A 115,343-nucleotide genomic window follows, 5' to 3' on the forward strand; every position below is an offset into this window, starting at 1 on the left:
GGCGGCAGGCCGGCCGACTGGTACCGCAGCCGGCCGACACCCTCTATTCGACCGTCGCCGAACTGTCCACCTCCGTCGCCCGGTTGAGGCGCGTGGCCCGCACCGCACGCGATGCCACCCACGACGCCGGGGATTCCGTCACACCCGCCCCCGTGACGCAACTCGCCGAAACCGACTTCGCCGCCCTCACCGAGCAGTACCGCCGTGAGATCCAGGTGCACTGCTACCGCATGACGGGGTCGTACGACGAGGCCGAGGACCTCGTGCAGGAGACCTTCCTGCGGGCCTGGCGGGCCCGGGACGGGTTCCAGGGGCGGGCGAGTGCGCGGACCTGGCTGTACCGGATCGCCACCAACGCCTGTCTCGATCTTCTACGGCGGACCGCGCGCCGCCCGCAGCGCTATGAGCCGGTGCCGGGGATGAACCACGGCACCGGCGAACCACCCGCCCGTATCACCTGGTTGCAGCCCTGCCCCGACGATGAACTACCGGTCGAAGAAGGGGAGTTGCCGGAGGCCTCCGCAGTCTCCCGGGAGACCCTGGAACTCGTCCTCCTGGCCGCGATCCAGCATCTGCCCGCCCGGCAGCGGGCCGCCTTCATCCTGCGGGACGCGCTCGGAATGACCGCCGCGGAGACCGCCGAGGCCCTGGAGATGAGCGTGGCGGCGGTCAACAGCGCACTTCAGCGGGCCCGGCCGACCCTGCGCGCGCACCTGCCCCGGGAGCGTGCCGACTGGCGGCCCGTGGCCCCGACCGGAGAGCAACAGGCCGTGCTGGAGCGGTACATGGCCGCCGTCGAGCGTCTCGACCTCGACGCGATGGCCGCGCTGCTCGCCGAGGACGTCGTCCTCACCATGCCGCCCAACCCGTTCTGGTTCACCGGCCGGGACGCGTTCGTCGACTTCGTGCGGGTCAGCCTCGACCCCGCCTCACCGGCCTTCCTGGGCCACTGGCGCAGCCTGCCCACACGCGCCAACGGGCAACTCGCGGTGGGCAATTACGTCCGCAGACCCGGGACCGGCGTCTACCGCGCCCAGGTCCTGGACGTCCTGCGCTTCGACACGGCCGGCCCGGGCGACCGCATCGCGGAGATCACCTCCTTCGAGCCGCATCTCTTCCCCGCGTTCGGGCTCCCGCTGCGGCTGTGACCTCCCGACCGATGAGCATCCGCGGAGTCGTACGTCTGCATGAACGTCACGTCCGCACCACTTCCGAGGAGCTCACCATGCTGCTGACCGACAAGACCGCGATCGTCTACGGCGCCGGCGGTTCCATCGGCGGGGCCGTTGCCCGCGCCTTCGCCGAGCAGGGCGCGAGGGTCCACCTCGTCGGCCGGACCCGGCAGACCCTGGAGGCCGTGGCCGCGGACATCAAGGACGCCGAGGTCGCCGTCGTGGACGCGCTGGACGAGGCGGCCGTGGAGGCGCACGCCGACCGGGTCGGGGACATCGACATCTCCATCAACCTCGTCACCCGCGGCGATGTGCAGGGCGCGCCGCTGGTCGACATGTCCGCCGAGGACTTCCTGCGGCCCGTGACCGACGGCCTGCGCACCACCTTCCTCACCGCCCGCGCCGCGGGACGCCGGATGGCCGCACGGGGTTCCGGTGTGATCCTCGCCCTCAACAGCGGTTCCGCGCACGGCAGTCCGATGATGGGCGGCACCGGGCCTGCCGACGGGGCGATCGACACGCTCGTGCGCAACCTGGCGATCGAGCTGGGGCCGAGCGGGGTGCGGGCGGTGGGCCTGTGGGTCGCCGGGGTGCCGGAGACGTTCACCGTCGAGAAGCTCGCCGCGGTCAACCCGGCCATCGACGAGAGCGCCGTCCAGGGCATCGTCGACCACCTCGCCGGGATGCGCATGACCCGCCGCAACCCCACCCTCGCCGAGGTCGCCGCCACCGCCGTGTTCCTCGCCTCCGACCATGCGGGCGGCATCACCGGCACGTTCGTCAACGCCACCGGAGGCATGGTCAGCGTCTGAGCCCGCGGCCCCGCCACCACGTACGCAGCCACAGGGCGTGCAGCCCGCCGAGCGCGACGACGACGGCGATCCCGTCCAGCCGGTCCCAAGTCGACGGTCCGGTGCCGGACTTGACCACGGCGCGCGCGAACAGCGTGAGGTCCGCGGGCAGGGTGACGGCCGCGAAGAACGCGAGACACAGCGCGGTGCCGACGACCAGCACCACGCTGTACACGCGTACGGCCCGCCGTTCGTGGGCGGGCAGCCCGAGGCTGGGGTCCCGGTCGTCGATATGGCGGTTCCGGCCCCGCAGCAGGCGCCGGGCCCGGTACTTCGTGTACGCCATCCCGTCCCCGAACAGATCGCGGCAGCGCGTGAGGTCCTGGAGGACGAAGTACAGGTCCGTGCGCATGAAGACCATGAGCTGGAAAGGGAGCGGAAGCAGGGCGAGCAGGGCCACGGCGGCCAGGACACGGCGGGGAGTGCCGGTCGTGACGCCCGCGGCGAGGGCGGCCAGGGAGGCGGCCGTCAGGTTTGTCGCGACGCCGGCGAGGTAGGCGGTCAACCGGTGTCGGCGCGGGGCGAGTTCGATCCCGCTGATGTCCGTCTGCATCACCAGGAACTGCAGCCGGGTCCCGAGCCGCATCCGCCCCGCCACCCCCGTCGCGCGGGCGGTCAGCAGATGGGCGCACTCGTGAAGCAGCAGCAGGCTCCAGCCGACGCCCGCACCGAGGGCGATGACCGCGCTGCCGTGCGCACTCCACAGCAGGGCCCGGTGGTCGAGCGGCACCGGAGGACGGGTGAGCAGGGTGACCGCGATCAGCAGCACGACCGCCACGGGGACGGCGGGACTCAGCAACCAGCGCACATGACGAGGCCGTATCCACGCCAAGGTCGGTGTCGGCGGCGGCTCCTGGTCGATCACGCGGCCGTCCACCTCGGCCACGAACCCGAGTCCGAGCAGGGCCTCCACGAAATCCGGTACGTCGACGTCGTCGCCGGTGCGGGCGCGGAGCCGCTCGCCGACCTCGGCCGGGGTCAGGCCCTGGCCGAGCAGGTCCAGGGCCTGCTTGCCCACCTCGGGCAGGGCGACGAAACGGCCGGTCGCCCGGCGGCCCACGATCCACTCGTCGCCGTCGGGGCGGGTGTCCAGCGCGTGCAGGCGTACCCGGTTCACGCGCGCTCCCCGCACGCCGGGCAGTCCAGGTGGCGGGGGGTGCGCTGGTGGACCGGGTCGCCGGGGAGCATGAGGTTCACGCCGAAGCGGAAGCCCGGCTCCAGCGCCGGCACCCCGGTCAGCAGGGCGAGGGCGGCGTGCGCGAGCAGGGCTCCCGAGAGCCCGGCGGTGACGGCACTCGCCGGGTTCCACGGCATCCGCGGCGAGGCGACCTCCGGGTCCTGTCCCGGCCCGAGCCGCAGATCTCGCCGGGCGATCTCCCCGTCCCGCAGACACTCCCAGCAGGCCCCCCACCCGGGCACGTACACACCGGCGGTGACGAGAGGGCCCCGGTAACCGGCGTCGACCCAGGGCAACCCGGCCGCCAGACAGGCCCGGTTGGTCCACCGCCGGATCGCGTCCGGGCGGTCGGCGGCGAGGACGAGGAGGTCGTAGGGGGACGGCGGGAGAGCAGGGGCGGGTGTCGCCGAGGAGACCGCTCGCCCGGGCCCGTCGGCGGTCTCGGCCGGCGGGTCGGCAGGTCCGGGGGTTCCGCCGGGTCTGCGGTGCTCCGCGCCGGTTGCGCCTCGGCCCGCGGCGCTCACCGATGGTGGGCCGCCCGGGGGCCGTCCCGCCTGTCGTGATCCGGCCACCAGCTCCGCCAGGTCCTCCGGCCGCGCCACCTCCCTCCGCTCCCCGGTCACCGTCACGTCCGAGTTCAGTGCCCGTAGCGTCGCCACCGCCGCCTCCACCTTCGGCCGACCGAGGTCGGACTCGCGGTACAGGGGCTGGCGGTTGAGGTTGGACAGCTCGACCACGTCCGGGTCCACGCAGTGGACGTGTCCCACCCCGGAGGCGACCAGGGCCTGGGCCGCGTGACCGCCGGTACCACCGACGCCGATCAGGAGGACGCGGGCCTCGCGCAGGCGGAGTTGGGCGTCCCAGGGGCTGGTGCGGGGGCCGAGGTCCATCCAGCGGAGCAGGGGAACACCGCGGCTGTAGCGGTCCTCCTCGCGCGGCGGCACCGGCACCGACGCCCGGGCGTCGTCCACGAAACCGGCGGCCAGCAGGTCGGCCATCGCCTGGCGGGCGTCCTCGCCGGGCAGATCCGGGTGGCTGCGCAGCACCTCGGCGACCACCTCCGACGGCCCCCGCGACCCGTCCATCGCCTCGACCAGCGTCCACACCCAGCCCTGCGGATCCGTGATCTCAGCGCCGATGCCGTGGATCACGCTGCCGACGCGGACGTTGCCGTCGACCGTGCGGTAGGCGCGGTGCTCGGGCTTGATCCGGGGGCGCCCGAACGACTCGACCGTCACCGCCTCCGCCACCGGGGCCCCTCTCCTTCATTCGTACACCTTCTTGACACTCTGACCCCACCGGCACAGCCTTGACAAGAGCGGTCAGCGATCGCTTCGGAAAGGTCAAATCCCGTATAAAAGCGAGGAGTTGAGATGCCGAAGAGCATCGTGATCCGCCCCTTGGACAAGAAGGAGACCACGGGGGACAGTGGCGGCAACGGCGGCAGCTGAAAGGAGCTGACATGCCTGTCAAGATCGTGATTCGCCCGCTGGACAAGAAAGAGACCACTGGGGACAGTAATTCCCAGGGTGCTTGATCGGATCACCAGCGTTCGGAGGACCGGCGTGCGGACTTCGCTCTATCCGGCAGTCGACGAACTGGAGCGAAGGGCCCGCACGCTGGCCCGCGCCGCCCCCGGCCTGCTGCGGCTCGGCCAGGTCGGGGAGAGCCGGGCGGGGCGCCCGCTGTGGCTGCTGTCCGCCGGACACGGCGACCGCCACATCCTCTCCGTCGCCGGCGCCCATGCCAACGAACCGGTGGGCGGGGCCTCGGCCTTGCGGCTCGCCACCCTGTTCGCCCGCCGGCCCGGCCTGCTCGAACCCCTCGGCTGCACCTGGCACTTCCTGCTCTGCCTCGACCCCGACGGGGCACACCTCGCGCACAGCTGGCAGCCGGAGGAGCCGGAGCCGTCACTGACGGAATGTCACCGATACTTCTACCGGCCCGCGTTCGCCCGCCAGCCGGAGTCCCTGCCGCTGCCGCCCGGCACGCCGCTCCCCGAGTCGGCCGCCCTGGTCCGGCTCCTCGACGAGCTGCGGCCGGTCGCCCAGTTCACCCTGCACGGCATCGAGTTCGGCGGCGCCTTCGTGATGATGACCCGGGAGGTACCGGGGGCCGCGGACGCCTTCCGGGACACGGCGGCGCGGCTGCGCGTCCCCGTCGACCGCCACCCCGTCGACGGCCCCGACTGGCGGCTCGACCCGCCCGGCGTCCTGGTGCTGCCCGACGGTCACGGCGAGGGCGAACGCGACCCGAGTGGGTTCGTCGCCGAGAGCACGTGGTTCTATCCCCGCCGCCACGGCACCCTGACCACCCTGATCGAGACCCCCGCCTGGGCCGTGCCCTCGGTGAACGACGTCCGGCCCGTCACCGACCCCACCCGCGAGATCGCGCGGCTGGGCGAGGTGCTGCTGGGCCGGAGCCAGGAGCTCGCGGCCGTGCTCGGGACACGGCTCGACGCGGCCGTACCGGAGGACCTCGCGCCGCTGCGGGACGCCGCGCGGGAACTCCTCGGCGTGGCGCCGTCGATCGTGGCGAGCTGGGCCGCGGAGCCACCCGGACGGTTCCACGGCCACTTCGCGACCCGGGGCATCTCGGCCCGCCGTATCCCGCTCAGGGTGGCGGCGATGGCGAGCCGCGCCCTGGCCCGCACCGATCCCCGGGCCGCCGAGATCCTCGACGACCTGGTGCGCGAGTGGAGCCGGGAGCTGGAGAAGACGTACGACCTGCGATGGATGCCGGTGGCCGTCCAGACCGGGCTGCATGTGCGGACGATGCTGCACACGGCCCGGTTGGTGTGCGGGGGGAGCTGAGGGCGATCGGGGTGCGGGTGCGCCGATGCTGACTACGGCCGGGTTGCGTGTGTGCCGATGGTCATCACGGCCTGGCTGGTGTGCGGGGGAAGGTGAGGGCGGTCGGGGTGCGTGTGCGTCGATGCTGAGCACGGTCGGGTTGCGTGTGCGCCGATGCTCACCCCGGCCCGGCTGGTGTGCGGGGGAAGCTGAGCACGGTCGGGTTGCGTGTGCGCCGATGCTCACCCCGGCCCGGCTGGTGTGCGGGGGAAGCTGAGCACGGTCGGATTGCGTGTGCGCCGATGCTCACCCCGGCCCGGCTGGTGTGCGGGGGAAGGTGAGCACGGTCGGGGTGCGGGTGCGCCGATGCTGAGCACGGTCGGATTGCGCGTGCGGACGATGCTGGGCGCTGCCCCCCCTGGTGTGCGGGGGAGGCGGATGACCCGGGCCACCCGCCTCCCGCCGCGTTCTACTGTCCGGCCTGCGCGTCCGCGGCCTGGGCCATCAGCGCCCGCTCCACGCCCGCGCGGGACTCGGAGACGAGCCGCCGCAGGGCCGCGTTGGGCTCGGCCGAGGCCAGCCAGGCGTCCGTCCGGTCCAGGGTCTCCTGGGAGACCTGGAGCGACGGGTAGAGGCCGACCGCGATCTGCTGGGCGATCTCGTGCGAGCGGGACTCCCAGATGTCCTTGACCACGTCGAAGTACTTGTCCGTGTACGGAGCGAGCAGCTCACGCTGATCGGTCTGGACGAAGCCTCCGATGACGGCCTCCTGGACGGCGTTGGGCAGCTTGTCGGACTCGACGACCTGTGCCCAGGCCTCCGACTTCGCCTCCTCGGTCGGCCGCGAGGCACGGGCGGTCGCCGCGTGGCGCTCGCCCGCCGCCGTCTTGTCCCGCTCGTACTCGCCGGCGATCTCCGACTCGTCGTAGCGGCCCACGGCGGCCAGCCGCTGGACGAACGCCCAGCGCAGCTCGGTGTCGACGGCCAGGCCCTCGACGACCTGAGATCCCCCGAGCAGCCCCTCCAGCAGGTCCAGCTGCTCCGGCGTACGGGCCGTGGCCGCGAACGCCCGCGCCCACGCGAGCTGGTGGTCGCTGCCCGCCGCCGCGGACCGCAGATGGGCCAGCGTGGCGTCGGTCCAGCGGGTCAGCAGGGCCTCACGGGCGGTGGGGGCGGCGTACAGCTCGATCGCCAGCTTCACCTGCCGGTGCAGCGACTGCACGACACCGATGTCGGACTCCTTGCCGATACCGGAGAGGACCAGGGAGAGGTAGTCGCGGGTCGCGAGCTCCGCGTCCCTCGTCATGTCCCACGCCGAGGCCCAGCACAGCGCGCGCGGCAGCGAGGACTCGAAGTCGCCGAGGTGCTCGGTCACGAAGGCCAGCGACTCGTCGTCGAGGCGGACCTTGGCGTACGACAGGTCGTCGTCGTTGAGGAGCACGACCGCCGGACGGCGCTTGCCGACCAGCTCCGGCACCGCCGTCAACTCGCCGTCGACGTCCAGCTCGACACGCTCGTCACGGACCAGCTTGCCGCTGTCGCCGTCGAGTTCGTACAGACCGACCGCGATGCGGTGCGGACGCAGGGTCGGCTCGCCCTTCGCGCCCGCGGGCAGGGCCGGGGCCTCCTGACGGATCGCGAACGAGGTGATGACACCGTCCGCGTCCGTCTCGATCTGAGGGCGCAGGATGTTGATGCCGGCCGTCTGCAGCCACTTCTGCGACCAGGTGCCCAGGTCGCGGCCGGACGTCTCCTCCAGCGCGCCCAGCAGGTCGGACAGCCGGGTGTTGCCGAACGCGTGGCGCTTGAAGTACGCCTGCACCCCGCCGAAGAACTCGTCCATGCCGACGTAGGCGACGAGCTGCTTGAGAACAGAGGCCCCCTTCGCGTACGTGATGCCGTCGAAGTTGACCAGCACGTCGTCCAGGTCGCGGATCTCGGCCATGATCGGGTGCGTGGACGGCAGCTGGTCCTGGCGGTACGCCCACGTCTTCATGGAGTTGGCGAACGTGGTCCAGGAGTGCGGCCAGCGGCTGTCCGGGGCGTACGCCTGGCAGGCGATGGAGGTGTAGGTGGCGAACGACTCGTTCAGCCACAGGTCGTTCCACCACTCCATGGTGACCAGGTCGCCGAACCACATGTGGGCCAGCTCGTGGAGGATGGTCTCGGCGCGCATCTCGTAGGCGGCGTCGGTCACCTTGGACCGGAAGACGTACTGGTCGCGGATGGTCACCGCGCCGGCGTTCTCCATCGCGCCCGCGTTGAACTCCGGCACGAACAGCTGGTCGTACTTCTTGAACGGGTACGCGTAGTCGAACTTCTCCTGGAACCACTCGAAGCCCTGCCGGGTCACCTCGAAGATGGCGTCCGAGTCGAGGTGTTCGGCGAGCGAGGGGCGGCAGTAGATGCCGAGGGGGACGGACTGGCCGTCCTTCTCGTACACGCTGTGCACGGAGTGGTACGGGCCGACGATCAAGGCCGTGATGTACGACGAGATCCGCGGGGTCGGCTCGAAGACCCAGACGTCGTCCTTCGGCTCCGGCGTCGGGGAGTTGGAGACCACGGTCCAGCCGGTCGGCGCCTTCACGGTGAACTGGAAGGTGGCCTTCAGGTCCGGCTGCTCGAAGGAGGCGAAGACGCGGCGGGCGTCCGGCACCTCGAACTGGGTGTACAGATAGGCCTGCTGGTCGACCGGGTCGACGAAGCGGTGCAGGCCCTCACCGGTGTTGGTGTACGCGGCGTCGGCGACGACCCGCAGGATGTTGCGGCCCTCCAGCAGGCCCGGCAGGGCGATACGGGAGTCCGCGAAGACCTCCGCCGGGTCGAGGGCGTCCCCGTTCAGCGTCACCTCGTGGACCGTGGGGGCCACCAGGTCGATGAAGGACTCGGCGCCGTTCTCGGTGACGTCGAAGCGCACCGTGGTCACGGACCGGTAGGTACCGCCCTCCTGCGCGCCGGAGAGGTCGAGATCGATCTCGTAGGACTCGACGCTGAGCAGCGTCGCCCGCTGCCGAGCTTCGTCGCGAGTCAGGTTTGTGCCAGGCACGCGTTCATCTCCTCGTTATGTCTAGGTTCGGCGGTTCGGTCATCCTTCCATGTGACGCGCGTCGCCGGGAGCCGCCGCCCACCCCGAACACCAGGTCCGTATCCCGCCGGTCGTGCACGCGTGCCCGCGCCAGCCTGGACCCATGACGACCTACACCGCACGCCCCGTCGCACCGCGGGTCCTCAAGGAGCTCCGCACCGCCGACGACGCCGGCCGCCCCCCGACCCCGTTCACCGACGACGAGGGCGGGGCGCCCCTGCGCTGCTGTCTGCGCCGCAGCGAGCCCGGCGAGCGGATCGCCCTCGTCTCCTACGCCCCTCTGCGCCGCTGGGCGGCCGAGAACGGCGCGCGTCCGGGGGCGTACGACGAGCAGGGCCCCGTCTTCCTCCACGCCGAGGAGTGCGCGGGGCCGACGGCCGGGCACGGCTACCCCTTCGCCGACGCGCACCGGACCGTGCGCCGCTACTCCGCCGACGGGCACATCCTGGGCGGGCAGCTGGTGGGGACCGTCGGCGACGACGCCTTCCGGAACGCGTTCGACGACCCGTCCGTGGCGCTCGTCCACGTCCGGGCCGTCGAGTACGGCTGTTTCCTCTACGAGGTGCGCAGGCCCCCGGTCTAACCCTTGAGCTCCGCCGCCACCAGCTCCGCGATCTGGACCGCGTTCAGTGCGGCGCCCTTGCGGAGGTTGTCGTTGGAGATGAAGAGGGCGAGCCCGTGCTCGACCGTCTCGTCGCGGCGGATGCGGCCGACGAAGGAGGCGTCCTGGCCGGCGGCCTGGAGGGGGGTCGGGATGTCGGAGAGGGTCACGCCGGGGGCGCCCGCCAGGAGCTCCGTCGCGCGCTCCGGGGTGATCGGACGGGCGAAGCGGGCGTTGACCTGGAGGGAGTGGCCGGAGAAGACCGGGACGCGCACGCAGGTGCCGGAGACCTTCAGCTCGGGGAGCTCCAGGATCTTGCGGGACTCGTTGCGGAGCTTCTGCTCCTCGTCGGTCTCGTTCAGGCCGTCCTCGACGAGGTTGCCCGCGAAGGGCAGGACGTTGAAGGCGATGGGGCGCTTGTAGACCTGCGGCTCGGGGAAGTCGACCGCACCGCCGTCGTGGGTGAGCTTGTCCGCGTCGGCGGCGACCTTCTGCACCTGGCCGTGCAGCTCCGCCACGCCCGCGAGGCCCGAGCCGGACACCGCCTGGTAGGTGGTGGCGATCAGCGTCTCGAGGCCCGCCTCCGTGTCCAGCACCTTCAGGACCGGCATCGCGGCCATGGTGGTGCAGTTCGGGTTGGCGATGATCCCCTTGGGGCGGTCCGCGATCGCGTGCGGGTTCACCTCGGAGACGACCAGCGGGACCTCGGGGTCCTTGCGCCAGGCGGAGGAGTTGTCGATCACTACCGCGCCCTGCGAGGCGACCTTCTCGGCCAGAGCCTTCGAGGTGGCGCCGCCCGCCGAGAACAGCACGATGTCCAGGCCGGTGTAGTCGGCCGTCGCCGCGTCCTCCACCGTCACGCCGTCCAGGACCGACCCCGCCGAGCGCGCGGAGGCGAACAGGCGCAGCTCCGTGACCGGGAAGTCGCGCTCCTTGAGGATCCCGCGCATGACTGTGCCGACCTGTCCGGTGGCTCCGACGATTCCGACCCTCACGGCGACTCCCTATCTCTTCACACTTGACCGAGGCTTTTCCATCATGCGGCCGACCCGGGTCTCCCTGTCCAATTCTTTGCGCTCCATGCCCGAGGAATGGACTGCCGGACGGTGTGACGTACACCTCTCAGCGACTTTCCGTGGGATCCGGCGAACGTTTCCGTGCGCTGCGGCGTCGTAGAGGAAACGCGGTGAGGGGGTGGCTTGTGCTGCGCAGAAGGGCACGCCGGGTCCACGAAGGGGACGATCCCCTGGACGCGGCGCAGGAACGCCGGGTGCGGGCCGTGCTCGCCCTGGGCGGGGTGCCGCAGGCGGACCTGCCGGACGGGGTGCAGCAGGTCCGCCTGCGGTTGCTGGAGCGGGCGGCGAAGGGGTACGAGGCGCCACGGGACGTGTCCGCGTGGGCCGCGGTCGTCGCCTCCAACCTCGCCATGGACTGGCACCGGGCCAAGAAGCGCCAGGAGCGGCTGGGGGAGCGGCTGGCCTCACTGCGCCAGCACGAGCACCCCTCCGGGGAGGACACCAGCGTGCTCTCCCTCGCCGTCGCGCAGGGCCTGGACGAGCTGCCCGACCAGCAGCGCCAGGTCCTCGTGCTGCGGTTCTTCGCCGACCTGCCGGTGCGCTCGATCGCCCAGGAGCTGGGCGTCCCGGAGGGCACGGTCAAGAGCCGCCTGCACACGGCGGTCAGGGCCCTGCGGGCCCGCCTGCACGAGGACGAGGTGGTGTGAGATGACCGAGGAACACGACGGTCTCGATGCCTTGATGGCCGCCATCACCGACGAACCGCTGCCCGAGAGCGCCGCCGCCGATCCGGCCTTCCTCGCCGAGCACCGCTCGGCCCAGGACGATGTCGCCCTCCTGCGCGAGCAGCTGCGGATCATCGGCGAGACCCTGACGGAGGCCCCACCGGCCGCGAAACCCGTTCCCCCACGACCGTCCCGGGCCCGGCACCGCGCCCGCACCTTCGCCTTCGGCACCCTCGCGGTGGCCGCCGTCGCGAGTGTGGTCACAGGCCTGGGCTGGCTCCTCGGGCACGGCGGGGCGGACAACCTGAGCTCGGCCGACTCGGGGTCCTCCAAGGCGGAAGCCGGCGTCCGCTTCGGCAGCCCGTCCTACCTGGCCTGTGCCGTCACCGTCGCCGAGGGCGAGGTCACCGCGGTCAAGGAACTCCCCGCCACCGGGGAACTCCAGGTCACCGTGCACGTGAGCCGCTACTTCAAGCAGACCCGGGACCTCGATCACCTCACGTACCTGGTGAGCGCGTACGACCTCCCCGAACCTCTCACCAAGGGCACCCGCGTCCTGTTCGGCGTGCCCCAGGGCTCGCCCAGCCCCGACCACTGGGTCGTCGGTGAGCAGGGGATCGCCCGGGAGCGGGCCTGGATCACCGCCTCGCTTCCGGAATCGCGCGAGCTCGGCTGCTAGGCCCTGTCGGCCCAGGGCACGAGAAAGGGCGGGCGCCCACCGGACGCCCGCCCCTTGTCGCCGTACGGAGAAGTGTTACGGCGTGACCTTCTCGATCTTCACGTTGCCGACGCCCGCGACCGTGCCGCGCGCGTTGACGAGGCTGACCTGGCCGAAGAACTCACGGCCCGCCGGGGCGGCCGCCAGGGCGGTGACGCTGCCGGAGACGGTCGTCGAGGCGCCCGTGGCGAGCTTCACCGGCGCGTCGGAGACGGTGACGGTGCCCAGGGCGCTGGAGAAGAACACGTCCTGGTAGTCGTACGCCGTGGAGCCGGCCGGAACCGAGTAGCCGGCGACCTCGATGGTGTACGTGCCGGCGGCGGGCGAGGCGACCGAGACGGCCTCCTCCGAGTCGCCGTCCGCGGACGTGCCGACCACGGTGCCCGCCGCGTCGTAGACCGTCAGGTCCAGGTCGGCGGAGGCGTCGGAGACGTTGCCGATGGCGACGTCGAGCGACTTCGCGCCCGCGGGCACCTCGACCGTGGTGGTCTGGGTGGCGCCCTCGGCGATGGTCGGGCGGGCCGTCTTGGACGAGCCGAGCGGGCCGCCGGCCAGCTTGCCGTCGATCGCGGCGAGGGTGTTGGTCACCTTCCAGGAGGCGGTGGCCGGGGTGCCGACCTTGGCCTCGGCGACGGTCACGGTCTCCGGGTCGAAGACCGCGCCGTAGACGGCGACGTCCAGCTTGTACGGGTTGTCGAGCAGCGGCGAGGTGCGGCGCGACTCGACCTCGATCTCCCAGACACCGGCCTGCGGGTCGGCGTAGGAACGGGCGTCGGGCTTGCAGCCGTTGCCGTCGAGGTAGTTGTTGTAGCAGTACGGGGTGCCGGTGTTGTCGACCGGGACGCCGTAGGGGTGGATGGCGATGAAGCGGGTCTGGCTCTTGTCCTTCAGCCCGCCGATCGCGACCTCCAGCGACTTGGCGCCCGCGGGGACGGTCACGAAGTACGACTGGGTGCTGTTGCGCTGCACGGTGTTCGACGCGGTGTAGGTGTACTTCACCGGCGCCGAGACGACGACCGTGGTGAGGATCTGCTGGTCGACGCCCTCGGTCTTCGGGTCGTCGACGACCAGGATCGCGCTCTTGAGACCCGCGGACTTCGGCTGCGCCTGGACCTTGACGGTCACCGGCTGGTTCAGCGGGAGCCTGATGTCGCCCTTGCCGAGGATCCGGAAGGTGTCACCGGCGTTGTTGTGGAAGTGCAGATCGTGGCGAATCGCCTTGTCCGCACCGGACGTACGGGTGAGGGTGACGTCGTACGTCTTCTTCTGACCGGCCTTCAGACCGCCCTCGCGGTCGTAGAGACCGGTGCCGTAGCCCGGGGTCTTCAGGAGCTGGTCGATCGCGGTGTCGACGGGCGCCTTGACCGTGTAGTCGTGGGCGGTGGCGCCGTCCTTGATGGAGTCCCAGGCGTCCACGATGTCGATGAGGCCCGCGCCCTCCTCGTACGCCTGCACACCCTTGATGTGCTCGGCGGTCGAGGTCAGGGCGGTGCGCAGGGTGGCCGGCGTCAGCGCGATGTGCTTCTGCTTGGCGGCCGAGATGAGCAGCGCGGACGCGCCCGTGGCCTGCGGGGAGGCCATCGAGGTGCCCTGGAGCATCGAGTAGCCGGCCGGCAGCGTGTAGCCCGACTCGGCGACCGGGGAGCCCGGCAGCCAGGTCTGCGTGGTGTTGATGGCCGCACCCGGGGCGGACAGGGTCGGCGTGAAGCCGCCGTCCTCACGCGGACCGCGCGAGGAGAACGGCATCATCGCGTACGACTTGCTCACCTGCGAGCCGTAGTTGGCGGCCCAGGTCGCCTTGGAGATGGTCGCGCCGACCGAGATGACCTTGTCGGCCAGGCCGGGGTCGCCGATGGTGTTCGCGCCGGGGCCGGAGTTGCCCGCGGAGATCACCAGCTGGACGCCGTAGGTGTCGATGAGGCGGGTGTAGAGCTCGGCGCGCGCGTTGTTGCCGTCGTTGAGCGCGGGCAGACCGCCGATCGACATGTTGACGATGTCGACCCCGCGGTTGACGACGAGGTCGATCATGCCCTCGGTCAGCGCCACGTTGGTGCAGCCGCCGGTCCAGGTGCAGGCACGGGAGGAGACGAGCTTGGCGCCCGGGGCCGCGCCGTTCATCCGGCCGCCGAACAGGCCGTGGGCGGCGGTGATGCCGGCGACGTGGGTGCCGTGCTCGGACTCGATGACACCGATGTTGACGTAGTCGGCCTTGTTGCCGGCGGCGTCGAAGACGACGTCCTTGCGGATCTCGACGACGAACGGCTGGCGCTCGGCGACATCGGTCGACGGGTCGTCGGTGCCGAAGTACCCGACCTGGTAGCCGTCCTTGTACGGCTTCATCGGGGTGTCGTCGGCGAAGTTCTGGTTGTTGTTCAGGTCGACCCGGACGGTCCCGGCGGCCTTGTCGTACAGCACGCCCCAGGTGTCGGTGGTGTCGCCGTCGCGGTTCGCGTCGCCCTTGGCGTCGCCGCCCGCGGTCGCGGCCTCGCGGAACAGGTTGACCTGGTACGACCCGGCGGGCGCCGTCCAGGTGCGGCCGTCGAAGGTGAAGCTCGGGCCGGAGACCGCGGTGGTCATGCGCCGCCAGGTGGCGTCGCCGTCGGAGACCGGGTCGGTCGACGTCACCCAGTCGACGATCTTCCGCTCACCGGTGGTGGTCTTCTGCAGGGCCGGGTGGCCGAGGTCCACACCCGAGTCCAGGATGCCGATGGTGACCCCGCGGCCGTCCGCCTTCGGGTGGTCCTTCACGAAGTCGACGGCGCCCGTCTCGAAGGACGGGTTGTACGGGTTCTCGGCGGGCGTCTTCGCGCTCGGCGCCGGGTAGGTCTTCGTGGCCTTGTGCGCGGCGCCCTTGGCGGTGTCGGCGCTCGGCGTCGGGTCGTCCAGCGGGATGTCCTGCTTGACGTCGATGCCGTGCACGGAGGAGAGCTTCGCGGCGGCGGCGATGGCCGAGTCCGCCTTCGCGGTGGGGACGGTCGCCCGGACGTAACCGAGCTTGTCGTACGTGAGGCCCACCAGGCCGCCCTTGACCGCGTCCAGCTCCGCGGCGACCTGCTCGGTCTTCCCGGGGGCGGTGGCGACCATCAGCGTGATGTTCTTGGCGCCGTCGGCCTTGGCCTCGGCGAGCGCGTCGGCGTCGTCCGAACCGAGCTTCTCGTCCGCGGACTTCAGGCCCGGGTCGGAGGCGGCGGGGGCGTCGTCCGCGGCGGCGGAGAAGGCCATGGGTATCGGCCCCGCCGCGGAGAGCGCGGCGACCAGACCGGCGGCCACCGCTATGCGCGCCACACGTCTCGCGCCCGATATCGGAGCGTGCTGGGGGGTGAGGGTCATCGGCATCCCTTGTAGGTAAAGGAACGAGCGGGTTGGTGACCGGGTCCGATCGGTCCTGGTCACGGTGATCCGGAAGAAGACCCCGGATGACCGCACAGCTTTACGCATGGGAAGGATGTTTAGGGAGAGTTGACCGAATCGATATGGGTGTATGGGGAAAACCCGCGATGCCCTTTGGGGACATCGGCGAAGAGGCGTGCGAAAGCGGGCAATTCGCCGTGCGGGCCCTTTGGTCAGCCTTTTCAGACGTGCTTGGCGCGCGCGTAATGCCGGGACGCCTTCGCGCGGTTGCCGCAGGTCGCCATCGAGCACCAGCGCCGGGTGCCGTTCCTCGACGTGTCGAAGAAGTGGAGCACGCACGCGTCGTGGGCGCATGAGCGGATCCGGTCCGGCGCGGTGTCGAGCAGCTCCAGGTAGTTGCGCGCGGCGAGCCAGGCGGGGCCCCAGTCGGGGTCGCTCAACTCGGGTCGCTCGACGGGCCCTTGAGGGGTGAGTGCGACCCGGACCCGCCCGTGCTCCAGGACGGCGTCCACCAGGGGCGCCCCCTTCTCCAGTGACCCGTCCACCGCCGTGCGCAGAGCCTCACGGGCCTGCCGGACATGCCGCAGCATCCTGTCGTCGGGGGCGTGACCGCCGCTCAGCCCGGTCGAGTCGAGCCACACCGCGAGCCCGTCGGCGTCGGCGAGGAGGTCCTGGAGGGTCCCCTCGCTCATCCACCGCGTGTTGAGCAGGTCGAGCGCGAGCGGCTCGCCGGTGAGCGGGCGGGGGTCGCGGGTGGGGGGCATGTGGGGGTTCCCTTCCGTGCTAACCGGTCAAGGGTACGTGACTGGTTGCATCCGTCGCCTCTAACCTCTAAAATCGCTTACAAGGGTTAATCAAGCGAGTCATCCAAGCTGAGGGGACAGCCGTGACCTTGCGCACCGGCCACATCGGCCTGAACGTCACCGACCTCGACCGTTCGCTCGCCTTCTACCGGGACGTCCTCGGTTTCACGCCACTCGCCGAGGGCAAGGAGGAGGGCCGCCGTTACGCCTTCCTCGGCGACGGCGAGAACCTCGTCCTCACCCTCTGGCAGCAGGCCGAGCAGCCGTACGCCTCCCAGCGCGCGGGCCTCCACCACCTCGCCCTGGAAGCGGACACGATCGAGAAGGTGAGGGAGTACGAGGAGGCGCTGCGGGCGTACGGAGTGGACTTCGCCTACGAGGGCGTGGTCGCCCATCGTGAGGGCGCGGGGTCGGGCGGCATCTTCTTCCACGACCCCGACGGCACCCGCCTGGAGATCTCCGTGCCGAGCGGTGCCGAGGAGGCCCCGGCCCCCTCCGGTGCGGCTCCGACCTGCGGGTTCTTCTAGCCATAAGGATCTATCACGCGGGCTCGCGGGCCGTGCAGGACCGGGTGGGGGTGCGCGAGCAGGCGGATCACGTGGGCCGCTCGGTCGACCGGGGCATCCGGGACGTCGCCGCGGCCTTCCTGGAGCTTCAGCCGCTGCTGGTCGCCGGCGCCGCGGACCCCTCGACGGGCCGGGTCTGGGCGTCACCGCTCACGGGGGCACCGGGCTTCGTCCGGGCGACGGGCCCGCAGCGGATCTCCGTCACCGGCGGCTGGTGCCCGGCCGACCCCCTCGCCACCGCCTTCGCCACGCCCGGCACGCCCGTCGGCACCGTCGCCCTTGACCCCCGCACCCGTCGCCGTATGCGCCTCAACGGCCGACTCGGGCCCACCGCACGGGGGTTCGCGATCGAGGCGGACCAGGTTTTCTCGAACTGCCCGAAGTACCTGCAGCGGAGGACGTCATACGAGATCGTGGCCGACCGGCACCGAGGGGTTGCGCGGCACGGCGGTGAACTCACCCCAGGGCAGGCCGAGTTCGTGTCGGCGGCCGACACCTTCTTCCTGGCCTCCGTGCACGAGGGCGGAGCCGACGTCAGCCACCGGGGCGGCAACCCCGGCTTCGTGCGCGTCGATTCACCGGGCGAGCTCAGCTGGCGCGACTACCCGGGCAACTCGATGTTCCTGACCCTCGGCAACCTCGCCGCCGACCCCCGGGCCGGCCTGCTGTTCCTCGACTGGACGACCGGCACGGCCCTCCAGCTGACCGGCGAGGCGAGCACCGAGTTCGGCGAGGACCGAAGGGTCCGATTCACCGTGCGGGAGACCGTCGAGACCCCGTCGGCGCTCCCCCTGCGCTGGTCAGCGCCCGAATATTCACCGGCCAATCCGGACCCGGCGCACTAACTTCCTCGTATGCGCAAGACGTTGAGGGTGGCGGCCTACGCCATATGCGTCCGTGACGGACAGATCCTGCTCGCCCGCTGGATCGACGGCGACCGGCGGGAATGGACGCTGCCGGGCGGCGGCATGGACCATGGCGAGGATCCCCACGACACCGTCCTGCGGGAGGTGGACGAGGAGACGGGCTACCGCATCGAGGTCACCGGCCTGCTCGGTGTCAGGTCCCGCCGGCACCCGCTCCGCCGCCGTTTCGGCCGCACCGTCGACCACCACGGTGTGGGGCTCATGTACGAGGCCCGAGTCACCGGCGGCGAGTTGCGATTCGAGGTCGGCGGCTCCACGGACATGGCCCAGTGGCACGACCTCGACGCCGTACCGGGGCTGAACCGCGTGCCGCTGGTCGACTTCGGCCTGCGGCTGTGGCGGGAGCGGCCGGTGGCCGGGCGGCCCGCGGAATAGGTGTTGTACCCCGGAAGATGAACACGGAGTGACCGCCCCCGGGCCGTTCGACGAGCGATCCTGAACGCGCAGGGTGGCCCAAGATCCACGTACGGTGATCGGCGTTGCGCGTTGCCGTCTCGTTCACGCACAGGTCATCCCCGGTGCCAAGCATCCAGAGCGAGCGGGAAATTCGCACCAGCGACTCCCGCGACCACTGCCGACGCAGTTCGCACTCGGGGAGATCGCGCCATGTCGCGCATACGCTCTGTCGCCAGCACCACGCCGGCGGTCCACCGCCGTACCGTCCTCGCCGCCGCAGGCGCGGCCGCCGTCTCCGCGGGCGTCGGCTACGCCCTGCGGCCCACCGACAGCCAGGCGGCGACGACCGCCGGCCCCGCCGAGGCGCCGGTGGCCCAGTCCGTCCACCAGGCCGCTCCGGTCGAGGCCCCCCTCGCCCCGTACACCCGCGGCACCACCGTCGCCTCCATCGCCGCCCCGCGCACGAGCTCCGGCTACCGGCGCCTCGGCGACGGCGCCGGCTGGAGCCGCAAGGTGCGTTCCGACCTCGCCGCCCCGAAGGCCGGGCGGGCCGGCCGCCGTACCCCGCTGGCCGCGTTCGTGCAGCTCACCGACCTGCATCTGATGGACAGCCAGCACCCGATGCGCCTGGAGTACCTGCGCTCGACCGACGTGCACGCCTGGCGGCCCCAGGAGGCGCTGACCGTGCCGGGCGCGATCTCGCTCGTCGAGCGGATCAACGCCCTGCGGGGCGCCCCCGCCACCGGCGCCCCGCTCCAGTTCGCCATGACGACCGGCGACAACACGGACAACAACTCCCGCACCGAGCTGGACTGGTTCCTCACCGTCATGAGCGGCGGCCGCATCACCCCCAACTCCGGGGACCCGCGCCACTACGAAGGCGTCCAGAACAGCGGCCTCAAGCAGTACTGGCAGCCCGACTCCAGCACCCGCGACGCCGACAAGCAGCTCGGCTTCCCGCATCTGACGGGCTATCTGGCCGCCGCGATCCGGGAGCTCAACAGCCCCGGCCTCAACATCCCCTGGTACTCCACGGTCGGCAACCACGACAGCCTGCCGCTGGGCTGCTACGGCCACGGCGACTCCTGGCTCGCCGAGTACGCCGTCGGCGGCAAGAAGCTGATGTCGCTGCCCGCGTCCGAGGCGAAGAAGCTCCAGGACATGATCAGGAAGGCCAACGACCCCCAGGGCCACGCCTTCCGCGACCTGCTCAAGGCGCACGCCCGGAACATGCGCTCGGTCACCCCCGACGAGCGGCGCGCCCCCTACACCGCCCGCGACTACCTCACGGCCCACCTGGACCCCGCGCACCGGGGGGTGGGCCCGGTCGGCCACGGCTACTCCACCGCCAACCTCGACGCCGGCACCCAGTACTACAGCTTCCGCATCGCCGACGACGTCATCGGCGTCAGCCTCGACACCACCGACCCGGGCGGCCACTACCAGGGGTCCATCGGCACCAAGCAGCTGCGGTGGCTGGACCGCACGCTGCGGGAGAACAAGGACTCCTACGTCGTCGTCTTCAGCCACCACACCAGCGACTCGATGGACAACACCCGCCCCGACCCGGCCCACCCGGGCGAGCGCCGCCACAACGGCCAGGAGGTCGTCACCCTCCTCACCGGCCACAGCAACGTCCTGGCCTGGGTCAACGGGCACATCCACCGCAATGTGATCACCGCCCACTCGGCACCCGGTGGCCGTTCCTTCTGGGAGATCTCCACCGCTTCCCACATCGACTTCCCGCACCTCGCCCGGGTCATCGAGCTGACCGACAACAAGGACGGCACGATCTCCGTCTTCACCACCCTGGTCGAGTCCGCGGCCCCCCACCGCACCGACTTCGCCGACCTCTCCCAGACCGGCCTCGCGGCCCTGTACCGCGAACTGGCCTACAACGCCCCCGGTTCCAGCAACAAGCTCGGCGGCGGCTCGGGGGACCGGAACACGGAGCTGGTTCTGAAGAAGGGCTGAAAACGGATCAACTCTTCTGATCACCTCAACCTTCCCTCGCGGGCGCGGGTCTCTCCCGCCGATCACGCTCGCCGAGCGTGCCCGAACAGGGGGAAGAGATGACCGTACGTACGACTGTGCTGGTGGCGACGACGGCGGTGGCGCTCACGGCCGGGTTCGCCGCCCCGGCGCTGGCGGCCGGAACCGGGGCCGGTGACCATGACGCCACCCGGAAGGCCGTCCGCGCCGCCGTGAAGGACGGCGTCCCGGGTGTGACGCTGACGGCGAAGGACGGCGGGAGCACCTGGTCGACCACCGCCGGGGCCGGCAACCTCACGACGCACGCGCCGCGTTCGGCGGACGACCGCTACCGCGTCGGCAGCATCACCAAGACCTTCGTCTCCACGGTGCTGCTCCAACTGGAGGCGGAGGGACGGCTGTCGCTCGACGACACGGTGGAGAAGTGGCTGCCGGGCGTGGTCCACGGCAACGGCCACGACGGCAGCCGGATCACCGTCCGACAGCTCCTCAACCACACGAGCGGGATCTTCAACTACACGGCGGACGAGACGTTCGGGCGCACGTACTTCCTCAAGGACGGCTTCTTCGAGCACCGTTACGACACGAACTCGCCCCAGCAGCTCGTCGCGGTCGCCATGGCCCACAAGCCGGACTTCGCGCCGGGCACGTCGTGGAACTACTCCAACACCAACTACGTCGTGGCCGGCATGGTGATCCAGAAGGTCACCGGGCGGTCGTACGGCGAGGAGATCCGGCACCGCATCATCGCCCCGCTGCACCTGACCGCCACCTCGGTGCCGGGCACCCGTGTCACCGTCCCGCAGCCCAGCAGCCGGGCCTACTCCAAGCTGGCGCGGACGGCGACGGGACCGACGTACGACGTCACGAGGCTGAACCCCTCCCTCGCCTCCTCGGCGGGCGAGATGATCTCCGACTCGGCCGACCTGGACCGCTTCTACGCGGCCCTGCTGAAGGGCCGGCTGCTCCCGCCCCAGCAGCTGAAGGAGATGAAGACCACGGTGGCCGTCGAGGGCATCCCGAACGCCGGCTACGGCCTCGGTCTCATGGACCGCAAGCTCAGCTGCGGGGTCCACGTCTGGGGCCACGACGGCGGCATCCACGGCTCGAGCTCCGTGGCCGTGACCACGGCCGACGGCCGGCACTCCGTCGCCTTCAACTTCAACGGCGACTGGTCGGGGGACTCCGACGCGGTCGTCGAGGCGGAGTTCTGTGGCGAGTAGTCGCACCGACTCGGACACGAAGCACGCAGTTCATCCGGACGTAATGTCCGTACCGCCTCATATCGGCTAACCCGCACTTCACGGGGATGGCTCGATCTGTGTGCAAGGCGGGTGGTCGTGTGCGTACGGGACACGAACTGCGAGTGCTGTCGGTGTACGAGGGTTTCTTCTCCGGTGGGGCCCGGATCGTGCACAGCGACATCGTGCTGGGCCTTACCGAGGGAGGCCAGCACCATCAGGTGCTGAGCCTGTACGGCGAGGTCCACCGGGAGGCGACCCGGCAGCGGATGGAGGACGACACCTGCTATCGGGCGCTGACCGCGGCCGGAGTGGGCGTCACGTCCCTCGGGCGCACCTTCCGGAGCACCGGCGTTTCGGTCGGCTTCACCGGACCGGAGCTGGCCGGAACGGCCCGGGCGACGGCCGGCGCGGACGTCGTCCTCTCCCTCAAGGAACAGCCCCTGGCGCTGCTCAACCAGGCGGGCCTGCCGCGCCGCCCGGTCGTGGTCTGTCTGCACCGCTCCGATCCGGAGAACCAGGGCGCCGCCCTCGACGAACTGAAGGCGGCCATCGCCGACGGCACGGTCGTCGCCTGCGTCTGCTGCGCCGAGTCGACCCGGGCCGCGTACCGGGCCGCCGGGATCCCGTCCCACCTGCTGCACGTGATCCCCAACGGCGTCGACCTCTTCCGCTTCCGCCCCGACGCGGCCCGCCGCCTCGCGGTCCGCACGGGGCTCGGCATCGACCCCGCGGCCCCCGTGGTCGTCTTCGCCGCCCGTTACGACGGCATGAAGAACGTCCCCCTGCTGCTCGCCGCCGCCCGCGCCTGGCTCGGCCGGGTCCCGGACGGGCAGGTGCTGATGTGCGGGGCGGGCATGACGGCGGAGAACCCCGGGCTCGCCGCGGACCTCGCGACGGCGTTCGAAGGTGCGAGGGCCCTGGCGGACCGGGGGGTGCGCCTGCTGGGCGTCCGACGTGACATGGAGATGCTGTACGCCGCGTCCGACGTCGTCGCCCTCACGTCCGCCTGGGGCGAGGCGGCCCCGCTGTGCCTGATCGAGGGCATGATGTGCGGCGCGGTCCCGGTGGCGACGGACGTCGGCGACAGCGCGGCGATCGTGGCGGGCCACGGCCTGGTCACGGCCCCGGACCCGGAGGTGATCGCGGCGGCCTGGTCACAGGCGGTGGCCGCGCGCGCCGACCTCGCCCCGGCCCTCGCGGCGAGCCGCGAACGCTTCAGCCGTACGAGGATGATCGCGTCGTACGCGGCCCTGCTGGACCGCGCCGCCACGGGCACCCTCCGCCCCGCCCTGCCCGACCTGCTCTAGCGGCCGCACGCGCGCGACGAGGAGGGGCCCCGGCTCCCCGGCGCCGTGGCCCCTCCTCTCCCCTCCTGATCCCGCCCCGGCCCGTCACTGACGGGGCAGCACCACGACGTACGCGGCGGGATCCCGGTCGCCGGAGGCCATGAGGGCCGTACGGACCACGGTCGCCTGCTGTTCCATCGCGTCCCGGAGTTTGCGGGGGGTGATGTGGACGACGGTGATGCCGAGGCGCTCCAGGTGTTCGCGCTTGCGGGCGTACTCGGACCACAGGTCGTCGTCGTCCTGCCGGTGGCCCTGCCGGGGCGCGCGGGTGTCGAGCTCGACCGCCACCGCCTGCTCCGGCCAGTACGCGTCCAGGCCCCCCAGGTGCGGCCCGCCCGGCAGCCTCAGATCCACGTTCCACACCGGGTCCGGGAGGCCGTACTCCTGGACCATGCGGTACAGGCGGTCCTCCGCGATGGCGCGGCCCTCGGCGAGCAGGGAGTCCACCGCGTCCACCACGTGCGGGCGGCCGAGCAGCCGGGCCTCGTTCAGCTCCCGGACGACGGCGGCCGGTTCGCAGTGGCCGCCACGGACCGCCTCCGTCAGCAGCCGGCGTACCGCGCCCGCGTCCGTCAGTTCGGTGACCGCGTCGGCCAGGGCGCGCGGGACCGGGGCAACCGGGACGCCGGTGACCTGTTCGGCGGCCGGGAGCGTCGACGTGCGGACGACCCGCGCGCCGCGCGCCGCGCGCAGCCGGCGCATCCTCGGGACCAGGACGTCGATCCGCTCCAGGGAGAGCAGCGGCGGGGTCGAGCTGAAGCCGTGCAGCGTCAGCGCCGCGAGGCCGGTGATCATCGCCTCCGCGTACACCGGGCGGTGCGGGTCCTCCGCGCCCGGCTGCGTCGGGACCCCGGCGGCGGTCTCCCGTGCCGCGTACATCAGCACCGCGTGCAGGCGCTCCTCGCTGGTCGGCGGGCCCGGGTGGAGCAGGAAGACACCCGGGAGGATCTGCTGCCAGGGGCCGCCGGGCCGGCACTGCTCGTTCGCTTCGGCGACCGAGACGCCGCTCGTGCGGAGCCGGCCGGCCGTCGCGACACGGCGGTGCACCTCGGAGAGGTGACGCAGGGGGCGGGGGGAGAGCGGGGGGAGCGGGGCGTTGTGGTTCATGCAGCGGAGATTCCCGCGTCCGGTCCGCCCGATAACCGCTGTTACACGCCTGTCGACACATACGGACAAGGCAGCACTAAAGGACGGGTGTTCGGGTGCCGAGTAGGGAGCGAAAACCCCTGGTCCATTCGGGTGGGACCAGGGGTTACGGCTGCTATTGAACGGATTTCGTAACGGCTACCCGGAGCCCAGGCTCAGGCCAAAGGTCAGCCGTGGTTGACGGCCTGCGCATCGCACTCCTGCCCCCGCAGCGCCCGCGCCAGATCGTCCCGCCCTTCCAGCACCAGCCTGCGCAGCGCCGGCGCCGCGTCCTCGTGGGCCGCGAGCCACGCGTCGGCCGCGTCCAGCGTCCTCCGCGGGTCCTGGAGGGAGGGGAACAGCCCGGAGACGGTGTTCATCGCGATCTGGATCGAGCGGTCCTGCCAGACCCGCTCGATCACCGCGAAGTACTTCTCCGTGTAGGGCTCCAGCAGATGGCGCTGGGAGGGCTGGGTGAACCCCGAGATGGTCGCCTCGGCCAGGGCGTTGGAGAGCGCGTCGGACTCCACGACCTGCGCCCACGCCTGCGCCTTAACCGCCTCGGACGGACGGGCGGCCAGGCAGCGGACCTGATGGCGCTTGCCGGACGCGGTGTCGTCGCGGGCGAGTTCGGCTGCCAGCGCCTTCTCGTCGGCCAGGCCCCCCACGGTCAGCGGCTGCAGGAACGCCCACCGCAGCTCCTGGTCGACGTCCAGCCCGTCGATGGTCGCCGTGCCGTCCAGCAGGCCCTGCAACAGGTCCAGGCCGGCCCTGCTCTCGGCCGTCCGCGCGAAGAACCGCGCCCACGCCAGCTGCTGCTCGCTGCCCGGCCCGGCGGCGAGCAGCTCCCGCTCGGCCCCCTCGGCGAGCAGCCCCGCACCCCGCTCGCGCCACTCGGGCGCCGCGTAGTGCACGACCGCCGACTCGGCCCAGGCATGCAGCATCTGCAGGACGCCGATGTCGGACTCGCGGCCCGCGAAGCGCAGCACGATGTCGATGAACTCCCTGGCCGGCAGCAGCGCGTCCCGCGTCATGTTCCACAGCGCCGACCAGCACAGGGCCCGGGCGAGCGGGTCGGTGAGGTCACCGAGCCCCGACTTCAGGGTCTCCAGGGAGCCCGCGTCGAAGCGGGTCTTGCAGTACGTCAGGTCGTCGTCGTTGACGAGCACGAGCTCGGGCGCCTCGGCGCCGGCCAACTCCGCCACGACCGTCCGCGGGCCGTCGACGTCCACCTCGGCGCGCGCGTACCGCTCCAGAGCCCCTTCGGGCGTACGGCGGTACAGGCCCACCGCCACCCGGTGCGGCCGCAGCTCCGGGTGGTCCGCCGGGGCAAGAGCAGCCGCCTCCTGCACGACCGCCAGCTCGTCGACCCGCCCCTCGGCACTCAACAGCACCTGCGGGGTGAGGGAGTTGACCCCGGCCGTCTGGAGCCAGGACCGCGCCCACGCGCCCATGTCCCGCCCGCTGGTCTCCTCGAGCACCGACAGCAGATCGCCGAGGCGTGTGTTGCCGTACGCGTGCCGCTTGAAGTAGCGCCGCGCGCCCTCCAGGAACGCGTCCTGGCCTACGTACGCGACGAGCTGCTTCAGTACGGAGGCGCCCTTGGCGTAGGTGATGCCGTCGAAGTTGAGCTTGGCGTCCTGGAGGTCGCGGATGTCGGCGGTGATGGGGTGCGTGGAGGGCAGCTGGTCGGCGCGGTAGGCCCAGGCCTTGCGGCGGTTGGCGAAGGTGATCCAGGCGTCCTTGAAGCGGGTCGCGCCGACGTTCGCGAAGGTGCCCATGAAGTCCGCGAAGGACTCCTTCAGCCACAGGTCGTCCCACCAGACCATGGTGACCAGGTCGCCGAACCACATGTGCGCCATCTCGTGCAGGATGACGTTGGCCCGGCCCTCGTAGGACGCCTGGGTGACCTTGCCCCGGAAGATGAACTCCTCGCGGAAGGTGACGAGCCCCGGGTTCTCCATCGCGCCGAGGTTGTACTCGGGCACGAACGCCTGGTCGTACTTCCCGAAGGGGTACGGGTAGTCGAAGTGGTCGTGGAAGAAGTCCAGGCCCTGCTTGGTGACCAGGAAGACGTCGTCGGAGTCGAAGTGGGGGGCGAGCCCCTTGCGGCACAGGGCACCGAGGGGGATCTCCAGCCGGGTGCCGTCCTCGAAGACGCGCTCGTAGGAGTCCGTCACGTAGTGGTACGGCCCCGCCACCACACAGGTGATGTACGTCGAGATCGGCTTCGTCTCCGCGAACCGCCACACGCCGTCGCTCTCCGCGCCGACCCCGTTGCTCCAGACCACCCATCCCTGCGGCGCCCGCACCTCGAAGCGGAAGGGCGCCTTGAGGTCCGGCTGCTCGAAGTTCGCGAAGACGCGGCGCGAGTCGGCCGGCTCGTACTGCGTGTAGAGGTAGACCTCGCCGTCCTCGGGATCGACGAAGCGGTGCATGCCCTCGCCGGTGCGGGAGTAGGCGCACTGGGCGTCGACGACCAGTTCGTTGTCGGCGGCCAGGTCCTCCAGGGCGATCCGGGAGCCGTCGAAGACCGCGCCCGGGTCGAGGTCCCGGCCGTTCAGCGAGACCGCCGTGACGCTCGGCGCGATCAGGTCCGCGAAGCTCGTGGCCCCCGGCTCGTTGCACCGGAAGCGGATCGTGGTCACGGACCGGAAGGTGCGCGGGCCGTCCCCGACCTGGTCGCCGACCGCCGAGCGCAGGTCGAGGGACACGTCGTACCCGTCGACGGACAGCAGGGCGGCCCGCTCCCGGGCCTCGTCGCGGGACAGATTCTCACCGGGCACGGGCGGTACTCCCTCGGGTGTGTTCAGCATGCGGACAGGCCCGATCCTGCCATGTGCTCCTGACATCGGTCAGCCGGGAATGGGGTGGGCGACGAGCGGTGTTGCGGGTTGAAACGAACACTTCTCTAGGAGACCCATGTCCGACACCGCGAACGCCTCAGGCAAGACCCCCGTCGACTTCTGGTTCGACCCGCTGTGCCCCTGGGCCTGGATGACCTCCCGCTGGGTCCTGGAGGTGGAGAAGGTCCGGGACATCGAGGTGCGCTGGCACCTCATGAGCCTGGCGGTGCTGAACGAGCCCAAGCTGGACGAGCTGCCCGAGGAGTACCGCGAGCTGTTGGAGACCAAGGCGTGGCAGCCGATCCGGGTGGTCACCGCGGCCTGGCAGAAGCACGGCTCCGACATCCTCGGCCCGCTGTACACCGCGCTCGGCACCCGTATCCACAACGAGGGCCAGGGCCCGACGCGTGAGGCCGTCGAAGGCGCCCTTGCGGAGGTCGGCCTGCCCGCCGACCTGATCGAGTACTTCGACCAGAAGGACTTCGAGTTCGACGCCGAGCTGCGGGCCTCCCACAAGGAGGGCATCGACAAGGTCGGCCAGGAGGTCGGCACCCCGGTCATCGCGGTCCCGGGCGCGGACGGCGAGCAGATCGCCTTCTTCGGCCCGGTCGTCACCCCGGCCCCCAAGGGCGAGGACGCGGCAAGGCTGTGGGACGGCACGCTCGCGGTGGCATCGGTTCCGGGCTTCTACGAGCTCAAGCGCACGCGCACGAAGGGCCCGGACTTCAGCAACCTGTGATCACTTCTTCGGCTCGGGGAAGGAGCCGCCGTCGCGCACGTCACCCAGCCGCTGGAATCGCCGACAGCTCCCACGTGAGCAGCGGTAGTACGCGTTGAGGCGGGTCCACTTCGGCTTGTGCTCGCGGACGTGTGCCTTCTCCTTGTCGTCCCTGAGCGGTTCGAACTCCTCGGACGAGCCGCAGTTCGGGCACGGCATCTTCGGCATGTGACCCTCCACTGGCCAGAGGCCCGCCGCCTCGGCCCGCGAGAGTAGGCCCTCGCGTGGCCGAGGCGTCAGCCCGGAATCGGTCCCACCGCATCATCACCACCGCGCTCGCTCCGCCCCTCCTCGCCTCGCCGGGGCCGGGCCGCTTCGGGTCTCCCGGTATCACCAGTGCTGGGCTGTATCACGGGGGCCGGGCCCGCTTCGGGTCTCCTTGCATTACCGGGTCCGGGCCTGGTTCGGGTCTCCTCGCGTTACCAGTGCTGGGCCGCATCACGGGAGCCGGGCCTGCCCTGGGTCTCCTCACCTCGCCGGGTCCGGGCCTGCACTGGGTCTCCTCGTATCACCAGCGCTGGGCTGCTTCGGGTCCTCGCCTCGCCGGGTCCGGGCCTGGTTTGGGTCTCCTCGCGTGACCAGTGCTGGGCCGATCACGGGAGCCGGGCCTGCCCTGGGCCTCCTCGCCTCGCTGGGTCCGGGCCGCTTCGGGCCTCCTCGCATCACCGGCGGTGGTCCGCTTCGAGTCTCCTCGCATCACCAGCGCCGGGCCCGCTTCGAGTCTCCTCGTATCACCAGTGCTGGGCGGCTTCGGGCGTCGCGTCTCGCCGGGTCCGGCCTGCTTCGGGCCTCCTCGCATCACCGGCGGTGGTCCGCTTCGAGTCTCCTCGCATCACCAGCGCCGGGCCCGCTTCGAGTCTCCCCGTATCACCAGCGCTGGGCGGCTTCGGGCGCCGCGTCTCGCCGGGTCCGAGCCGCTTCGAGTCTCCCCGTATCACCGGCGGTGGTCCGCTTCGAGTCTCCTCGCCTCGCCGGGGCCGGGCCCGCTTCGAGTCTCCCCGTATCACCAGCGCTGGGCCGCTTCGGGCGCCGCGTCTCGCCGGGTCCGGCCTGCTTCGGGCCTCCTCGTATCACCAGCGCCGGGCCCGCTTCGAGTCTCCTCGCCTCGTCAGCGCCTCGCCCGGCCCCGAGCCTCCTCCAGCCGGCTCAGGTGCTCCTCGTACCCCTTCGCGTAGTGGGAGGCCCGCCCCGGATCCGGCTCGACGATCGCCGTAGGTTCGGTCCAGGCCCCCGCGTCCAGCGAGACCCCGTACCGCTCCGCCGCCGCCAGCACCGCCCCCCGGGCCCCCACCTCGCCCTCGACGACCCGCAACGGTCGGCCCAGCACGTCCGCCAGCAGCTGCATCCACGCAGAGCTTCGCGTACCTCCGCCGCACACCGCGAGCGAACCCGTCAGCCCGGCCGCCTCCAAGCAGTGCCGGGCCGCGTATCCGATCCCCTCGCAGGTCGCCCGGATCAGATCCGCCTTGGTCGTCTCCAGCGAGATCCCGCTGAGCTCGGCCCGCAGATGGGGCTCGACGAAGGGAGCCCGCTCCCCGGAGGGAGCGAAGTACGGCAGCACCCGGACCCCGTGCGCCCCCGGCGGCGTCGCCGCCAGAAGGTCGTCCACCTCGGCATGTGTGACGCCCGTCGTCGACAGCACCCAGTCCAGCGCCGCCGTCCCCACCATCGCCGGCATCGCCCGCAGCCGGTGCCCGGGCCGGTCGGTGGAGATGTACAGCCCGGCCGGCTCCCCGGTCAGGTCCAGCTCGGTGGTGGCGACGAGCGCGGCCAGACAGGTTCCGACGATGAGGAGCCCGTCGCCCGGCGCGGTGACCCCGGCGCCCAGCGCGCAGGCCGGCAGATCGTACGGGCCGTTCGAGAGCCGCGTCCCGGACGGCAGCCCCTCGCCCCGCGCCTCGCCCGTGGCGATCGGGTCGCCGATCGGGGCGAGCAGTCGCCGACGACGGGTGAGTCCCAGCAGCTCGACCACCCGGTTGTCGTACGTCCGTGTCCGGGGATCGAGGAAGGGCATGGACGAATCCGACACGTCCGTCGTCGCCCGCGCGGCCCCCGTCAGCCGCTGGAACACCATGTCCTTGCAGTACACGGCGGTCGCGGCGGCATCCAGGGACTTCGGGTCGTACCGGTCCAGCCAGGCCAGCAACGGCCCCGGCGAGCCGGGAAACATCGCCCCGCCGGTCCGCCGGAACACCGTCTCGAACGTGCCGTCCGCCAGCCACTGGTCGAGCAGTTCGTGGGCCCGGCCGTCCATCCAGGACAGCGCCGAACGCACCGGCCGCCCCTCCTCGTCGACCAGCCACACCCCGTCGCCCTGACCGGTCAGCCCGGCCAGCTCCACCGGCTCCGGCACCCGCCCGGTCAGCTTGCCGAGGACGTCGACGACGGCGTCGTAGACCTCCGCCATGTCCTGCTCGACGAACCCGCCGTGCAGGGAGAGCTCCACCGGGCGTGACTCGACGGCCAGTTGACGGCCCCCGCTGTCGAACGCGGCGGCCTTGACGACGGACGTGCCCACATCGATACCGACGTACATGTTGCCTCCCGGCTCAGGTCAGACAGTGCGCCAACGGCTCCCCCCGCACCCAGCGGCCCACCTCCTCCGCCGCGATCCTCGCCGCCTTCTCGGCCACCGCGCGGCTCGCCCCGCCGAGGTGCGGGGTCAGCACGACCCGGTCGGCCAGGGCATGCAGCCGGGAGTCCGGGGGCAGCGGCTCGTGCGCGTAGGTGTCGAGGGCGGCCGCCGACAGCCGGCCGGCCTCCAGCGCGTCGCACAGGGCGCTCTCGTCGACGAGCGGGCCGCGGGCGACGTTCACCACGACCGCCCCCTCGGGCAGCAGGGCCAGCTCGCGGGCGCCGATCAGACCGCGGGTCTCGGCGGTGAGGCGGGCGTGCAGGGTGATCACCCGGGAGCGGGTGAGGAGCTGGTCCAGCGAGGACACGCGCAGGCCGTGGATCTCGCCGCGCACGTAGGGGTCGTAGACCATGACCTGCGCGCCGAAGGCGCACAGCACGCGGGCGACCCTGCTGCCGACGGCGCCGTAGCCGACGAGTCCGACGGGCAGGTCCTCCAGCTCCAGGCCGCTGTGCTCGTACGTGTAGTAGGCGGCGCCGCCCTCCCAACTGCCCTGTCCGGCCAGGAGGTCGTGGGCCTGCGGGATGCGGCGCACGGCGGCCAGTAGCATGCCGACGGTGAACTCGGCGGTGGCGGCGGCGTTGCGGCCGGGCGCGAAGCACACCCGTACGTCACGGGCCTTGGCCGCGTCGAGGTTCACGTTGACCGGGCCGCCCCGGCACACGACGACCAGCCGCAGGCTGTCGGCGGCGTTCAGCACCCGCTCGGTGACGGGGCCCATCTGCGTGACGAGGACCTCCGCGCCGTCCAGCGCCTCGATCAGCTCGTCCTCGGCGTCGCTCGCCTCCGTCACCTCCGCCACGGGCCCGAAGGGTTCCAGCGGCCAGCCGAGCCTCACCTCCCTCGTCTCCGCGGCGATGCCGCCCAGCTCGGCCTCGACGGCCCCGGCGATCAGCCCCGGCAGTACGAAGTGGTCGCCGGCCGCCACGACACGTACGGGATCGGTCCTCTGGGTCATCGTCGACCTCCGGATCGTCGCTTCACTGTCACGATGTTGAGCTGCGGGTCCGGGGTACGCATAGACCCCGTGCGGGTGGGAGGCCCCGATGACAGAGATGACAGACGAGAACGAGACGGTGTGGCTGGGGATCGACCTCGGCACCCAGAGCGTCCGCGCCCTTGCGGTCACGGCCGGCGGAACCGTGCGGGGCCGGGGTTCCGCCCCGCTCGGCGGCCGGCGCGAGGGCGGGCGGCACGAGCAGGATCCGGGGGAGTGGTGGGAGGCCGTGCGCACGGCCTCCCGTTCCGCGCTCCTCACCCTGACGGGTGTACGGATCGGCGGGCTCGCGGTGTGCGGGACGTCCGGGACCGTGCTGCTGACGGACGCGGAGGGACGGCCGACGAGCCCGGCGCTCATGTACGACGACGCACGCGCGGCGGGCGAGGCGGCACGGCTGCGGGAGGCGGGGCTCGCGGTACAGGACACCTGGGCGCTGCCGAAGGCGCTGTGGCTCGTCGGCGCGCACGGGAAGGGCCGGGTCACCCACCAGCCCGACATCGTCACCGCACGACTGGTCGGCAGGCCGGTGCCCACCGACTCCAGTCATGCCCTCAAGACGGGCTACGACCTCGAGCGCGACGCCTGGCCGGATGTCGCCCTGGACCTCCCCGACGTCGTCCTGCCCGGCACCCGTCTCGGCGAGGTCTGCCCGGCCGCCGCGGAGGCGACCGGCATCCCCGCCGGGACCCCCGTCGTCGCCGGGATGACCGACGGCTGCGCGGCCCAGATCGCGGCGGGCGCCCTGCGGCACGGATCCTGGAACTCGGTGCTCGGTACCACCCTGGTGCTCAAGGGGGCCGCTCCGGACCCGGTGCGGGACCCCACCGGCGTGGTCTACAACCACCGCGCGCCGGGCGGTACCTGGCTGCCCGGCGGGGCGTCGAGCGTGGGCGCGGGGGCGTTGCCGGCGGACGTGGACCCGGTGGCCATGGACGAACGGGCGGCCGCCTTCGAGCCGTCCGGCGCGGTCGCGTACCCGCTGGTCTCCCGGGGCGAGCGGTTCCCGTTCCTGGCCCCGGACGCCACCCCCCTCCTCCTCGGCACCCCGGCCGACGACGCCGACCGCTGGGCCGGGCTCCTCCAGGGCGTCGGGTTCGCGGAGCGCCTGTGCCTGGACTACCTCCACCACCTGGGCGCCCCGCTCGACGGCCCCCTCACCTTCACCGGCGGCGCGGCCCGCAGCCCGTACTGGAACCAGCTCCGCGCCGACATCCTCGGCCGCCCGGCCCGCGTACCCGAACAGACCGAACCGGCCCTGGGAATGGCCGCGTTGGCGCTGCACGGCACCACGGGCACCCCCCTGGCTGAGGCCGCCGAGCACATGGTCCGCATCCGCACGGTCGTGGAGCCGCGCCCCGGCCGCACGGCCCTCTTCGCCGACCCGTACGCCCGTCTCGTCGACGAACTCACCGCGCGCGGCTGGCTTTCGGCGCAGGTGGCGGCCCACGCGCGCGCCCGGCTCGACCGGGACACCCCAGCCTGTTGACGCAGCCTCCTGACGACGACCGACCGTGACCGACCGCAGAGAACCTGGAGACTCCACCCACATGAGCGCGACCCTGCTGCTGGCCCGGCACGGACAGACCATCTGGCACGCCGAGAACCGTTACGCGGGGGTGAGCGACATCGGGCTCACCGACGAGGGCCGCGCCCAGGCGGAGGCGCTCGGCCGGTGGGCGGCCGTCCACCGCCCCGACGCGATCTGGACGTCCCCCCTCTCGCGGGCGATCGCCACCGCCGACCCCGCCTGCCGTGCCCTCGGCATCGCCCCGCAGCGCGAACCCGGCCTCAGGGAGTGCGACTTCGGGGTGGTGGAGGGCCGTACCCTCGCGGAGTTCGCCGCGGAGGTGCCCGAGGCGGCCGAGGCCTTCCGGGCGGACCCGGTGACATATCCCTTCCCCGGCGCGGAGGACCCGCTCGAAGCCGCCTCCCGCGGAGCCGGCGCCCTGCGCCGCATCGCCGCCGCCCACCCCGACGAGCGCGTGCTGGTCGTCGCCCACAACACCCTGCTGCGGCTGGTGCTGTGCACGCTGCTGTCGATCCCGCTCCGGGAGTACCGCAGAGTGTTCCCGCGGTTGCGCAACGCGGCGATCACCGAACTCCGCCTCGGCGAAGACGGATCCGCCGCACTTCTCTCACTCAATGTGCCGTGCGAGCCGGACAGGTCGTAGCACGATGGGCCCATGACGGAGATCGACACCTCGGTGCCGCATTCGGCCCGGATCTGGAACTACTGGCTCGGCGGCAAGGACAACTACCCCGTCGACGAGGCGGCCGGCGACGCCTACACGGCCGTCTTCCCCGGCATCGTCACGATCGCCCGCAGCAGCCGCGCCTTTCTCGGCCGCAGCATCCGGTACCTGGTCGAGGAGGCGGGCGTCCGCCAGTTCCTGGACGTCGGCACCGGGCTGCCCACGGTCGACAACACCCACGAGGTCGCCCAGCGCTTCGCCCCCGAATCGAAGATCGTCTACGTCGACAACGACCCGCTGGTCCTCGCCCACGCCCGTGCCCTGCTCACCTCCGCACCGGAGGGCGAGACGGCGTACGAGGACCTGACGCTCTACGAGCCGGAGAAGATCCTTCAGGCGGCCTCCCGGACCCTAGACCTCACCCGCCCGGTTGCCCTGATCCTCAGTGGCATCCTCGGCCATGTCACCGACTACGACCTGGCCCGTGACCTGGTCCGCCGGCTGGTGGCGGGCCTGCCCTCCGGCAGCTACCTGTGCGTCAACGACGGCTCCCGCGGCACCGACCCGGACTACGAGCAGGCTCAGGACGCCTACAACGAGACCGGCGCGGTGCCCTACCTCCTGCGTCCGATCGACAGGATCGAGGCGTTCTTCGAGGGCCTGGAGCTGGTGGACCCGGGCGTGGTGTCGGTCCCGCTGTGGCGCCCGGACGGCGACGCGGCCCCCGCGCCGATCGGCCAGCACGGCGGCGTGGGACGAAAGGCCTGAGCCCACGGGCCACAGGGGAAACCCCCGCGAGTCACGTCCTCGCGGGGGTTTGCCAGAGGTGGGTCAGACCTCGGTGCGGGCCCTCTGCCACGCGTACCCCGCGCCCGCCAGGGCCAGCGTCATGCCGCCCGTCCAGTACAGCTGTACGCGGGTGTCCGGTTCGCGGGCCATCAGGACGAGGATCGCGGCCATGCCCGCCAGGGCGACCCAGGTCAGACAGGGGAAGGCCCAGGTGCGGACGACGAGCCGCTCGGGGGCCTCGCGTTCCAGGGCGCGGCGCAGCCGCAGCTGGGAGACGGCGATGAAACCCCAGACGACGAGGATGACCGCGCCGATCATGTTGAGGAGCCAGGCGAAGACGTCGTCGGGGCGCCAGTAGCTGAGGACCACGCAGACGAAGCCGAAGACGCTGGAGGCGAGCACCGCGACGCGCGGGGCACCGCCGAAGACGCGGCCCAGGGTCCTCGGGCCGAGGCCCCGCTCGACCAGGGAGTAGGCGATACGGGAGGAGCCGTAGACGTTGGCGTTCATCGCGGAGAGGAGGGCGATCAGGACGACCACGTTCATGAGCTGCCCCGCTCCCGGGATGCCCAGTTCGTCGAGGGCGGCGACATACGGGCCCTTCTCCACGACCGCCTTGGAGTCCCAGGGGACCAGGGTGACGATGACCGCCATCGAGCCGATGTAGAACAGCGCGATGCGCCACATCGCCGTCCGGACCGCGCTCGCCACCCCGCGCACCGGGTCCTCGGACTCGGCGGCCGCGATGGTGACCGTCTCCAGGCCGCCGTACGCGAAGACGGAGGCGAGCAGGCCGACGACCAGGCCCTCGCCGCCGCCCGGGAAGAAGTCCCCGCGGCCGGTGAGGTTCGCGGTGCCCGGGGCGTCCGTGCCGGGCAGGACACCGGCGATCGCCAGCACACCGAGGACCAGGAACAGGCCGATCGCGCCCACCTTCAGGGCCGCGAACCAGAACTCGAACTCGCCGAAGTTCTTCACCGCGGCCAGGTTCGTGACGCAGAAGACCACCATGAACAGGGCCACCCACGCCCATTCGGGCGTCCCCGGCAGCCAGCCCGTCACGATCTTCGCGGCGCCGATGCCCTCCAGGCCCACGGCCGTGCACAGCAGGATCCAGAAGGACCAGCCGGCGGTGAAGCCCGCCCAGGGGCCGAACGCCCGCTCGGCGTGCGCGGAGAAGGAGCCGGAGGAGGGGTACGCGGCCGACATCTCGCCGAGCATCCGCATCACCAGCATCACGAGGAGGCCGGAGAGCGTGTAGGCGAGGACGATCGAGGGCCCGGCGGCGGCGATCCCCGCGCCGGAACCGACGAACAGTCCCGCGCCGATCACCCCGCCGAGGGCGATCATCGACAGATGGCGCTGCTTGAGGCCGTGGGTCAGGGAGGCGTCCGACTCTTGTGGAGCCTTGACGGTGGTGCTGGGCATGGGCGGATTCGTCCAGTGCGTGAGACGGGCAAAAACGCCCACAGTCTGGGCGGCCTCCCCAGGTCGGAGGGGAGGCCGCTCACCATGCGGACACCGGCACAACCCGCTGTGACTACGCCGCTACGGCCGAGTAGTGCGAGGCGTCGCCCTGGATCGAGTAGCTCTCCTTGCCCTCGATGCCCACCGGCACGTCCCCGGCGACGGTCACCCGGTGCAGCCGGCGCGGCAGCCCGTCGTAGTTGTCGACGGCGTAGTGCTGGGTGATGCGGTTGTCGAAGAGCACGAGCTGGTTCTCCGACCAGCGGTGCCGCAGCAGGTTCTCCGGCCGGGTCACATACGCCTGGAGCAGGTCGAGGACCTTGCGGGACTCGCTCACCGACAGGCCCACGATCCGCTGCGCGAACCCGCCGATGAACAGCCCGCGTTCACCGGTCAGCGGGTGCACCCGGACCACCGGATGGGCCGTGCGGAACTTGATGGAGGTGAACTGGGCGCGCCGGGCGGCCTGTTCCGCGTCCACCGTCTCCTCCGGTACGGCGTAGTCGTAGTCGTTGGTGTGCTCGGCCCACAGGCCGTCGGCCAGCCGGCGCAGCGGCTCGGGCAGATTCCGGTACGCGGCCGCCGAGTTGGAGATCAGCGTCTCGCCGCCGTACGGCGGGATCGTCAGGCTGCGCAGGGTGCTGGCCTGCGGCGGGTTGAGGACGAAGGTGACGTCGGTGTGCCAGTTGTTGGCGGCGCGTCCCTCCTCGCTGTCGACGGGCAGGACGTTCGGGGCGCCGTCCACGGCGGGCACGGTCGGGTGGGCGGTGGTGAGCTCGCCGAAGTGGCGGGCGAAGGCCTGCTGGCCCTCGTCGTCGAGGTTCACGTCACTGAAGACCAGCGCCTTGTGGACGTTGAGGGCGTCCCGGAGGGCGGTGGCCGTCTCCTCGTCGAGCGGCCTGGAGATGTCGACGCCGGAGATGTGGGCGCCGATGCGGGCGGTGACCTTGCGGATCTCGATACCGGACATGGGAGGGGGTCCTTCCTAGGCGTGGACGGGCTGGGCGTACTGGTTCGCGGGGCGCGGAAGGCCGTAGCGCTCCCGCAGGGTCTGTCGCGGGCCGTACTCTGCGCGGAGCAGACCGCGAGTGCGCAGGATCGGGACGACGTGGTCGACGAACGCGTCCAGGCCGGACGGCAGCACCGGGGGCATGATGTTGAAGCCGTCGGCGGCGCCCTGCGTGAACCAGGTCTCGATGGCGTCGGCGACCTGCTCGGGCGTACCGGCGAAGGTGAGATGGCCACGCCCGCCGCCGAGCCGCCCGATCAGCTGCCGCACGGTGAGACGGTCGCGCCGGGCCAGCTCCACGACGAGCGTGTAGCGGCTCTTCGCGCCCTCCACGGCGGACTCCGGCGGCAGGTCGGAGGGGAGCAGCCGGTCCAACTCAAGGGAACCTGCGGGCAGTTGCAGCAGCCGCTCCAGGTTGGCCACGCCGTGGTGGTGCACGATGTGGTCCTCCAGCTCCCGCTCCTTCGCGAGCGCCTCGGCCTCCGTGGCACCGATGACGGGGACGATGCCGGGGAGCACCTTGATGTGGTCGGGGTCCCGGCCGGCCGCGGCGGTACGGGACTTGAGGTCGGCGTAGAAGGCCCGGGCGTCCTCGATGGTCTGCTGGGCGGTGAACACCGCCTCCGCGTACCGGGACGCGAACTCCTTGCCGTCCTCGCTGGAGCCCGCCTGCACGAGCAGGGGGTAACCCTGCGGGGTGCGGGGCACGTTGAGCGCGCCCTCGACGCTGAAGTACGTCCCCTGGTGCCGGGGCGGGTGGACCTTCGTGTCGTCGCCCCAGACGCCGGCGGCCTTGTCGCCGACGATCGCGTCGTCCTCCCAGCTGTCCCAGAGCTTGAGGGCCACGTCGAGGAACTCACCGGCCCGGGCGTACCGGTCCGCGTGGGCGGGCTCGTGCTCGAGACCGAAGTTGCGGGCGGCCTCCTTGCCCGCGGTGGTGACGATGTTCCAGCCCGCCCGGCCGCCGCTGATGATGTCCAGCGAGGCGAACTTCCGGGCCAGGTTGTAGGGGGAGTTGTAGGAGGTCGAGGCGGTCGCGATCAGCCCGATGTGCTCGGTGGCCGTCGCCAGCGCGGTCAGCAGGGTGAGCGGCTCCAGCGCACCGGCGGGCCGCTGGGCGAGGTTGCTCCACAACTGCGGCCCGTCGGCCAGGAAGAGCGAGTCGAAGGTGCCGCGCTCGGCGATCCGGGCGAGGCGGACGTAGTGGTCGAGCGAGACGTGCGCGAACGGGTCGCTCTCGGGGAGGCGCCAGGAGGCCTCGTGGTGGCCGGTGTTCATCAGGAACGCGTTGAGGTGGAGCTGTCCGCTGGTCATGCGTGGTCCTCCGTCACACCGAGCGCGGCCAGCAGCCGCTCCCGGTACTCGCCCAGCAGGGGGTCCCGGTACGAACGCGGGTGCGGGCGGTCGATGGTCAGGTCGAGGCCGATGCGGCCCTGTTCGAGTACGAGCACCCGGTCGGCGAGCACGATCGCCTCGTCCACGTCGTGGGTGACGAGGAGAACGGACGGCTGGTGGCGCTTCCACAGCTCCCGCAGCAACGCGTGCATCTTGATGCGCGTCAACGCGTCAAGGGCTCCGAACGGCTCGTCGGCCAGCAGGAGTTCGGGTTCGCGGACCAGGGAGCGGGCAAGGGCGGCGCGCTGGGCCTCGCCGCCGGAGAGCTCGTTGGGCCAGGCGCGTTCGCGGCCCTCCAGACCCACCTCGGCGAGCGCCTCCCGGCCCCTGTCCTCGCCGTCCGTGCCCAGCAGGACGTTGTCCAGCACCCGCCGCCAGGGCAGCAGCCGTGAGTCCTGGAAGACCACGGACACCCGTTCGGGAGCCGTGAGCCGGCCGCTGCCCACGACCTCGTGGTCCAGCCCCGCCACCGCCCGTAGCAGCGTGCTCTTTCCGGAGCCGCTGTGCCCGAGCAGGGCGACGAACTGTCCGGCCGGGATGTCGAGATCGATGCCGTCCAGGACCGTACGCCCGCCGAACGACCGGGTCAGGCCCCGGAGTCGGACGGCCGGCCGGGTCAGCTGCTCAGTGTGCGTCGCCATGACAGCACCCTCCGTTCGACGAGACGGACCGCGCTGTCGGAGACCAGGCCGAAGACGCCGTAGACGACGAGACCGACGAGGATCACATCGCTCTGGCCGTAGTTCTGGGCCTGGAACATCAGGTAGCCGAGTCCGCTGGTGGCGTTGATCTGCTCCAGGACGACCAGGCCCAGCCAGGAGCCGGTGACGCCGAGCCGCAGGCCCACGAAGAATCCGGGCAGCGCGCCGGGGACGACGATCTGCCGCACGAAGGCGAACCTCGACAGCCCCTGCACCTCGGCGAGTTCGACGAAGCGGTGGTCGATGCCGGCCAGCGCGGCATGGGTGTTCAGATAGATCGGGATGTAGACGACGATCGCGATGATCGCGACCTTGAAGGTCTCGCCGATGCCCAGCCAGAGGATGAACAGCGGGATCAGACCGAGGGTCGGGATCGCCCGGTTGAGGTTGACCGTCCCGTCGATCAGCGCCTCGCCCGTCCGGCTGAGACCGGAGGCCAGGGCCAGCAGGACCCCGGCGACCAGGCCGATCGCGAAGCCGGTCGCGGCCCGCTGGAGCGAGGTCAGGATGTCGGTGGGCAGGGTCCCGTCGGTCCACAGGTGGGCGCCCGTCCTCACCACCGTCCAGGGTGCCGGGATCGCGGCCGGGTCGAGCTGTCCGGCGGCGGAGGCGGCGGCCCACAGGGCGAGGAGGAGGACCGGTCCGGCGAGCCGGGCGGCGGGCAGCCGCCTGCCGGGGGAGAGCCGGCGGCGCCTGCGGACCTGGGGTGTGTCCTTCGCCGGGGCGAGCGTGACGGCGGCTCCGGTCGTGGTCACGGCGCTCACCTCCGGTACTCCGCGGCCACGGCCTTCGCGGCGATGCCCTCGAAGCGGTGGTCGAAGAGGTCGCCCACGTCGAACTTCTTCACGAAGCCGCCCTCCGCCAGCAGATCGGCGGTCTCCTGCTCCCACTTGATCGCCTCGCTCCAACTCGGCGGGAACAGGGGCTTGTTGGCGAGGGCGGTGACCGCCTTGGCCTGGGCGAGGGTCAGGTTCTGCGTCTTGACGTAGAACTGCTCGTTCCAGATGTCGGGGTTCTCGTACGCCCACACCTGGCCCTTGGCCCAGTACGGGATGTAGGCGGCGACCGCGGCGGCCTTCGCGGAGTCGGCCAGCACGGAGGTCGGCGCCCACAGGAGGGTGAGCAGGTCGACGACGTCGGTGGTGACGGCGTGGGCGCCCTTGGCCTCGTACTGCGACAGATAGGCGGGCGCCTGGCTGTTGGCGAGCGGCGCGATGTCCACCTGGCCCGACTGGAGGGCGGTGAAGAACTGGTTGCTGGTCAGCGGGACGAGCTTGACGTCGTCGTACGCGATGCCGGCCTTCTTCAACGCCCGCAGGAGAACGACGCCTTGGGCCTGGCCCTGGGAGAAGGCGAGCCGCTTCCCCTTGAAGTCCTCGACCGTGCGGATGTCGCTGCCGGGCTTGGTGGCGAAGACATAGCTCGGTTTGCGGGTGATGTTGATCGCGACGATCTTCGCGTCGAATCCCTGGTAGTGCGCCTGGATCGGCGGAATACCCGCGTTGGTGGCGACCTCCAGGGAACCCGCACGGAAGGCGTTGATGACATCGGGCCCTGCGGCGATATTCGCCCAGCTCGACACCTTGAACGGAAGCGCACCCAACTTACCCAGTTTCAATTGGAGTTGCTGGGTGCCGAGATACGAGGCGATCTTCAGGCTGGTACCCGCCGGGACCTTGGCGGCGAGCGGGGCGGACAGGGCGTCCTTGCTGTCGGCGGCGGCACTGCTTCCGGCGCAGCCGCTCAGCCCGGCGACGCCGGCCGCGGCACCGAGGATCGAGGAGAGGAACAGACGCCGGTCGATGCCGGACGTACGGGAAACAGGCATGGGAGAGCTCCCGGAATCAGCGCCGGAACAGCGCAGGGGAAAGCACGAAGAAGGAAAATCAACGCAGGGGAAATGAGCGCGTCACGCGGGGCAGCGTGTCAGCAACAAAGGGTGCGACAGTACAGGTGCGGGCTCATGAACAGGATGTTCGCGGTCATGCGGAGGCTCTGTCAACATTCGGAGTTTCTGAATTAATTCCGCTCAGGTGGGAGAGGGTGAGCGGATCCCGGTAGAGCACGTCGAGGGCCACCGCACCGCCCGCCACGGCGAGCACGGAATCCGGGAAACCCGTGGGCAGCACGGACGTCGCGCGTTCGCTCCCCACCCCCTCGCGCAGGGCGGCGAGGCAGTCCTGCCGGTGCATGACACCGACCTCGGTGACCACGACCGTCTCCGGGTTCAGCACGTCGAGCAGCAGCCGTGCCGCCCGTCCGACGGCACCCGCACGCTCCACCAGCAGCCGTACCGCCTCCGGATCGCCCGCGGCCGCCGCCGCGACCACGTGCATCGGGTTGCGGCCCTCGATGACGCCCGCCCGCCGGGCCCGCCGGCACAGCGTCCGCTCGCTCAACTCGGCCTGGAGGCAACCGGTCCGGCCGCACTCGCAGGGCTCCGAGCCGCCCGGCACCGGCAGATGGGCGATGGCGCCCGCCTGCGAGCGCGGCCCGTGATGCACCTCGTCGTTGGTGGCGAACGCCGCGTCCACCACGTTGCCGACGAACAGATGCAGCACGCTCCGGCTGCCGCGCGCCCGCCCGAACAGCCGCTCCGCGTTGACCAACGCCCGCGCGTGCCCGTCCACATGGACCGGCAGCCCGGTGCGGTCGCCCAGCACCTCCCGTACCGGCACCTCGTGCCAGCCCAGCAGGGGGTGCTCGACGACGGTCCCGGAGTCCCGGTCCACCCAGCCGCCGACGGCCACGCCGACGCCGAGCGGCCGGCAGCCGGGGGCCGCGTCCAACAGAGCCCCGAGCGCTTCGGCGGCGCGCGCCAACACCGGCTCGGGAGCGGTGTGTTCGTGCTTCAGCTCGCGGCGCGCCAGCACCCGGCCGCGCAGATCGAGCAGCGCGACCGTGGTGTACGGCACCGCCACGTGCACGCCGCCGACCACGAACCGTGAGTCGTCCAGGTCGACGGGGACGTGCGGGCGCCCCACACCGTTCGACCGCCGGGGTACGGCCGACTCGCGGATCAGCCCGAGCTCGCTGAAGCGGGCGCAGTGGTCGGTGACGGAGGCGGGGGACAGCCCGGTCAGCCGGGAGATGGTGCTGCGGGCCACCGGGCCGTGCTCCAGCACGGACCGCAGGACCACGCTGGCGCTGGTCCGGCGCCGGGACATGGGAGTGGGGGTGACAGGGGGTGCCTCGGTACGGGGCATGGAAGACCGTCCTCGGGAACGGGGGCCGACACGTCTCGGAGGATGAGGCGCGCCGGAGCCCGCCTCACGCCGGACGGCGACAGACGGCCGTGCCCACACGTCGCAGATCGACGTGGCGACGCGACGAGAAGTACCGGGACTGGGCGACCATGAGGGAAGAGTAGGTCAGGAACGGTGAATCCGACCAGACCACTAGGATTCGTTTGGAGATTTCCCACAGCGGTGTGAACGGCGTCCCTGTATCCCCGGCCACCTCACCTCAGTGACAGGGGTCACGCCGAACCCGGTGTAACCCGCACTCTTTGTTCGGAGCCCACCAAGCCCCCGTTCCCCGCTTTGTCGGGCGCTGACGGTGATCGGCCGGAGCGCGCTGGGATAGCGTCACGACGTCCCCCGCCGTTCACACCCTCGCGGAGTCCCCATGAGCACCGCCGTCGCCCCCCTTCGCACCGGCCAGGTCCTCGCCGACCTGATCCCCGCCTCCCGCGTCCGGGACGTCGCGCTCGTGGTCGGCGGCGCCGCGCTCACCGGCCTCGCCGCGCAGCTCTCCGTCCCCGTGCCGGGCTCCCCGGTTCCGGTGACGGGCCAGACCTTCGCCGCGCTGCTCGTCGGCACGACCCTGGGCGCCCGCCGCGGTGTCGCCTCCCTCGCCCTGTACGCGCTGGCAGGCCTCGCCGGTCTCCCGTGGTTCGCCCAGGGCACCTCCGGGTTCTCCGTCTCCTTCGGTTACATCCTCGGCATGATCCTCGCCTCCGCCGCCGTCGGCGCCCTGGCCCGCCGTGGTGCCGACCGCTCGCTGCTGCGCACGGCGGGCACGATGCTGGTCGGTGAGGCGATCATCTACGCCATCGGCGTCCCCTACCTCGCCTACGCCGCCGACATGTCGGTCTCCGCCGCGATCGCGGCCGGCCTCACCCCGTTCCTCCTCGGTGACGCTCTCAAGGCCGCTCTGGCCATGGGGGTGCTCCCCACCGCCTGGAAGCTCGTCAAGCGCTGACACGCCTCCCGAAGAGGCTCGCCGGGTCGTACCGCGACTCCAACTCGGCGAGCCTCTTCCGCGTTTCGGCGTCGTACAGTCCCTCGGTCCGGTCCCCGGCCCCGAAGGCGAAGTTGACGGTACGGCCGAGGGTGGTGGCCTCGAGCAGCCGGAAGGCCGGGTCCAGCAGCTCGCGCGCCTGATGACGCCCGCCGCCGGTCAACAGCCGTAGCAGAAACCGCCCTTCGCGGTACGGCACCGAGTTCGGCGCCGGCCGGGCCAGCGCCCCGCCCAGATGATTGATCTGTACGACCACCATGGCACCCGCGCCTGGCCCGGTCCGCGCGAGCAGCTCGGCGGCCCGCTCCACGTCCAGTTCGCCGAGCACCGCGCTGTCTCCGTAGTAGCTGTGCGGGACGTCGGGGTCGCTGTGGATGGTGTGGCTCTCGGCGTACGGCATCTCGCGCAGCGAGTCCGCGAGCACCGGGCCCATCTCCCGCAGCGGCGCGACGAGTCGGCCGCCGTCGGCGCCGGTGTGGGCGACCCGTACGGAGACGACGTACCGCCCCCGCAGGTGGGGCGGCAGCGCCGGGATGTCCGGATACGGTACGGCCGCGAAGGACGAGGTCAGTGTGGACGGCACGGTCCCGGTCCACTCCTTGTACGCCCGCAGCGCGTCCGCCGGATCGACCTCGCGGCCGTCGAAGGCGAGCGAACCACCGTAGAGGGTCCGCACGGGGACGAGTCCCATCTCCAGTTCGGTGACGACCCCGAGGCGGTGGCCGCCGCCGAGGAGGCCCCAGTAGAGCTCGGACTCCTCGGTGACATGGCGCAGTCGGCCGTCCGCGGTGACGACGTCGAGCGAGCGGACGTGGTCGGCCGCGTAGCCGAACTCCCGCGCCAGGATGCCGAGTCCGCCGCCGAGCGTGTACGACACGGCACCGACGCCGGGCGCGGAACCGTTGAGGGGTGCGAGCCCGTACGGCTCGGCCGCCTCGACCACCTGACCCCAGCGGACACCCGCCTGGACGCGGGCGGTGCGGGCCGCGGGATCGATGGCCACCCGGTCCATGCGCCGGGTGCTGATGAGCGCGCCGCCCTCCACCGCGCCGGGCAGCCCGTGTCCGGTGGCCAGCACGGTGACGGGCAGCCGCGCGCCGGCCGCCTGACGCACGGCGGTGACCACGTCGTCGGCGGAGCGGACGGGGAACACCAGATCGGGGCGCAGGGCGAACCCGGTCTGGAAGCTGCTGACGTCGTCGTCGGTCGAGGTGTTCATGCCGGACATGCTGGAGGCATAACCTGACAGTTTCCGTCAGGTTATGCCTCCACCGGTTTCCCGCTCCGGGTCAGCAGGTGGTGTGCCGCGGCCGCCGCTGCGACCACCACAGCCCGGCCGCGCCCGCCGCCATCAGCGAGGCGCCCGCGGCCCCGAGAGGCAGCAGGTCCCGCCCGACCCCGGTCTTGGGCAGTTCGTCACCGCCGGGTGCCACCGGCTTGTTGTCGGTGCCCAGCAGCAGCGGGGTGGCCGGGGCGTTCGGCGACGGGTTCGTCGTACCGAAGGGAACCGGGCCCTGCTGCCAGAACGTCTTCTTTCCGTCGCCGGTCTGCACCGGCAGACAGATCTTTCCGGTCTTCTTGAGATCGAATGTCGCGTCGACGGCGTATGACTTCGACTTACCGGCGGCGAGATTGTCGACGGGGCAGATGAAACCGCTGTTCGAGCCCTCCGGCAGATCCTTTTCTTCCATCGGAGAGCAGCCTTGAACGTTTTTGACCGTCATGCCGTCGAAACCGACGACCAAAAGCCTGATCTTTCCGCTGTCCTTGCTCCCGTCGTTCTTCACGGTGGCCGTGAGGTCGGTCTTCTGCGAGCTGTTGTCGACGGAGATCGTCCCGGGCAGTGTCGTCGTCAGCTCCACGCCCGCCGGTGCCTCGTCAACGGCCTTTCCCCCCTTACTGCTTGCGGGTCCCTCGTCCGCGCTCGCGGTGACGGAAAAGATCATCACCGTCGAGAAAGCTGCCGTGACCAGCGATCCGGCAATGGTCGTCATGCGACGAGAACTCATGTTCGTCCCCCTTGGCTGCGCCTGAATTCGCAGTACTTGAAGAGGTACCACAAGATTTCTCCGCACTATGCTGGTACGGCGCGAAGTGTGACCATTGTGTTCCAGTCGGGGCATCGTTGAGGGGGTGCAGCGGATTGCCGGGGAATGCGGGAGACACGGGAAATGCGAGGAACGGCGGAGTTCCAGGGCTCCTGGTGGCAGGGCGCTATCGCCTGGTCGAGAGTATCGGCCAGGGGGGAATGGGGCGGGTGTGGCGAGCCGCCGACGAAATGCTCGACCGGCAGGTCGCGGTCAAGGAGATGCGGATCGACGGCCTCGACGCGGAGGACACCCGCACCCGCCGTGAACGGACCCTGCGCGAGGCCAGGGCCACGGCCCGGATCGACCACCCGAACGTCGTGCGGATCTACGACGTCGTGGACGAGGGTGAACGCCTGTGGATCGTCATGGAGTTGGTCAACGGCCGCTCCCTGGAACGGATGACGGTGGAGGACGGCCCGCTGGGCCCGCGCGAGACGGCGCTCCTCGGCCTGGGGTTGGTGCAGGCCCTCCGCCAGGTCCACGCCCGGGGCGTCCTGCACCGGGACATCAAACCCGGGAACGTCCTGGTGGAGTCCGGCGACCGCGCCGGCCACCGGATCGTGCTGACGGACTTCGGCATCGCCGCGATGCAGGACGCCAAGGCGCTCACCATGGTCGGCATGCTCGTCGGCTCCCCCGACTACATGGCCCCCGAGCGGGTCTCCGGCCGCCCCCAGGGGCCGCCGTCGGACATCTGGTCCCTGGGCGCGACCTTGTGCGCGGCCCTGGGCGGCCGCTCCCCCTTCTCCCGCGACACCACCCTGGCCACGCTGCACGCCGTCCTCTACGAGGAGCCGGAACTCCCCGCCGCGGCAGGCCCGTTGACCGACATCCTGGCGGCCCTTCTGGAGAAGGACCCCTCGATACGCCCGGCCCTGGACGACGTGGAGTCGGCCCTGCACACGGTCGCGTTCCCCACGCCCACGCCCACGCCGACTTTGACGATCGGGGCGGGAGACGACGCCGGGACGCCGGAACCCGCTGAGCGGCGAGGGCCGGGCCTGGATGCCGACGAGGCGGACGAGCAGGGGCCGGCGGAGGGACGCGGGCGCGAAGAGGGGGCCGCGGAAGAAGGGGAACGGGAGTATCGGCCGGGAGACCCGGGGCGGGTGGACCCTGCGCGGGCGTCGGGTGTCGGTGGGGTGGATTCCGCGCGGGTGCCGGGTGCGGGCCAAGGGGAGTCTGCGCGGGCGCGGGGTGCGGGCCGGGTGCACCCTGTGCAGGCGGCGGGGCCCGGGCGGGATGGCGGGGTGCAGACGTCGGAGACGGCGCCGGTATCGGAGCGAGCTCCGGCGGTGCGGGATCCGCGGGTGCCGGAGACGGGGCCCGGGGCTGCCGTACGTGATCCTGCTGTTGTGGAGCCGTCGGATGCCGTGCCGGTCGGGCATGCCTTCTCGGGCGCGGATGATGACGAGGGCTCGGGTCCGCCGTCGGACGGGGCTGGGTCCGTTACCGACGTTGCCGGGTCGGCCGTAGGCGAATCGGTACGTGAGCCTGCCGTTGTGGAGCCGTCGGATGCCGTGCCGCCAGGGTTTGCCTTCTCGGGTGCGGTCGGTGACAGGGACTCGGCGGTCGCCGAGGCCCCCACCCCCGCCGAGCCGTTCTCGACCGACCGCGTCGCCAGTGCCTCCAGCGAGGCCGCCTCGGAGGAGCGTTCGGAGGTCCGGTCGGAGACACCGTCCGGGAGCGCGGTGGGAGCCGTACTCCGGGCGGGTGCCACCACGGCCAGTACACCCCTCGCCAGCGCTCCCACGCAGGACTCCCTCTCGGCGGGCGCCCCCACGGAGCACTTCCCGATGCCGGACGCACCGACACGGGACACTCCCACGCGCGCGGCCTCCGCCCTCACCCGTATCGGCCCGGTGCCCGCGACCCACCGCGGCTCCGGCACCGGAGTCTCCTTGGTCCGCGGCAAGCAGGCCGTACCCGACCAATCGGGAGCAGAGGGCACCACGGCAGGCACCGGCACCTCTCACACCGACGGCTCCGCTGCCAACCTCCGTACTGACCCCAGCTCCACCGACGGTCGGGACCCCGCCCTGATCCTCGGCCCCCACCCCCACCGCACACCCCCGGGCGAACCCCCCGGCCCCGCCCACCCCGCCCATCGACCCCGCGGCCGCCGCCGAACCGCCCTGGTCGCCGCCGGAAGCATGGTCGCCGCGGGTGCCGCCGTGGTTGCGATCGTCCTCACCACCACCTCCGGCTCACCCGGCGACGACAAGGCGGGCGGCTCCCCGTCCGCCTCGGGCTCCGCTTCCGTCTCCGCCCCGGAATCCGGCGCCTCCACCCCCGCCGGCACCCCGTCCTCCACCGTCGAGGGCACCTCACGCCCCCGTTCGCTCCCGCCCGGCGCACACGAGGAGGCCGGTGGGTTCGCGTGGGCGACCCCGACCGGCTGGCGGCGGGACGTGAAGACCGGGGCGGAGGTCCACTACACCTCGCCCGACGGAAAGCAGGAGCTCGCGGCCAAGTCGTCCCTCGCCCGAGGCGACTTGATGGAGACCTGGCGGACCTCCGAGCAGAACGCCCACCAGGGCCAGGACTACGCCAAGATCCGCCTGGAGGAGACGACGTTCCGCGATTACCCCGCGGTCGTCTGGGAGTACACGTTCACCCTCGACGGCATCCCCTGGCACGCCCAGCTCCTCGGCTTCACCGTGGGCGACAAGTCGTACCAGATCAACACCTGGTATCAGCCGGACACCGAGACGCAGGCCCTCAGGACGTACGAGAAGGTGAAAGACAGCTTCACCCTGCTTTGAATCCTCCCCTCCCTGAGGGGAGGGGATTCCTGGCTCAGGCCGCCTTCTGGAGCAGCGCTCCGGGAGGTCTTGCGCCATCAGCGCCAGCCGGGTTGAGACCAGCCCGGACGAGCATCACGCGGGCGGAGTTCTTGTCCCTGGGGGACACGTTTCCGCACGCGGTGCAGGTGTAGGTGCGCTCACCCAGCGGCAGGCGATGCTTTGCTCTCGCATCGCAGTGCGCGCAGTCCATCGTGGTGTGCGCGGGGTGGACGAGGCGGATGTCCCGCCCGTGTTTGCGGCCCATCTCGATCAGAGCGGCCTTGGCGGCGCCGATGGATGCGTCAGCGGCCTTGCGGGCCATGGTGGTCCTGGCCAGGAACTTCGGGCGGAAGTCCTCGACCGCGATGGCGTCGTGGTCGCGGACCACCTTCTTGGTCCACTTGCGGCCGGTGTCCTCCCGCTGCCTGGCGACCTTTTCGTGCGCCTTCGCCCGCAGTCTCTTCGCCTCGCGGTAGCCCTTCGATGCCGGTTGTCCCTTCTTCGGTCGGCGGCGGGCCATCATCCGGTCGTACCGGGCCAGCTGCGCCCGGGCCTTCCTGCCGTGCCCGGCGTGGGGGAGGTCGTGCGCGTCCGACGTGGTGGTCGCGGTCTCCTTCACGCCCCAGTCGCTGCCGAGTACGCGGCCGGACCTGGGCAGGGGCTCGGCGTGGGCGGGGACGACGAACGAGGCGTACCAGTGTCCGAGGCTGTCCTGGTACAGGCGCACCGAGGACGGCTGGGCCGGCAGTTCCCGCGACCACACCACCGCCACGACGATGCCGCCCGCGAGGTGCAGCCGGCCGTCCTTCAACCGGAAGCCGCGCTGGGTGTAGTTGAGGGTCGGCGCTGCCTCGCGCTTCTTCTTGTACGTGGGCATCCCCGCCCGGCGCGCCATGGGCAGGCGCGCTTCGATGTCCTTGTGCGCCTTGGCGCGGGAGCGGCCGAAGTCACGGATGACCTGCTGCTGGCAAACCGACGAGCCCTCACGCAGCCACGGCGTGCGAGCGCGGGCTTCGGTCAGCATCCGGTCGAGCTGAGCCGGACCGCGCGTGGCCTTTTCGCCGGTCGCCTTGTTGTGCAGGTGCACAGCCTTGGACTTGGCCACGCATTCGTTCCACACCCAGCGGCACCGGTCCCACTCCGCCCCCAAGGCGGTGCGGGCAGCGGCCGACACGCGCAGCCGGTACGTGCAACGGGCATGCCCGGCCTCTCCGGTCGCCCCCCACCTGCGCCATCTCGCCCCCTCACGCCCCCGGCCGGGACATCGCGCCGTCCCGAATTCTGTGAAGGACCATACGTACGACAGCCGAACAGACACCCTCGATCCCCCAGTCATCACCCCGACCAGCGATCACGGGAACACAGGTTCGCATCACCTCGGCGGCACCGGCAGCGGCACGGGCGCTCCCGCGCCCTGAACCGGATGCGGCGACGCTCCGCGTAGCGACACGCGGATGCGGTTCCTCCCCTGCCTGAACGCCGGGGCCCCTTGCAAGAAAGGTGAACGCCACAGGAGAAGGGCCCCGCGGCACACGCCACGGGGCCCCGGTCACACGCCTGTTCAGACGGAGACCTTGTCCGTCACCTCACCGGCCGAGGCGGCGGTCGCCCGCCCGCGCCCGACCTTCTCCTTCACCACGGCGATGACCAGCACCACCGCCGCGACGAGGAGCGACAGCAGCACGGTCTCCCGCCCGTCGTGCTCCGTGTCGGTCAGCATGTACCCGAGGACGAACACGATCAACGCGGCCGTCGCCCAGGTCAGATACGGGTACAGCCACATCTTCACGACCAGCTTCTCCGGCGCCTCGGCCTGGATGATCTTCCGCATCCGCAGCTGCGAGAAGCAGATGACCAGCCACACGAACAGGGCCACCGCACCGGAGGAGTTGACGAGGAAGAGGAAGATCTTGTCGGGGGAGAGGTAGTTGAAGAAGACGGCGACGAAGCCGAACACCACCGACGCGAGGATCGCGGCCATCGGCACGCCCCGCCCGTTGACCCGCGCGAACGCCTTGGGCGCGTCGCCCCGCTCGCCGAGCGAGAAGGCCATCCGGGAGGCCGTGTAGAGGCCGGAGTTGAGACAGGACAGCACCGAGGTCAGCACGATGAAGTTCATGATCTGACCGGCGTGCGCGATCCCGAGGGAGTCGAGCGCGGCGACGTAGGAGCCGTCGTCCTGGATGGACTTGGAGTCCCACGGCAGCAGGGTGACCACGACGAAGATCGAGCCGAGGTAGAAGACCCCGATACGCCAGATGATGCTGTTGGTCGACTTGGTCACGGCCCGCTGCGGGTCCTCCGACTCACCGGCGGCGAGCGTCGCGATCTCGCTGCCCATGAAGGAGAAGACGACGAGCAGGACACCGGTGAGGATGGCGCCGGGCCCGTTGGGCAGGAAACCGCTGTGGTCGGTCAGGTTGGAGAGCCCCGCCTGGTCGGCGTCGACGCCCGGCAGCACACCGAACACGGCGAGCAGACCGATGACGATGAACGCCCCGATCGCCACGACCTTGATCCCGGCGAACCAGAACTCGAACTCGCCGTAGGACCCGACGGAGACGAGGTTGGTGGCGGTCAGCACCACCATCACGATCAGCGCCCACCCCCACTGCGGTACGGCGGGTATCCACCCTTCGAGGATCTTGGCACCGGCGGTCGCCTCGACGGCGAGCACGACGACCCAGAAGAACCAGTACAGCCAGCCGATGGAGAAACCGGCCCAGCGCCCGAGCGCCCGGTCGGCGTGGGCCGAGAAGGAGCCGGAGTTCGGATTCGCGGCGGACATCTCACCGAGCATCCGCATCACGAGGACGACCAGCGTGCCGACGAGCGCGTACGACAGCAGGATGCCGGGTCCGGCGGTGGCGATACCGGAGCTGGAGCCCACGAAAAGGCCCGCTCCGATGACACCGCCGATGGCGATCATCGAGAGGTGACGGTTCTTGAGTCCGGCCTGGAGACCAGTCATACGGGGAATTCCTTCGTGCCGGGTGTGGGGTACCCGTACGAGCGGTGTACGGGTCGGTCCAGTGAATCGGAGGCGAAGAAGTTCGTGAACCTTTGAATCCAGATTGTTACTTGAGGTTTGCTTGAGGTTCCATTGTTGGGTTCACGGTTTTCCTGGCCGACACCCGGGGCTGCTGCCCTGAAACAGCCGTGTCACACTCATCCCATGCGCGTGTATCTCGGCTCCGACCATGCGGGCTTCGAACTCAAGAACCACCTCGTCGACTGGCTCAAGGCGGCCGGTCACGATGCGGTCGACTGCGGCCCCCACATCTACGACGCCCAGGACGACTACCCGCCGTTCTGCCTCCGCGCCGCCGAGCGCACGGCTGCCGACCCCGATGCCCTCGGCGTCGTGATCGGCGGCTCCGGCAACGGCGAGCAGATCGCGGCGAACAAGGTCAAGGGCGTCCGGGCGGCCCTCGCCTGGAGCGAGGAGACCGCGTCGCTGGGCCGCCAGCACAACAACGCCAACGTCGTCGCGGTGGGCGCTCGCATGCACACCACGGAGGAGGCGACGAAGTTCGTCGAGACCTTCCTCGCGACGCCGTTCTCGGGCGACGAGCGCCACCAGCGCCGCATCGACATGCTGGCCGACTACGAGACCACGGGCGACCTGCCGGCCATCCCGGCACACCACCCCCAGCAGTAGCGATTCAGCCCCTCCGGCGTTTGAGGAGCCGGGGGTCCGGGGGCGGAGCCCCTGGGGCGGGGGCGAAGGGGGCGGCGCCCCCTGGGGATGGGACGGGTAGGGGCGGCGGGGGCGAGAAAGACCCCGGCGCTCACCCCTGACACGCAACAGAGGAGCCACCGTGCCTGAGGGGCACACCATCCACCGCCTGGCACAGGACTACGCCGAAGCCTTCACCGGCACGGAACCCCGCGTCACCAGCCCCCAGGGCAAGTTCTCGGACGCCGCCGCCCTCCTCACCGGCTCCGAGCTCACCCACACCGAGGCCCACGGCAAACACCTCTTCCTGGGCTTCCGCGACACCGACTGGGTCCACATCCACCTCGGCCTCTTCGGCAAGGTCACCTTCGGCGCGGCCCCGGCACCCCCACCCACCGACACCGTCCGCCTCCGCCTCGCGAACACCACGGCGTACGTCGACCTCCGCGGCCCCACGACCTGCGCCCTGATCACCCCCACCGAGAAACAGTCGATACACGACCGCCTCGGCCCGGACCCCCTCCGCGAGGACGCCGACCCGCGGACCGCGTATCAGCGGATCTCCCGCAGCCGTACGACGATCGCCGCCCTCCTGATGGACCAGAAGGTCATCGCGGGCGTGGGCAACGTCTACCGGGCGGAGGTCCTCTTCCGTCACGGCGTCGACCCGTACCGCGCGGGCAGGGACATCACCCCCGCCGAGTGGGACGCGATCTGGGCCGATCTGGTCGAGCTCATGCGCGAGGGTGTGCGGAACAACCGCATCGACACCGTCCGCCTGGAACACATGCCTGAGACCATGGGCCGCCCGCCCCGCGTCGACGACCACGGCGGCGAGGTCTACGTGTACCGCAGGGCCAACATGCCCTGCCACATCTGTGGCGGCGAGATCCGCACCGCCGATCTCGCCGCCCGCAACCTCTTCTGGTGCCCGGCCTGCCAGAAACCCTGACGACAGGCCCCTAGAACCCGTGCGGCAGCCAGGGCGCCACCGCCGACCCGAACCCCACCGCCGCCTCGGCCAACGCCCCCTGCCGCACCTCCCGCACCAACCCGGCCCCCGCCAGCGAGGCGAGGCTCACGCCGCCGAGATAGGCCGCCGCCAACTCCCGTACGGACAGGACGAGATCGGCCGGGTCCGTCGTACGGTCGCACGACGCTCCCTTCGCGTCCCCGCTGAGCCGCCAACGGCCTGAGTTCCAGGGGCAGAAGGCGTCCTCGACCTCCAACACCACGTCCACCGGCGCCTGATACGTCCGCGCCTCCAGCGCGGCCCCGACGTCCACCAGCCGTACGTGCAGCGAGTCCCGCACCAGCAGCGAGCAGCGCCGGATGTCGGAGACGAGGTACTGCCAGACCTCGTCGACCGGCCGCCGCCGCACGTCGATCCGCGAGGTGAGGTCGAGGTCGAACAAGAACCGCCACAGCGCGCCGTGCGTGGCCGGATCCAGCGCCTCCAGGTCGGAGACCACCACCGTGCCCCTGGGCCCGGCCGGCTCCCAGTCCGCCTTGACCCGGTACCGCACGAACCCCACGACCTCGCCGTCCCGCTCCGCGACCACGCACTGCAGCGGTGAGGCGCCGTCCCGGTCGCTCTCCGGGTCGAGCAGCCACAGCCGCTCCCAGCCGGGGACCCGGACGATCATCCCGGGCCGCCGCGGCACGAGCCGGGCGTACACCGCCTCGCACGCGTCGAGCACGTCGGCGGGCGCCGCGTACCGCAGCCGTACGTCGTCCGTGCCGGGCGGTACGGACAGCCGCACCCGGGTCGTGTCGATATCGGCGTTGACGTGATGGGTGGCGGCGCCGTACCCGAACCGGCCGTAGATCACCGGCTCGGAGGCCGTGAGCACGGCCAACGGCTCGCCCCAGGACCGTACGTCGTCCAACTGGCGCCGCATCATCGAGGTCAGCACCCCGCGCCGCCGGTGCGTGCCGGCCACGCCGACCATGGTGACGCCGGCCGCGGGCACGGAGGCGCCGCCCGGCACGGTCATCCGGAAGGCGAACGCCCCCGCCGTGCCCACACATCGCTCGCCGTCCCAGGCGCCGATGAACCGCTCGTCCACGCTGAGCTCACGCCACAGCTCCCGCTCCTCGGCCGACTCCGGGACCCCGCCGAAGGCGCGGATCAGGTTGCCGTACCACTCGTCCCATTCGTCCTGCCGAAGCACCCGCAAGTCAGTCCCCATGAACCATGCCTACCAGGGCATTGCGGGACGAGCGAGGGAATTTCCCCGGGACCCGTCACCGGCCGGGGCGTGCACGGCCCCCCGGAGACTGTGAAGTTGAACCTCGCACGGGGGACAAGTCGTACCTCCTGTGCCAAGCAGGGGGTTCGACGGATAAGGTCCCGAACTAATGGCAGCAGGACGAGAGCGGCGCGCGGAAGCCGAGACGTTCACGGCCCGGTTGAGGATGCAGTGGCACCGGGTCCGCGTCGGCCTGCGCAGAAGTGCCGTGGACTACTTCCGCGGCGACGGCTCGGACTGGGTCGCGCTGGCCGGTCTGCTCCTGACCGTCCCGGTGATCGCGGCCATTACTTTGATGAACTCGGTGTGGTGCTCACCGGCCGCGCTGGTCCTGCCGATCGTCGCCGGTGGACTGCTGCTGCGCCCGGCGAGCCTGCTCGGCCTGTACGCGGCGGCGGCGACGGCCCTGATCGTGGAGTCGGTGCAGCTGGGGCCCTACACCGAGGGACCGTCCCGGGTCACCCCGGGCGTGGTCCTGGTCGTGGCCGCCTGTGGCTTCTTCGGCCTGCTGATCGCCCAGTTCCGCAGCCGGGTCGGGGTGCCCTGGCGGCGCGGCGGCACCATGCTGTTCGACCTGCGCGAACGCATCCGGGTGCAGAGCAAGCTGCCGCAGCTGCCGCACGGCTGGCACCGGGAGATGGCGCTGCGTCCCGCGGGCGGCCAGTCGTTCTCCGGTGACTTCGTTGTCGCGGCCCGGACCAACGGCGGCCGGACGATGGAGGTCGTCCTGACGGACGTCTCCGGGAAGGGCATGGACGCGGGATCGCGTGCGCTGCTGCTGTCGGGGGCGTTCGGCGGCCTGCTGGGTTCACTGCCCCCGCACGCCTTCCTGCCCGCCGCGAACGGCTATCTGCTCCGCCAGGACTGGGACGAGGGCTTCGCGACCTCCATCCACCTGGTCCTGGACCTCGACTCCGGCGACTACGAGCTCTACTCGGCCGGCCATCCGCCGGGGCTGCAACTCAGCGCGGGCAGCGGCCGGTGGGAGGAGAAGGCCGCGGAGGGCCCGCTCCTCGGGGTCTACGACGGCGCCCAGTTCGACCCGGTGAAGGGTTCGCTGCGGCCCGGTGACGTGTTGATGCTCTTCACCGACGGTCTGGTCGAGACGTCCGACCGGGACATAGTGGAGGGCATCGACCGCCTGACGGGCGAGGCCGACCGTTATGTGGCGGGCGGCTTCCACGGTGCCGCGTGGCACCTGATCGAGGCGGTCGCGAAGGACGTCAACGACGACCGGGCGCTGCTGCTGATCTGCCGGGAAGGGCCTACGGCCCAGGCCGCGCCGCGCTGACCAGGACCCCGGGGTGGTGTTCACCACTGCCCGGCACCCTCGTCCACGGCCCCTTCGCCGGCATGACCATCGTGCTCGGCCGCACCGCCGCCGGCCTCCGGGCCCCCGCGGCGCCGCGGCACGACACACTGGAGCAATGACCGACGAGTTGACCCTGGCCGAAGTCGAGGCCCTCGCCCGCGCCGCGCACGAGGGCCAGACCGACAAGGCGGGACGGCCCTACGCCGAACACCTGCGGGCGGTCGCCGAGGGCGTACGCGCGCGGGGCGGCGACGACGAGCAGATCGCGGCGGCCTGGCTGCACGATTCCGTCGAGGACGACGCGCTCTCCGCGCACTGGCTCGACCAGGCCGCGCTGAGCCGCCGTACGAAGGACATCGTGCTCGCCGTCACCAAGCGGGCCGGCGAGCCGCCCGAGGCGTACGCCCGGCGCATCCTGGCGACCCCGGGCGCGCTGCTGGTGAAGGAGGCCGACCTGGCGCACAACGCGGACCCCGCGCGCCTGGCGGTCCTGGACGAGATGACGCGGAAACGACTGACCGAGAAGTACGCGGGGATGCGCGCGCTTCTCGGTCTGAGCCGGGGGTCCGACTAGGCGTCGACCTTCTCGCGAGGAGCCGTCGTCGTCCGTTCCCGAACCCGGGCCACGTCGCCGGCGTCCTTCCTGAACGCCCAGTTCATGTCGGGCTCCATCGCGAACCGGAAGACCCGGCGTACCGGCGAGGTGCACAGCAGAGTGACGGCGATCGCGGCCAGGGCGCTCACGAAGAGCTCGCCGAGCGGCCGGTGCAGCCAGGCGTGGTCGAACCAGCCCGCGAAACCGGCGCCCTTGATCAGGAAGCCGTGCAGCAGATAGCCGTACAGCGTGCCCGCGCCGAGCGCGGTGAACCACATCCGCCGACCCGGCACCCAGGCGAAGAAACAGGCCGTCAGCAGCAGCGAACTGCCGAACATGGCCAGCACCATGACCGGTCCCGTCCACCAGGGCGCGCCCATCTCCTGGACGGCGTTGCGGTGGTAGAACCACTCGGTGTTCATCCGCGGCACCGCCCACCAGCCGACGGCGAGGGCGGCCGCGAACACCGGCACCGCCGCGATCCGCATCGAGCGGCGCCGCACCATACGGAAGTGCTCGGGCTTCATGACCAGGCCCAGCACGAAGTACGGCAGGAACTGCAGCACCCGCTGGAGGTCGAGGTCGTCGCCGATGTCCGGGGTCACGGACGCCAGCATCGCGATGCCGAGCGCGAGCGGCAGCGGCCACCGCACCAGCTTCCAGATCGGCGTGGTCAGCCGCCAGATGAACAGCGCCACCAGGAACCAGGTCAGGAACCACGGGTCCAGGAGGCTGATGTCCATGCCCGGATCGTGGTCGGCGTAGCGCTTGAAGAGGGAGTACGCCGTCTCGAAGAGGACGTACGGCACGGCGACGCCGGTGATCAGCCGCCGCAGCCGGTCCGGGCGCATGTCGAAACTACGGGAGAAGAAGCCGGAGATGACGATGAACGCCGGCATGTGGAACGAGTACACGACCGTGTACACGCCCTCCAGGATCCGGCTGTCGCCCTTGAGCGGCTCCCAGGAGTGCGCGACGGCCACCAGGACGATCGCCAGGTACTTGGCGTTGTCGAAGAAGGAGTCGCGCTGCTTGGCGGGCGGCGGGTCCTGCGGCGAGCGCGGACGGGGGACTGCGTCGGCGGCGGCTGGAAACATCTGAGGCACCCTAGCCTCGGCTGTGTGTTTCCGTAAAACCGGTCGTCTCGTGGCCGGTTGTTCACTTCTGAGCCGACTTCAACAGGCCTGCATTGTCAGGATTCATCCACCCGAAATGCCGCATAACAACAGTCTTCGCAGGTCTGTGTCGACCATTCGAAATCCCTGCGAACGGGATGTGTGGACGCGGTGGGTGAGTACCGAAAGGAACCGGCCACGGGGTGCGGAGCGTGTATCGGCATGGCCAAACGTTGCCTCACCGGCCGCATATGCGGGCCGCGTTGGTGGCACGATGGTTCTGGCGGGGGTCGCGGGGTCGCGTCCCCGGGCCGGGAGAGCGGGACCGACCGAGGGTGTGATGAGTTGTGGCCATTTCGCTGTCAGTGGTGCTGCTGTTGGGGATCATCCTGGTGGTGTTGATGCGGGGAGGATCCATCAAGGCCGGCCCCGCCATAGTCGCGGTGCTCTTCGGCTTCTTCCTCGCCTCGACCGGCATGGCCGACGACATCCAACGCTTCCTGGACTCGATAGCGGACACCATCAACTCGATCCAGTTCTAGCTCGGACGACCGAGCGACCGGACGAACACGACGAAACCTCCGGCCCGATCCCCTCGGGGGACCGGGCCGGAGGTCTTCGTGCAGCGGGAGTCCACGGTCTCGCCCCATGGCGGGTTGCAGTCGCGGAGCCGAAGGATCGCGGTGATCCTGACAGTGGAACGTGACCGGCGTCGCCACGGGCGTTGCGCGTCGGTGACCGTGCTGTACAGGAAGGTGGTGGCCATGGCGGCGATCCCGAGCGAGACGCGGCGGGGGTACGGGGGGTCGGGCAGCAGCGAAGGACTCAGCGGCCCGTCCCTGTTCGCCGGGGCCGCGCTGATGCTCAGCGGGCCGCTCAGCATCCTCATGGGTGCATCCGGCATCGCGGACGACAGCTTGTTCGCCGCCTCCCGGTACTCCTATCGGTTCGACCTGACCGCTTGGGGCTGGATTCACCTGGTGGTCGGACTGGCACTCGTCATCGCCGGTTTGGGTGTCGTGACGAACAAGAGCTGGGGGCGCGGTGTCGGCGTGGCGGCGGCAGGCCTCAGCCTGATCACCCAGTTCATGTTCGTCCCGTACTACCCGGTGTGGGCCATCCCGGTGATGACCCTTGACCTCTTGATCATCTTTGGGCTGACGAGGTTCCACGTCGGAACAGACGGCCGATGAACAGGACAGGAAACGATCAGGGCCAGGCGGAGGATTGATCCTCTGACCTGGCCCTGAGTCGTATGGAGCGGGCGACGGGAATCGAACCCGCGTAGCTAGTTTGGAAGACTAGGGCTCTACCATTGAGCTACGCCCGCACAGCACGCGCCGCGGTCCCGGTGACCGACGGCACGAAAGCATCGTACCGGGTCGTCACCGTTCCTGTGGACTGAGCGGGAGTGAGTCCGTTCAGCCGCGCGCCCCGAACGGTCTTGGGCGAGCTGATCCCCGGCGTACTCGACCCCGGGTGGCGACACGCATCCTGTGTGTGGTCCGAGCCCGGGAGGCCAGTTCCCTCACGACCTGGCCCCGCACGCTGACGCCGTACCCGGTGTCCCAGGTCGCACGACCACGCTAGCCCAAACAGCCCAGGGCGCCGCAAGCCCGTAAGTGGACGATCACACGATCGAGCTAATGCGGCCTTGTGTGCATTTCCTGGTGAGCAGCACGGACCCCTCGTCGCACACCCCTTCCGCACGTGCCCCCGACGGCACGGCTCCTGAGCGGGACTGCCGCCACCAGCACGCCGAGACGCGCGGAGCCGACGCGCCCCTCACCGGCTGGGTCCGTTTCCGTCGGCGCCCGGTGCGTCCCTGGTCGCGGTCCCTCGCCGTAGCGTGCGCGGCCGGCCTGAGAGTCGCGAGGTCCGACATCGTGCCCGTCCGGCTGCCGTAGCTACACCCGCCCGCCGCCCCCTCGCGGCGCGGCCGCCAACGGAGTGCACCCGGCCCCTGGCCTCGCCATCCGGTTTCCCTCGGGCGGGCCCCCGCACGGCTCGGCCCCGAGGTCGGGACGGGTACAGGTGGGCGGCGCCGGGCCCCGGCCGGGCTGGTTTCGACACCCCCGGCGGGGCATCCGTCGTAGCCGCGCGTGGGCCTGTTCCGAGCGGGGCTCGCGAAATGCGGCAACCCCGCTGCCTGCGGGCATGTACCCTACGTGTCGCACCAGACGGGGTGTGGCGCAGCTTGGTAGCGCGTCCGCTTTGGGAGCGGAAGGCCGTGGGTTCAAATCCCGCCACCCCGACCACCTGCGCGGTCACCTCGCGCGGCCGTACACAGTGATCGCCTTTGGGGCGTGTCGCCGCTGCCGTTACTATGCAAGCTGCACGCCCGTGTGCCTCATCCTCTGGATCTCCACTGGAAGTCCTCCGGGCGGCGAATCCGCCGGAGCCGCTCTGGCTCCGGCAGAAACCAAGAAGTCAGCCCCCAAGGAGACCGAACCGTGAAGAGCGCCGTGGAGACCCTGAACCCGACTCGGGTTCGGCTCAGCATCGAGGTGCCCTTCGAGGAGCTCAAGGACAGCCTCGACGCGGCGTACAAGAAGATCAACCAGCAGGTCACGGTGAAGGGCTTCCGGAAGGGCAAGATCCCGGCGCGCGTCATCGACCAGCGGTTCGGCCGCGGTGCGGTGCTGGAGGAGGCCGTCAACGACGCGCTTCCGAAGTTCTACACCGAGGCGGTCAACGAGGCCGAGATCGACGTCCTCGGCCAGCCCGAGGTCGACATCACCGAGCTGAAGGACGGCGAGACGCTGAACTTCACCGCCGAGGTCGACGTCCGCCCTGCCATCGAGATCCCGGACTACTCCGGCATCGAGGTCGAGGTCGACGCGGTCGAGGTCAGCGACGAGGACGTCGACAAGGCCGTGACCGAGCTGCGCGAGCGCTTCGCGTCGACCTCCCCGGTCGAGCGCGCCGCCGAGGACGGCGACGTCATCACCATCGACCTGGAGGCCAAGGTCGAGGGCGAGGTGCTGGAGGACGGCGTCGCGAGCGGCGTCTCCTACACCATTGGCTCCGGTGAGCTGCTGGACGGCATCGACGACGCCGTGAAGGGCCTGGAGGCCGGTGGCGAGGCCACCTTCACCTCCGAGCTCAAGGGCGGCTCCGCGGCCGGCAAGGAGGCCGAGGTCACCGTCAAGGTCACCCAGGTCGCCGCCCGCGAACTGCCCGAGCTGGACGACGAGTTCGCGCAGCTCGCCTCCGAGTTCGACACCCTCGACGAGCTCAGGGCGGACAGCCGCAAGCGCCTCGAGAACATGAAGCAGTACGACCAGGCCACCCAGGCCCAGGAGCGCGTCCTGGAGAAGCTCCTGGAGCTCGTCGAGGTGCCCGTCCCCGAGAAGCTGCTCGAGGACGAGATCAACACCCGCAAGCACAACCTGGAGCACCACCAGCTCGGCCAGATGGGCCTCGACCTCGAGAAGTACCTCGAGATCCAGGGCAAGACGGTCGAGGAGTTCGACACCGAGACCAAGGAAGCCGCGGTCAAGGGCATCAAGACCCAGTTCGTGCTGGACGAGCTCGTCAAGCGCGAGAAGCTGAACGTCAACCAGGAGGAGCTCACCGAGCACCTCATGCGCCGTGCCGCCTCCTCCGGCATGTCCCCCGACCAGTTCGCCCAGGCGGTCGTCGAGGGCGGTCAGGTCCCGCTCCTCGTCGGTGAGGTCGCCCGAGGCAAGGCCCTGGCCGTCGTGGTCGAGGCCGCCACGGTCAAGGACACCAACGGCGAGGTCGTCGACCTGGAGGACGACGAGGACGAGACGGCCGCGGCCCCTGCCGAAGACGCCTCGGCCGCCTCCGAGGACACCCCGGCCGAGGCCGAGGAGAAGACCGAGGGCTGAGCTCACGGCACCTTGCAGGTCGTAGGACGGGCCCCCGGGGACTTGTGTTCCCCGGGGGCCCGTCCCGTCGTACGGGACGGCGGACGGCCCCAGGGGCGCTACGCCCCCGGCGAACACCCCGCTTACCGGGATTCTCCGAAGGGACCAGCGCGTTAGGGTCCATAACTACGAGGGCAGGGAAGTCCCCGACTGCCCCAGCCCCGCAGGGAACACGCAGGGAAACGTGAGACGGCCCGGCGCCGTCGTAAGACGAGCAGGTGGATACGTGACGAATCTGATGCCCTCCGCCGCCGGCGAGCCTTCCATCGGTGGTGGCCTCGGCGACCAGGTCTACAACCGGCTGCTCAACGAGCGGATCATCTTCCTCGGCCAGCCGGTCGACGACGACATCGCGAACAAGATCACCGCACAGTTGCTGCTCCTTGCTGCCGCGGACCCCGACAAGGACATCAACCTCTACATCAACAGCCCCGGCGGCTCGATCACGGCCGGCATGGCGATCTACGACACCATGCAGTTCATCAAGAACGACGTGATGACGATCGCGATGGGCCTCGCCGCCTCGATGGGCCAGTTCCTGCTCAGCGCGGGCACCCCGGGCAAGCGTTTCGCCCTCCCGAACGCCGAGATCCTGATCCACCAGCCCTCCGCCGGCCTGGCCGGCTCGGCCTCGGACATCAAGATCCACGCCGAGCGGCTGCTGCACACCAAGAAGCGCATGGCCGAGCTCACGGCCCAGCACACGGGTCAGACCGTCGAGCAGGTCACCCGTGACTCGGACCGCGACCGCTGGTTCGACCCCGATGAGGCCAAGGCGTACGGCCTCATCGACGATGTCATCGCCACGGCTGCCGGCATCCCGGGCGGCGGCGGCACCGGGGCCTGAGCCCCGTAGAGCCCCTCAGCCGACCGCCTAAGCCCCTAGGAGACAGACAGTGAACGACTTCCCCGGCAGCGGCCTCTACGCCCGCACCGAGGCCGAGTACACCGGCCCGCGCGCCGAATCCCGCTATGTGATCCCCCGCTTCGTCGAGCGCACCTCGCAGGGCATCCGCGAGTACGACCCGTACGCGAAGCTCTTCGAGGAGCGCGTGATCTTCCTCGGCGTGCAGATCGACGACGCCTCCGCCAACGACGTCATGGCGCAGCTGCTGTGCCTGGAGTCGATGGACCCCGACCGGGACATCTCCGTCTACATCAACAGCCCCGGTGGCTCCTTCACCGCGCTGACCGCGATCTACGACACCATGCAGTTCGTGAAGCCGGACATCCAGACGGTCTGCATGGGTCAGGCGGCCTCGGCCGCCGCGATCCTGCTGGCCGCCGGTACGCCCGGCAAGCGCATGGCGCTGCCCAACGCGCGCGTGCTGATCCACCAGCCCTACAGCGAGACGGGCCGCGGTCAGGTCTCCGACCTGGAGATCGCCGCCAACGAGATCCTCCGGATGCGCGCCCAGCTGGAAGACCTGCTGGCCAAGCACTCCACCACGCCGATCGAGAAGATCCGCGAGGACATCGAGCGCGACAAGATCCTCACGGCCGACGACGCCCTGGCGTACGGCCTGATCGACCAGATCATCTCCACCCGGAAGATGAACAACGCCGCCGTCCGCTGACGCGGACCCGTAGGATATGCCGCCCCTTGGCACAGTGCACGTCAAAGTGAACCCTGCCAAGGGGGGCCCGAACGGGGGGCCCGGCAAGGTACCGTCGGACATAAGGCAGCACCAGGAGCCGCTGGACCTAGGCGTCTCCCAGGCGAAGGGGAAGCACACCGTGGCACGCATCGGTGACGGCGGCGATCTGCTCAAGTGCTCGTTCTGCGGCAAGAGCCAGAAGCAGGTCAAGAAGCTCATCGCAGGGCCTGGTGTGTACATCTGCGACGAGTGCATCGATCTCTGCAACGAGATCATCGAGGAGGAACTCGCGGAGACGAGCGAGGTGCGCTGGGAGGAACTCCCCAAGCCCCGCGAGATCTACGAGTTCCTGGAGGGCTATGTGGTGGGCCAGGAGTCGGCCAAGAAGGCCCTCTCCGTGGCGGTGTACAACCACTACAAGCGCGTCCAGGCCGGCGAGAACGGCGGCGGCAGCAGCCGTGACGACGCGATCGAGTTGGCGAAGTCCAACATCCTCCTGCTGGGCCCCACGGGCTCCGGCAAGACACTCCTCGCGCAGACACTGGCCCGCATGCTGAACGTCCCGTTCGCGATCGCCGACGCGACAGCGCTCACCGAGGCGGGCTACGTCGGCGAGGACGTCGAGAACATCCTGCTGAAGCTGATCCAGGCGGCCGACTACGACGTCAAGAAGGCCGAGACCGGGATCATCTACATCGACGAGATCGACAAGGTCGCGCGTAAGAGTGAAAACCCGTCGATCACGCGGGACGTGAGCGGCGAGGGTGTGCAGCAGGCGCTCCTGAAGATCCTCGAGGGCACCACGGCCTCGGTGCCGCCGCAGGGCGGACGCAAGCACCCGCACCAGGAGTTCATCCAGATCGACACGACGAACGTCCTGTTCATCGTGGGCGGTGCCTTCGCGGGCCTGGAGAAGCTCATCGAGTCCCGCGCGGGTGCCAAGGGCATCGGCTTCGGCGCGACGATCCGCTCCAAGCGCGAACTCGAGGCCAAGGACCAGTTCGAGGACGTCATGCCCGAGGACCTGGTCAAGTTCGGCATGATCCCCGAGTTCATCGGCCGTCTGCCCGTCATCACCTCGGTCCACAACCTCGACCGCGAGGCCCTCCTCCAGATCCTGGTCGAGCCCCGCAACGCGCTCGTCAAGCAGTACCAGCGCCTCTTCGAACTCGACGGCGTGGAGCTGGACTTCGAGCGCGAGGCCCTGGAAGCCATCGCCGACCAGGCCATCCTCCGCCAGACCGGCGCGCGCGGCCTGCGCGCCATCATGGAAGAGGTCCTCCAGGGCGTCATGTACGAGATCCCGTCCCGCAAGGACGTGGCCCGCGTCGTCATCACGGCGGACGTCGTCCACTCCAACGTCAACCCGACGCTGATCCCGCGGGACGCGCGCGGGCGGGGCTCGGGCGAGCAGAAGACGGCGTAGCGAGAATACGCAGAACATCGAAGGGGCCCCGGTCAACCGACCGGGGCCCCTTCGATGTTGAGTCCTGACGTCAGGCCTTGACGCGAACTTCCTTGCGGAGCTTGGCCGTCATGTCGGCCGCGCCCGAAAGATCCGCCGTCTTTCCGGCCATGGCGTCCGCCATGTCGATCGGGATGACCACACCCAGCGTGCTGTGGTCGCCCCAGATGCACACCGGCATGCTGATCGAGCTCGGACCCGAGCCGGAACTGTCGGAGACCTTCGTCTCCTGGCACTTGAGGACCGCGCCGTCGAGGCCGGCAGGTGTGTACGCCTTCGGGCTGCCGACGGCCTCGCCGTCCGAGTCCGTGGCGGCGCTCTTCTGCATCTCCTTGAACATGGCGTCCACGACCTTCTCGGGGTCGTCGATGTCACCGTAGACACCCATGAAGTTGATCATCTTCATCTTCAGGTAGTCGGCCGCCTCACCGGACTGGTAAGTGGCGCTCACGTCCTTGGCGTTCTTCACGCCGTGCTTCTCCGCGTCCTTGACGTCGTCCTCGCTGAAACCGTCGCCCTCAGCGCTCCCGGACTTCTTGTAGTCCGTCAGGACGGTGGCCGGTGTCGACAGTGTGTGCGCCCCGTCGTCCGCGATGTCCGAGCCGCCGCCCGCGTTCCCGCCCCCACCGATCACGAGGTACGTGCCGACGCCGATCGCGGCCACGACCGCCACGGCGCCGATGATGATGCCGATCTTCTTGCCGTTGCCGCCGCCCGGCGCCGGGGGCTGCGGGACGCCGTAGGGGGCCTGGCCGTACGGCGGCTGCTGGCCGTACGGGGCCTGCTGGCCGTAGGGAGCCTGCGGCTGGCCGTACGGCGGGGTCTGCGGCGGCACCCCGCCCTGCTGCGGATAGCCGTAACCCGGCTGCTGCGCGGGCTGCTGGGGCGGCGGGGGCTGCTGGGGATGGCCGTAGCCCGGCTGCTGCGCGGGCTGCTGGGGCTGCTGGGGGTAGCCGTAGCCGGGCTGGGGCGCCTGCGGAGCCTGCGGCGGCTGGCCGTAGGGGCCCGGCTGACCGTACGGCCCGGGCTGCTGGGGCTGCCCGTACGGGCCCGGCTGGTTGTGACTCATCTCTGGGTTCCCCTCCAGATGCTTATGTGTTCCCGACATCCTGGCTCAGGCACAGGCGACACACGGCATCGGGGCCCCCACCGTTACAGAGCAAACACGTTTCGGGACACGCCCGGGACACCCCTAAACTGACCCCGTGACCGAGAACGCTCAGCAGCAGCCCACAGCGCCCATCACCGAACTGCCGACCCAGTACACGCCGGCCGAGGTAGAGGGGGCGCTGTACGAGCGCTGGGTGGAGAAGGGTTATTTCACCGCCGACGCGAAGAGCGACAAGCCCCCGTACACCATCGTCATCCCGCCGCCGAACGTCACCGGCTCGCTCCACCTGGGCCACGCCTTCCAGCACACGCTCATGGACGCCCTGACGCGCCGCAAGCGCATGCAGGGCTACGAGGCGCTGTGGCTGCCGGGCATGGACCACGCCGGTATCGCGACCCAGAACAAGGTCGAGCAGCAGCTCGCCGAGGAGGGCAAGTCCCGCCACGACCTGGGCCGCGAGGAGTTCGTCGAGCGTGTCTGGCAGTGGAAGGAGGAATACGGCGGCCGGATCCTCGGCCAGATGCGGCGCCTCGGTGACGGCGTCGACTGGAGCCGCGAGCGCTTCACGATGGACGAGGGCCTGTCCAAGGCCGTCCTCACCATCTTCAAGCGGCTCTACGAGGACGAGCTGATCTACCGCGCCGAGCGCATCATCAACTGGTGCCCGCGCTGTCTGACGGCCATCTCCGACATCGAGGTGGAATACCAGGAGGACGCCGGCGAGTTGGTCTCCATCCGCTACGGCGAGGGCGAGGACAGCCTCGTCGTCGCGACCACGCGCGCGGAGACGATGCTCGGTGACACGGCCGTCGCCGTCCACCCCGACGACGAGCGGTACCAGCACCTCATCGGCAAGCAGATCAAGCTCCCGCTCACCGACCGCACCATCCCCGTCGTCGCCGACACCCACGTCGACCCCGAGTTCGGCACGGGCGCGGTCAAGGTGACCCCGGCGCACGACCCGAACGACTTCGAGATCGGCCGCCGTCACGACCTGCCGTCCCTGACGATCATGGACGAGCACGGCGTCATCACCGTCCACGGCCCCTTCCTCGGCCTGGACCGCTTCGAGGCCCGCTCGACCGTCGTCGGCGCCCTCAAGGAGCAGGGCCGCATCGTCGCCGAGAAGCGCCCCTACATGCACTCCGTCGGCCACTGCTCGCGCTGCAAGACCACGGTCGAGCCGCGCCTGTCCATGCAGTGGTGGGTCAAGGTCGGCCCGCTCGCCAAGGCGGCCGGCGACGCGGTGCGCGACGGCCGCGTCAAGATCCACCCCGAGGACATGTCGAAGCGCTACTTCGACTGGGTCGACAACATGCACGACTGGTGCATCTCGCGCCAGTTGTGGTGGGGCCACCGCATCCCGATCTGGTACGGCCCGGACGGCGAGGTCGTCTGCGTGGGACCCGACGAGGAGCCGCCCACCGGTGAGGGCTGGACCCAGGACTCCGACGTCCTGGACACCTGGTTCTCCTCCGGCCTGTGGCCGTTCTCCACGCTCGGCTGGCCCGAACAGACCGAGGACCTGCGGAAGTTCTATCCGACCGACGTCCTGCTGACCGGCCACGACATCATCTTCTTCTGGGTCGCCCGGATGATGATGTTCGGCCTCTACGCCATGGACGGCCAGGCCCCCTTCCACACCATCGCGCTGACCGGCCTGGTCCGCGACGAGTTCGGCAAGAAGATGTCGAAGTCGAACCCGAACGCGGTGGACCCGCTGGTCTGGATGGACGCCTACGGCTCCGACGCCGTGCGCTTCACCCTCGCCAACGGCGCCAACCCGGGCGCGGACGTGCCGATCGGCGAGGACTGGGTCAAGGCCTCCCGGAACTTCACCAACAAGATCTGGAACGCCACCCGCTTCGCCCTCATGAACGGCGCCACGGTCGAGGGCCCGCTGCCGGACGCCTCTCAGATGTCGGCGACGGACCGCTGGATCCTCTCCCGCCTCAACACCACGGTCGCCCAGGTCGACGCGTACTACGACGACTACCAGTTCGCCAAACTCGCCGACGCGCTCTACCACTTCGCGTGGGACGAGGTCTTCGACTGGTACGTCGAGCTGTCGAAGACGACGTTCTTCGCGGGCGGCGAGCAGGCCAGGGTCTCCGGCCGGGTCCTCGGTGAGGTCCTCGACGTGACGCTGCGGCTGCTGCACCCGGTCATCCCGTTCGTGACGGACGCCCTGTGGACCACCCTCACCGGTGGCGAGTCCCTGGTCATCGGCGAGTGGCCGGCCGACAGCGGCTTCCGCGACAAGGACGCCGAACTCGAGATCGAGCTGGTCCAGCGGGTCGTCACCGAGGTCCGCCGGTTCCGCAAGGACCAGGGCCTGAAGGACGGCCAGAAGGTCCCCGCCCGTCTGGAGCTCGACGGCACCGCCCTCGCGCCCCACGAGGCCGCCATCCGTCAGCTCCTGCGCCTCCAGCCGGAGGGCGAGGGCTTCGCGGCCACGGCGACCCTCCCGGTCGCGGGCGCCACGGTCGCGCTCGACCTCTCCGGCACGATCGACGTGGCGGCGGAGCGCAAGCGCCTCGCGAAGGACCTGGCGGCGGCCGAGAAGGAGAAGGCCCAGGCGAACGCCAAGCTCGGCAACGAGGCGTTCCTCGCGAAGGCCCCGGACAACGTGGTGGACAAGATCCGCGGCCGCCTGGCCAAGGCGGACGAGGACATCGCGAGGATCCAGGCCCAGCTGGAAAACCTGCCCCAGCAGTAGGACACCCAAGGGGCGCGGGGCCGCATCGATATGCGGCCCCGCCGCGTGGGCGCGACCAGCCACAGACTCCCCGCGCCCGCCAAGCAGGACCAGCCGCCCCCTCCCATGGGCGCGGCCCTAAACTGGCCGTGTGAGTGACAGCGACCCCTTCGACGAGATCATCGCCAACGAGACCGACCGCGACCCCGACCTCGCGGTCATCGAGGCCGGCAGCCGCACCCTGCGCACCCAGGGCGGCCCGCCGGAGGCAGATGTGCCCGCACGCCCTGCCGACCCCGAGGTCGACAAGGCCCTGCGCGAGGTCGAGGCGGAGCTCGCCACCCGGTGGGGCGAGACGAAGCTGGAGCCCTCGGTCAGCCGCATCGCCGCGCTGATGGACGTCCTGGGCGAGCCGCAGCGGTCGTACCCCTCGATCCACATCACGGGGACGAACGGCAAGACCTCCACGGCTCGCATGATCGAGGCCCTCCTCGGCGCCTTCGAACTGCGCACGGGCCGGTACACCAGCCCCCACGTCCAGTCGATCACCGAGCGCATCAGCCTGGACGGCGCCCCGATCTCGGCCGAGCGGTTCATCGAGACGTACGAGGACATCAAGCCGTACATCGAGATGATCGACGGTCAGCAGCAGTACCGGCTGTCCTTCTTCGAGGTGCTGACCGGCATGGCGTACGCCGCCTTCGCGGACGCGCCCGTCGACGTGGCCGTCGTGGAGGTCGGCATGGGCGGCTCCTGGGACGCCACCAACGTCATCGACGGCGATGTCGCCGTGGTCACGCCCATCGACCTGGACCACACCGACCGGCTCGGCGAGACGCACGCGGCGATCGCCGGCGAGAAGGCCGGGATCATCAAGCAGGACGCGACCGTCATCCTGGCCCAGCAGCCGGTCGACGCGGCGCAGGTGCTGCTGAAGAAGGCCGTCGAGGTCGACGCGACCGTCGCGCGTGAGGGCCTGGAGTTCGGGATCGTCTCGCGACAGGTCGCCGTGGGCGGCCAGTTGGTGACCCTGCGCGGCCTCGGCGGCGAGTACGAAGAGGTGTACCTGCCGCTGCACGGCCCCTACCAGGCGCACAACGCGGCCGTGGCGCTCGCCGCCGTGGAGGCGTTCTTCGGTGTGGGGGCCCAGCGTGCTGAGCGGCTGGACATCGACACCGTCCGCAAGGCCTTCGCGGCCGTCTCCTCCCCGGGCCGCCTCGAAGTCGTACGGCGTTCCCCGACCGTCGTCCTGGACGCCGCCCACAACCCGGCGGGCGCCCGCGCCACCGCCGAGGCCGTCGGCGAGGCCTTCGACTTCAGCCGGCTCATCGGTGTGGTCGGCGCGAGCGGCGACAAGAACGTACGGGGGCTGCTCGAGGCCTTCGAGCCGATCTTCGCCGAGGTCGTGATCACACAGAACTCCAGTCACCGCGCGATGGACTCCGACGAGCTCGCCGCGATCGCCGTCGAGGTGTTCGGCGAGGAGCGCGTGCAGGTCGAACCGCGGCTGCCGGACGCGCTGGAGGAGGCGATCACGCTGGCCGAGGAGGACGGCGAGTTCGCGGGCGGCGGAGTACTCGTCACCGGGTCGGTCATCACGGTCGGCGAGGCCCGGCTGCTGCTGGGAAGGGGCTGAGTCCCGAGCATGCGTACGCTCTGTGCTTCCACGCTGATCGGCGAGTTGTTCGTCATCGGCTTCGCCGGACTGGTCGCGATGAAGGACCCCGACCTGGTCACCTCCACGGTGTGGACGGTCAGCGGCATCGCCATGTTCCTGTGCCTCGCGCTGTGCGGGGTGGTGACCCGGCCGGGCGGCGTCGCCCTCGGCTGGGCGCTCCAGATCGCCCTGATCGCCTCCGGCTTCGTCATCCCGACCATGTTCTTCATGGGCGCGATCTTCGCGGCGCTGTGGTGGGCCTCCGTGCACTACGGCCGGAAGATCGACGAGGCCAAGGCGAGATTCGCCGCCCAGGCCGACTCCCCTGCACCTGACGCTGTGTGACGAGCGCACCGACACGCCCTGTAATCTCGTCCCACCGCACATGTCAGCAGGCAAGGAGCCCCTCGTGAGCCAGCGCACCCTCGTCCTCCTCAAGCCCGACGCCGTCCGTCGTGGCCTGACCGGCGAGATCATCAGCCGTATCGAGCGCAAGGCCGGCTGGCAGATCACCGCGCTGGAGCTGCGCACGCTGGACCAGGACACGCTGGAGCAGCACTACGGCGAGCACAAGGGCAAGCCCTTCTACGAGCCGCTGGTGGAGTTCATGGCCTCCGGTCCGGTCGTCGCGCTGATCGTCGAGGGCGAGCGGGTCATCGAGGGCGTCCGCGCGCTGGCCGGCCCGACCGACCCGATCGCCGCCGCGCCCGGTTCCATCCGTGGCGACTACGGCGTCATCGTCCGCGAGAACCTGATCCACGCGTCCGACTCGGAGGAGTCCGCCGAGCGCGAGGTGAAGATCTTCTTCCCCGGGCGCGCATAGGTTCGTGCGTAGGTTCAGTGGCATTTTCTGACATGCTGTCAGTTCATCTGCCCGTCTGACCTGGGGCGGCCGTACATTTTCGGCCGTCCTTCGGCATATGCGTGCCGATCGGGGGAACGAGTGCCCCCTATGGACCGTCTCCACAAGCGGGGCGGCTTTACATCTGCTGACAATGGCGAAGACCCTCGCGCAGTGTTCGTGCAGGCGCGTCTACGATGGAAGCCTTCACGTCACAGCACCCACTTCGCCGACCTGAAAAGCCCTCGAAAGCTCCCGGGAAGGCCAGACGAATCCTGATGGGGAACTCAATGTCGTTCATCGGCCGTGACATGGCTGTCGACCTCGGGACCGCCAACACGCTGGTGTACGTCAGGGGTCGCGGGATCGTACTCAACGAGCCGTCCGTCGTCGCGATCAACACCAACACCGGTGGCATCCTCGCGGTCGGCGCCGAAGCGAAGAAGATGATCGGGCGGACCCCCGGCAACATCGTTGCCGTGCGGCCGCTGAAGGACGGCGTGATCGCCGACTTCGAGATCACCGAGCGGATGCTCCGCTACTTCATTCTGAAGATCCACAAGCGGCGGTATCTCGCGAGGCCGCGCGTCGTCGTGTGTGTCCCCTCGGGCATCACCGGCGTCGAGCGCCGCGCCGTCATCGAGGCGTCGTCCCAGGCAGGCGCCCGCCAGGTGCACATCATCGAGGAGCCCATGGCGGCCGCCATCGGTTCCGGCCTGCCGGTCCACGAGGCCACGGGCAACATGGTGGTGGACATCGGCGGCGGCACCACGGAGGTCGCGGTCATCTCCCTCGGCGGCATCGTCACCGCCCAGTCCATCCGCGTCGCGGGTGACGAGCTGGACAACGCGATCATCCAGCACATCAAGAAGGAGTACTCCCTCCTTCTGGGTGAGCGAACGGCCGAGCAGATCAAGATCACGATCGGTTCGGCGTACGACCTCGACGCTGACGAGCACACCGAAATCCGCGGCCGGGACCTCGTCTCCGGGCTGCCCAAGACCGTCGTCATCTCGGCCGCCGAGGTCCGCAAAGCGATCGAGGAGCCCGTCAACGCGATCGTCGACGCCGTCAAGACGACCCTGGACAAGTGCCCGCCGGAGCTCTCCGGCGACATCATGGACCGCGGCATCGTCCTCACCGGCGGCGGCGCCCTGCTGCGCGGGCTCGACGAGCGGCTGCGCCGGGAGACCGGCATGCCGATCCACATCGCCGAGGACCCGCTCGACAGCGTGGCGCTCGGCTCCGGGAAGTGCGTCGAGGAGTTCGAGGCGCTTCAGCAGGTGCTGGACGCCCAGCCGCGCAGATGACGTAACTCTTCGATTCCGCCGTACGAGATGATCTCCTCTCGTGCGGCGGATCGTTGATATCGAGGCATAAGCTCCCACAAACGCCACTCCAATAAGAAGGGCACGGCCGCCGCACGTGAGGGACACACGAGAGAGCCGGCTGCTCCTGGTGCTGCTGATCGCCGTCGCGTTCGCGCTGATCACGGTCGACATCCGCGGCGGGGAGGACTCACCGGTCGACGGCGCCCGCCAGGCCGCGGCCGCCGTGTTCGGCCCGATCGAGGACAGTGTGTCGACCGCGGTCAATCCGGTCGGCAACGCCGTGTCGGCCATCCGCGACTCCGGCGAGCGGCACGACCGGCTCGCCGAGCTCGAGAAGGAGAACTCGGCCCTCAAGGCGAAACTCGGCAGCGACGACCGAAACTCCAGCCGTCTCAAGCAGCTCGACAAGATGCTGAAGACCGCCGGCGAGGGTCAGTACGGCATCAAGGGCGCCGAGGTCATCGCCATAGGAGCGGCCCAGGGCTTCTCCTGGACGATCACCGTCGACGTCGGCGCCAACGACGGCATCCAGCGCGACATGACCGTCCTCAACGGCGACGGCCTGGTCGGCCGCGTCACCACGGTCGGCCCGAACACCGCCACCGTGCTCCTCGCCAACGACCCCGACTTCACCGTCGGTACCCGCATGGAGGCCACCGACGAGCTCGGCTTCGCCTCCGGTCAGGGCGACCGTCCGCTGCGCGTCGAACTCCTCAACGGCAAGGCCGACGTGAAGAAGGGCGACCGTCTGGTCACCTTCGGCTCGCAGGCCGACAAGCCCTTCGTCCCCGGCGTCCCGGTCGGCGTGGTCTCCCGCGTCGACCCCTCCGGCGGCGACCTCACCCGCACCCTCTACGTCACGCCGTACGTCAGCTTCACCAAGCTCGACATGGTCGGCGTCGTCGTCCAGGCCCCCAAGAAGGACCCGCGCGACACCGTGCTCCCGGCCAAACCGAAACCGACGCCCACGCCGACCGTGACGGTCACCGTCACCCCGTCCGCCAATGCGCCGGTCGACGGCGAGATCCAGCAAGAGCAGTAGGAGCTGTAGTCATGCGCGTCAACCGGATCCTGCTGTCCTCCGCACTGGTCGTGGTCGCCCTGGTCCTCCAGGTGAGCGTCCTCGCCCGCCTCCACCTCCCGGGTGCCGTCCCCGACCTGCTGCTCCTCACCGTCCTCGGCCTGGCTCTCGTCTACGGCCATGTCGGCGGCGCCCTCGTCGGCTTCGGCGCCGGTCTCCTCGCCGACCTCGCCCCGCCAGCCGACCACGCGGCCGGCCGCTACGCCCTGGTGCTGTGCGTCATCGGCTACCTCGCCGGCCTCGCCAAACCGGAGAACGGCAGACTCAAGTCGGCCACCGGCCCCATGGTCGTCGTGGTCGCCGCCGCCATCGGCACCACCCTGCTGTACGCCGGTGTCGGCGCCCTCGTCGGCGACACCGCCGCCCGCCATGTGGGCCTGCCCAGCCTGCTGTTCACGGCCGCCCTGTACGACCTGCTGCTCGCCCCCTTCGTCGTCCCCGGCATCATGGCGCTCGCCCGGCGCGCCGAGAACGACCCGCTCGCCGAGGCCGGCTCCGCCGCCAAGTCGGCGAACATCTCCTCCGGGTGGCTGTCCTCGGGCACCGGTCTGAAGATCGGCGGCCAGCGGGGCGGCCTCGGGAGCCTGAAGACGAAGGCCCGGACCCGGACCGCGCGGGTGGGCCGCATCAAGGGGGTCAAGCGGCTGTGAGGGCGGGCGAGTTCAGCACAGGCCATTTCACCCGAACGGGTGCGCCGGGGCGGAACGCGGGTTCACAGGTCCGCCGTTCATCATTCGTACGCGCACACACGTCGGCGCACTGAGAGGGGGCGGAAACCGCAGTGACCAACATCCCCGAGACCGGGCGGACCCCACGGGTCCAGATCCGGCTCGTCGTGATCCAGATCCTCGTCCTCTCCCTCCTCGGCACCCTCGGCGGCCGCCTCTGGTACCTCCAGATCCGCGAAGGCGACGCGTACGCCAAGGAAGCCTCCGGAAACCACGTCCAGCAGGTCGTCGACCCCGCGGTGCGCGGTTCGATCCTGGACGCCCGCGGAGTGCCCCTCGCGGACAACGAGACCCGGCTGGTGGTCTCCGCCTCCCGCACCGACCTGCTGAAGATGAAGGACGACGGCAAGGCCGTCCTCACCAAACTGGGCAAGGTCCTCGGCATGTCCGCCAAGGACGTCATGCTAAAGGTCCGGCTGTGCGACGCGAAGACGCCCCAGCCGTGTTGGAACGGCTCGCCGTACCAGCCGATCCCCATCACCGACGAGGCCACCCCCAAGCAGGCCCTGCAGATCCGCGAGCGCGCCGAGGACTTCCCCGGCATCACCGCCGAACCCGAGGCCGTGCGGCGCTATGCCGCCCCCGGCAAGTCCAACACCGCCCAGGTCCTCGGGTACCTCTCGCCGGTCACCGACGAGGAGATCACCAAGGCCCAGGACACCGACTCGCCCTACCTGCGCTCCGACCAGGTCGGCCGCTCGGGCCTGGAGCGCCAGTACGACAAGCAACTGCGCGGCAAGGCAGGCGTCACCCGCTACGAGGTCGACAACCTCGGCCGCGTCATCGGCGAGGCCGAGGCCGACGCGGCCCAGCCCGGCGCCAACCTCGTCACCAGCATCGACGCCCGCGTCCAGCGGGTCGCCGAGTACGAACTGAACCAGGCGATGAAGACCGCCCGCCAGCAGTTCGACAAGATCACCGGCGAGAACTACAAGGCCGACTCGGGCGCTGTCGTCGTGATGGAGGCCAAGACCGGCCGGATCGTGGCGATGGCGTCCGCCCCGACCTACGACCCGAACGTCTGGGTCGGTGGAATCTCCGCCAAGGACTACAAGAAGCTCACCGGCAAGGGCTCCGACTACCCGCTGCTCAACAGGGCCATACAGGGTCAGTCCGCACCCGGTTCGACGTTCAAGGTCGTCTCCACGGCCGCCGCGGTCGAGGCCGGCTACGAGTGGGACGGCGGCTACCCGTGCACCAGCTCGTACTCGGTGGGCGGCCAGGTCTTCAAGAACTTCGAGGGGGAGAGCTTCGGCCCGATCTCGCTCGGCCGCGCCCTGGAGGTCTCCTGCGACACCGTCTTCTACGGCCTCGCCGACCGGGAGTGGAAGAAGGACGGCGGCATCAACCCCAAGAAGGGCGAGCCGAAGGACTACTTCTACAAGGCCGCCCACCAGTTCGGTCTCGGCAAGGAGACCGGCATCGACCTCCCCAACGAGGTCACCGGCCGCGTCCCCGACCGCCAGTGGAAGGAGTCGTACTGGAAGGCCAACAAGGACAGCTGGTGCAAGACCGGTAAGAAGGACGGCAGCTACGTCGAGAAGATCGCGTACGAGAACTGCCTCGAAGGCAACAAGATGCGCGAGGGCGACTCCATCAACTACTCCATCGGTCAGGGCGACACCCTCGTCACCCCGATCCAGGAGGCCAGGATCTACGGGGCGCTCGCCAACGGCGGCACCATGTACCAGCCGAGCATCGGCAAGGCGATCATCAGCGCCGACGGCAAGACCGTCCAGGAGATCAAGCCCAAGGCGACCGGGAAGCTTCCGGTCGGCCAGGCCACCCTCAAGGGCATGGACAGCGCCCTGGAGGGCGTCGTCACCCGCGGTACGGCCGCCTGGAAGTTCGGCGGCTGGCCGCAGGACAAGATCCCGCTGCACGCCAAGACCGGCACCGCCGAGGTCTACGGCAAGCAGACGACGTCCTGGCTGGCCACGTACTCCAAGGACTACACGGTCGTCATGACGATCGCCCAGGCCGGAACCGGCTCCGGCGCCTCGGGTGAGGCCGTGCGCAGCATCTACAACGCCATGTACGGCGTCTCGGCCGACGGCACCATCAACAAGAAGAACGCGCTGCTGCCCACCCCCGAGAAGAGCCTGCCCAAGGTCCAGACCGACGGGACCATCAAGTCCCCGAAGGTCGCCAAGGACCCGGCCAAGGACCAGCGGGCGAGCCAGGAGGCCACGCCCGAACCGGACGCGACACAGCAGACGGCGACCGTGAACACGCCGACCAACGGGAACCGTGACACCCGGAGGCGGCGCCGCAAGAGGGGGAGCCGGAGGATGCTCACATGACCGGGGCGAACAGCTTCCAGGTCTCCGGGTACGGCCCCGCGCGCGCGGGCTGGACCCGGCTGCTGGCCCGCGACTCGCTCGCCCGCCGGCTGGACTGGCCGATACTGTTCTCGGCCCTCGCCTTGTCCATGATCGGCTCGATCCTGGTCTTCTCGGCGACCCGCAACCGCACCGAGATCAACCAGGGCGACCCCTACTACTTCCTGATCCGCCACCTCATGAACACCGGCATCGGGTTCGCCCTGATGATCGGCACGGTGTGGGTCGGCCACCGCACCCTGCGCACCGCCGTGCCCCTGCTGTACGGCGCCTCGCTCTTCCTGATCCTGCTGGTCCTCACCCCGCTGGGCTCCACGGTCAACGGCGCCCACTCCTGGATCGTGATCGGCGGCGGTTTCTCTCTCCAGCCCTCGGAGTTCGTGAAGATCACGATCATCCTGGGCATGGCGATGCTCCTCGCGGCCCGGGTCGACGCGGGCGACAAGCCCTACCCCGACCACCGCACCGTGCTCCAGGCCCTGGGCCTCGCCGCCGTACCGATGCTCATCGTGATGCTCATGCCCGACCTCGGGTCGGTCATGGTCATGGTCATCATCGTGCTCGGGCTGCTGCTCGCCTCCGGCGCCTCCAACCGATGGGTCTTCGGGCTGCTCGGCGCGGGCGCCGCCGGCGCGATCGCGGTCTGGCAGCTGCACATCCTGGACGAGTACCAGATCGCCCGCTTCGCCGCCTTCGCCAACCCGAGCCTCGACCCGGCGGGCGTCGGCTACAACACCAACCAGGCGCGGATCGCCATCGGTTCGGGAGGTCTGACGGGCGCGGGCCTGTTCCACGGTTCGCAGACCACCGGCCAGTTCGTGCCGGAGCAGCAGACCGACTTCGTCTTCACCGTCGCCGGCGAGGAGCTGGGCTTCGTCGGCGCGGGCCTGATCATCGTCCTGCTCGGGGTCGTCCTGTGGCGGGCCTGCCGGATCGCCCGCGAGACGACCGAGCTGTACGGCACGATCGTGGCCGCCGGAATCGTGGCGTGGTTCGCCTTCCAGTCCTTCGAGAACATCGGCATGACCCTCGGGATCATGCCGGTCACCGGTCTGCCCCTGCCGTTCGTGTCGTACGGAGGATCGTCGATGTTCGCCACATGGGTCGCGGTGGGGCTGCTTCAGTCGATCAGAGTGCAGCGACCGATGTCGGCCTAGGCCGGGTCGGCCGGGTGGCGGCGGCCCTCTGCCGCAACCGCCCGCTGACCACTAGATTTGACTCATGGCGGACACAAAGCGGGAGATCGAGCGGAAGTACGAGTCCGACAACAGCGGCCTGCCCGATCTGACCGGAGTCGCCGGAGTCGAGGCCGTCGTCGACAAGGGCGTCGCGCGTCTGGACGCCACCTACTACGACACGGCCGACGAACGCCTCGTGGCGTCCTCGATCACCCTGCGCCGCCGCACGGGCGGAGCGGACGCGGGCTGGCACCTGAAGCTGCCCGTGTCCGAGGGCGTGCGCGACGAGATCCGGGCCCCGCTCTCCGACACCCTCCCCGACGAACTCGCCGCCCTGGTCCGCTCCCGGGTCAGAAACGTCGAGCTGCTGCCCGTGGTCCGGCTGCGCTCGGACCGTGACGTGCGCCACCTCCTGGACGCGCAGGGGCGCCTGCTCGCCGAGGTCAGCGTGGACGCCGTGCACGCCGAGCGGCTCAGCGGCGGCGTCGGCGACGCCCAGTGGACCGAGATCGAGGTGGAGCTCGCCGACGGCGGCGACCCGGCCTTCCTCGACAAGGTCGAGAAGCGGCTGCGCAAGGCGGACGTACGGCCGTCCGCTTCGTCCTCGAAGCTGGCCCGGGCCCTCGCGGAGACGGCCCCCAAGAAGAAGAGCCCCGGCACAGCGGATCCGGTGACCGCCGGCGACCACATCCTCGCCTACGTCCGCGCCCAGCGGGACGCGATCCTCGAACTCGACCCGGCCGTCCGCCAGGACGCCGAGGACGCCGTGCACAGCATGCGCGTCGCCACCCGCCGGATGCGCAGCACCTTCAAGTCGTACGGCACCGTCCTCGACCGGGACGTCACCGACCCGATCGGCGACGAGCTGAAGTGGCTGGCCGGCGAACTGGGCGTGGAGCGGGACCGCGAGGTGCTGTCCGAGCGCCTGACCGCGGCTCTCGACGAGGTGCCGCGGACGCTGCTCTACGGGCCGATCGCCTCGCGACTGAGCACATGGGCCGGCGACCGCCCCGGCGGGGCGAGCGCCCGGCTGATCGGCGTCCTGGACTCCCGTCGCTACCTCACCCTGCTCGACACCCTGGACGCGGTGATCGCCGACCCGCCACTGCTGAAGGCGGCCGGGAAGAAGCCCCACAAGGTGATCGCCAAGGCCGTGCGCAAGGACTTCCGGAAGGTTGCCGGCCTCGTCGGGCAGGCGCTGGAGCGGGAGCCCGGAACCGACCGGGACATCGCGATCCACGAGGCCCGCAAGAAGACCAAACGCACCCGCTACGCGGCCGAAGCGGCCCGCCCGGTTCTCGGCAAACCGGCCAAGACCATGGTCAAGTCCATGAAGTCGCTCCAGAACCTGCTGGGGGAGCACCAGGACAGCGTGATGGCCCGGCAGACCCTGCGCGAGCTGTCCTCGGTCGCCCACGCGGCGGGGGAGAACGCCTTCACCTACGGGCTGCTCCACGGGCGTGAGGAACAGCGGGCGACGGCCGTGGAGGCCGAACTGCCCGGCTTCTGGGACGGCATCAGGGGCGAGGCGGACGCCCTCTGACCTTCCGGGCGTACGGGGGGTGGTCGCGGCCGCGTTACGCTAGATGGTCACCCCTGTCAGTTCAGCCAAGCCCACCGAAGGTTCGCGAGATGCCTGCCGAAGTCGCTGCGGCCGCAGAGTCTGTGTTTCCGCAGCTCGAAGCTCTGCTCCCGCATGTGCAGAAGCCGATCCAATATGTCGGCGGAGAGCTCAACTCCACCGTCAAGCCGTGGGAGTCCTGTGACGTCCGCTGGGCACTGATGTACCCGGACGCGTACGAGGTCGGTCTGCCCAACCAGGGCGTCATGATCCTCTACGAGGTCCTGAACGAGCAGGAGGGCGTCCTCGCCGAGCGCACCTACAGCGTGTGGCCGGACCTCGAGGCGCTGATGCGGGAGCACCACGTCCCGCAGTTCACGGTGGACAGTCACCGGCCCGTGGGCGCCTTCGACGTGTTCGGCCTGTCCTTCTCCACGGAGCTGGGCTACACCAACATGCTGACCGCGCTGGACCTGGCGGGCATCCCGCTGGAGTCCAAGGACCGTACGCTCGACGACCCGATCGTCCTGGCCGGCGGCCATGCGGCCTTCAACCCCGAGCCGATCGCGGACTTCATCGACGCGGCGATCATCGGCGACGGCGAGCAGGCCGTGCTCGACATGACGAAGATCATCCGTGAGTGGAAGGCGGAGGGCCGGCCGGGCGGCCGCGAGGAGGTCCTCTTCCGCCTCGCGAAGACGGGCTCGGTGTACATCCCCGCGTTCTACGACGTCGAGTACCTCCCGGACGGCCGTATCGCCCGCGTCGTACCGAACAAGTCGGGCGTCCCGTGGCGCGTGTCGAAGCACACCGTCATGGACCTGGACGAGTGGCCGTACCCCAAGCAGCCCCTCGTCCCCCTCGCGGAGACGGTCCACGAACGCATGTCGGTCGAGATCTTCCGCGGCTGCACCCGCGGCTGCCGCTTCTGCCAGGCGGGCATGATCACCCGCCCGGTCCGCGAGCGCTCGATCACGGGCATCGGCGACATGGTGGAGAAGGGCCTGAAGGCGACGGGCTTCGAGGAGGTGGGTCTTCTCTCGCTCTCGTCTGCGGACCACTCGGAGATCGGCGACATCGCGAAGGGCCTGGCGGACCGGTACGAGGAGGACAAGATCGGCCTGTCCCTCCCCTCCACCCGCGTCGACGCCTTCAACGTGGACCTGGCGAACGAACTGACGCGCAACGGCCGCCGCTCGGGCCTGACCTTCGCCCCCGAGGGCGGCTCCGAGCGCATGCGCAAGGTCATCAACAAGATGGTCTCGGAAGAGGACTTGATCCGGACGGTCTCCACGGCGTACGGCAACGGCTGGCGCCAGGTGAAGCTGTACTTCATGTGCGGCCTGCCGACGGAGACCGACGAGGACGTCCTCCAGATCGCGGACATGGCGACGAAGGTGATCGCCGAGGGCCGCAAGGTCTCCGGCCAGAACGACATCCGCTGCACGGTCTCGATCGGCGGCTTCGTCCCCAAGCCCCACACGCCCTTCCAGTGGGCCCCGCAGCTCTCGGCGGAGGAGACCGACGCCCGCCTGGCGAAGCTCCGCGACAAGATCCGCGGCGACAAGAAGTACGGCCGCTCGATCGGCTTCCGCTACCACGACGGCAAGCCCGGCATCGTGGAAGGCCTGCTGTCGAGGGGCGACAGGCGGATCGGCGCCGTGATCCGCGCCGTCTACGAGGACGGCGGCCGCTTCGACGGCTGGCGCGAGCACTTCTCCTACGACCGCTGGATGGCCTGCGCCGACAAGACGCTGCCCGCCTTCGGCGTGGACGTCGACTGGTACACGACCCGCGAGAAGACGTACGAGGAAGTCCTCCCCTGGGACCACCTCGACTCCGGCCTCGACAAGGACTGGCTCTGGGAGGACTGGCAGGACGCCCTCGACGAGACGGAGGTCGAGGACTGCCGGTGGACGCCTTGCTTCGACTGCGGGGTGTGTCCGCAGATGGACACGCACATTCAAATCGGCCCGACCGGCAAGAAGTTGCTGCCTCTGACGGTCAAGAACGGCGGGCCGACGCCCGCCGCGAGTGGTCACGCGCACTGATTGAGTGAGGCATTCGGCTGGTCGGCAGGGCGGTCGGGAAGAGGGATGGTGTCCCTGTTCCCGACCGCCCTGCGTTGGACGGGTTTCACATGTGAGGTTGTGTGGTGGTGCGGCTGACGGCCAGGAACTGCCGTCGCCTGTCCGTCAGTTGCAGAAGTTGAGGATGGGCAGAAGGCCGTTGCCGCACTGGAAGTCCTCGCCGTCGCCACCGTGGCCGCCGGCCGGGGCGGCCTTGGTGACGACGTGCGTGGCGGGCGTCGCGGCCACGGCGGAGGTGGCAGTTGCCACCCCCGCCGCACAAGCGATGCCCACGGCGACGCTCACCGCGAATACGCGCGGAATGCGGGAAACGGCCTTCTTGGAGAGAGGTGTTGTGTTCATGAACTCACCATGCACACCGCCGCGACCAGTTGCTCGCCGAGCGCATCTGAGTGGGTGAGCCACCACCCCGGGGTCCGCTACTTGCTCGCGGCGAAGCGCATGAGGGCCAGTTCGTCGCCCTGCTTGATCTTGCCGGTGGTGTTGATGACTTCGAGCTTCCAGGCGTTGCCGACGCGGACGGCCTTGGCGACCGCGCAGCCGTTGTCCGTGGTGAGCATGCTCGGCCAGATGTCGGCGACCTGCTGGGAGCTGCCGCCGCTGGCGTCGTAGACCTTGAAGCTGATGTTGCGGGCCTTCTGGAAGGAACTGCCCTTCTTGTAGGCGGCGGCGACGAAGACGATCGAGGTGATGTGAGGCGGGAGCTTCGCGAACTCGACGGTGACCGTCTCGTCGTCGCCGTCCCCGTGGCCGGTCTGGTTGTCGCCGCTGTGCAGCAGGGAGCCGTTGCCTATCGGGTCGAGCGAGTCGAGGCCCGCCAGGCGCACCGGGTCGCCGTCGTGCATGGCGATGGCGATGAGGTCGAGGTCCGTGCCGGACTTGCGGCGGAGCTTGCCGATCACCCCGCCGCTGGCGCCCGCGGTGGGGTCCCAGGAGGCCCCTATGGACAGATGGGTCACGCCGTCCAGGTCGGCGGGGCCGTCTTCCTTCGTAAGCGTAATCATGGGGACATAGTGCACGGCCCCCCGCCGGGTCATGGAGCGGCCCTGTGAAACCCGGTGGTCCGGCGGCCCGTGGTCTCGCCATCATGGGGCGATGCCGCAGCTGACCCTGCCCGACGTCCGGTTCCACGCCTCCTACCTCGACGCGGTACGCGAGTTCACCGAGGCCGGCCTGGATCCGGCCGTGCTGGAGAGCGGGCAGCTCGGGCCGTAAGAGAAGGCCTGGCGGGAGCCCGCGGGATTCGCGGCCCACGTGGACATGCTGCGTGCGGAGACGGAACGGCCGCGCAGGCCGGACTGGGTGCCGATGACGAACCTCTGGTACGTCGAGGACGACACCTTCTTCGGCAGGTTCACGTTGTTCCTTAGGTATCCGTAGCGATTCGTCATCCGTCGACGTCGTGCGGTGTGCTCGGTGTCGGGGTCGTATGCGAGTACGTGGATAGAATGCGTGACCTTTTACGGGGAGTGTCGTTGATCGGATGACAGCATCGCGGGCGGGAAGGGGGTATCGGTGAGCCGGAAACTGCCGCTTGCCGGGGGCGAGATCGTCCGTACCGCGTGCGCCCGTGGTGTGCTGCGTACCGGTGTGGAAGAGAAGACGGGTGAACTCCTGTCCGCTGCAGTGCTGGCGGAGCGGGTGGGCTGGGCTGCTGATCTGGTGTCGGGCATGGTCGCCGTGCTGCTGGCCGAGCACTGGAACGCCGCCGATGTGGACGTGCTGGCCGCCGGTGAGGACACCGGGGGCCGCCCGCTGCCGTCGAACGCCTGGATGGCCCTGCGCCGCCTGGGCTGGACGGTCGGCCCGGCCGGGGGCATCCGGGTCAATGACCGCATCGTGCGCATCGCCCAGGAGGCGGCCGGGCGCACGCTGCGTGCGGCGAAGTGGCGCGCCGACCTGACCGCCGGAGTGCTCGCGACCTGGCCCGCCGACCCCGCCAGGCGAACCCCCAAGGAGTGGGACCGGGTGCGGGAGGCGGTGCGCGCGCGGTCATCACCCCCGCGCCCAAGACCAGCCGGACGGATCGGTCCAAGACCGGACCCACCCGGCAGCAGACAGCACGCCCCGCGCCCAGGCGACGCAGGGCACCCTCCCCCGTCAGGCCCTCGGGTCCGGCGGGCCAGCGTCCGGAGGGACACGCTCACACGGACCGGACCCGGCTGCCTCGTGCGGCCGACCGGAACCAGGGCGTGACGACGATCAGCACACCTCACCGGCCGCGCTGGGCGGCGCTGGGCGCAGGTTTCCACCTGCACGCTCACGCCACCCCTCCACAGTGGGCAGATCCCATACCGGACACAACGTCTGGCATGGGATCACTAAGCTGATCAGGGACGCTCTCGATACGGCACCGCCTCACCCCGCACCTGCTGGAACTCGGCGGCCACATCGGCTACGTGGTCCGTCCCGGCGCCCGGCGTCGGGGACACGCCACCGCCATGCTCGCGGCCGCCCTCCCCGTCTGCCGTCAACTGGGCATCGACCGGGCCCTGGTCACCTGTGACGCCACCAACACCGCGTCTCGTAAGGTGATCGAGGCCAATGGCGGAGAATTCGAGGATCGGCGCGGCGTAAAGCTGCGGTACTGGATCCGTACGGGGAACTGAGGCGTCTACGTCGTTATGGACCTGGAGAAGCAGCCCGCGCCGCAGGCACCCTCGCCGGAGGGATGTCTGACCGTCGCGATTCGCATCCCCGTACGCATCGTCGTGCTCGTGCTGGTCGTGCCCGTGCGGATCGTCTGGGACGGGTTCGTCGTGGTGGGGCGGTTCCTGCGGGACAGCGTGCTGCGGCCGCTGTGGCGGGCGCTGGTCGTCTGGCCCTGCGTGGCCCTGTGGCGCTACGTGGTCGTGCCCCTCGCCAAGGCGGTCGGATGGCTCGCCAAGGTGCTCGTCGTCATCCCCCTGGTGTGGCTGTACCGGTATGTGCTGACGCCGGTCGGGCAGGGCATCGCATGGCTGGCGCGGGGGATCGTGGCCGGGCTGGTGTGGGTGTACGCGCGCGTGCTCACTCCGGTCGGGCACGGGATCGTGTGGCTCCTCACGGGTGTCGGCGCGGTACTCGCACTGATCGGGCGCGGCATCGCGTGGGTGGCGCGGGGGATCGTGGCCGGGCTGGTGTGGGTGTACGCGCGCACGTTCACTCCGGTCGGGCACGGGATCGTGTGGCTCCTCAAGGGCGTCGGTGCCGTGCTCGCCTGGATCTTCACGCCGATCGGGCGCGCGATCGTGTGGTGCGCCAGGGGGCTCGCGTGGCTGGCGAGCACCGTTGTCACCGGCATCGGCGTCGCCCTGTACTGGATCGGCCGCATCCTGCTCGTCCTGCCCGTGGTCGCCCTGTGGCGCTGGGTCCTCGCGCCCATGGGGAGGGTCCTCGCCGTCGTCGGCCGGGAAGTGTGGGACGCGCTCGGGCACGCCTGGCGGATCGCCGGGCACATCTCCCTCGCTGTCGGCCGGTTCCTCGGGACCCTCTTCCGGTGGATCTTCGTCGAGCCGGTGCGCTGGGTGTACCGCACGGTGCTGACCCCGGTCGGGCACGTGGTCCGGGACGTGGTGCTGCGCCCCGTCGCCGAGGCCGCGCGCAGTGTGGGACGGATCACCCGGGCCACGCTGGCCTCCGCCCGCGAATCCGTACGGCAGGCTCGGGCCGACTTCCGGCGGATGCTCTTCGGCGATGGCGGCCATGTCAGTGATGGCGGCGGCGTCGGCGCTGTCGGCGAGACCCGTGAGCGTGAGGCGGTGGCCCTGCGGGAACCGACGGGCGCCGACACACGTACTCTAGGTAGCAGTACGACCGCACTCACGAAGGACTGAGCGACACTGGGCAAGCGACAGCCCGAAGGCCCGCCGCCCGCACCGGCGGTGCAGCGCATCCGACTGCGCTACACCAAGCGCGGCCGCCTCCGGTTCACCAGCCACCGTGACTTCCAGCGCGCCTTCGAGCGTGCGCTGCGCCGCTCCGAGGTGCCCATGGCGTACTCGGCGGGGTTCACGCCGCATCCGAAGGTGTCGTACGCCAATGCCGCACCCACCGGCACGGGCAGTGAGGCGGAGTACCTGGAGATCGCGCTCACGCAGGCGCGCGACCCGGAGAAGCTCCGGCTCCTCCTCGACGAGTCGCTGCCCGCCGGGCTCGATGTCGTCGACGCGGTCGAGGCTCGGACCTCGGGACTCGCCGACCGGCTCACCGCTTCCGTGTGGGAGCTCAGGCTGGACGGCGTGGACCCGGCAGAGGCCGGGCGCGCGGTCGCCGCGTTCAACGCCGCCGAGGCGGTCGAGGTCCAGCGCACCACCAAGAACGGTCTTCGGACCTTTGACGCCCGCCCCGCGGTCGTACAACTTGAAACGCACAGTGAACCTGCTGATAGGCCGACCGACCAGCCCTGTGCGATACTGCGGCTGGTTGTTCGGCACGTGACGCCTGCCGTTCGACCCGACGACGTCCTGTCCGGTCTCCGCGCCGTGGCCGACCTGGCGCCGCCGGTCCCCGCAGCGGTGACCAGGCTGGCGCAGGGGCTGCTCGATGAAGAGACCGGCACGGTGACCGACCCGCTCGCGCCCGACCGCGAGGCAGTCGAGGCCGACTCAACGGCCGAACCGACTGCCGCCGCGAAGGCGCCGGCGTAAGGAAGGTCCCGCGAAGGACGGGCGTCGTAGCGCAGCCCTCGTACTCGGGAGCCACCTGGGTCGGGCAGTGCACTGACCACAAGACTTTCGCCAGGCCGTACCCAACAAGGGCGTACGGAACCGGCGAGACAGGACACAGAGAGCTCCCGTGCGGCGCCCGCGCCCCGGACGGCGGCACCGCGCATCGCGCGAGCCGCGGACGTCACCGGCATCCCTGCCGGACCAGGTGCGGCGCCCGGGAGCCTGACGGGAGAAATGCCCGCATGCTCGAACCGACCGAACCCCTCGAGGGTTCCGAACAGAACACTCCCAGCGACACCCTGCCGCCGCGTCGTCGGCGCCGTGCCGCGTCCAGGCCGGCGGGACCGCCGGTCGCCGCCGTCCCGGGCGGCGAGGAGGTCGTCGCTCCGGCCATACCGGCCGCGGAGGCGGAGGACCTCGTCACGGACGAGGAGGAGAAGCTCGACGAGACCGTCGAGACCACCGAGAGCGCCGAGGCGGCTGCGCCCGCCGGGCGTCCGCGTCGGCGTGCGACACGCCGGGCGTCCGCGCCTGCCGGGGCGCCCGCGGCGGCCGAGGCCGCCGAGACCGTGGTGCCGGTGGCCGCCGAGGCGCCCGCCGAGCCCGCGGCCGCCAAGAGCGCGCCTGCCGTCGAGGCCGAGGATGCTGCCCCGCCCGCCGGGCGTACCCGTCGGCGCGCGACGCGTCGGGTGTCCACCCCCGCTGATGCGCCCGTGGCCGCCGAGGTTGAGGCTTCGGTGACCGCCGAGACGCCTGCCGAGGCCGAGGCCGCCGATGAGGCGCCCGCTGTCGAGACCACCGCGCCCGCCGCGCGTACGCGTCGCAGGGCCACCCGGCGTGCCGCCGCGCCCGCCGGTGCTCCGGAGGCCGCGGAGACCGTCGAGTCGCCCGCAGCCGCGGAGGTCGCCGAGACCGTCGAGCCGGTGGCCGCGGAAGCGCCCGCCGAGACCGCCGATGCCGAGGACGCCACCCCGCGTCGTTCCCGACGCCGTGCCACGCGCCGCGTCTCGGCGCCTGTCGGTGCCCCCGAGGGCGAGGCCGCCGAGGCCACGCCGTCCGAGCCGGTCGCCGAGGCCCCCGCTGTGCAGGAGCCCGCCACCGAGGCTCCCGCACCCGTCGCCGAGACCCCCGCCGAGGACGCCGCCCCGCGCCGTGGCCGTCGTCGGTCCGTTCGCCAGGCCGCCACCGGGTTCTCCGAGCCCGCGCGTCGCGCTCGCGGTGCCGAGGACGAGGACGAGTCGGTGCGTCGGCCGGCGCGCCCCGCGGTCGCCGTGTTCCAGGCGCCCGTCTTCACCGAGCCGCAGTTCCAGACCCCGCAGCGGGCCGCCGCCGAGGCCGCCGCGGAGGCGGAGACCGGGCAGAGCGAAGAGCCGGTCGAGTCCGCCGAGCCGGTCGAGGAGATCGCCGAGGAGCAGAGCGGGCCGCGCCGCCGCCGCCGTCGTCGGGGTGCCGGTGACGAGCCCGAGGTGCAGCAGACCGCCGCCGAGACCGTCGTAGAGGAAGAAGAGACGGACGAGGCCGGCGACGAGGACTCCGCGGACGCGGATGACGCCGAGGAGACCGGGTCGCGGCGTCGCCGTCGGCGTGGTGGCCGTCGCAGGCGCCGGGGCGAGTCCGCCGATGCGTCCGGTGACGAGGACGCGGAGGACTCCGACGAGTCCGCCGCCGGGCAGTCCGCCGACGACGATGGTGCCGAGCAGGACGACGAGGACGACGAGGACGCCCGTTCCGACGAGTCCGGCGGCTCCAGCTCCAGCCGTCGCCGCCGTCGCCGTCGGCGTCGGGCCGGGGACTCATCCCCGGACACCGAGCCCGATGACGGCGACCCGGAGCGGACCGTCGTCAAGGTGCGCGAGCCCCGTCCCGCGCGGGAAAGGGTTTCGGAGCCGTCCGACGAGGTGCAGTCCATCAAGGGCTCGACCCGTCTGGAGGCCAAGAAGCAGCGCCGCCGCGAGGGTCGTGAGCAGGGCCGCCGTCGGGTGCCGATCATCACCGAGGCCGAGTTCCTCGCCCGCCGCGAGGCCGTCGAGCGGGTGATGGTCGTCCGGCAGAGCGGTGAGCGCACGCAGATCGGTGTGCTCGAGGACGGTGTGCTCGTCGAGCACTACGTCAACAAGGAGCAGGCCACCTCGTACGTCGGCAACGTCTACCTGGGCAAGGTCCAGAACGTGCTGCCGTCCATGGAGGCCGCCTTCATCGACATCGGCAAGGGCCGCAACGCGGTGCTCTACGCCGGTGAGGTCAACTTCGAGGCGCTCGGCATGGCCAACGGGCCGCGCCGCATCGAGAGTGCGCTGAAGTCCGGTCAGTCGGTGCTGGTCCAGGTGACCAAGGACCCGATCGGCCACAAGGGCGCGCGGCTCACCAGCCAGGTCTCGCTGCCCGGGCGCTACCTCGTGTACGTGCCCGAGGGCTCGATGACCGGCATCAGCCGCAAGCTGCCCGACACCGAGCGCGCGCGTCTGAAGACCATCCTCAAGAAGATCGTCCCCGAGGACGCGGGCGTCATCGTGCGCACCGCCGCCGAGGGCGCGAGTGAGGACGAGCTGCGCCGCGATGTCGAGCGGTTGCAGGCGCAGTGGGAGGACATCCAGAAGAAGGCGAAGAGCGGCAACGCCCCGACGCTGCTCTACGGCGAGCCGGACATGACCGTCCGGGTCGTCCGCGACATCTTCAACGAGGACTTCTCCAAGGTCGTCGTCAGCGGTGACGAGGGATGGGAGACCATCCACGGATACGTCTCGCACGTCGCGCCCGACCTGACCGACCGGCTGTCGAAGTGGACCTCCGAGGTCGACGTCTTCGCCACGTACCGGATCGACGAGCAGCTCGCCAAGGCGCTGGACCGCAAGGTCTGGCTGCCCAGCGGCGGTTCGCTGGTGATCGACCGGACCGAGGCGATGGTCGTCGTCGACGTCAACACCGGCAAGTTCACCGGCCAGGGCGGCAACCTCGAGGAGACGGTCACCAGGAACAACCTGGAGGCGGCCGAGGAGATCGTGCGCCAGCTCAGGCTGCGCGACCTCGGCGGCATCATCGTCATCGACTTCATCGACATGGTCCTGGAGTCCAACCGGGATCTGGTGCTGCGGCGTCTGCTCGAGTGCCTGGGCCGGGACCGGACCAAGCACCAGGTCGCCGAGGTCACCTCGCTGGGCCTGGTCCAGATGACCCGCAAGCGGGTCGGCCAGGGCCTGCTGGAGTCCTTCTCCGAGACCTGCGTCCACTGCAACGGCCGCGGTGTCATCGTGCACATGGAGACGCCGACCTCCGCCGGTGGCGGCGGCAAGCGCAAGAAGCGCGGGCGCGGTGGTGACGGGCACGAGCACGTCCACGAGGCCGCGGTAGAGGCGCCCGAAGAGGTCGAGACCGAGGCCGAGGTCGCCGCCGAGGTGGCCGAGCCGATCGCGCTCACCCCGGCTGAGTTCGCGCCCGACGAGGAGCTGTACAGCAGCGTCGCCGAGGCGGAGGCCGCGGCCACCCGTGGACGTGGTCGGCGCAGGACGAGCCGTCGGGCGTCCGCTCCGGCCGGTACCCCGAGGGGTGGCGGTTCGAGGAGGTCGGGCGGTGCCGAGGCGCCGGCCGACCAGGAGAACCCGGTCTCCGAGGATGTCGAGGTGCCGACCGCTCAGGCCGTGCCGGCCGAGGTGGAGGCCGAGCGTCCCGTGCAGCCGGAGACGGCGGCCGAGGCGCAGGCCGAGCCGGTCGCCGCGGAGGACCCGGTCGTGGAGGCCGTGTCCGCGAGCGAGCCCGCCGCCGACGAGGCCGCTCCCAAGGGCCGTACGCGCCGCCGGGCCACTCGGAGGGCATCGGCCCCGGCCGGTTCCCCGACGGGTACCGAGGCCGCCGTGGTGACGGTCGCCGAGACCGCGCCGGTGGCCGAGCCGGCCCCGGCCGCGTCGGCCGAGCCCGAGGCGGTCGCCGAGAGCGCCGCCCCGGCCCGTCCGCGCCGACGTGCCGTCCGCAAGGCCACCGCGCCCACCGCGTCCGAGGAGGCGGCCGTCGTGGTCGTGCCCTCGGCGGAGGCCCCGGCCGAGGCGGAGACGGAGGCGCCCGTCGAGGAGGCGGCTCCGGCCAAGAAGACGGCCCGTAAGACGGCCAAGAAGGCCACGGCGAAGAAGGCCGCGACCAAGAAGGCCACCACCGCCAAGAAGACGGCCGCGAAGAAGACCGCGGCCAAGAAGACGACCGCGAAGAAGGCGGCGTCGAAGAAGACGGTGGCGGCCGAGCAGCAGTCGCCGCGGTCCGTCTCGACCCCGGCCGACGAGGCCTGACGGACGGTCACCGCATAGTTTCGGCCGTCTGAAGATCGAAATCCGCTCTTGGTTCGCCGGGGGCGGATTTCGTGATTCTGTGGGTATTGCGTCCGACAGAAAGTTGTCAACCGGTGATCGATCATGTGAATGGCTGGTGAATCCCGGGCCTGTCCCCAGGGTTATGATGTGAGCCGAGATTGACGCTTAATTTAGACAAATAGGGATTTTCGTGAAGGCTCTCGTGCTCTCCGGGGGAGCGGGCACCCGCCTCCGCCCGATCACCCACACGTCCGCCAAGCAGTTGGTGCCGGTCGCCAACAAGCCCGTGCTGTTCTACGGCCTGGAGGCGATCGCCGAGGCCGGGATCAGCGAGGTCGGCATCGTCGTCGGCGACACCGCGGACGAGATCCGTGAGGCGGTCGGTGACGGTTCCCAGTTCGGGATCAAGGTCACCTACATCCCGCAGGAAGCGCCGCTGGGCCTCGCCCATGCCGTCCTCATCGCGCAGGAGTTCCTCGGTGACGAGGACTTCGTCATGTACCTCGGCGACAACTTCATCGTCGGCGGCATCACCGGTCTGGTGGACGAGTTCCGCGCCGAGCGGCCCGAGGCGCAGATCCTGCTGACCCGGGTCCCCAACCCCACCTCCTTCGGTGTCGCCGAGCTCGACGGCGACGGCCGGGTGGTGGGCCTGGAGGAGAAGCCGAAGCAGCCCAAGAGCGACCTGGCACTCGTCGGTGTCTACCTCTTCACCCCGGCCATCCACGAGGCCGTCCGCTCCATCGAGCCGTCCTGGCGCGGCGAGCTGGAGATCACCCACGCGATCCAGTGGCTGATCGACCAGAAGCGTGACGTCCGCTCCACGACCATCTCCGGCTACTGGAAGGACACCGGCAACGTCACCGACATGCTGGAGGTCAACCGGTCGGTTCTGGAGACCGTCGACCCGGTGAACGAGGGCACGGTCGACGAGAGCAGCGAGATCATCGGCCGGGTCCGGATCGAGGCGGGTGCCAGCGTCCGTGGCAGTCGTATCGTCGGTCCTGCCATCATCGGTGCCGGCACGGTGGTCAACGACGCCTACGTCGGTCCGTTCACGTCCGTCTCCGAGGACTGCCGGATCGAGGACAGCGAAATCGAGTACTCCATCGTGCTGCGCGGCTCGTCCGTGACCGGCGTGCGCCGTGTGGAGGCCTCGCTCATCGGACGTGACGTCGAGGTCACGCCCGCGCCCCGTAACCCCAAGGCACACCGGCTCGTGCTCGGTGATCACAGCAAGGTGCAGATCTCTTCATGACCACTCGGATTCTGGTGACCGGCGGTGCCGGCTTCATCGGCTCGCACTACGTCCGTACCGTGCTCGGCCCCGAGGGCCCCGGTGACATCGCCGTCACCGTCCTCGACAAGCTGACCTACGCGGGCAACCCGGCCAACCTCGACGAGGTGCGCGAGCACCCGGGCTTCGCCTTCGTGCAGGGCGACATCTGCGACCCCGAGCTGGTCGGCAAGCTGATGGCCGAGCACGACCAGGTCGTCCACTTCGCCGCCGAGTCGCACGTCGACCGTTCCATCGACGGTGGCGCGGAGTTCGTGCGCACCAACGTGGTCGGCACCCACACCCTCATCGACGCGGCCCACCGCGCGGGCATCAAGACCTTCGTGCACATCTCCACCGACGAGGTCTACGGCTCGATCGACGAGGGTTCCTGGCCCGAGACGCACCCGCTGGAGCCCAACTCGCCGTACTCCTCGGCGAAGGCGTCCAGCGACCTGATCGCGCTGTCGTACCACCGCACCCACGGCCTGGACGTGCGCGTGACCCGTTGCTCCAACAACTACGGGCACCACCACTTCCCCGAGAAGGTCATCCCGCTCTTCGTGACCAACCTTCTCGACGGCAAGAAGGTCCCGTTGTACGGCGACGGCGGCAACGTCCGCGACTGGCTGCACATCGACGACCACGTCCAGGGCATCGAGCTGGTGCGCACCAAGGGCCGCGCCGGTGAGGTCTACAACATCGGCGGCGGCACCGAGCTCTCCAACAAGGAGCTCACCGGTCTGCTTCTGAAGGCGTGCGGCGCCGACTGGGAGACCAGCGTCGAGTACGTCGAGGACCGCAAGGGCCACGACCGCCGCTACTCCGTCGACTGCACGAAGATCCGCGAGGAGCTCGGCTACGAGCCCCGCAAGAGCTTCGAGCAGGGCCTCGCCGAGACCGTGCAGTGGTACCGCGACAACCGCGCCTGGTGGGAGCCGCTGAAGGAGCGGGCCGCGCTGTGAGCGACAACCGCACCTGGCTGGTCACGGGCGCGGGCGGCATGCTGGGCCAGGACGTCCTGGCCCGGCTGGCGCAGGCGGGGGAGCGGTATGTCGCCCTCGACCGCAAGGCGCTGGACCTCACCGACGCCGGCGCCGTGAGCGCGGCGCTGGACGAGCACCGGCCCGCCGTGGTCGTCAACTGCGCCGCCTGGACGGCCGTCGACGACGCCGAGACCCGTGAGGACGAGGCGCTCGCCATCAACGGCGACGGGCCGCGCAATCTCGCCGAGGCCTGCGCCCGCACCGGGGCAGTTCTGCTGCACGTCTCCACGGACTACGTCTTCGCCGGGGACGCCCAGGAGCCGTACGCGGAGGACGCCGCCACCGCGCCCCGCAGCGCCTACGGCCGCACCAAGCTGGCCGGCGAGAAAGCCGTGCTCGGGATCGAGCGCGGCTACGTCGTCCGCACCGCCTGGCTGTACGGCACCGGCGGCCCCAACTTCGTCCGTACGATGATCAAGCTGGAGGGCGTCAAGGACACCCTCGACGTCGTCGACGACCAGCGCGGTCAGCCCACCTGGAGCGCCGATCTGGCGGGCCTGCTGGTCGAGTTGGGCCTCGGAGCCCTGGCCGGCACCGCCCCGGCCGGCGTCTACCACGGCACCAACTCCGGCGAGACCACCTGGCACGGCTTCACCCAGGAGATCTTCCGCCTGCTCGGCACCGACCCGGACCGGGTCCGCCCCACCACGAGCGACGCGTTCGTACGCCCCGCCCCCCGTCCCGCCTACAGCGTCCTCGGTCACGACCGGTTCGCCCAGGCCGGCATCGAGCCGCTGCGCGACTGGCGCACGGCTCTCACCGAGGCCTTCCCGGAGATCCACCGGGTCCATCTGAAGGAGAACACGGCGTGACGGTCAAGGTCAGCGTCGTCATCGCGGTCTACAACCCCGGCAAATACGTCGAGGACTGCATCACGGGCCTGCTGCGACAGAGCCTCACCCCGGACGAGTTCGAGGTCTTCTTCGTCAACGACGGCTCCACCGACGAGACCCCGGCCCGCCTGGACCAGCTCGCCGCCGAGCACCCGCACTTCCACGTCATCCACCAGGAGTCCTCCGGCTGGTCGGGCAGGCCCCGCAACACCGGCATCGACGCGGCCCAGGGCGAGTACGTCATGTTCGTCGACCACGACGACTGGCTCGGCGACGAGGCCCTGGAGCGGATGTACGACTACGGCAAGGCCAACGAGGCCGACGTCGTCGTGGGAAAGATGGCGGGCATCGGACGGCCGGTCCCGCAGGAGCTGTTCCGGGTCAACCGGCCGCGTGCCACCGTGGCGAACGCGCCGCTGATCGACAGCCTCACCCCGCACAAGATGTTCCGGCGGGAGTTCCTGAACGAGCACGGGATCCGCTTCAAGGAGGGTCGCCGCCGCCTCGAGGACCACGTCTTCGTCGTGGAGACCTATCTGCGCGCGAAGAACGTCTCCGTCCTCGGCGACTACCTGTGCTACTACCACATCACCCGTGACGACGGCTCCAACGCCGGCTTCCAGCGCTTCGACCCGGTCGGCTACTTCGGCAACCTGCGCGAGGCCCTCGACGTCGTCGAGTCGCTGACCGAGCCCGGCGCGCTGCGCGACAAGCTGTTCAGCCGCTGGCTGCGCAACGAGATGGTCGAGCGGCTGCGCGGCAAGCGCCTCCTCAAGCTCCCCGAGGACTACGCCGAGGAGCTGTACACCGAGATCCACAAGGTGGTCACCGAGCGCTTCGGACCGGGTGTCGTCGCCCGTCTCGGCCTCACGCAGAAGGTCGTCGCCGGGCTGATCTTCGCCGACCGCTACCAGGACATCCGGACGCTCGCCGAGTGGGAGGCCGCGATCAAGCCCACCGGCGAGCTCACCTCGCTGGAGTGGCAGGACGGCACCCTGCGCGTCGGGTTCGACTCCGAACTGCACTTCGGCGACGAGCCGATGACCTTCCGCCGCGAGGGCGAGCGACGGCTGCTCGGTCTGCCGCTGTCCGACGACGCTCTCAAGGCGCTCGACGACCGGGGCATCGCGCTGGACGCCCCGCTGGCCAAGAGCGACGTGGACCTGGTGGTCCGGCACCGCGAGGACGCCCGGCAGTTCTACCTCCCCGTCAAGAGTGAGCTGCACGAGGTGGAGGCCGGGGACGGTGTCTTCCGGCAGCGGATCTCCGCCCGCGCCGAGCTCGACCCCGAGACCGCGGCCTCCGGGGCTCCGCTCGACAAGGGCATCTGGGATCTGCACCTCAGAATCAAGTCCTGCGGCTGGAGCAAGGAGACCCGGCTCGGCGCGGTGCGCGGCGCGGACGTCGAGGCCGGCCGAAGCGCCGCGCTCGTCGGTGACGCGGTGCGCCTGGTGCTGCCGTACTGGACCGACGGTCCCGGCAACCTCTCGCTCGACGTCGACCAGCACACCGGCAAGCTGGAGGGCGAGGCGGTGGCCCGTATGGCTCCCGCCGCGGCCTCGGTCGACGGCGCCACGGTCCGGCTCCCGCTGCCACTGCACCGCGCGGTGGACGGCGGCGAACCGGTTCAGCTCCGCTTCGAGCGCAAGAACGTCGGCAAGTACCCCGCGGACGCCACGGTCGCCGACGGTGTCCTCACCGCCGAACTGCCGCTGGAGCAGCTCACCGGCATGCGCTGGGCGGTCCGCGTCGGCGTGCCGTCCGCCGCTCGCGGTGAGCGCAAGTGGACCCGGCTCCCGGTCGACGTGGTGGTCGCCGCCGACGGCACCGCCACGGTGATCGACCGGCACACCCCGCCGGCCACGAAGAAGGCCGCTGCCGGCGCCCCGAAGAAGAAGGCGGCCGCGCCGCGCCCGCTGTGGCGCCGCGCCGCCGGGCGTATCAAGCGCGCCCTGACCAACCAGAAGAAGGGCTGAGACCCCGCGATGCGACCCCTTTCGATCTCCGGTGCCTGGGTGTTCGAGCCGAAGGTCTTCCCCGACGGCCGGGGCAGCTTCCACGAGTGGTTCAAGGCCCCGGTCTTCGCGGAGGCCGCGGGCCACCCGCTCGGCCTGGCCCAGGCCAACATGTCCGTCTCCAGCCGGGGCACCCTGCGCGGCATCCACTTCGCCGACGTGCCGCCCGGGCAGGCCAAGTACGTCAAGTGCGTGCGCGGCGCGATCCTCGACGTGATCGTGGACATCCGGACCGGCTCGCCGACCTTCGGCCAGTGGGAGATCGTCCGCCTGGACGACCAGGACCACCACGCCGTCTATCTCTCCGAGGGACTCGGCCACGGGTTCATGGCGCTGACCGACGACGCCACCGTGGTCTACCTCTGCTCGGAGGGGTACGCACCCGAGCGCGAGCACGGCATCCACCCGCTCGACCCGGAGATCGGCATCGAGTGGCCCGAGGGGGTCGCCCCGCTGCTCTCTCCCAAGGACGAGCAGGCGCCCACCCTGGCCGAGGCCCGCGAGCAGGGGCTGCTGCCCTCCTACGAGGAGTGCGTGGCCTACCGGGAGAGCCTCGGCTCCCTCGGTTCCTGAACCCGCGGGTTTGAAGTGAGGCGGGGCCCGGTTTGACCCGTTCGGCCGTGGCCCCGTAACCTGGAGCGTCGGCGTGTCCACTGGTGACACGCCACATCCCCGTAAACCTCTTCCTCTCGGGTCGCTGTTCTGGCCGGGAGAGGCCGCTCGCTCTGCCGGGCGGCTGGACTGCGGGGGTGCCGTTCCCGAGCGAGAGAGTGAGATCCGCGTGTACGCCATCGTGCGCAGCGGTGGTCGCCAGCACAAGGTTGCTGTCGGCGACATCGTTGAGGTTGACAAGATTTCCACTGCCAAGGTTGGCGACACGGTCGAGCTCTCGACCCTGCTCGTTGTCGACGGCGAGGCTGTCACCAGCGACCCGTGGGTGCTGGCCGGCATCAAGGTCCAGGCCGAGGTCGTGGACCACCACAAGGGCGTCAAGATCGACATCCTTCGCTACAAGAACAAGACCGGCTACCGCCGTCGTCAGGGCCACCGCCAGCAGTACACGGCGATCAAGGTCACTGAGATCCCCGCGGCTGCGAAGTAAGGGACTGAGGAGAGATGGCACACAAGAAGGGCGCATCGTCCACCCGTAACGGTCGTGACTCCAACGCTCAGCGCCTTGGCGTGAAGCGTTTCGGTGGTCAGGTCGTCAACGCGGGCGAGATCCTGGTCCGCCAGCGCGGCACCCACTTCCACCCCGGCGCGGGCGTCGGCCGTGGCGGCGACGACACGCTGTTCGCCCTCGAGGCCGGTTCGGTGCAGTTCGGCACCAGCCGTGGCCGCAAGGTCGTGAACATCGTTCCGGTCGCCTGATCGGAAACTTTCGCGAGGCGGACCTCACTTCCCTGGTGGGAAGGCGGGTCCGCCTTTCGCGTGTTAAGCCAGTAGTACTCGTGACGTTTTTGGAGGCACCGAACCATGACCACCTTCGTGGACCGCGTCGAACTGCATGTCGCCGCGGGTAACGGAGGTCACGGCTGTGCCTCCGTCCACCGTGAGAAGTTCAAGCCGCTCGGCGGCCCGGACGGCGGGAACGGGGGGCGTGGCGGTGACGTGATCCTCACCGTCGACCAGTCCGTCACCACGCTGCTCGACTACCACCACTCCCCGCACCGCAAGGCCACCAACGGCAAGCCCGGCGAGGGCGGCAACCGCTCCGGCAAGGACGGCCAGGACCTGGTCCTGCCGGTACCGGACGGCACCGTCGTTCTCGACCGGCAGGGCAACGTCCTCGCCGACATGGTCGGGCACGGCACCTCCTACGTCGCCGCCCAGGGCGGCCGCGGCGGCCTCGGCAACGCGGCGCTGGCCTCCGCCCGCCGCAAGGCCCCCGGGTTCGCGCTGCTCGGCGTGCCGGGAGATCTCCAGGACATCGTCCTGGAGCTCAAGACCGTCGCCGACGTGGCGCTGGTCGGCTACCCGAGCGCGGGCAAGTCCTCGCTGATCTCGGTGCTGAGCGCGGCCAAGCCGAAGATCGCCGACTACCCCTTCACCACGCTGGTCCCGAACCTGGGCGTGGTGACCGCCGGCTCGACCGTCTACACCATCGCCGACGTGCCGGGCCTGATCCCGGGCGCCAGCCAGGGCAAGGGCCTGGGCCTGGAGTTCCTGCGGCACGTGGAGCGCTGCAGTGTCCTCGTCCACGTCCTGGACACCGCCACGCTGGAGTCCGACCGCGACCCGGTCTCCGACCTCGACATCATCGAGGCGGAGCTCAGGGAGTACGGCGGCCTCGACAACCGTCCCCGCATCGTCGTCCTGAACAAGATCGACGTACCGGACGGCAAGGACCTCGCCGAGATGGTGCGGCCGGATCTGGAGGCGCGCGGCTACCGCGTCTTCGAGGTGTCCGCCGTCGCCCACATGGGGCTGAAGGAGCTGTCCTTCGGGCTCGCCGAGCTGGTCGGCAAGGCGCGGGCCGCCAAGCCCAAGGAGGAGGCGACCCGGATCGTCATCCGGCCCAAGGCCGTGGACGACGCGGGCTTCACCGTGGTGCGCGAGGAGGACGGGCTGTACCGGGTGCGCGGCGAGAAGCCGGAGCGCTGGGTGCGGCAGACCGACTTCAGCAACGACGAGGCCGTCGGCTACCTCGCCGACCGCCTCAACCGCCTCGGTGTGGAAGAGCAGTTGATGAAGGCGGGCGCCCGCTCGGGCGACGGCGTCGCCATCGGCCCCGAGGACAACGCGGTCGTCTTCGACTGGGAGCCGACCGTCATGGCCGGCGCCGAGATGCTCGGCCGGCGCGGCGAGGACCACCGCTTCGAGGCACCCCGGCCCGCCGCCCAGCGCCGCCGCGACAAGCAGGCCGAACGGGACGAGGCGACCCAGGAGTTCGACGACTTCGAGCCGTTCTGAGTGAACGCCGGGCGACGTCCCGGCCTACCGAAGGACAACCAACCGCCCTTCCTGTGAGTCGTACGGGGCAATCCGTACGACCGTCACAGGAGGGGGATGCGGCATGCGCGTACAACGAAGAGGGTGGCGCACGGGGCTCGCCGTCGCCCTGGCGCTCGGCGGGGTCGTCGCCCTGCCCGCCGCCGCGGGTGCCGCGGGTGCCGCCCCTCACCAGGCGCGGGACGACTTCAACGGGGACGGCTACGCGGACCTCGCGGTGGCCGCGCCCGACGGGACCGTCGCGGGGAGGGCGAAGGCCGGGTTCGTCGGCGTGCTGTACGGCTCGGCGAGCGGCCTGAAGACCTCCACGAAGCAGGTGTTCAGCCAGAACAGCGCGGGGATACCGGGCACCGCCGAGGCGGGCGACCGGTTCGGCAGCGCGCTCACCACCGCCGACCTGGACCGGGACGGATACACCGACCTGATCGTGGGCGTGGGCGGCGAGGACGGTGGTTCCGGCCGGGTGCAGGTCGTCTGGGGCGGTGCCCGCGGTCTGGCGGGCGGTGCCACCCTCGCCTCCGGCGCGGCCCACGACCGGCTGGGCGCCCAGGGGCACCTCGCGGCGGGCGACGTCGACGGGGACGGCGCGAGCGACCTGCTGACCGTGGTGAACCAGCACGACCTGGTGGCGACCGGCGGCCCCTTCACCCGCGGTGGCTCGGCCACCGGGGAACGCCGGGTGGTGAAGGACAGGTACGACAGTCGCGTCCTCGACCTCGACGTCGGCGACCTCAACGGCGACGGGATCACGGATGTCGTGGCCGCCGAGAACGGCACCGACACGTTCGACTCCCGGCGGATCGCGTACTGGTGGGGCACCAAGGACGGCCTCACGCCCTACACCCTCGTCTACGACATCGACGGCGCCGGGCTCCAGGGTGGCGAGAACCTCGCGGTCGGGGACGTGAACCGGGACGGCTATGCCGACATCGTGGTGGGCCGGACCGTCGAAGGCTACGAGAGCGACGGGGACACCTACCGCGCGAAGGGCGGCCGTGTCACCTGGATACCCGGCACCTCGGGCGCTCCTGACGGTGTGTCGGCCCAGTTCGTCAACCAGGACAACCCCGGCGTGCCCGGCACCGCCGAGAAGGGCGACGGCTTCGGGACCGACGTCCAGCTCGCCGACGTCGACGGCGACGGGTACCTCGACGTGGTCACCGGGGTGCCCGGCGAGGACCTGGGCACCCCCACCGACCCGGACGCCTGGCCCGACGCGGGGTCCGTCGTCGTGCTCAGCGGCCGGGCCGACGGGCTGACCGGTGCCGGCTCCCACCAGGTGGTCACGCAGAACAGCACAGGCGTGCCGGGTACCGCCGAGAAGGGCGACGCCTTCGGCGGGGCCGTCCATGTGGGTGACGCGAACGGCGACGGACTGGCCGACGTCGCGGTCGGCGCTCCCGGCGAGAACGCGGGCGCGGGGTCCGTGTGGTCCTTCCGCTCCCGGGGGGAGTACGTCGTGTCGCCTGGCGGTGTGCCGCTTCCGGCCACCATCCTGGGGCCGAACGGAACGTTCACCTTCGGCCACACCCTGCTCGGTACGACCGCCGCGAAGGCCCGTCTGGGCTCGGGCTTCGCCAACTAAACCCAAAAGATCGTCAGTCGGCAGTGTCCTGAAGGCCGTTGCGCCGGGATCACGTTCATCATGTGATACCCGAGTCGCAACGGCTCTTCTGTTGTCTACCTATTTGTCATGCACGCGAACACTCTGGTTCAACGCACGGATCCCCCCGAAGCGTGAGCTTCAAGGGTGTCCAAGAGGTCAGCGACGCAAGGGAGTTCGCTATGTACGGAGCAGCATCACCCGGCCGACGCCGCTTTCTGACCGCAGGCGCCGCCGTGCTCGGCGCCGCCGCCTCCGCCCAGCTGTGGGTGCCGGGCACCGCGCGAGCGGCGGAGACCCCGCTGCCCGACGGGGTGTTCAGCCTCGGTGTGTCCTCCGGTGACCCGTTGCCGGACGGCATCGTGCTGTGGACCCGGCTCGCCCCGGACCCGCTGAACGGCGGGGGTATGCCCGACAGGGTGGTGCCGGTGGATTGGGAACTCGCCGAGGACCAGCGTTTCAGAAAGGTCGTCCGCCGGGGCACCGCCCAGGCCATGCCCGCGTTCGGACACAGCGTTCACGTCGATGTGCGGGGGCTGCGCGCGGGCCGCACGTACTGGTACCGCTTCCGCGCCGACGGCCAGCTCTCGCGCACCGGCCGCACCCGCACCGCCCCTGCCCGGCACAGCTCCGGTGGCAGCCTCCGGGTCGCGCTCGCCTCCTGCCAGAACTGGCAGAACGGCTACTTCACGCCGTACGCCGACATGCTGGACCAGGACCCCGACGTCGTGCTGTTCGTCGGCGACTACATCTACGAGTCGGCGCCGTCGTCGGCGGGTCCGCGCCGACACGAGGGCACGGGGGAGCCGTACACCCTCGTCCAGTACCGCAACCGGTACGCCCAGTACCGCACCGACCCGGACCTCGCCGAGATCCACGCGAGCACGCCCTGGGTGGTCACCTTCGACGACCACGAGGTCGACAACGACTGGGCCGGCGAGATCCCGCAGGACCCCGACAAGCAGCCGCACGACGCGTTCGTGGCCCGGATGACCGCGGCCTTCCAGGCGTACTACGAGCACATGCCGGTCCGTGCCACGGCCTTCCCGGACGGCCCGCACATCCAGATGTACCGGCGTCTGGAGTTCGGACGTCTGGTCCGGCTGAACCTGCTCGACACCCGGCAGTTCCGCAGCGACCAGGTCACCGGTCAGGCGGCCGCCCAGGATCCCTCGCTCACCATGCTCGGCGCCGAGCAGAAGCAGTGGCTCCTGGACGGGCTGCACGACTCCCCGGCCCGCTGGAACGTCATCGCCTCGCAGATCATGATGGCCGAGACCGACATCCTGCTCGGCGAGGGCAAGCTCTGGTACTACGACGCCTGGGACGGCTACCAGGTCGAACGCAACGCGCTCCTGGAGGAGTTCAGAAGTGTGCGCAACCCGGTCGTGCTCTCGGGCGACCGTCACCTCACGATGATCAGCGACCTCAAGGAGGACTACGCCGACCCGTCCTCCCGGGTGGTCGGCGCCGAGTTCGTCGGGACGTCCATCTCCAGCAACGGTGACCAGGACCAGGCCGCCTTCCACGCCCAGTGGGACCCGCTGAAGGCCGACAACCCGCACTGGAAGGTCATCGACGCCCACCGCGGCTACCACCTCTTCGACATCGACCGGCACGGCATCGACGCCCAGGTCCGGGTCGTGGACACGGTGGTCGGGCCGCACGCGACGCCCAGCACGCTGGCGCAGCTCCGGGTGGACGCGGGCAAGCCCGGAGTCCATGTGGTGTGAGGACGTTCCCTGAGAGGGGCATGGCCTTCATCACAGTCCCACGCTCCTCTCAGGTCACACTCAGGCACTTCTCTTACCGTCCTCTGACTATGGAGACGGACTGTACGAGTGACGACCTTCCGGTGAACGGCGTGACCGCTCCGCTGCCCGCCGGCACCAGCCTGCTGCACATCGGCCCCCACAAGACCGGCACGACCGCCATCCAGGGCGCGCTGTTCGCGGCGAAGGGCCTGCTGCCCAGGCACGGCGTCGTGTTCCCGGCGCACAGCAGACACCCCATGGAAGCCGCCCTGGCCGCGTGCGCGAGGCCCGCGATGCTCGGCGACACCGCGCCCACCGAGAAGCACTGGACGCGGCTGCTGGACCAGGTCGGGGCCACCGGCGGGAAGACCTCGGTGATCAGCAGCGAGTTCTTCGCCGACGCCGAGGACGACGACACGATCGCGCGGATCGTCGAGCAGCTCGGCGGGGAGGGCGTGCACGTACTGGTCACGCTGCGGCCGCTGGTGCGGATCATGCCCTCGCAGAGTGGCAGCAGTACGTGCAGAACGGCCTGCGCATGGGCTACGAGGACTGGCTCACCCACATGCTGAGGAAGGCGCCGTACGAGCAGCCCAACCCCAGCTTCTGGCGCCGCCACCGGCACGACCGGCTCGTCGGCGCTGGGCCCGGGCGGTCGGTGCGGAGCGGATCACCGTCGTCGTGGTCGACGACCGCGACCGCGAGGGTCTGATGCGCACTTTCGAACAACTCCTCGGGTTGCCCGAGAATCTCCTCCAGCCCGTTCCGGATGCGGCGAATCGCTCTCTTACTCTCGCCGAGACCGAAATGCTGCGGAATCTTAACAAGGAATTCCGCGGCAATGGACTGCCGGACGAGTTGTATTCCAAGCTCGTCCGCAACGGCGCGGTCATGCATATGAAGAACGCGTGCAGCCCATCGCCCGAAGACGTGAAGATCCTCACTCCCGAGTGGGCCGTGGAGGCAGCCGCCGAGATCGGCGCCGAGATGGCAGGGCGTATCGGTGACCTGGGTGTGCGGATCGTCGGTGACCCCGGGCTCCTGTCCGCCGTACCGAAGGCGCCTGTCCTCGATGCGGTCCCCGCCCCGCGGATGGCGCCCGAGGTGGCGGCGCGGGCGCTGTACGGGGCGCTCGCCGCGGCGGCCGAGTCGCCGGGGCGGCACACCTCGCCCGTCAAGGCGCGCACGGTGCACCAGACGTCGTCGAGGGAACTCATGCGGGTACTCGGACACCGGTGCCTGAAGAAGCTGCGCTGCCGCTGAACTCCGGCACGATCGTCGTTACTGGCAGTGCAAGATGAATGACAGGTAGCGCGTACATATGCAGTGAAGGGCGGTCACCTTGCACAGCGGTAACCGCAAGTGGGACCATTTCCCCGTTCCCTGTCGCCCCGAGGTAGGTCTTCTGTGTCCCAGCACATCGCCAAGCCCCGTACCACCGCAGTGATCCTGGCCGGTGGTACCGGTCAGCGCGTGGGTCTCTCGATCCCCAAGCAGCTGCTGAAGATCGCCGGCAAGGCAGTCATCGAGCACACTCTGACCACCTTCGAGAAGGCCGACTCCATCGACGACATCATCGTGCTGATGGCGCCGGGTTATGTTCCGGACATAGAGAAGATCGTGGCCAAGGCCGGCTTCCGGAAGGTCAAGAAGATCATCGAGGGTGGCGCCACCCGGAACGAGACCACCGAGCGCGCCATCGCGGCCCTCGGCGAGGGCCTGGCCGAGGGCGAGGACCTCAACGTCCTGTTCCACGACGCCGTGCGCCCGCTGCTCTCGCGCCGCGTGATCGACGACTGCGTGGTCGCCCTGGAGCGCTTCCAGGCCGTCGACGTCGCCATCCCGTCCGCGGACACCATCATCGTGACGCGCACCCACGGCCTGGACGGCGAGTTCATCACCGAGATCCCGGACCGCTCCCGGCTGCGCCGCGGCCAGACCCCGCAGGCCTTCAAGCTGTCCACCATCAAGCGCGCCTACGAGGTCGCCGCCGGGGACCCCAACTTCCAGGCCACGGACGACTGTTCGGTCGTGCTCAAGTACCTGCCGGACGTGCCGATCCACGTCGTCGCGGGTGACGAGTACAACATGAAGGTCACCCAGCCCGTCGACGTCTTCATCGCCGACAAGCTCTTCCAGCTCGCCTCGACCGCGGCTCCCGAGCAGGTGAGCGACGAGGCCTACCGCGAGCTGCTCACCGGCAAGACCTTCGTCGTCTTCGGCGGCTCCTACGGCATCGGCAAGGACATCGGCGAACTCGCCGAGTCCTACGGCGCCAAGGTGTACGCGCTCGGCCGCTCCACCACCGGCACCCACGTCGAGAACCCGGAGGAGGTCGACGACGCGCTGTCCAAGGCGTACGCCGAGACCGGGCGCATCGACTACGTCGTCAACACCGCCGGCGTGCTGCGCATCGGCAAGCTGGCGGAGACCGACAACGCCACCATCGAGGAGGCGCTGAAGGTCAACTACCTGGCGCCGGTGCAGATCGCGCGCTCCTCGTACAAGTACCTGGCGGAGACCAAGGGCCAGCTGCTGCTGTACACCTCCAGCAGCTACACCCGCGGCCGCGCCGAGTACAGCCTGTACTCCTCGACCAAGGCGGCGATGGTCAACCTGACGCAGGCCCTGTCCGACGAATGGGCGGGTGACGGCGTCCGGGTGAACTGCATCAACCCCGAGCGCACCGCCACGCCCATGCGCACCAAGGCCTTCGGCCAGGAGCCCGCGGGCAGCCTGCTGTCCTCCGAGGCGGTGGCCCGCACCTCGCTCGACGTGCTGCTCTCCGAGCTGACCGGGCATGTCATCGACGTCCGCCAGCAGGACCCGACGGCCTCCGCGGGCCAGGCCTCCGGCTTCGAGGCCGCGCTGGCCAGTGTCCTGGACCGTCAGGACGGCGTGGCATAATCAAGGCCAATTAGTTTTCGGTAAATTCAGGCCTCTGTGGCTGCCCGTTCCTGGTGCATTCACAGGGGCCTGAAGCCTTAAGCACCGTTAATTCGTAAACAACCGGCATCCCTCCCAGAGCAGGTTTTCAGTGATAAGCACCGCTATTCGCGTCGCCCGGGTGGGCAGCGCGGCCGAGCTGGCCGCGGCGGTCCTCATGCTGGCGGGTTTCCCCGCCATAATGGTGGCCGCGCTCGTCCCGAGCGTCCCCGCCTTCGCGGCCGCGACCGCCGTCACGTACCTTGCGGACCACTATCTGCACCGCCAGGGCAGTTATCTGATCAACCGCCTCAGCAAGGTGCGCGCCGGACTGTCGATCCGCTTCCTGATCAGACAGCTCCTGCTGATCCTGCTGCTGGCCCGGCTCGACCTCTCCGACAACCTGATCTTCTACGGGGCCACCGCCTGCTTCATCGCGTTCTACGGCCTCCAGGCCCCGCACGGCGCGCTGGTCACCCTGATCCGCAACCGCCGCCGGCTGCCGGTCGCCACCCGCAACGTCGACCTGGCCTCCCGGGTCCGCATCCCGGACGCCCCGCGGATGGGTCTGCTGAACCGGTCGGCCGAGAAGATGCTGCACCTCGACCTCGCGGCCGTGGTCGGCATACTCGTCGCCGCCGCGATGGACTGGGCGCTGCCGGGCTTCATCGGCATCGGCGTGACGATAGTCCTGGGCACGCTCTACGTCCTGGCGCTGATGCCGTACGTACGCGGCAAGAAGGTCCCGCCGAACGCCGACAAGATCCTCGCCAAGGTCGACGACTGGCTGCGCGACTACCGGCCGGAGACCGTGCTGTACTTCTCCGGTTCCAAGGACTCCGCCTACCAGGTCAACATGTGGCTGGAGACCATGGAGCAGCTGGACTCCAGGCCGCTGATCATCCTGCGTGAGCGCGTCATCCTGCAGAACCTCGCGCCCACCACGGTCCCCGTCATCTGCGTGCCCGGAGGGGTGCACCTGATGAACATGGACCTGTCCACGGTGCGGGTCGCGCTGTACGCGGCGAACGTCGGCAAGAACATCCACCTGCTGCGCGTCCCCACCATGAAGCACGTCTTCATCGGCCACGGGGACAGCGACAAGCTGGCGAGCGTCAACCCGTTCAGCAAGGCGTACGACGAGGTGTGGACCGCGGGCCGGGCGGGCCGCGACCGCTACGCCATCGCCGACGTGGGTGTCCGCGACGAGGACATCGTCGAGGTGGGCCGCCCGCAGCTGGCGCCGATCCAGAAGGGGCAGGGGTCGCCGGAAGGCATCCGCGGCGGAGCCGCTGACGGAAACTGTCCGACCGTGCTCTACGCCCCCACCTGGGAAGGCTGGGACGGCGACCCAGGCAACACCTCGCTCATGCTGGCCGGCGAGAACATCGTGAAGAAGCTGCTGAAGGCCGACCCGCCGGTGCGTGTCCTCTACAAGCCGCACCCGTTCACCGGCACGGTCCTCGCCAAGGCGGGCGCCGCGCACCAGAAGGTCACCGCGCTGATCGAGAAGGCCGCCACCGAGCGCGCCGCCGACCCCCGCTTCCAGGCCGACGCCGCCGCCCAGGCCGCCGCCAAGGCCGAGCTCGCCCGGATCGAGGCCCGCCTCGCCGTCCTCGCCGGCAACGGCGGCGACAAGGGCGACGAGGCCGAGGCGAGCCGTGACGGCGTCGTCGACGTGGCCAAGTACGAGGAGATCGCCCGTCTGCGCGGCGAGTGGAACGACGCGTACTGGCGCTCCTTCCCGGTGTGGGAGCACCGGGTGGTCACCGGCGCCGAGCCGCGGCTGTACGACTGCTTCAACGTCTCCGACGCGATGGTCTCCGACATCTCCAGCGTGGTCTCCGACTTCATCGCGAGCGGCAAGCCGTACGCGGTGACGGACTCCGCCGTGGTGGGTGCGGAGGAGTTCAAGCGGCAGAACACCGCCGTGCGGGCCGCCACGATCCTGTCCAACAGCGCCGCCGAGCTGGGCGAGCTGCTCGAGGCGGTCCGCGATCCGGCGGCCGACCCGATGGCCGAGGACCGGGTGGAGCTCAAGCAGTACCTGCTCGGACCGGACGAGCCCACGTCCATCGAGCAGTTCAACACCGCGGTGGCGAACCTCGCGATCAAGGCCGAAGCGCGCAATGTCGGCCAGGAGTCACGGGCGGCGGCATCGGCGGCGGAGGCCACGACCAAGGCCTGACCTCCCCTTCGTAAAGAAAGGGCCCGGATTTCGGAGTGATCCCGAAACCCGGGCCCTTCCTGCGTATGTCCCAGTGCCGGATGCAACCCAATCCCCCGGCCGGCCGTCCAGGGGATCGCCCCTGAGCGGAACTGGGGGAAACAGACCGTGACTGGGGGAGACGTGACCGTTGCGCAGCCTGATGTGACCGTGGTCATCGGGGCGTACGAAGCGATGCCGTATCTGGTCGACTGTCTGGCCTCCGTCGAGGCACAGACCATCGACCCCACGCGCATCGAGGTCATCGCGGTCGACGACGGCTCGGCCGACGGCACCGGGGAGTACCTGGAGGAGTTCGCCGAGCGGACCTCCCTCGACGTCACGGTGATCCGGCAGGACAACTCCGGCGGCCCCAGCGGCCCGCGCAACGTCGGTCTGGGCAAGGCGACCGGGCGTTACGTCTTCTTCCTCGACGCCGACGACCGGCTCGGCCCCGAGGCCCTGGAGCGGATGGTCGCGATGGCCGACCGCAACGGCACGGACGTCGTCCTCGGCAGGGTCGAGGGCGTCAACCGCAAGCCGCCGACGTCGATGTGGGGGCAGACCCTGGAGCGCACCGACGTCTTCTCCTCCAACATCAAGTTCACGCTGAGCGCGCAGAAGCTGTTCCGCCGCGCGTTCCTCGAGCGGCACAGCATGCGGTTCGACGAGTCCCTGTGGACCGGCGAGGACGCGCTGTTCACCATGGAGGCCTATCTGCGGGCCGACGGCGTCTCCGTGATCGCCGACCACACCTGCTACTACCTGGTGGGCCGCGAGGACGGCAAGCACGTCACCAGGACCGGCAGCCATACCCTGCGCTTCGACTCCGCGCGCGCCCTGATGCACCTGATCGCCGACATGGTGCCGGCGGGCGCGAGACGCGACGCCCTGATGGTCCGCCCCTTCCTCGTCACGCTGCTCCCGCAGTTCGGCCCGAAGTTCCTGAAGGACGGCGAAGCGGTACGCCGGGAGAAGCTGGCGTTGGCGAAGCCGCTGGTGGACGCGTACTGGACCGGTGAGGTGGCCCACCGCCTCCGGGTTCACGAACGTCTGCGGCTCCAGCTGGTGGCGATGGGCCGCCCGGATCTCCTCGTGGAGGTCCTGGAGTTCATGAAGGCGAAGAAGACCCCCAAGACCGTGTTGGAGAAGGGCGGCCGCCGTGTGTTTTTCGCCTACCCGTTCTTCCGTGAACCGTCGACGGGCCTGCCCGACGCGCTCTACCTGGCCGAGCCACGCGAGGCCCGTGAGGTGCCGGGCTACAGAGAGATAGGGGTCGACCAGTTGCTGCGCCGGGCCGTACGCAAAGCGCGCAGGGTCCTCACCCCGGCAGGGTGAACGTCCCGGAGACGGACACGGTCTCCTCGTCCTGCCGCTGCCCGGGGACCCGCCGCTTCCGGGCCACCGCACACAACGCCTGAACGGCCATGTCGAACCGTTCCTGCGAAGAAGGCTCGTCCGCCCCCAGCAACCGCCGCTTCAACTCGGCCCGCGCCCCGGCGAGTTCGTCCAGTTCGGGCTGTCGTACGGCATCCAGCAACCCTCGCACCCCCACCGCGTCCGGCGTCAACACGGTCGCCGCCCCCGCCGTGGGAAACGCCGCACGAAACGCAGCCTCGCTCAACCCGCTGGTGTTCGCGACGGCGTACGGTTTCCCGCTCGCCAGGAAATCGCTGACCACGCTCGACACATCGCTGATCAGCAGGTCGGCCCGGTTGAAGCAGGCGTACAGCGCGGGCCGGGCGTCGGTCACGACCTGGTGCTCCCACTCCGGCAGCGACGCCCAGTACGCCCGCTCCCAGGCGGCCGTCGCCCGGGCCACCGCCTCCGCACGGCCCGGCTCCGGCGTGGACTGCAGCAGCATCCGCTCGACCGAGTCCGCGGCGGTCCGGAACGACGCGCTGGTGAGCCGGTCCAACGCGCGTGTCCTGCGGAAGAGTTCACCGTCGTCGGCGGGTCGTTCCCCCGCCCGCTCCCGGTTCGCCGCCCGCACCAGCTCACGGATCCTCAGGTCCGCCGCGCCCGCCCGCGCGTCCACCGATCCGGTCAGCGGATGCGGTTTGTACAGCAGCCGTACCCCGGGATCGGCCAGCAGCGCCCGCACGATGTTCTCGCCCGCCTCGATCACCGACGTGTTGCCGGGGTTGCCGTCCCAGCCCTCCCACGTGGGCGCGTACAGCACCGTCGTGTACGTCCCGGCCGGCGGGCCCTCGTACGGCCGTACGGCCTCCAGTTGCGGGCGGCCGATCTCCACCACGTCCTTGTCCTCGACGCCCACCTGGGCCGCCGCGTACCGCTCGCGGGCCGCGGGACCGGCCACCCACACCTCGTCGTAGGCCTTCGCGTACGGGTTGCACGAGGACAGCTTGTCGCTCTCGCCGTGGTTGACGAAGGTGTGCTTGATCGTGGGGATGCGCAGGACCTGGGAGGTCTTGCCGGAGTTCGACGGATGGATGAGGACCTGGAGCGTGGACTGCTCCAGGCGCAGCAGCGTGGACACCTTCGGCAGGCAGACGATCGGGACGTCGGTCGCGGCGATCTTCTGCATCATGAACCGCTCGCGCAGGACGATGACCGGCCTCCCGTCGAGCTTCGCGAGCGGCTCCAGCCACATGTTGGCCTGGTAGGCGGAGGAGGCCCCGCCGGAGAAGTACAGGCCGACGGTCGGCCGGTACTCGGCGAGCCATGCGTCGAACCAGTCCAGCACCTCCTGCTCGCCCGCCGGACGCCGGCTCGGCAGCAGTCGTACGAGAAGGTCGTACAGGCCCATGAGGGCGAGCCCGAGGGACATCGCGATGCCGAAGGCCGCGCACCGGGGCTCGCCGGTGGCCGCCGTGACCAGCAGGCCGGCCGTGGCGGGCAGGCCGTGGACCAGGAGGCGGGGGCCGGGGCGGCGCAGCAGGGCGGGCGGGGCCGGGGTCAGGCGGAGCGCCGAGGCGTCGATGTTCCGGGTGACCACCGGGAGGGTGCGCGTGCGGCGGACCAGGACGGAGGCCGTCTGGATCGCGCAGTGCAGCGCGTAGAAGGCGAGCAGACCGGCCACCAGCACGGTGTACGCCGTCTCCTCGTCCTCCGGGGTCAGCCGCAGCAGGCCGAGGACCAGCAGCAGGTCGCGCAGGACGTGCCGCACGGTGATGTCCGCATGGGACTTGGCGAACAGAGTGACCATGCCGCGCTGCCACCGGTGCAGGACGCCCTCCACGGCCAGGGAGGCGGCCGTCGCGGCGAGCAGCAGCGGGGTGTGCGGACGCAGGGCGGCGACGGCCTGGGCGACGACGGCGGCTGCCAGGACGGCGGCGACGAGGACTCTCGTCGCGGTCTGCCGGCCCGGCAGCCGCAGCGCGGACCGGAGGCGGGGGAGAGGTTTTCGCACAGGGGTCACTCCAAGGTCGTCGCGAGACGGACGCCTTGGTTAACGCGTGCCGACCTCCGGACGACACGCGCGTGACCTCTGCCCTCCGGGGCGGGGAAGCGCTAGGCGACGGGTTCGTGTTGGGCGACGTGAGCGACCGGCACGACGAGATCCTCGGCCCGTTCCGCCACCGCCTTGTCGGCCAGGTCGTTCACGGCGCTGTTGAACCGCTCCATGGACGTGGGCCGGTCGGGCCCCAGTACGTACTCCTTGAGGGTGCGGCGCTGCGGGGCCATCGGGTCGTGACGGGGTGCGCGGACCGAGCGCAGGATCTCCGGGAGCCGGGTGCAGGCGCGGTCGAGCAGATACGCGCCGCCCGCGGTGGTGTAGGCGGCCCGGAACTCCTCGTCGGGCAGGTCCTGGGCGTTGGTCAGGACGTACGGCTTGAGGCTGGCCACGAAGTCGGCGACCACCGAGGAGACGTCACTGATGAGCAGATCCGCCTGGTTGAAGCACTCGTACAGGGTGGGGAGTTGTTCGAGGATCACGTGATGCCGTGCGGTGCTCCGGCTCGCCCAGAAGATCCGGTGCCACTCGTCCCGCAGCTCCTGCCACTCGGCCGCGCCGTCCCGGTCGGGGATCCGCGCGTCCCTCAACTGCTGGGCGTCGTCGCCCTCGTGACGCCCGGACATCTCGTCGAGACGGGCCCGGATCTCCCGCAGCCTTGTTCTCGCGGCTTCGGTGTCCTTCTCCTCGTCGGCGCGCAGCAGTTCCCTGATGGCCCGGTCCGCGGCGGCCGCCGCGGGCGAGCGCTTGCCGGTGAGGGGGTGCGGCTTGTAGATGATCCGGACGTTCTCCGCGAGGAGCTTCTCGATCAGGGGTACGCCCATCGGGATCAGGGAGGTGTGGCAGTCGTCGTCGCTCCAGCCCTCCCAGGTCGGTGCGTAGAGAACGACGGGTACCTGGCCCGCGATGTGCTCGGCGTGCGGCCGGACCGGGGCCAGCTGCGGGCGGCCCACCTCGACGATGGCCTCGTCGCTGATGGCGTGCCGCACCCGCCGGTAGCGGTCCCGGCCCGCCCGCCCGGCCACCCAGATCTCGTCGTAGACCTTGCTGACGCGGTTGCTGCTGGCGAGCTTGTCGCTGTCGCCGTGACCGATGAAGACGTGCTTGGCCTCGGCGACGCGCAGCATGTGGACGTTCTTGCCGGCGTTGCCGGGGTAGAGGACGACCCGGACGCCGGACAGCTCGAGCTCGGCCAGGTCGTCGGCCTTGGGCACGCAGACCACGGGGATCCGGGTGCGGCCGAGGAAGCGGAACGAGGCCCGCTCGCGCAGGACGATCACCGGGCGCCGGTCGAGCTGCTCCAGCGTCTCGATCCACATGTTGACCTGGTACATGAAGTCCCGGGACACCGCCGCGAAGCTGAAGTACAGGGCCACCTCGGGCCGGTATGCGGCGAGTTGGCGGTTGACCTCGCCGATCACCGCGTCCCGGCGGGGCATTCGGCGGACCGCGCGGAACTGTCCCAGCAGGGCCAGGAGGGCGGCCGAGGCCGCGCCGATCGTCAGCGCGTAGCCGACATAGGCCGAATACCACGTTCCGGTCGCCAGCGCGACGATCAGACCCGCGTGGGCCGGCAGATCGAGGTGGAGCAGCTTGCGCAGGAAACGCCGGTAGAGAGAGGCGGGCGGGCGTTCCGGTATGTCGATCCCGCTCATGTCGAGATTGCGCACTATCACCGGGAGTATCCGACGCCTGCGGATTGCGTGATGCAGTGCCGAATACATCATCACGAGCAGGAAATGAGCGCTGAGGACGGCGAGCCCGGTGACCAGTACCGCGCCCGGCGCGTCCATCCGGTCGGCCAGGGCGAGCAGCATCACCGTGCGCACGGCGAACCGCATCGTGCGGCTGAGCTGCAGGGTCGCGAGGCGGCGGACGAACCCCGGGGCCTTGGCGTGCAGGGCCTCGTCCGCCAGGTACGTCACCGCCCAGGCCGCCGCGAAACCCCACAGGGAGGGCAGCAGTGCCAGGACGGGCAGCGCCGCGAAACCGGCACCGAAAAGGATCACCAGGAGAAGTTCGGTCTTCCCGGAAACGCGCAGGGCGGCACACAACCGACGGATCGTCATGGGCGGGGCTTTCTCGAGCTACGGCAATGACCTTGTTGTCGGCAGTTCGACGCGAAGCGGAGGCGAATGGTTGTACATCTTGGCTTCGAAAAGAATTCACTTCCGATTAACAGGAAGGTGTAGTTCCGCTTTTCTCGGAAAGGGAACCGAACCGGCCCCGGAACGCGTCCGGTACCGGGTCCGGGGACTGGACGGACGCGCGTCCCGGCGTCCCCTTCGCGTACATTGCGGACGAGGTACCCGAAGTGGCGCGAGGGGACAGGACACAAGGTGGCAGGGGCAAGGCAGGCTGTGGGCGAGGCCCGCAGGATCGTCGTCAAGGTGGGTTCCTCGTCGCTGACCACCGCCGCCGGCGGCCTCGACGCCGACCGGGTCGACGCACTCGTCGACGTCCTCGCCAAGAGCCGCAGCGGCGGAGAGCGCGAGATCGTCCTCGTCTCCTCGGGAGCCATCGCCGCCGGACTGGCCCCGCTGGGGCTGCGCCGCCGCCCCCGGGACCTCGCCCGCCAGCAGGCCGCCGCCAGCGTCGGCCAGGGCTTGCTCGTCGCCCGCTACACCGCCTCCTTCGCGCGGTACGGCGTCCGCGTCGGCCAGGTGCTGCTGACCAGCGACGACATGAGCCGCCGTGCCCACCACCGCAACGCCTCCCGCACCCTCGACAAGCTCCTTGCGATGGGCGCCTTCCCGATCGTCAACGAGAACGACACCGTCGCCACCGACGAGATCCGCTTCGGTGACAACGACCGGCTCGCGGCCCTGGTGGCGCACCTGGTCCACGCCGACCTGCTGGTCCTGCTCTCCGACATCGACGGCGTCTACGACGGCGACCCCAGCAGGCCGGGGACCTCGCGGATAGCTCAGGTACGGCAGCCCGAGGACCTGGCGGGCGTCGAGATCGGCAGCGCGGGGAAGGCGGGGGTCGGCACCGGCGGCATGGTCACCAAGGTCGAGGCCGCCCGGATCGCGGCCGCCGCCGGCATCCCCGTCGTGCTGACCAGCACGATCCACGCGGCCGAGGCGCTGTCCGGCGGTGACACCGGCACGTACTTCCACCCCGCGGGCAAGCGCTCCGCCGACCGGCTGCTGTGGCTCCAGCACGCGTCCACCCCGCAGGGCTCACTGACCCTGGACGACGGCGCGGTGAAAGCGGTCGTCGACCGCCGCAAGTCGCTGCTGCCGGCCGGGATCGCCTCCGTCGAGGGCGAGTTCGTCGCGGGCGACCCCGTCGAGCTGCGGGACGGCACCGGCCTCGCGGTGGCCCGCGGACTCGTCAACTTCGACGCCAAGGAGATCCCGCAGCTGATCGGGCGCTCGACCCGGGAGCTGGCGCGGGACCTGGGTCCGGCCTACGAGCGGGAGGTCGTCCATCGGGACGATCTGGTGATCCTGCACCCCTGAGGACGCCGTCGGCGTCTTCCGGATCTTCCGGCGTCGTCCGGTGCCCCGTGCGCCCCGGGTGCCCGAAAACGGGGTGAACGCCCTGCCAAGAGCGTCGCCCTGAGGTGGACGTTCCGCAAAATCGCCCCATGAGCCCTTGTAGCCTGCTCAACTTTGTCCCAGGGACACATTCCGCCCGACCCGTGTGGTCGACCTGTGCATGAAGGAGGCCGTCGTGAGACGAGTGCGCCCTGGGGCGGCGGCGTCCCGCGATGGTGCGGCGGCTTCCCGCGGCGAGTCCGGTCCGCCCGGCGGTCCCGTCGTGCGAGCGTCGTCCGGCGGTTCTTCGGCGCGGGCGGCGGGTGAGGCCGGTGGTTCGGCGGCGTGGGCGGTGGGTGAGCACGGTGGTTCTGCCGCGCGAGCCGCAGGTGAGGCCGGCGCCGGTGGCTTTGCCGCGCGGGCCGTGGGTGAGGCCGGTGGGCCGGCGGCGTGGGCGGTGGGTGAGGCCGGTGGTTCTGTCGTCCGAGCCGCGGGTGAGGCTGGTGGTTCGTTGGGGCGAGCCGCGGGTGAGGCCGGTGGTCTTGCCGCGAGCGCGGTGGGTGAGGCCGGTGGGTCGGCGGTCCGAGCCGCGGGCGGGACCGGTGGCTCTACCGCGCGGCCGGCCGGCGAGGAGCGGGCCCTGACGAGTGTCGCGGCCGGAGACCGGTTCGAGGGCGAGGAGCCGCGGGATCTGCCGCGCCTGTGGCATGTCACCCTCAGCGTCTCCGGTGGGGAGGCCCCGCTCAAGGAGGTCCGGCGCGCCCTCGAGCAGCTCGCCCACGACCACCCCTTCCTGCTGACCAGTCGCTACGCCAACGACCACGCGGAGATCCGGTACTGGGAGGAGGCCCGCGACCTGCACGACGCGGCCGCCGTCGCCCTGCGCCTGTGGGGGGAGCACCGCCAGACCGCGGGACTGCCGCCGTGGGAGATCGTCGGCCTGGAGGTCATCGACCGCCAGACCTACCACCAGCGCATCGCCGAGGGGTACGGTCCGCCGCCGGCCTCACCGATCGGAGCGCACCCGTTCTGATAGCGGCACCCGGTGTCTCTTTAATCCCTTTGATCCCGTCTCGCGCTGTGGAACAACAGGTGGACGGCCCCCTCCGGCGCACTACCCTTCCGGTATGACCTCGCTCTCGCCGTACGACTCCATGACCCCGGTCACCCAGGCCGCCTACCGGGCCAAGGCCGCCGCCGCCGACCTCGCCCCGCTGCCCAGGGCCGAGAAGGACGACGCGCTGCTCGCCATCGCGGACGCCCTGGAGGTCCGTACGAGCGAGATCGTCGAGGCCAATGCCAAGGACATCGCCAAGGCCCGCGAGGCGGGGACCAGCGAGGCGATCATCGACCGGTTGACGCTCACCCCGGAGCGGGTCCGCGCGATCGCCTCCGACGTCCGGGACGTCGTCGCCCTGCCCGACCCGGTGGGCGAGGTCGTGCGCGGCTCGACCCTCCCGAACGGCATCGACCTGCGCCAGGTCCGCGTCCCGCTCGGCGTGGTCGGGATCATCTACGAGGCCCGCCCGAACGTCACGGTCGACGCCGCCGCCCTCTGTCTGAAGTCCGGCAACGCCGTCCTGCTGCGCGGCTCGGCTTCCGCGTACGAGTCGAACACCGCCCTCGTACGGGTCCTGCGCGACGCCGTGGGCGGCGCCGGGCTGCCCGCCGACGCCATCCAGCTCGTCCCCGGAGAGAGCCGCGAGAGCGTGCGCGAGCTGATGCGCGCCCGCGGCCTGGTCGACGTGCTCATCCCGCGCGGCGGTGCCTCCCTCATCCAGACCGTCGTCACCGAGTCCGTCGTCCCGGTCATCGAGACCGGCGTGGGCAACTGCCACGTCTACGTCGACGCCCACGCCGACCTCGACATGGCGATCGACATCCTGATCAACTCCAAGGCCCAGCGGGTCAGCGTCTGCAACGCCGCCGAGACCCTCCTGGTCCACCAGGACATCGCCCCCGAGTTCCTGCCGCGCGCCCTGGACGCCCTCGCCGAGGCCGGGGTGACCGTCCACGCCGACCAGCGGGTGCTGGCGTACGCGAAGGACACCAAGGCGACCGTCGTCGAGGCCACGCTCGACGACTGGGACACCGAGTACCTCTCCTACGACATCGCCGCCGCCGTCGTCGACTCGCTCGACAAGGCCGTCGAGCACATCCGGCTGTGGACCTCCGGCCACACCGAGGCCATCGTCACCACCTCCCAGCAGGCCGCCCGTCGCTTCACCCAGCTGGTGGACTCCACGACGGTCGCGGTCAACGCCTCCACCCGCTTCACCGACGGCGGCCAGTTCGGCTTCGGCGCGGAGATCGGCATCTCCACCCAGAAGCTGCACGCGCGCGGTCCGATGGGCCTGCCGGAGCTGACGAGCACGAAGTACATCGTGACCGGGGACGGTCACATCCGGCGCTGACGGCCTTACGCGCACAGGGGCGCGCACCTGCGCATATGCGTCCGTCACGCGCCCCCGCCCCGCTTCCGTGGCGGACGAAAGGTGTCTCACCAGGCGGATGAATTTCCGTACCGTCTGCCCAAATTGACC

88 protein-coding genes, 2 tRNA genes and 3 pseudogenes (1 of these 93 only partly in view) are annotated in these 115,343 nt (G+C 70.6%); 63 read left to right on the forward strand and 30 right to left on the reverse strand.

What is annotated here, in order from left to right; translation table 11 throughout:
• Positions 1 to 1,148, forward strand: partial view of a sigma-70 family RNA polymerase sigma factor gene (locus OG841_RS30055; RefSeq protein ID WP_371567230.1) — the 3' portion only. It extends 163 nt beyond the left edge of the window; the window shows 1,148 of its 1,311 coding nt (coding positions 164–1,311); the start codon falls outside the window, past its left edge; its stop codon occupies positions 1,146 to 1,148.
• 77 nt (positions 1,149 to 1,225) lie between these two features.
• Positions 1,226 to 1,984, forward strand: a complete 759-nt coding sequence (locus tag OG841_RS30060) for an SDR family NAD(P)-dependent oxidoreductase (protein ID WP_328643544.1) — start codon at positions 1,226 to 1,228, stop codon at positions 1,982 to 1,984.
• On the opposite strand, the gene OG841_RS30065 is transcribed toward OG841_RS30060, so the two are convergent.
• Together OG841_RS30065 and OG841_RS30070 are read right to left on the reverse strand one after the other, a co-directional pair.
• On the reverse strand, positions 1,974 to 3,140 hold the full coding sequence (locus tag OG841_RS30065) for a hypothetical protein (RefSeq protein WP_371567232.1): 1,167 nt from the start codon (positions 3,138 to 3,140) through the stop codon (positions 1,974 to 1,976). The two genes, OG841_RS30060 and OG841_RS30065, sit on opposite strands and share 11 nt — an antisense overlap.
• Complete coding sequence (locus OG841_RS30070; RefSeq protein ID WP_371570865.1) at positions 3,137 to 4,408, reverse strand: HesA/MoeB/ThiF family protein; 1,272 nt, start codon at positions 4,406 to 4,408, stop codon at positions 3,137 to 3,139. Before OG841_RS30070 ends, OG841_RS30065 begins: the two co-directional genes overlap by 4 nt.
• Positions 4,409 to 4,765: 357 nt before the next feature.
• Here OG841_RS30070 and OG841_RS30075 point away from each other — a divergent pair, with 357 nt between their 5' ends.
• Positions 4,766 to 6,013, forward strand: coding sequence for a M14 family zinc carboxypeptidase (locus tag OG841_RS30075; RefSeq protein ID WP_365115130.1), 1,248 nt, complete (start codon positions 4,766 to 4,768; stop codon positions 6,011 to 6,013).
• Positions 6,014 to 6,461: 448 nt separating this feature from the next.
• On the opposite strand, the gene pepN (OG841_RS30080) is transcribed toward OG841_RS30075, so the two are convergent.
• Complete coding sequence (pepN, locus tag OG841_RS30080; protein ID WP_365115132.1) at positions 6,462 to 9,038, reverse strand: aminopeptidase N; 2,577 nt, start codon at positions 9,036 to 9,038, stop codon at positions 6,462 to 6,464.
• 142 nt (positions 9,039 to 9,180) lie between these two features.
• Here pepN (OG841_RS30080) and OG841_RS30085 point away from each other — a divergent pair, with 142 nt between their 5' ends.
• A complete protein-coding gene (locus OG841_RS30085) occupies positions 9,181 to 9,660 on the forward strand; it encodes a DUF1203 domain-containing protein (protein WP_328638649.1) in 480 nt (159 codons plus the stop codon).
• On the opposite strand, the gene OG841_RS30090 is transcribed toward OG841_RS30085, so the two are convergent.
• Positions 9,657 to 10,673, reverse strand: a complete 1,017-nt coding sequence (locus OG841_RS30090; protein ID WP_328638648.1) for an aspartate-semialdehyde dehydrogenase — start codon at positions 10,671 to 10,673, stop codon at positions 9,657 to 9,659. The two genes, OG841_RS30085 and OG841_RS30090, sit on opposite strands and share 4 nt — an antisense overlap.
• Before the next feature lie 206 nt (positions 10,674 to 10,879).
• Here OG841_RS30090 and OG841_RS30095 point away from each other — a divergent pair, with 206 nt between their 5' ends.
• Both OG841_RS30095 and OG841_RS30100 read left to right on the forward strand, forming a co-directional pair.
• Entirely contained in the window at positions 10,880 to 11,401 is a 522-nt protein-coding gene (locus OG841_RS30095; protein WP_328643540.1) for a sigma-70 family RNA polymerase sigma factor, read from the forward strand.
• A gap of 1 nt (position 11,402) precedes the next feature.
• The gene (locus OG841_RS30100; protein ID WP_371567235.1) at positions 11,403 to 12,098 is read left to right on the forward strand and encodes a hypothetical protein; all 696 of its coding nucleotides are present in this window, start codon (positions 11,403 to 11,405) and stop codon (positions 12,096 to 12,098) included.
• Between the two features lie 75 nt (positions 12,099 to 12,173).
• Here OG841_RS30100 and OG841_RS30105 read toward each other — a convergent pair whose 3' ends face one another.
• Entirely contained in the window at positions 12,174 to 15,467 is a 3,294-nt protein-coding gene (locus OG841_RS30105) for a S8 family serine peptidase (protein WP_365115137.1), read from the reverse strand.
• 242 nt (positions 15,468 to 15,709) lie between these two features.
• Positions 15,710 to 16,252: a CGNR zinc finger domain-containing protein gene (locus OG841_RS30110; protein WP_328638645.1), complete on the reverse strand. Its 543-nt coding sequence runs from the start codon at positions 16,250 to 16,252 to the stop codon at positions 15,710 to 15,712.
• Positions 16,253 to 16,374: 122 nt separating this feature from the next.
• Here OG841_RS30110 and OG841_RS30115 point away from each other — a divergent pair, with 122 nt between their 5' ends.
• The 6 genes from OG841_RS30115 (at position 16,375) to OG841_RS30140 (ending at position 22,722) form a co-directional block, all read left to right on the forward strand.
• Positions 16,375 to 16,818, forward strand: a complete 444-nt coding sequence (locus OG841_RS30115; protein WP_328638644.1) for a VOC family protein — start codon at positions 16,375 to 16,377, stop codon at positions 16,816 to 16,818.
• Between the two features lie 2 nt (positions 16,819 to 16,820).
• A complete protein-coding gene (locus OG841_RS30120) occupies positions 16,821 to 17,702 on the forward strand; it encodes a pyridoxamine 5'-phosphate oxidase family protein (protein ID WP_371570868.1) in 882 nt (293 codons plus the stop codon).
• Between the two features lie 9 nt (positions 17,703 to 17,711).
• Entirely contained in the window at positions 17,712 to 18,158 is a 447-nt protein-coding gene (locus OG841_RS30125) for an NUDIX hydrolase (RefSeq protein WP_328638642.1), read from the forward strand.
• Positions 18,159 to 18,389: 231 nt separating this feature from the next.
• A complete protein-coding gene (locus tag OG841_RS30130) occupies positions 18,390 to 20,153 on the forward strand; it encodes a TIGR03767 family metallophosphoesterase (RefSeq protein ID WP_371567238.1) in 1,764 nt (587 codons plus the stop codon).
• 98 nt (positions 20,154 to 20,251) lie between these two features.
• Positions 20,252 to 21,394 (forward strand): serine hydrolase domain-containing protein, encoded by a 1,143-nt coding sequence (locus OG841_RS30135; protein ID WP_371567240.1) that lies wholly within the window; start codon positions 20,252 to 20,254, stop codon positions 21,392 to 21,394.
• 143 nt (positions 21,395 to 21,537) lie between these two features.
• A complete protein-coding gene (locus OG841_RS30140) occupies positions 21,538 to 22,722 on the forward strand; it encodes a glycosyltransferase (RefSeq protein ID WP_328643539.1) in 1,185 nt (394 codons plus the stop codon).
• A gap of 84 nt (positions 22,723 to 22,806) precedes the next feature.
• On the opposite strand, the gene OG841_RS30145 is transcribed toward OG841_RS30140, so the two are convergent.
• Both OG841_RS30145 and pepN (OG841_RS30150) read right to left on the reverse strand, forming a co-directional pair.
• Positions 22,807 to 23,868 carry a hypothetical protein gene (locus tag OG841_RS30145; protein WP_328638639.1) on the reverse strand — a complete coding sequence of 354 codons (1,062 nt, stop codon included), beginning with the start codon at positions 23,866 to 23,868 and terminating at the stop codon, positions 22,807 to 22,809.
• 206 nt (positions 23,869 to 24,074) lie between these two features.
• Complete coding sequence (gene pepN, locus OG841_RS30150; RefSeq protein WP_328638638.1) at positions 24,075 to 26,672, reverse strand: aminopeptidase N; 2,598 nt, start codon at positions 26,670 to 26,672, stop codon at positions 24,075 to 24,077.
• 136 nt (positions 26,673 to 26,808) lie between these two features.
• Here pepN (OG841_RS30150) and OG841_RS30155 point away from each other — a divergent pair, with 136 nt between their 5' ends.
• Positions 26,809 to 27,471 (forward strand): mycothiol-dependent nitroreductase Rv2466c family protein, encoded by a 663-nt coding sequence (locus OG841_RS30155; RefSeq protein WP_371567243.1) that lies wholly within the window; start codon positions 26,809 to 26,811, stop codon positions 27,469 to 27,471.
• Here the strand turns inward: OG841_RS30155 and OG841_RS30160 are convergent, their stop codons facing one another.
• The 3 genes from OG841_RS30160 to OG841_RS30170 all read right to left on the reverse strand — a co-directional run bounded on the left by OG841_RS30160 (position 27,472) and on the right by OG841_RS30170 (position 31,103).
• Complete coding sequence (locus OG841_RS30160; RefSeq protein ID WP_328638636.1) at positions 27,472 to 27,678, reverse strand: hypothetical protein; 207 nt, start codon at positions 27,676 to 27,678, stop codon at positions 27,472 to 27,474.
• Between the two features lie 940 nt (positions 27,679 to 28,618).
• Positions 28,619 to 30,046 carry an FGGY family carbohydrate kinase gene (locus tag OG841_RS30165; protein WP_371567245.1) on the reverse strand — a complete coding sequence of 476 codons (1,428 nt, stop codon included), beginning with the start codon at positions 30,044 to 30,046 and terminating at the stop codon, positions 28,619 to 28,621.
• A 13-nt stretch (positions 30,047 to 30,059) separates the two neighbouring features.
• A complete protein-coding gene (locus tag OG841_RS30170) occupies positions 30,060 to 31,103 on the reverse strand; it encodes a 2-hydroxyacid dehydrogenase (protein ID WP_371567247.1) in 1,044 nt (347 codons plus the stop codon).
• Between the two features lie 97 nt (positions 31,104 to 31,200).
• Between OG841_RS30170 and OG841_RS30175 the strand changes: the two genes are divergently transcribed.
• The 3 genes from OG841_RS30175 to OG841_RS30185 all read left to right on the forward strand — a co-directional run bounded on the left by OG841_RS30175 (position 31,201) and on the right by OG841_RS30185 (position 34,105).
• Positions 31,201 to 32,631: an FGGY-family carbohydrate kinase gene (locus OG841_RS30175; RefSeq protein ID WP_328643538.1), complete on the forward strand. Its 1,431-nt coding sequence runs from the start codon at positions 31,201 to 31,203 to the stop codon at positions 32,629 to 32,631.
• 61 nt (positions 32,632 to 32,692) lie between these two features.
• Positions 32,693 to 33,316: a histidine phosphatase family protein gene (locus tag OG841_RS30180; RefSeq protein WP_328638633.1), complete on the forward strand. Its 624-nt coding sequence runs from the start codon at positions 32,693 to 32,695 to the stop codon at positions 33,314 to 33,316.
• Positions 33,317 to 33,328: 12 nt separating this feature from the next.
• Positions 33,329 to 34,105, forward strand: a complete 777-nt coding sequence (locus tag OG841_RS30185) for an SAM-dependent methyltransferase (RefSeq protein WP_328638632.1) — start codon at positions 33,329 to 33,331, stop codon at positions 34,103 to 34,105.
• Between the two features lie 63 nt (positions 34,106 to 34,168).
• On the opposite strand, the gene OG841_RS30190 is transcribed toward OG841_RS30185, so the two are convergent.
• The 7 genes from OG841_RS30190 to OG841_RS30220 all read right to left on the reverse strand — a co-directional run bounded on the left by OG841_RS30190 (position 34,169) and on the right by OG841_RS30220 (position 41,904).
• Positions 34,169 to 35,554 carry an amino acid permease gene (locus OG841_RS30190; protein WP_365115147.1) on the reverse strand — a complete coding sequence of 462 codons (1,386 nt, stop codon included), beginning with the start codon at positions 35,552 to 35,554 and terminating at the stop codon, positions 34,169 to 34,171.
• Positions 35,555 to 35,666: 112 nt separating this feature from the next.
• Positions 35,667 to 36,563: a TauD/TfdA dioxygenase family protein gene (locus tag OG841_RS30195; protein WP_365115149.1), complete on the reverse strand. Its 897-nt coding sequence runs from the start codon at positions 36,561 to 36,563 to the stop codon at positions 35,667 to 35,669.
• A 15-nt stretch (positions 36,564 to 36,578) separates the two neighbouring features.
• Positions 36,579 to 37,916, reverse strand: coding sequence for an LLM class flavin-dependent oxidoreductase (locus OG841_RS30200; RefSeq protein ID WP_371567250.1), 1,338 nt, complete (start codon positions 37,914 to 37,916; stop codon positions 36,579 to 36,581).
• Positions 37,913 to 38,638 (reverse strand): ABC transporter ATP-binding protein, encoded by a 726-nt coding sequence (locus OG841_RS30205; RefSeq protein ID WP_328638628.1) that lies wholly within the window; start codon positions 38,636 to 38,638, stop codon positions 37,913 to 37,915. The genes OG841_RS30200 and OG841_RS30205 overlap by 4 nt, the downstream gene beginning before the upstream one ends.
• Positions 38,614 to 39,462, reverse strand: a complete 849-nt coding sequence (locus OG841_RS30210) for an ABC transporter permease (RefSeq protein ID WP_371567253.1) — start codon at positions 39,460 to 39,462, stop codon at positions 38,614 to 38,616. The genes OG841_RS30205 and OG841_RS30210 overlap by 25 nt, the downstream gene beginning before the upstream one ends.
• Entirely contained in the window at positions 39,459 to 40,526 is a 1,068-nt protein-coding gene (locus OG841_RS30215; RefSeq protein WP_328638626.1) for an ABC transporter substrate-binding protein, read from the reverse strand. Before OG841_RS30215 ends, OG841_RS30210 begins: the two co-directional genes overlap by 4 nt.
• Before the next feature lie 154 nt (positions 40,527 to 40,680).
• Positions 40,681 to 41,904 (reverse strand): ROK family transcriptional regulator, encoded by a 1,224-nt coding sequence (locus OG841_RS30220; protein ID WP_371567255.1) that lies wholly within the window; start codon positions 41,902 to 41,904, stop codon positions 40,681 to 40,683.
• Positions 41,905 to 42,325: 421 nt separating this feature from the next.
• Here OG841_RS30220 and OG841_RS30225 point away from each other — a divergent pair, with 421 nt between their 5' ends.
• On the forward strand, positions 42,326 to 42,901 hold the full coding sequence (locus OG841_RS30225) for a biotin transporter BioY (RefSeq protein WP_328638624.1): 576 nt from the start codon (positions 42,326 to 42,328) through the stop codon (positions 42,899 to 42,901).
• Here the strand turns inward: OG841_RS30225 and OG841_RS30230 are convergent.
• Together OG841_RS30230 and OG841_RS30235 are read right to left on the reverse strand one after the other, a co-directional pair.
• The gene (locus tag OG841_RS30230) at positions 42,891 to 44,159 is read right to left on the reverse strand and encodes an FAD-binding oxidoreductase (protein WP_328638623.1); all 1,269 of its coding nucleotides are present in this window, start codon (positions 44,157 to 44,159) and stop codon (positions 42,891 to 42,893) included. The genes OG841_RS30225 and OG841_RS30230 overlap by 11 nt on opposite strands.
• Before the next feature lie 70 nt (positions 44,160 to 44,229).
• Positions 44,230 to 44,949 carry an LPXTG cell wall anchor domain-containing protein gene (locus tag OG841_RS30235; RefSeq protein ID WP_328643537.1) on the reverse strand — a complete coding sequence of 240 codons (720 nt, stop codon included), beginning with the start codon at positions 44,947 to 44,949 and terminating at the stop codon, positions 44,230 to 44,232.
• Positions 44,950 to 45,188: 239 nt separating this feature from the next.
• Between OG841_RS30235 and OG841_RS48650 the strand changes: the two are divergent.
• Positions 45,189 to 45,962: pseudogene (locus OG841_RS48650) on the forward strand (serine/threonine-protein kinase); the annotation flags it as partial.
• Positions 45,963 to 47,829: 1,867 nt separating this feature from the next.
• On the opposite strand, the gene OG841_RS30245 reads toward OG841_RS48650, so the two are convergent.
• Together OG841_RS30245 and OG841_RS30250 are read right to left on the reverse strand one after the other, a co-directional pair.
• Positions 47,830 to 48,990: an RNA-guided endonuclease InsQ/TnpB family protein gene (locus OG841_RS30245; RefSeq protein WP_371567259.1), complete on the reverse strand. Its 1,161-nt coding sequence runs from the start codon at positions 48,988 to 48,990 to the stop codon at positions 47,830 to 47,832.
• Between the two features lie 387 nt (positions 48,991 to 49,377).
• Positions 49,378 to 50,787 (reverse strand): amino acid permease, encoded by a 1,410-nt coding sequence (locus OG841_RS30250; protein ID WP_328638620.1) that lies wholly within the window; start codon positions 50,785 to 50,787, stop codon positions 49,378 to 49,380.
• 204 nt (positions 50,788 to 50,991) lie between these two features.
• Between OG841_RS30250 and OG841_RS30255 the strand changes: the two genes are divergently transcribed.
• A complete protein-coding gene (locus OG841_RS30255) occupies positions 50,992 to 51,477 on the forward strand; it encodes a ribose-5-phosphate isomerase (protein WP_328638619.1) in 486 nt (161 codons plus the stop codon).
• Positions 51,478 to 51,637: 160 nt separating this feature from the next.
• Positions 51,638 to 52,447 carry an Fpg/Nei family DNA glycosylase gene (locus OG841_RS30260; RefSeq protein WP_365115157.1) on the forward strand — a complete coding sequence of 270 codons (810 nt, stop codon included), beginning with the start codon at positions 51,638 to 51,640 and terminating at the stop codon, positions 52,445 to 52,447.
• 10 nt (positions 52,448 to 52,457) lie between these two features.
• On the opposite strand, the gene OG841_RS30265 is transcribed toward OG841_RS30260, so the two are convergent.
• Positions 52,458 to 53,687, reverse strand: coding sequence for a GNAT family N-acetyltransferase (locus tag OG841_RS30265; RefSeq protein WP_328638617.1), 1,230 nt, complete (start codon positions 53,685 to 53,687; stop codon positions 52,458 to 52,460).
• A gap of 169 nt (positions 53,688 to 53,856) precedes the next feature.
• Here OG841_RS30265 and OG841_RS30270 point away from each other — a divergent pair, with 169 nt between their 5' ends.
• On the forward strand, positions 53,857 to 55,038 hold the full coding sequence (locus tag OG841_RS30270; protein WP_328638616.1) for a PP2C family protein-serine/threonine phosphatase: 1,182 nt from the start codon (positions 53,857 to 53,859) through the stop codon (positions 55,036 to 55,038).
• A gap of 136 nt (positions 55,039 to 55,174) precedes the next feature.
• Entirely contained in the window at positions 55,175 to 55,633 is a 459-nt protein-coding gene (locus OG841_RS30275; RefSeq protein ID WP_371567263.1) for an HD domain-containing protein, read from the forward strand.
• Here OG841_RS30275 and OG841_RS30280 read toward each other — a convergent pair.
• Positions 55,630 to 56,751, reverse strand: coding sequence for an acyltransferase family protein (locus tag OG841_RS30280; RefSeq protein ID WP_365115162.1), 1,122 nt, complete (start codon positions 56,749 to 56,751; stop codon positions 55,630 to 55,632). The genes OG841_RS30275 and OG841_RS30280 overlap by 4 nt on opposite strands.
• Positions 56,752 to 57,116: 365 nt before the next feature.
• On the opposite strand from OG841_RS30280, the gene OG841_RS30285 reads away from it, so the two are divergent.
• Positions 57,117 to 57,311: a hypothetical protein gene (locus OG841_RS30285; RefSeq protein WP_020136157.1), complete on the forward strand. Its 195-nt coding sequence runs from the start codon at positions 57,117 to 57,119 to the stop codon at positions 57,309 to 57,311.
• A 141-nt stretch (positions 57,312 to 57,452) separates the two neighbouring features.
• Positions 57,453 to 57,962 carry a DUF7144 family membrane protein gene (locus OG841_RS30290; RefSeq protein ID WP_371567265.1) on the forward strand — a complete coding sequence of 170 codons (510 nt, stop codon included), beginning with the start codon at positions 57,453 to 57,455 and terminating at the stop codon, positions 57,960 to 57,962.
• A 63-nt stretch (positions 57,963 to 58,025) separates the two neighbouring features.
• On the opposite strand, the gene OG841_RS30295 is transcribed toward OG841_RS30290, so the two are convergent.
• A tRNA-Gly gene (locus OG841_RS30295) sits at positions 58,026 to 58,099 on the reverse strand.
• A 340-nt stretch (positions 58,100 to 58,439) separates the two neighbouring features.
• Between OG841_RS30295 and OG841_RS30300 the strand changes: the two genes are divergently transcribed.
• The 6 genes from OG841_RS30300 to clpX all read left to right on the forward strand — a co-directional run bounded on the left by OG841_RS30300 (position 58,440) and on the right by clpX (position 63,686).
• Positions 58,440 to 58,676, forward strand: a complete 237-nt coding sequence (locus OG841_RS30300; protein WP_371567267.1) for a hypothetical protein — start codon at positions 58,440 to 58,442, stop codon at positions 58,674 to 58,676.
• Positions 58,677 to 58,950: 274 nt separating this feature from the next.
• Positions 58,951 to 59,027: transfer RNA gene (locus tag OG841_RS30305), tRNA-Pro, on the forward strand.
• Positions 59,028 to 59,222: 195 nt separating this feature from the next.
• The gene (tig, locus tag OG841_RS30310; RefSeq protein ID WP_371567269.1) at positions 59,223 to 60,623 is read left to right on the forward strand and encodes a trigger factor; all 1,401 of its coding nucleotides are present in this window, start codon (positions 59,223 to 59,225) and stop codon (positions 60,621 to 60,623) included.
• 265 nt (positions 60,624 to 60,888) lie between these two features.
• Positions 60,889 to 61,509 (forward strand): ATP-dependent Clp protease proteolytic subunit, encoded by a 621-nt coding sequence (locus OG841_RS30315; protein ID WP_079077498.1) that lies wholly within the window; start codon positions 60,889 to 60,891, stop codon positions 61,507 to 61,509.
• Between the two features lie 49 nt (positions 61,510 to 61,558).
• Complete coding sequence (locus OG841_RS30320) at positions 61,559 to 62,239, forward strand: ATP-dependent Clp protease proteolytic subunit (RefSeq protein ID WP_020136160.1); 681 nt, start codon at positions 61,559 to 61,561, stop codon at positions 62,237 to 62,239.
• A 160-nt stretch (positions 62,240 to 62,399) separates the two neighbouring features.
• Positions 62,400 to 63,686 carry an ATP-dependent Clp protease ATP-binding subunit ClpX gene (gene clpX, locus OG841_RS30325; RefSeq protein ID WP_020116380.1) on the forward strand — a complete coding sequence of 429 codons (1,287 nt, stop codon included), beginning with the start codon at positions 62,400 to 62,402 and terminating at the stop codon, positions 63,684 to 63,686.
• 70 nt (positions 63,687 to 63,756) lie between these two features.
• Here clpX and OG841_RS30330 read toward each other — a convergent pair whose 3' ends face one another.
• Positions 63,757 to 64,794: a hypothetical protein gene (locus OG841_RS30330; protein WP_371567272.1), complete on the reverse strand. Its 1,038-nt coding sequence runs from the start codon at positions 64,792 to 64,794 to the stop codon at positions 63,757 to 63,759.
• A 136-nt stretch (positions 64,795 to 64,930) separates the two neighbouring features.
• Between OG841_RS30330 and OG841_RS30335 the strand changes: the two genes are divergently transcribed.
• The 11 genes from OG841_RS30335 to OG841_RS30385 all read left to right on the forward strand — a co-directional run bounded on the left by OG841_RS30335 (position 64,931) and on the right by OG841_RS30385 (position 80,304).
• On the forward strand, positions 64,931 to 67,555 hold the full coding sequence (locus tag OG841_RS30335; RefSeq protein ID WP_328638610.1) for a valine--tRNA ligase: 2,625 nt from the start codon (positions 64,931 to 64,933) through the stop codon (positions 67,553 to 67,555).
• Between the two features lie 130 nt (positions 67,556 to 67,685).
• On the forward strand, positions 67,686 to 69,170 hold the full coding sequence (gene folC, locus OG841_RS30340; protein ID WP_328638609.1) for a bifunctional tetrahydrofolate synthase/dihydrofolate synthase: 1,485 nt from the start codon (positions 67,686 to 67,688) through the stop codon (positions 69,168 to 69,170).
• Between the two features lie 9 nt (positions 69,171 to 69,179).
• Complete coding sequence (locus OG841_RS30345) at positions 69,180 to 69,536, forward strand: DUF4233 domain-containing protein (protein WP_371567275.1); 357 nt, start codon at positions 69,180 to 69,182, stop codon at positions 69,534 to 69,536.
• A 64-nt stretch (positions 69,537 to 69,600) separates the two neighbouring features.
• A complete protein-coding gene (gene ndk, locus OG841_RS30350; protein ID WP_057615965.1) occupies positions 69,601 to 70,014 on the forward strand; it encodes a nucleoside-diphosphate kinase in 414 nt (137 codons plus the stop codon).
• 308 nt (positions 70,015 to 70,322) lie between these two features.
• Positions 70,323 to 71,342 (forward strand): rod shape-determining protein, encoded by a 1,020-nt coding sequence (locus OG841_RS30355; protein ID WP_004931372.1) that lies wholly within the window; start codon positions 70,323 to 70,325, stop codon positions 71,340 to 71,342.
• 115 nt (positions 71,343 to 71,457) lie between these two features.
• Positions 71,458 to 72,405 (forward strand): rod shape-determining protein MreC, encoded by a 948-nt coding sequence (gene mreC / locus OG841_RS30360; RefSeq protein ID WP_328638607.1) that lies wholly within the window; start codon positions 71,458 to 71,460, stop codon positions 72,403 to 72,405.
• 11 nt (positions 72,406 to 72,416) lie between these two features.
• Entirely contained in the window at positions 72,417 to 73,094 is a 678-nt protein-coding gene (gene mreD, locus OG841_RS30365; RefSeq protein ID WP_328638606.1) for a rod shape-determining protein MreD, read from the forward strand.
• A gap of 131 nt (positions 73,095 to 73,225) precedes the next feature.
• Positions 73,226 to 75,475: a penicillin-binding protein 2 gene (gene mrdA / locus OG841_RS30370; RefSeq protein ID WP_328638605.1), complete on the forward strand. Its 2,250-nt coding sequence runs from the start codon at positions 73,226 to 73,228 to the stop codon at positions 75,473 to 75,475.
• Complete coding sequence (gene rodA, locus OG841_RS30375) at positions 75,472 to 76,671, forward strand: rod shape-determining protein RodA (protein ID WP_326668428.1); 1,200 nt, start codon at positions 75,472 to 75,474, stop codon at positions 76,669 to 76,671. Before mrdA ends, rodA begins: the two co-directional genes overlap by 4 nt.
• A gap of 64 nt (positions 76,672 to 76,735) precedes the next feature.
• The gene (locus OG841_RS30380; protein ID WP_328638604.1) at positions 76,736 to 78,235 is read left to right on the forward strand and encodes a CYTH and CHAD domain-containing protein; all 1,500 of its coding nucleotides are present in this window, start codon (positions 76,736 to 76,738) and stop codon (positions 78,233 to 78,235) included.
• Positions 78,236 to 78,324: 89 nt separating this feature from the next.
• On the forward strand, positions 78,325 to 80,304 hold the full coding sequence (locus OG841_RS30385) for a TIGR03960 family B12-binding radical SAM protein (RefSeq protein WP_328638603.1): 1,980 nt from the start codon (positions 78,325 to 78,327) through the stop codon (positions 80,302 to 80,304).
• A gap of 144 nt (positions 80,305 to 80,448) precedes the next feature.
• Here OG841_RS30385 and OG841_RS30390 read toward each other — a convergent pair whose 3' ends face one another.
• Positions 80,449 to 80,685 carry a hypothetical protein gene (locus OG841_RS30390; RefSeq protein ID WP_328638602.1) on the reverse strand — a complete coding sequence of 79 codons (237 nt, stop codon included), beginning with the start codon at positions 80,683 to 80,685 and terminating at the stop codon, positions 80,449 to 80,451.
• 77 nt (positions 80,686 to 80,762) lie between these two features.
• Complete coding sequence (locus OG841_RS30395; protein WP_328638601.1) at positions 80,763 to 81,347, reverse strand: TerD family protein; 585 nt, start codon at positions 81,345 to 81,347, stop codon at positions 80,763 to 80,765.
• A gap of 511 nt (positions 81,348 to 81,858) precedes the next feature.
• Here OG841_RS30395 and OG841_RS30400 point away from each other — a divergent pair.
• From OG841_RS30400 to OG841_RS30490, 19 genes and pseudogenes are all read left to right on the forward strand, one after another.
• Positions 81,859 to 82,539, forward strand: a complete 681-nt coding sequence (locus OG841_RS30400; RefSeq protein ID WP_371567282.1) for a hypothetical protein — start codon at positions 81,859 to 81,861, stop codon at positions 82,537 to 82,539.
• 137 nt (positions 82,540 to 82,676) lie between these two features.
• Positions 82,677 to 82,952: pseudogene (locus OG841_RS30405) on the forward strand (GNAT family N-acetyltransferase); the annotation flags it as partial.
• Between the two features lie 15 nt (positions 82,953 to 82,967).
• Entirely contained in the window at positions 82,968 to 84,158 is a 1,191-nt protein-coding gene (locus tag OG841_RS30410) for a hypothetical protein (RefSeq protein ID WP_371567284.1), read from the forward strand.
• Positions 84,159 to 84,206: 48 nt separating this feature from the next.
• A complete protein-coding gene (locus OG841_RS30415) occupies positions 84,207 to 84,971 on the forward strand; it encodes a TIGR03936 family radical SAM-associated protein (protein WP_328638598.1) in 765 nt (254 codons plus the stop codon).
• Positions 84,972 to 85,234: 263 nt separating this feature from the next.
• Entirely contained in the window at positions 85,235 to 89,266 is a 4,032-nt protein-coding gene (locus OG841_RS30420; RefSeq protein WP_371567286.1) for an Rne/Rng family ribonuclease, read from the forward strand.
• A gap of 211 nt (positions 89,267 to 89,477) precedes the next feature.
• A complete protein-coding gene (locus OG841_RS30425; protein ID WP_365115187.1) occupies positions 89,478 to 90,545 on the forward strand; it encodes a glucose-1-phosphate thymidylyltransferase in 1,068 nt (355 codons plus the stop codon).
• On the forward strand, positions 90,542 to 91,528 hold the full coding sequence (rfbB, locus tag OG841_RS30430) for a dTDP-glucose 4,6-dehydratase (RefSeq protein WP_069758982.1): 987 nt from the start codon (positions 90,542 to 90,544) through the stop codon (positions 91,526 to 91,528). The genes OG841_RS30425 and rfbB overlap by 4 nt, the downstream gene beginning before the upstream one ends.
• On the forward strand, positions 91,525 to 92,421 hold the full coding sequence (gene rfbD, locus OG841_RS30435) for a dTDP-4-dehydrorhamnose reductase (RefSeq protein ID WP_328638595.1): 897 nt from the start codon (positions 91,525 to 91,527) through the stop codon (positions 92,419 to 92,421). Before rfbB ends, rfbD begins: the two co-directional genes overlap by 4 nt.
• Positions 92,418 to 94,418, forward strand: a complete 2,001-nt coding sequence (locus OG841_RS30440; protein WP_328638594.1) for a glycosyltransferase family 2 protein — start codon at positions 92,418 to 92,420, stop codon at positions 94,416 to 94,418. The genes rfbD and OG841_RS30440 overlap by 4 nt, the downstream gene beginning before the upstream one ends.
• Before the next feature lie 9 nt (positions 94,419 to 94,427).
• Positions 94,428 to 95,030 carry a dTDP-4-dehydrorhamnose 3,5-epimerase gene (rfbC, locus tag OG841_RS30445; protein WP_328638593.1) on the forward strand — a complete coding sequence of 201 codons (603 nt, stop codon included), beginning with the start codon at positions 94,428 to 94,430 and terminating at the stop codon, positions 95,028 to 95,030.
• Positions 95,031 to 95,238: 208 nt separating this feature from the next.
• Positions 95,239 to 95,559: a 50S ribosomal protein L21 gene (gene rplU / locus OG841_RS30450; protein ID WP_030601628.1), complete on the forward strand. Its 321-nt coding sequence runs from the start codon at positions 95,239 to 95,241 to the stop codon at positions 95,557 to 95,559.
• A 14-nt stretch (positions 95,560 to 95,573) separates the two neighbouring features.
• Positions 95,574 to 95,828, forward strand: coding sequence for a 50S ribosomal protein L27 (rpmA, locus tag OG841_RS30455; RefSeq protein ID WP_057615924.1), 255 nt, complete (start codon positions 95,574 to 95,576; stop codon positions 95,826 to 95,828).
• Positions 95,829 to 95,933: 105 nt separating this feature from the next.
• Complete coding sequence (gene obgE / locus OG841_RS30460; protein WP_328638592.1) at positions 95,934 to 97,370, forward strand: GTPase ObgE; 1,437 nt, start codon at positions 95,934 to 95,936, stop codon at positions 97,368 to 97,370.
• Positions 97,371 to 97,473: 103 nt separating this feature from the next.
• A complete protein-coding gene (locus OG841_RS30465; protein ID WP_328638591.1) occupies positions 97,474 to 98,994 on the forward strand; it encodes an FG-GAP and VCBS repeat-containing protein in 1,521 nt (506 codons plus the stop codon).
• 200 nt (positions 98,995 to 99,194) lie between these two features.
• Positions 99,195 to 100,745 carry an alkaline phosphatase D family protein gene (locus OG841_RS30470; RefSeq protein ID WP_371567291.1) on the forward strand — a complete coding sequence of 517 codons (1,551 nt, stop codon included), beginning with the start codon at positions 99,195 to 99,197 and terminating at the stop codon, positions 100,743 to 100,745.
• A gap of 89 nt (positions 100,746 to 100,834) precedes the next feature.
• Positions 100,835 to 102,029, forward strand: a pseudogene (locus tag OG841_RS30475) (hypothetical protein).
• A gap of 144 nt (positions 102,030 to 102,173) precedes the next feature.
• Positions 102,174 to 103,673 (forward strand): bifunctional cytidylyltransferase/SDR family oxidoreductase, encoded by a 1,500-nt coding sequence (locus OG841_RS30480; RefSeq protein WP_326668470.1) that lies wholly within the window; start codon positions 102,174 to 102,176, stop codon positions 103,671 to 103,673.
• A gap of 130 nt (positions 103,674 to 103,803) precedes the next feature.
• A complete protein-coding gene (locus OG841_RS30485) occupies positions 103,804 to 105,879 on the forward strand; it encodes a hypothetical protein (protein ID WP_365115198.1) in 2,076 nt (691 codons plus the stop codon).
• Between the two features lie 162 nt (positions 105,880 to 106,041).
• A complete protein-coding gene (locus OG841_RS30490; protein ID WP_328638587.1) occupies positions 106,042 to 107,235 on the forward strand; it encodes a glycosyltransferase family 2 protein in 1,194 nt (397 codons plus the stop codon).
• On the opposite strand, the gene OG841_RS30495 is transcribed toward OG841_RS30490, so the two are convergent.
• Both OG841_RS30495 and OG841_RS30500 read right to left on the reverse strand, forming a co-directional pair.
• Positions 107,219 to 109,270, reverse strand: a complete 2,052-nt coding sequence (locus OG841_RS30495) for a hypothetical protein (protein WP_371567294.1) — start codon at positions 109,268 to 109,270, stop codon at positions 107,219 to 107,221. The two genes, OG841_RS30490 and OG841_RS30495, sit on opposite strands and share 17 nt — an antisense overlap.
• 101 nt (positions 109,271 to 109,371) lie before the next feature.
• A complete protein-coding gene (locus OG841_RS30500; RefSeq protein ID WP_328638586.1) occupies positions 109,372 to 111,384 on the reverse strand; it encodes a hypothetical protein in 2,013 nt (670 codons plus the stop codon).
• A gap of 291 nt (positions 111,385 to 111,675) precedes the next feature.
• On the opposite strand from OG841_RS30500, the gene proB reads away from it, so the two are divergent.
• The 3 genes from proB to OG841_RS30515 all read left to right on the forward strand — a co-directional run bounded on the left by proB (position 111,676) and on the right by OG841_RS30515 (position 115,214).
• The gene (gene proB / locus OG841_RS30505) at positions 111,676 to 112,782 is read left to right on the forward strand and encodes a glutamate 5-kinase (protein WP_328643535.1); all 1,107 of its coding nucleotides are present in this window, start codon (positions 111,676 to 111,678) and stop codon (positions 112,780 to 112,782) included.
• Between the two features lie 574 nt (positions 112,783 to 113,356).
• A complete protein-coding gene (locus OG841_RS30510) occupies positions 113,357 to 113,833 on the forward strand; it encodes a hypothetical protein (RefSeq protein WP_371570874.1) in 477 nt (158 codons plus the stop codon).
• A gap of 94 nt (positions 113,834 to 113,927) precedes the next feature.
• Positions 113,928 to 115,214 carry a glutamate-5-semialdehyde dehydrogenase gene (locus OG841_RS30515; RefSeq protein WP_328638585.1) on the forward strand — a complete coding sequence of 429 codons (1,287 nt, stop codon included), beginning with the start codon at positions 113,928 to 113,930 and terminating at the stop codon, positions 115,212 to 115,214.
• Positions 115,215 to 115,343 lie beyond the last annotated feature (129 nt).

Origin of the sequence: Streptomyces canus, assembly GCF_041435015.1 — a bacterium.
GTDB classification, from domain to species: domain Bacteria; phylum Actinomycetota; class Actinomycetes; order Streptomycetales; family Streptomycetaceae; genus Streptomyces; species Streptomyces canus_G.

Excerpts from the sequence above, each read along its gene's own strand:
- OG841_RS30060 (WP_328643544.1), top strand. The coding sequence starts at position 1,226 with ATGCTGCTGACCGACAAGACCGCGATCGTCTACGGCGCCGGCGGTTCC.
- OG841_RS30085 (WP_328638649.1), top strand. The coding sequence starts at position 9,181 with ATGACGACCTACACCGCACGCCCCGTCGCACCGCGGGTCCTCAAGGAG.
- OG841_RS30100 (WP_371567235.1), top strand. The coding sequence starts at position 11,403 with ATGACCGAGGAACACGACGGTCTCGATGCCTTGATGGCCGCCATCACC.
- OG841_RS30105 (WP_365115137.1), bottom strand. The coding sequence starts at position 15,467 with ATGACCCTCACCCCCCAGCACGCTCCGATATCGGGCGCGAGACGTGTG.
- OG841_RS30110 (WP_328638645.1), bottom strand. The coding sequence starts at position 16,252 with ATGCCCCCCACCCGCGACCCCCGCCCGCTCACCGGCGAGCCGCTCGCG.
- OG841_RS30125 (WP_328638642.1), top strand. The coding sequence starts at position 17,712 with ATGCGCAAGACGTTGAGGGTGGCGGCCTACGCCATATGCGTCCGTGAC.
- OG841_RS30130 (WP_371567238.1), top strand. The coding sequence starts at position 18,390 with ATGTCGCGCATACGCTCTGTCGCCAGCACCACGCCGGCGGTCCACCGC.
- OG841_RS30135 (WP_371567240.1), top strand. The coding sequence starts at position 20,252 with ATGACCGTACGTACGACTGTGCTGGTGGCGACGACGGCGGTGGCGCTC.
- OG841_RS30145 (WP_328638639.1), bottom strand. The coding sequence starts at position 23,868 with ATGAACCACAACGCCCCGCTCCCCCCGCTCTCCCCCCGCCCCCTGCGT.
- OG841_RS30155 (WP_371567243.1), top strand. The coding sequence starts at position 26,809 with ATGTCCGACACCGCGAACGCCTCAGGCAAGACCCCCGTCGACTTCTGG.
- OG841_RS30160 (WP_328638636.1), bottom strand. The coding sequence starts at position 27,678 with ATGCCGAAGATGCCGTGCCCGAACTGCGGCTCGTCCGAGGAGTTCGAA.
- OG841_RS30165 (WP_371567245.1), bottom strand. The coding sequence starts at position 30,046 with ATGTACGTCGGTATCGATGTGGGCACGTCCGTCGTCAAGGCCGCCGCG.
- OG841_RS30170 (WP_371567247.1), bottom strand. The coding sequence starts at position 31,103 with ATGACCCAGAGGACCGATCCCGTACGTGTCGTGGCGGCCGGCGACCAC.
- OG841_RS30175 (WP_328643538.1), top strand. The coding sequence starts at position 31,201 with ATGACAGACGAGAACGAGACGGTGTGGCTGGGGATCGACCTCGGCACC.
- OG841_RS30180 (WP_328638633.1), top strand. The coding sequence starts at position 32,693 with ATGAGCGCGACCCTGCTGCTGGCCCGGCACGGACAGACCATCTGGCAC.
- OG841_RS30185 (WP_328638632.1), top strand. The coding sequence starts at position 33,329 with ATGACGGAGATCGACACCTCGGTGCCGCATTCGGCCCGGATCTGGAAC.
- OG841_RS30190 (WP_365115147.1), bottom strand. The coding sequence starts at position 35,554 with ATGCCCAGCACCACCGTCAAGGCTCCACAAGAGTCGGACGCCTCCCTG.
- OG841_RS30195 (WP_365115149.1), bottom strand. The coding sequence starts at position 36,563 with ATGTCCGGTATCGAGATCCGCAAGGTCACCGCCCGCATCGGCGCCCAC.
- OG841_RS30200 (WP_371567250.1), bottom strand. The coding sequence starts at position 37,916 with ATGACCAGCGGACAGCTCCACCTCAACGCGTTCCTGATGAACACCGGC.
- OG841_RS30205 (WP_328638628.1), bottom strand. The coding sequence starts at position 38,638 with ATGGCGACGCACACTGAGCAGCTGACCCGGCCGGCCGTCCGACTCCGG.
- OG841_RS30215 (WP_328638626.1), bottom strand. The coding sequence starts at position 40,526 with ATGCCTGTTTCCCGTACGTCCGGCATCGACCGGCGTCTGTTCCTCTCC.
- OG841_RS30220 (WP_371567255.1), bottom strand. The coding sequence starts at position 41,904 with ATGCCCCGTACCGAGGCACCCCCTGTCACCCCCACTCCCATGTCCCGG.
- OG841_RS30225 (WP_328638624.1), top strand. The coding sequence starts at position 42,326 with ATGAGCACCGCCGTCGCCCCCCTTCGCACCGGCCAGGTCCTCGCCGAC.
- OG841_RS30230 (WP_328638623.1), bottom strand. The coding sequence starts at position 44,159 with ATGAACACCTCGACCGACGACGACGTCAGCAGCTTCCAGACCGGGTTC.
- OG841_RS30235 (WP_328643537.1), bottom strand. The coding sequence starts at position 44,949 with ATGAGTTCTCGTCGCATGACGACCATTGCCGGATCGCTGGTCACGGCA.
- OG841_RS30250 (WP_328638620.1), bottom strand. The coding sequence starts at position 50,787 with ATGACTGGTCTCCAGGCCGGACTCAAGAACCGTCACCTCTCGATGATC.
- OG841_RS30255 (WP_328638619.1), top strand. The coding sequence starts at position 50,992 with ATGCGCGTGTATCTCGGCTCCGACCATGCGGGCTTCGAACTCAAGAAC.
- OG841_RS30265 (WP_328638617.1), bottom strand. The coding sequence starts at position 53,687 with ATGGGGACTGACTTGCGGGTGCTTCGGCAGGACGAATGGGACGAGTGG.
- OG841_RS30270 (WP_328638616.1), top strand. The coding sequence starts at position 53,857 with ATGGCAGCAGGACGAGAGCGGCGCGCGGAAGCCGAGACGTTCACGGCC.
- OG841_RS30275 (WP_371567263.1), top strand. The coding sequence starts at position 55,175 with ATGACCGACGAGTTGACCCTGGCCGAAGTCGAGGCCCTCGCCCGCGCC.
- OG841_RS30280 (WP_365115162.1), bottom strand. The coding sequence starts at position 56,751 with ATGTTTCCAGCCGCCGCCGACGCAGTCCCCCGTCCGCGCTCGCCGCAG.
- OG841_RS30330 (WP_371567272.1), bottom strand. The coding sequence starts at position 64,794 with ATGAGTCACAACCAGCCGGGCCCGTACGGGCAGCCCCAGCAGCCCGGG.
- OG841_RS30345 (WP_371567275.1), top strand. The coding sequence starts at position 69,180 with ATGCGTACGCTCTGTGCTTCCACGCTGATCGGCGAGTTGTTCGTCATC.
- OG841_RS30355 (WP_004931372.1), top strand. The coding sequence starts at position 70,323 with ATGTCGTTCATCGGCCGTGACATGGCTGTCGACCTCGGGACCGCCAAC.
- mreD (WP_328638606.1), top strand. The coding sequence starts at position 72,417 with ATGCGCGTCAACCGGATCCTGCTGTCCTCCGCACTGGTCGTGGTCGCC.
- rodA (WP_326668428.1), top strand. The coding sequence starts at position 75,472 with ATGACCGGGGCGAACAGCTTCCAGGTCTCCGGGTACGGCCCCGCGCGC.
- OG841_RS30380 (WP_328638604.1), top strand. The coding sequence starts at position 76,736 with ATGGCGGACACAAAGCGGGAGATCGAGCGGAAGTACGAGTCCGACAAC.
- OG841_RS30385 (WP_328638603.1), top strand. The coding sequence starts at position 78,325 with ATGCCTGCCGAAGTCGCTGCGGCCGCAGAGTCTGTGTTTCCGCAGCTC.
- OG841_RS30390 (WP_328638602.1), bottom strand. The coding sequence starts at position 80,685 with ATGAACACAACACCTCTCTCCAAGAAGGCCGTTTCCCGCATTCCGCGC.
- OG841_RS30395 (WP_328638601.1), bottom strand. The coding sequence starts at position 81,347 with ATGATTACGCTTACGAAGGAAGACGGCCCCGCCGACCTGGACGGCGTG.
- OG841_RS30410 (WP_371567284.1), top strand. The coding sequence starts at position 82,968 with ATGGACCTGGAGAAGCAGCCCGCGCCGCAGGCACCCTCGCCGGAGGGA.
- OG841_RS30420 (WP_371567286.1), top strand. The coding sequence starts at position 85,235 with ATGCTCGAACCGACCGAACCCCTCGAGGGTTCCGAACAGAACACTCCC.
- rfbB (WP_069758982.1), top strand. The coding sequence starts at position 90,542 with ATGACCACTCGGATTCTGGTGACCGGCGGTGCCGGCTTCATCGGCTCG.
- rfbC (WP_328638593.1), top strand. The coding sequence starts at position 94,428 with ATGCGACCCCTTTCGATCTCCGGTGCCTGGGTGTTCGAGCCGAAGGTC.
- rpmA (WP_057615924.1), top strand. The coding sequence starts at position 95,574 with ATGGCACACAAGAAGGGCGCATCGTCCACCCGTAACGGTCGTGACTCC.
- obgE (WP_328638592.1), top strand. The coding sequence starts at position 95,934 with ATGACCACCTTCGTGGACCGCGTCGAACTGCATGTCGCCGCGGGTAAC.
- OG841_RS30465 (WP_328638591.1), top strand. The coding sequence starts at position 97,474 with ATGCGCGTACAACGAAGAGGGTGGCGCACGGGGCTCGCCGTCGCCCTG.
- OG841_RS30470 (WP_371567291.1), top strand. The coding sequence starts at position 99,195 with ATGTACGGAGCAGCATCACCCGGCCGACGCCGCTTTCTGACCGCAGGC.
- OG841_RS30500 (WP_328638586.1), bottom strand. The coding sequence starts at position 111,384 with ATGACGATCCGTCGGTTGTGTGCCGCCCTGCGCGTTTCCGGGAAGACC.
- OG841_RS30515 (WP_328638585.1), top strand. The coding sequence starts at position 113,928 with ATGACCTCGCTCTCGCCGTACGACTCCATGACCCCGGTCACCCAGGCC.